Origin of the sequence: Klebsiella sp. JN_Kp127 (assembly GCF_040062505.1) — a bacterium.
Lineage (GTDB): Bacteria > Pseudomonadota > Gammaproteobacteria > Enterobacterales > Enterobacteriaceae > Klebsiella > Klebsiella quasipneumoniae.
In genome coordinates this window covers 55896-170305 of the sequence record NZ_JBEAHS010000032.1, presented here as the reverse complement: position 1 = coordinate 170305, position 114410 = coordinate 55896, and the positions used below count along the sequence as shown (strand labels likewise).

General features: G+C 58.7%; 99 protein-coding genes and 10 pseudogenes (1 of these 109 only partly in view). 37 read left to right on the top strand and 72 right to left on the bottom strand.

Going from position 1 to position 114410, the window contains the following annotated elements:
- The 3 genes in view from budA to ABLV04_RS10460 are tightly spaced (at most 23 nt apart) and all read left to right on the top strand, a layout consistent with a single transcriptional unit that may run on beyond the window.
- On the top strand, positions 1–629 hold the 3' portion of the coding sequence (gene budA / locus ABLV04_RS10470; RefSeq protein ID WP_002908205.1) for an acetolactate decarboxylase. It extends 151 nt beyond the left edge of the window; only the last 629 of its 780 coding nucleotides appear in the window; the start codon falls outside the window, past its left edge; its stop codon occupies positions 627–629.
- A gap of 9 nt (positions 630–638) precedes the next feature.
- Positions 639–2318 carry an acetolactate synthase AlsS gene (alsS, locus tag ABLV04_RS10465; RefSeq protein ID WP_023290012.1) on the top strand — a complete coding sequence of 560 codons (1680 nt, stop codon included), beginning with the start codon at positions 639–641 and terminating at the stop codon, positions 2316–2318.
- 23 nt (positions 2319–2341) lie between these two features.
- Positions 2342–3112: a (S)-acetoin forming diacetyl reductase gene (locus tag ABLV04_RS10460; RefSeq protein ID WP_004151179.1), complete on the top strand. Its 771-nt coding sequence runs from the start codon at positions 2342–2344 to the stop codon at positions 3110–3112.
- Between the two features lie 177 nt (positions 3113–3289).
- On the opposite strand, the gene ABLV04_RS10455 is transcribed toward ABLV04_RS10460, so the two are convergent.
- The 4 genes from ABLV04_RS10455 to ABLV04_RS10440 all read right to left on the bottom strand — a co-directional run bounded on the left by ABLV04_RS10455 (position 3290) and on the right by ABLV04_RS10440 (position 8587).
- Positions 3290–3826, bottom strand: coding sequence for a GNAT family protein (locus ABLV04_RS10455; RefSeq protein ID WP_117136046.1), 537 nt, complete (start codon positions 3824–3826; stop codon positions 3290–3292).
- 74 nt (positions 3827–3900) lie between these two features.
- Positions 3901–7017: a multidrug efflux RND transporter permease subunit KexD gene (kexD, locus tag ABLV04_RS10450; RefSeq protein ID WP_348815681.1), complete on the bottom strand. Its 3117-nt coding sequence runs from the start codon at positions 7015–7017 to the stop codon at positions 3901–3903.
- A gap of 46 nt (positions 7018–7063) precedes the next feature.
- Positions 7064–7939 carry an ABC transporter six-transmembrane domain-containing protein gene (locus tag ABLV04_RS10445; protein ID WP_348815720.1) on the bottom strand — a complete coding sequence of 292 codons (876 nt, stop codon included), beginning with the start codon at positions 7937–7939 and terminating at the stop codon, positions 7064–7066.
- Between the two features lie 228 nt (positions 7940–8167).
- The gene (locus ABLV04_RS10440; RefSeq protein WP_162923982.1) at positions 8168–8587 is read right to left on the bottom strand and encodes a transporter; all 420 of its coding nucleotides are present in this window, start codon (positions 8585–8587) and stop codon (positions 8168–8170) included.
- A 252-nt stretch (positions 8588–8839) separates the two neighbouring features.
- Between ABLV04_RS10440 and ABLV04_RS10435 the strand changes: the two genes are divergently transcribed.
- Both ABLV04_RS10435 and ccrB read left to right on the top strand, forming a co-directional pair.
- The gene (locus ABLV04_RS10435; RefSeq protein WP_004151175.1) at positions 8840–9544 is read left to right on the top strand and encodes a response regulator; all 705 of its coding nucleotides are present in this window, start codon (positions 8840–8842) and stop codon (positions 9542–9544) included.
- Positions 9541–10602 carry a HAMP domain-containing histidine kinase CrrB gene (ccrB, locus tag ABLV04_RS10430; RefSeq protein ID WP_180265610.1) on the top strand — a complete coding sequence of 354 codons (1062 nt, stop codon included), beginning with the start codon at positions 9541–9543 and terminating at the stop codon, positions 10600–10602. Before ABLV04_RS10435 ends, ccrB begins: the two co-directional genes overlap by 4 nt.
- Here ccrB and ABLV04_RS10425 read toward each other — a convergent pair.
- From ABLV04_RS10425 to ABLV04_RS10410, 4 genes and pseudogenes are all read right to left on the bottom strand, one after another.
- A complete protein-coding gene (locus ABLV04_RS10425; protein ID WP_180265609.1) occupies positions 10599–11534 on the bottom strand; it encodes an ATP-grasp fold amidoligase family protein in 936 nt (311 codons plus the stop codon). The genes ccrB and ABLV04_RS10425 overlap by 4 nt on opposite strands.
- Positions 11535–11722: 188 nt before the next feature.
- Positions 11723–12085 carry a TonB family protein gene (locus ABLV04_RS10420; protein ID WP_117136039.1) on the bottom strand — a complete coding sequence of 121 codons (363 nt, stop codon included), beginning with the start codon at positions 12083–12085 and terminating at the stop codon, positions 11723–11725.
- A 630-nt stretch (positions 12086–12715) separates the two neighbouring features.
- Positions 12716–12814 (bottom strand): annotated as a pseudogene (locus tag ABLV04_RS10415) (integrase); the annotation flags it as partial.
- Between the two features lie 3 nt (positions 12815–12817).
- Positions 12818–13331: pseudogene (locus ABLV04_RS10410) on the bottom strand (DDE-type integrase/transposase/recombinase); the annotation flags it as partial.
- On the opposite strand from ABLV04_RS10410, the gene ABLV04_RS10405 reads away from it, so the two are divergent.
- The 3 genes and pseudogenes from ABLV04_RS10405 to dsr1 form a co-directional block, all read left to right on the top strand.
- Entirely contained in the window at positions 13254–13535 is a 282-nt protein-coding gene (locus ABLV04_RS10405; protein WP_227666017.1) for a hypothetical protein, read from the top strand. The pseudogene ABLV04_RS10410 and the gene ABLV04_RS10405 sit on opposite strands and share 78 nt — an antisense overlap.
- A gap of 280 nt (positions 13536–13815) precedes the next feature.
- Positions 13816–14583, top strand: a complete 768-nt coding sequence (locus ABLV04_RS10400) for an SIR2 family protein (protein ID WP_257394938.1) — start codon at positions 13816–13818, stop codon at positions 14581–14583.
- A gap of 15 nt (positions 14584–14598) precedes the next feature.
- Positions 14599–17652: pseudogene (dsr1, locus tag ABLV04_RS10395) on the top strand (anti-phage defense-associated sirtuin Dsr1); the annotation flags it as partial.
- Positions 17653–18388: 736 nt separating this feature from the next.
- Here dsr1 and ccmI read toward each other — a convergent pair.
- The 12 genes from ccmI to ABLV04_RS10335 form a co-directional block, all read right to left on the bottom strand.
- On the bottom strand, positions 18389–19231 hold the full coding sequence (ccmI, locus tag ABLV04_RS10390) for a c-type cytochrome biogenesis protein CcmI (RefSeq protein WP_147733257.1): 843 nt from the start codon (positions 19229–19231) through the stop codon (positions 18389–18391).
- Entirely contained in the window at positions 19228–19674 is a 447-nt protein-coding gene (locus ABLV04_RS10385; RefSeq protein ID WP_072096566.1) for a cytochrome c-type biogenesis protein, read from the bottom strand. Before ABLV04_RS10385 ends, ccmI begins: the two co-directional genes overlap by 4 nt.
- Before the next feature lie 11 nt (positions 19675–19685).
- On the bottom strand, positions 19686–20240 hold the full coding sequence (locus ABLV04_RS10380) for a DsbE family thiol:disulfide interchange protein (protein ID WP_048297687.1): 555 nt from the start codon (positions 20238–20240) through the stop codon (positions 19686–19688).
- The gene (locus ABLV04_RS10375) at positions 20237–22189 is read right to left on the bottom strand and encodes a heme lyase CcmF/NrfE family subunit (protein ID WP_147733258.1); all 1953 of its coding nucleotides are present in this window, start codon (positions 22187–22189) and stop codon (positions 20237–20239) included. Before ABLV04_RS10375 ends, ABLV04_RS10380 begins: the two co-directional genes overlap by 4 nt.
- Positions 22186–22644 (bottom strand): cytochrome c maturation protein CcmE, encoded by a 459-nt coding sequence (gene ccmE, locus ABLV04_RS10370; RefSeq protein WP_032453185.1) that lies wholly within the window; start codon positions 22642–22644, stop codon positions 22186–22188. The genes ABLV04_RS10375 and ccmE overlap by 4 nt, the downstream gene beginning before the upstream one ends.
- Positions 22628–22858: a heme exporter protein CcmD gene (gene ccmD, locus ABLV04_RS10365; protein WP_048297689.1), complete on the bottom strand. Its 231-nt coding sequence runs from the start codon at positions 22856–22858 to the stop codon at positions 22628–22630. Before ccmD ends, ccmE begins: the two co-directional genes overlap by 17 nt.
- Positions 22855–23592, bottom strand: a complete 738-nt coding sequence (locus ABLV04_RS10360; protein WP_023290025.1) for a heme ABC transporter permease — start codon at positions 23590–23592, stop codon at positions 22855–22857. The genes ccmD and ABLV04_RS10360 overlap by 4 nt, the downstream gene beginning before the upstream one ends.
- A 49-nt stretch (positions 23593–23641) precedes the next feature.
- Positions 23642–24301 (bottom strand): heme exporter protein CcmB, encoded by a 660-nt coding sequence (gene ccmB / locus ABLV04_RS10355; protein ID WP_023290026.1) that lies wholly within the window; start codon positions 24299–24301, stop codon positions 23642–23644.
- Entirely contained in the window at positions 24298–24921 is a 624-nt protein-coding gene (gene ccmA, locus ABLV04_RS10350) for a cytochrome c biogenesis heme-transporting ATPase CcmA (protein WP_048297691.1), read from the bottom strand. The genes ccmB and ccmA overlap by 4 nt, the downstream gene beginning before the upstream one ends.
- Before the next feature lie 83 nt (positions 24922–25004).
- Positions 25005–26345 (bottom strand): cytochrome c, encoded by a 1341-nt coding sequence (locus tag ABLV04_RS10345; protein ID WP_180265608.1) that lies wholly within the window; start codon positions 26343–26345, stop codon positions 25005–25007.
- Between the two features lie 10 nt (positions 26346–26355).
- On the bottom strand, positions 26356–28140 hold the full coding sequence (locus tag ABLV04_RS10340) for a GMC family oxidoreductase (RefSeq protein ID WP_180265607.1): 1785 nt from the start codon (positions 28138–28140) through the stop codon (positions 26356–26358).
- Positions 28141–28142: 2 nt separating this feature from the next.
- Positions 28143–28898, bottom strand: coding sequence for a gluconate 2-dehydrogenase subunit 3 family protein (locus ABLV04_RS10335; protein WP_004175724.1), 756 nt, complete (start codon positions 28896–28898; stop codon positions 28143–28145).
- A 501-nt stretch (positions 28899–29399) separates the two neighbouring features.
- On the opposite strand from ABLV04_RS10335, the gene ABLV04_RS10330 reads away from it, so the two are divergent.
- Positions 29400–29771, top strand: a complete 372-nt coding sequence (locus ABLV04_RS10330; RefSeq protein WP_048335932.1) for a VOC family protein — start codon at positions 29400–29402, stop codon at positions 29769–29771.
- Between the two features lie 7 nt (positions 29772–29778).
- Here the strand turns inward: ABLV04_RS10330 and ABLV04_RS10325 are convergent, their stop codons facing one another.
- From ABLV04_RS10325 to ABLV04_RS10315, 3 genes are all read right to left on the bottom strand, one after another.
- Positions 29779–30849, bottom strand: coding sequence for an ABC transporter ATP-binding protein (locus ABLV04_RS10325; protein ID WP_002908292.1), 1071 nt, complete (start codon positions 30847–30849; stop codon positions 29779–29781).
- Positions 30842–32611, bottom strand: coding sequence for an iron ABC transporter permease (locus tag ABLV04_RS10320; RefSeq protein WP_004189548.1), 1770 nt, complete (start codon positions 32609–32611; stop codon positions 30842–30844). The genes ABLV04_RS10325 and ABLV04_RS10320 overlap by 8 nt, the downstream gene beginning before the upstream one ends.
- A 74-nt stretch (positions 32612–32685) precedes the next feature.
- Positions 32686–33774 (bottom strand): ABC transporter substrate-binding protein, encoded by a 1089-nt coding sequence (locus ABLV04_RS10315; protein WP_023290032.1) that lies wholly within the window; start codon positions 33772–33774, stop codon positions 32686–32688.
- Between the two features lie 303 nt (positions 33775–34077).
- Here ABLV04_RS10315 and ABLV04_RS10310 point away from each other — a divergent pair, with 303 nt between their 5' ends.
- Positions 34078–35157, top strand: a complete 1080-nt coding sequence (locus ABLV04_RS10310; protein WP_023290033.1) for a malate/lactate/ureidoglycolate dehydrogenase — start codon at positions 34078–34080, stop codon at positions 35155–35157.
- Between the two features lie 246 nt (positions 35158–35403).
- Positions 35404–37554 (top strand): formate dehydrogenase subunit alpha, encoded by a 2151-nt coding sequence (fdhF, locus tag ABLV04_RS10305; protein WP_023290034.1) that lies wholly within the window; start codon positions 35404–35406, stop codon positions 37552–37554.
- Positions 37555–37601: 47 nt separating this feature from the next.
- Here fdhF and ABLV04_RS10300 read toward each other — a convergent pair whose 3' ends face one another.
- Positions 37602–38759, bottom strand: a complete 1158-nt coding sequence (locus ABLV04_RS10300; RefSeq protein WP_023290035.1) for a M20 aminoacylase family protein — start codon at positions 38757–38759, stop codon at positions 37602–37604.
- Positions 38760–39055: 296 nt separating this feature from the next.
- On the opposite strand from ABLV04_RS10300, the gene ABLV04_RS10295 reads away from it, so the two are divergent.
- The 7 genes from ABLV04_RS10295 to ABLV04_RS10265 all read left to right on the top strand — a co-directional run bounded on the left by ABLV04_RS10295 (position 39056) and on the right by ABLV04_RS10265 (position 44376).
- Positions 39056–40255: an MFS transporter gene (locus ABLV04_RS10295; protein WP_044523748.1), complete on the top strand. Its 1200-nt coding sequence runs from the start codon at positions 39056–39058 to the stop codon at positions 40253–40255.
- A gap of 114 nt (positions 40256–40369) precedes the next feature.
- Positions 40370–40804 carry a VOC family protein gene (locus tag ABLV04_RS10290; RefSeq protein WP_065881391.1) on the top strand — a complete coding sequence of 145 codons (435 nt, stop codon included), beginning with the start codon at positions 40370–40372 and terminating at the stop codon, positions 40802–40804.
- Between the two features lie 41 nt (positions 40805–40845).
- Positions 40846–41238, top strand: coding sequence for a VOC family protein (locus ABLV04_RS10285; RefSeq protein ID WP_087827091.1), 393 nt, complete (start codon positions 40846–40848; stop codon positions 41236–41238).
- Between the two features lie 142 nt (positions 41239–41380).
- Positions 41381–41965, top strand: a complete 585-nt coding sequence (locus ABLV04_RS10280) for a TetR/AcrR family transcriptional regulator (RefSeq protein WP_023290039.1) — start codon at positions 41381–41383, stop codon at positions 41963–41965.
- 199 nt (positions 41966–42164) lie between these two features.
- On the top strand, positions 42165–42737 hold the full coding sequence (locus tag ABLV04_RS10275; protein WP_023290040.1) for a DUF308 domain-containing protein: 573 nt from the start codon (positions 42165–42167) through the stop codon (positions 42735–42737).
- Positions 42738–42784: 47 nt separating this feature from the next.
- Positions 42785–43840 carry a catalase family peroxidase gene (locus tag ABLV04_RS10270; RefSeq protein ID WP_048297697.1) on the top strand — a complete coding sequence of 352 codons (1056 nt, stop codon included), beginning with the start codon at positions 42785–42787 and terminating at the stop codon, positions 43838–43840.
- Positions 43837–44376, top strand: coding sequence for a cytochrome b/b6 domain-containing protein (locus ABLV04_RS10265; protein ID WP_023290042.1), 540 nt, complete (start codon positions 43837–43839; stop codon positions 44374–44376). Before ABLV04_RS10270 ends, ABLV04_RS10265 begins: the two co-directional genes overlap by 4 nt.
- 2 nt (positions 44377–44378) lie before the next feature.
- Here the strand turns inward: ABLV04_RS10265 and ABLV04_RS10260 are convergent, their stop codons facing one another.
- The gene (locus tag ABLV04_RS10260; protein ID WP_008804510.1) at positions 44379–45248 is read right to left on the bottom strand and encodes a LysR family transcriptional regulator; all 870 of its coding nucleotides are present in this window, start codon (positions 45246–45248) and stop codon (positions 44379–44381) included.
- Between the two features lie 128 nt (positions 45249–45376).
- On the opposite strand from ABLV04_RS10260, the gene ABLV04_RS10255 reads away from it, so the two are divergent.
- The 3 genes from ABLV04_RS10255 (at position 45377) to ABLV04_RS10245 (ending at position 48180) form a co-directional block, all read left to right on the top strand.
- On the top strand, positions 45377–46123 hold the full coding sequence (locus ABLV04_RS10255) for a glucose 1-dehydrogenase (protein WP_023290043.1): 747 nt from the start codon (positions 45377–45379) through the stop codon (positions 46121–46123).
- Positions 46124–46184: 61 nt separating this feature from the next.
- Positions 46185–47666 (top strand): MFS transporter, encoded by a 1482-nt coding sequence (locus ABLV04_RS10250; protein ID WP_348815669.1) that lies wholly within the window; start codon positions 46185–46187, stop codon positions 47664–47666.
- Between the two features lie 121 nt (positions 47667–47787).
- Positions 47788–48180: a RidA family protein gene (locus ABLV04_RS10245; RefSeq protein WP_023290045.1), complete on the top strand. Its 393-nt coding sequence runs from the start codon at positions 47788–47790 to the stop codon at positions 48178–48180.
- Between the two features lie 65 nt (positions 48181–48245).
- Here ABLV04_RS10245 and ABLV04_RS10240 read toward each other — a convergent pair whose 3' ends face one another.
- The 8 genes and pseudogenes from ABLV04_RS10240 to ABLV04_RS10205 all read right to left on the bottom strand — a co-directional run bounded on the left by ABLV04_RS10240 (position 48246) and on the right by ABLV04_RS10205 (position 55401).
- Positions 48246–48968 (bottom strand): amino acid ABC transporter ATP-binding protein, encoded by a 723-nt coding sequence (locus ABLV04_RS10240; RefSeq protein ID WP_004189541.1) that lies wholly within the window; start codon positions 48966–48968, stop codon positions 48246–48248.
- On the bottom strand, positions 48955–49719 hold the full coding sequence (locus ABLV04_RS10235) for an amino acid ABC transporter permease (protein ID WP_004151161.1): 765 nt from the start codon (positions 49717–49719) through the stop codon (positions 48955–48957). Before ABLV04_RS10235 ends, ABLV04_RS10240 begins: the two co-directional genes overlap by 14 nt.
- Before the next feature lie 63 nt (positions 49720–49782).
- Complete coding sequence (locus ABLV04_RS10230; RefSeq protein ID WP_008804504.1) at positions 49783–50550, bottom strand: basic amino acid ABC transporter substrate-binding protein; 768 nt, start codon at positions 50548–50550, stop codon at positions 49783–49785.
- 92 nt (positions 50551–50642) lie between these two features.
- A pseudogene (locus tag ABLV04_RS10225) lies at positions 50643–51576 on the bottom strand (MurR/RpiR family transcriptional regulator).
- Complete coding sequence (locus ABLV04_RS10220; protein WP_348815667.1) at positions 51542–52519, bottom strand: ABC transporter substrate-binding protein; 978 nt, start codon at positions 52517–52519, stop codon at positions 51542–51544. The pseudogene ABLV04_RS10225 and the gene ABLV04_RS10220 overlap by 35 nt, the downstream one beginning before the upstream one ends.
- Positions 52509–53561: an iron ABC transporter permease gene (locus tag ABLV04_RS10215; protein ID WP_048297701.1), complete on the bottom strand. Its 1053-nt coding sequence runs from the start codon at positions 53559–53561 to the stop codon at positions 52509–52511. The genes ABLV04_RS10220 and ABLV04_RS10215 overlap by 11 nt, the downstream gene beginning before the upstream one ends.
- Positions 53558–54583, bottom strand: a complete 1026-nt coding sequence (locus tag ABLV04_RS10210) for an iron ABC transporter permease (protein WP_085551005.1) — start codon at positions 54581–54583, stop codon at positions 53558–53560. Before ABLV04_RS10210 ends, ABLV04_RS10215 begins: the two co-directional genes overlap by 4 nt.
- Complete coding sequence (locus ABLV04_RS10205; RefSeq protein WP_087827094.1) at positions 54580–55401, bottom strand: ABC transporter ATP-binding protein; 822 nt, start codon at positions 55399–55401, stop codon at positions 54580–54582. Before ABLV04_RS10205 ends, ABLV04_RS10210 begins: the two co-directional genes overlap by 4 nt.
- A 505-nt stretch (positions 55402–55906) precedes the next feature.
- Here ABLV04_RS10205 and ABLV04_RS10200 point away from each other — a divergent pair.
- Positions 55907–57979 (top strand): TonB-dependent siderophore receptor, encoded by a 2073-nt coding sequence (locus ABLV04_RS10200; RefSeq protein ID WP_180265657.1) that lies wholly within the window; start codon positions 55907–55909, stop codon positions 57977–57979.
- A gap of 127 nt (positions 57980–58106) precedes the next feature.
- On the opposite strand, the gene ABLV04_RS10195 is transcribed toward ABLV04_RS10200, so the two are convergent.
- The 7 genes and pseudogenes from ABLV04_RS10195 to ABLV04_RS10165 all read right to left on the bottom strand — a co-directional run bounded on the left by ABLV04_RS10195 (position 58107) and on the right by ABLV04_RS10165 (position 65148).
- Positions 58107–58895: an ABC transporter ATP-binding protein gene (locus ABLV04_RS10195; protein ID WP_180265605.1), complete on the bottom strand. Its 789-nt coding sequence runs from the start codon at positions 58893–58895 to the stop codon at positions 58107–58109.
- Positions 58889–59884, bottom strand: a complete 996-nt coding sequence (locus tag ABLV04_RS10190) for an ABC transporter permease subunit (RefSeq protein WP_348815664.1) — start codon at positions 59882–59884, stop codon at positions 58889–58891. The genes ABLV04_RS10195 and ABLV04_RS10190 overlap by 7 nt, the downstream gene beginning before the upstream one ends.
- Positions 59865–60902: an ABC transporter substrate-binding protein gene (locus ABLV04_RS10185; protein ID WP_044523770.1), complete on the bottom strand. Its 1038-nt coding sequence runs from the start codon at positions 60900–60902 to the stop codon at positions 59865–59867. The genes ABLV04_RS10190 and ABLV04_RS10185 overlap by 20 nt, the downstream gene beginning before the upstream one ends.
- Positions 60899–61873 carry an ABC transporter substrate-binding protein gene (locus ABLV04_RS10180; RefSeq protein WP_023290055.1) on the bottom strand — a complete coding sequence of 325 codons (975 nt, stop codon included), beginning with the start codon at positions 61871–61873 and terminating at the stop codon, positions 60899–60901. Before ABLV04_RS10180 ends, ABLV04_RS10185 begins: the two co-directional genes overlap by 4 nt.
- A 5-nt stretch (positions 61874–61878) precedes the next feature.
- Positions 61879–63028, bottom strand: a pseudogene (locus tag ABLV04_RS10175) (acyl-CoA dehydrogenase family protein).
- A pseudogene (locus tag ABLV04_RS10170) lies at positions 63015–64110 on the bottom strand (LLM class flavin-dependent oxidoreductase). The pseudogenes ABLV04_RS10175 and ABLV04_RS10170 overlap by 14 nt, the downstream one beginning before the upstream one ends.
- Before the next feature lie 144 nt (positions 64111–64254).
- Positions 64255–65148 (bottom strand): LysR family transcriptional regulator, encoded by an 894-nt coding sequence (locus tag ABLV04_RS10165; protein WP_050533322.1) that lies wholly within the window; start codon positions 65146–65148, stop codon positions 64255–64257.
- Between the two features lie 106 nt (positions 65149–65254).
- On the opposite strand from ABLV04_RS10165, the gene ABLV04_RS10160 reads away from it, so the two are divergent.
- Both ABLV04_RS10160 and ABLV04_RS10155 read left to right on the top strand, forming a co-directional pair.
- A complete protein-coding gene (locus tag ABLV04_RS10160; RefSeq protein ID WP_117128979.1) occupies positions 65255–65857 on the top strand; it encodes a cysteine dioxygenase in 603 nt (200 codons plus the stop codon).
- A gap of 5 nt (positions 65858–65862) precedes the next feature.
- Entirely contained in the window at positions 65863–67443 is a 1581-nt protein-coding gene (locus ABLV04_RS10155; protein ID WP_180263502.1) for a rhodanese homology domain-containing protein, read from the top strand.
- A gap of 12 nt (positions 67444–67455) precedes the next feature.
- Here ABLV04_RS10155 and ABLV04_RS10150 read toward each other — a convergent pair whose 3' ends face one another.
- From ABLV04_RS10150 to ABLV04_RS10115, 8 genes and pseudogenes are all read right to left on the bottom strand, one after another.
- Complete coding sequence (locus ABLV04_RS10150) at positions 67456–68181, bottom strand: polyphenol oxidase family protein (RefSeq protein WP_180265602.1); 726 nt, start codon at positions 68179–68181, stop codon at positions 67456–67458.
- Positions 68182–68283: 102 nt separating this feature from the next.
- A complete protein-coding gene (mhpT, locus tag ABLV04_RS10145) occupies positions 68284–69480 on the bottom strand; it encodes a 3-(3-hydroxy-phenyl)propionate transporter MhpT (RefSeq protein WP_048297717.1) in 1197 nt (398 codons plus the stop codon).
- Between the two features lie 71 nt (positions 69481–69551).
- Positions 69552–70568: a 4-hydroxy-2-oxovalerate aldolase gene (mhpE, locus tag ABLV04_RS10140; RefSeq protein WP_032453226.1), complete on the bottom strand. Its 1017-nt coding sequence runs from the start codon at positions 70566–70568 to the stop codon at positions 69552–69554.
- Positions 70565–71515, bottom strand: coding sequence for an acetaldehyde dehydrogenase (gene mhpF, locus ABLV04_RS10135; protein ID WP_032453227.1), 951 nt, complete (start codon positions 71513–71515; stop codon positions 70565–70567). The genes mhpE and mhpF overlap by 4 nt, the downstream gene beginning before the upstream one ends.
- Positions 71508–72314, bottom strand: a complete 807-nt coding sequence (mhpD, locus tag ABLV04_RS10130) for a 2-keto-4-pentenoate hydratase (RefSeq protein ID WP_180265601.1) — start codon at positions 72312–72314, stop codon at positions 71508–71510. Before mhpD ends, mhpF begins: the two co-directional genes overlap by 8 nt.
- 9 nt (positions 72315–72323) lie before the next feature.
- Positions 72324–73190 carry a 2-hydroxy-6-oxonona-2,4-dienedioate hydrolase gene (gene mhpC / locus ABLV04_RS10125; protein ID WP_048297720.1) on the bottom strand — a complete coding sequence of 289 codons (867 nt, stop codon included), beginning with the start codon at positions 73188–73190 and terminating at the stop codon, positions 72324–72326.
- Positions 73191–73207: 17 nt separating this feature from the next.
- Entirely contained in the window at positions 73208–74152 is a 945-nt protein-coding gene (gene mhpB, locus ABLV04_RS10120; protein WP_023290064.1) for a 2,3-dihydroxyphenylpropionate/2,3-dihydroxicinnamic acid 1,2-dioxygenase, read from the bottom strand.
- Between the two features lies 1 nt (position 74153).
- A pseudogene (locus ABLV04_RS10115) lies at positions 74154–75817 on the bottom strand (bifunctional 3-(3-hydroxy-phenyl)propionate/3-hydroxycinnamic acid hydroxylase).
- A gap of 177 nt (positions 75818–75994) precedes the next feature.
- Here ABLV04_RS10115 and ABLV04_RS10110 point away from each other — a divergent pair.
- Positions 75995–76807 carry a DNA-binding transcriptional regulator gene (locus ABLV04_RS10110; RefSeq protein ID WP_023290066.1) on the top strand — a complete coding sequence of 271 codons (813 nt, stop codon included), beginning with the start codon at positions 75995–75997 and terminating at the stop codon, positions 76805–76807.
- Positions 76808–76894: 87 nt separating this feature from the next.
- On the opposite strand, the gene ABLV04_RS10105 is transcribed toward ABLV04_RS10110, so the two are convergent.
- The 3 genes from ABLV04_RS10105 to ABLV04_RS10095 all read right to left on the bottom strand — a co-directional run bounded on the left by ABLV04_RS10105 (position 76895) and on the right by ABLV04_RS10095 (position 80994).
- Entirely contained in the window at positions 76895–77731 is an 837-nt protein-coding gene (locus ABLV04_RS10105) for a shikimate dehydrogenase (RefSeq protein WP_032453232.1), read from the bottom strand.
- 15 nt (positions 77732–77746) lie between these two features.
- A complete protein-coding gene (locus ABLV04_RS10100) occupies positions 77747–79069 on the bottom strand; it encodes an MFS transporter (RefSeq protein ID WP_023290068.1) in 1323 nt (440 codons plus the stop codon).
- Between the two features lie 71 nt (positions 79070–79140).
- Positions 79141–80994 carry a TIM barrel protein gene (locus ABLV04_RS10095; protein ID WP_348815660.1) on the bottom strand — a complete coding sequence of 618 codons (1854 nt, stop codon included), beginning with the start codon at positions 80992–80994 and terminating at the stop codon, positions 79141–79143.
- A gap of 126 nt (positions 80995–81120) precedes the next feature.
- Here ABLV04_RS10095 and ABLV04_RS10090 point away from each other — a divergent pair, with 126 nt between their 5' ends.
- Positions 81121–81759, top strand: a complete 639-nt coding sequence (locus ABLV04_RS10090) for a TetR/AcrR family transcriptional regulator (RefSeq protein WP_348815659.1) — start codon at positions 81121–81123, stop codon at positions 81757–81759.
- Positions 81760–81776: 17 nt separating this feature from the next.
- Here the strand turns inward: ABLV04_RS10090 and fumD are convergent, their stop codons facing one another.
- The gene (gene fumD, locus ABLV04_RS10085) at positions 81777–81989 is read right to left on the bottom strand and encodes a fumarate hydratase FumD (RefSeq protein ID WP_004203074.1); all 213 of its coding nucleotides are present in this window, start codon (positions 81987–81989) and stop codon (positions 81777–81779) included.
- A gap of 236 nt (positions 81990–82225) precedes the next feature.
- On the bottom strand, positions 82226–82357 hold the full coding sequence (locus ABLV04_RS10080; RefSeq protein ID WP_032428887.1) for a hypothetical protein: 132 nt from the start codon (positions 82355–82357) through the stop codon (positions 82226–82228).
- A 137-nt stretch (positions 82358–82494) separates the two neighbouring features.
- Here ABLV04_RS10080 and pykF point away from each other — a divergent pair, with 137 nt between their 5' ends.
- On the top strand, positions 82495–83907 hold the full coding sequence (pykF, locus tag ABLV04_RS10075; protein WP_023290071.1) for a pyruvate kinase PykF: 1413 nt from the start codon (positions 82495–82497) through the stop codon (positions 83905–83907).
- 313 nt (positions 83908–84220) lie between these two features.
- Positions 84221–84457 carry a major outer membrane lipoprotein gene (locus ABLV04_RS10070; RefSeq protein ID WP_002908860.1) on the top strand — a complete coding sequence of 79 codons (237 nt, stop codon included), beginning with the start codon at positions 84221–84223 and terminating at the stop codon, positions 84455–84457.
- Between the two features lie 61 nt (positions 84458–84518).
- Here ABLV04_RS10070 and ABLV04_RS10065 read toward each other — a convergent pair whose 3' ends face one another.
- The 7 genes from ABLV04_RS10065 to sufA all read right to left on the bottom strand — a co-directional run bounded on the left by ABLV04_RS10065 (position 84519) and on the right by sufA (position 91129).
- Positions 84519–85505 carry a L,D-transpeptidase family protein gene (locus ABLV04_RS10065; RefSeq protein WP_023290072.1) on the bottom strand — a complete coding sequence of 329 codons (987 nt, stop codon included), beginning with the start codon at positions 85503–85505 and terminating at the stop codon, positions 84519–84521.
- A 99-nt stretch (positions 85506–85604) separates the two neighbouring features.
- Positions 85605–86021: a cysteine desulfuration protein SufE gene (gene sufE, locus ABLV04_RS10060; protein ID WP_023290073.1), complete on the bottom strand. Its 417-nt coding sequence runs from the start codon at positions 86019–86021 to the stop codon at positions 85605–85607.
- Positions 86022–86032: 11 nt separating this feature from the next.
- A complete protein-coding gene (sufS, locus tag ABLV04_RS10055) occupies positions 86033–87253 on the bottom strand; it encodes a cysteine desulfurase SufS (protein WP_023290074.1) in 1221 nt (406 codons plus the stop codon).
- Positions 87250–88524: a Fe-S cluster assembly protein SufD gene (gene sufD, locus ABLV04_RS10050; protein WP_180265599.1), complete on the bottom strand. Its 1275-nt coding sequence runs from the start codon at positions 88522–88524 to the stop codon at positions 87250–87252. The genes sufS and sufD overlap by 4 nt, the downstream gene beginning before the upstream one ends.
- Entirely contained in the window at positions 88499–89245 is a 747-nt protein-coding gene (gene sufC, locus ABLV04_RS10045; RefSeq protein ID WP_032453238.1) for a Fe-S cluster assembly ATPase SufC, read from the bottom strand. The genes sufD and sufC overlap by 26 nt, the downstream gene beginning before the upstream one ends.
- Before the next feature lie 16 nt (positions 89246–89261).
- The gene (gene sufB, locus ABLV04_RS10040) at positions 89262–90749 is read right to left on the bottom strand and encodes a Fe-S cluster assembly protein SufB (protein WP_023290077.1); all 1488 of its coding nucleotides are present in this window, start codon (positions 90747–90749) and stop codon (positions 89262–89264) included.
- 2 nt (positions 90750–90751) lie between these two features.
- Complete coding sequence (sufA, locus tag ABLV04_RS10035) at positions 90752–91129, bottom strand: Fe-S cluster assembly scaffold SufA (RefSeq protein ID WP_023290078.1); 378 nt, start codon at positions 91127–91129, stop codon at positions 90752–90754.
- A gap of 515 nt (positions 91130–91644) precedes the next feature.
- Between sufA and ABLV04_RS10030 the strand changes: the two are divergent.
- Positions 91645–91844, top strand: a pseudogene (locus ABLV04_RS10030) (SOS response-associated peptidase family protein); the annotation flags it as partial.
- 286 nt (positions 91845–92130) lie between these two features.
- Here ABLV04_RS10030 and iolE read toward each other — a convergent pair.
- The 4 genes from iolE to ABLV04_RS10010 all read right to left on the bottom strand — a co-directional run bounded on the left by iolE (position 92131) and on the right by ABLV04_RS10010 (position 96387).
- Entirely contained in the window at positions 92131–93027 is an 897-nt protein-coding gene (iolE, locus tag ABLV04_RS10025; protein ID WP_023290080.1) for a myo-inosose-2 dehydratase, read from the bottom strand.
- 78 nt (positions 93028–93105) lie between these two features.
- Positions 93106–93885: a TIM barrel protein gene (locus tag ABLV04_RS10020; protein WP_023290081.1), complete on the bottom strand. Its 780-nt coding sequence runs from the start codon at positions 93883–93885 to the stop codon at positions 93106–93108.
- 10 nt (positions 93886–93895) lie between these two features.
- On the bottom strand, positions 93896–94903 hold the full coding sequence (locus tag ABLV04_RS10015; protein WP_023290082.1) for a Gfo/Idh/MocA family oxidoreductase: 1008 nt from the start codon (positions 94901–94903) through the stop codon (positions 93896–93898).
- A 32-nt stretch (positions 94904–94935) separates the two neighbouring features.
- Positions 94936–96387 carry a sugar porter family MFS transporter gene (locus ABLV04_RS10010; RefSeq protein ID WP_101866327.1) on the bottom strand — a complete coding sequence of 484 codons (1452 nt, stop codon included), beginning with the start codon at positions 96385–96387 and terminating at the stop codon, positions 94936–94938.
- A gap of 203 nt (positions 96388–96590) precedes the next feature.
- Between ABLV04_RS10010 and ABLV04_RS10005 the strand changes: the two genes are divergently transcribed.
- Positions 96591–98579 (top strand): sigma 54-interacting transcriptional regulator, encoded by a 1989-nt coding sequence (locus tag ABLV04_RS10005; RefSeq protein ID WP_152841974.1) that lies wholly within the window; start codon positions 96591–96593, stop codon positions 98577–98579.
- Between the two features lie 32 nt (positions 98580–98611).
- Here ABLV04_RS10005 and ABLV04_RS10000 read toward each other — a convergent pair.
- Positions 98612–98929, bottom strand: a pseudogene (locus tag ABLV04_RS10000) (DUF4113 domain-containing protein); the annotation flags it as partial.
- 327 nt (positions 98930–99256) lie between these two features.
- Positions 99257–99454 carry a hypothetical protein gene (locus tag ABLV04_RS09995; protein ID WP_004203090.1) on the bottom strand — a complete coding sequence of 66 codons (198 nt, stop codon included), beginning with the start codon at positions 99452–99454 and terminating at the stop codon, positions 99257–99259.
- Here ABLV04_RS09995 and ABLV04_RS09990 point away from each other — a divergent pair.
- Both ABLV04_RS09990 and lldD read left to right on the top strand, forming a co-directional pair.
- Positions 99453–99542 (top strand): annotated as a pseudogene (locus ABLV04_RS09990) (hypothetical protein); the annotation flags it as partial. The gene ABLV04_RS09995 and the pseudogene ABLV04_RS09990 overlap by 2 nt on opposite strands.
- A gap of 290 nt (positions 99543–99832) precedes the next feature.
- Positions 99833–101017, top strand: a complete 1185-nt coding sequence (lldD, locus tag ABLV04_RS09985; protein ID WP_048297731.1) for an FMN-dependent L-lactate dehydrogenase LldD — start codon at positions 99833–99835, stop codon at positions 101015–101017.
- A gap of 49 nt (positions 101018–101066) precedes the next feature.
- On the opposite strand, the gene ABLV04_RS09980 is transcribed toward lldD, so the two are convergent.
- From ABLV04_RS09980 to ABLV04_RS09965, 4 genes are all read right to left on the bottom strand, one after another.
- On the bottom strand, positions 101067–104168 hold the full coding sequence (locus ABLV04_RS09980) for an efflux RND transporter permease subunit (RefSeq protein ID WP_147733273.1): 3102 nt from the start codon (positions 104166–104168) through the stop codon (positions 101067–101069).
- Positions 104165–105274 (bottom strand): efflux RND transporter periplasmic adaptor subunit, encoded by a 1110-nt coding sequence (locus tag ABLV04_RS09975; RefSeq protein ID WP_102004453.1) that lies wholly within the window; start codon positions 105272–105274, stop codon positions 104165–104167. The genes ABLV04_RS09980 and ABLV04_RS09975 overlap by 4 nt, the downstream gene beginning before the upstream one ends.
- Positions 105275–105348: 74 nt before the next feature.
- Positions 105349–105963 (bottom strand): TetR/AcrR family transcriptional regulator, encoded by a 615-nt coding sequence (locus ABLV04_RS09970; RefSeq protein WP_147733274.1) that lies wholly within the window; start codon positions 105961–105963, stop codon positions 105349–105351.
- A gap of 97 nt (positions 105964–106060) precedes the next feature.
- On the bottom strand, positions 106061–107056 hold the full coding sequence (locus tag ABLV04_RS09965; RefSeq protein ID WP_180265598.1) for an NAD-dependent epimerase/dehydratase family protein: 996 nt from the start codon (positions 107054–107056) through the stop codon (positions 106061–106063).
- 96 nt (positions 107057–107152) lie between these two features.
- Between ABLV04_RS09965 and ABLV04_RS09960 the strand changes: the two genes are divergently transcribed.
- From ABLV04_RS09960 to ABLV04_RS09940, 5 genes are all read left to right on the top strand, one after another.
- Entirely contained in the window at positions 107153–108064 is a 912-nt protein-coding gene (locus tag ABLV04_RS09960) for a LysR family transcriptional regulator (RefSeq protein WP_180265597.1), read from the top strand.
- Positions 108065–108221: 157 nt separating this feature from the next.
- Entirely contained in the window at positions 108222–109220 is a 999-nt protein-coding gene (locus tag ABLV04_RS09955; RefSeq protein WP_032453249.1) for an ABC transporter substrate-binding protein, read from the top strand.
- Positions 109220–110257, top strand: a complete 1038-nt coding sequence (locus ABLV04_RS09950; protein ID WP_032453250.1) for an iron chelate uptake ABC transporter family permease subunit — start codon at positions 109220–109222, stop codon at positions 110255–110257. The genes ABLV04_RS09955 and ABLV04_RS09950 overlap by 1 nt, the downstream gene beginning before the upstream one ends.
- Complete coding sequence (locus tag ABLV04_RS09945) at positions 110257–111018, top strand: ABC transporter ATP-binding protein (protein WP_023290094.1); 762 nt, start codon at positions 110257–110259, stop codon at positions 111016–111018. The genes ABLV04_RS09950 and ABLV04_RS09945 overlap by 1 nt, the downstream gene beginning before the upstream one ends.
- A gap of 11 nt (positions 111019–111029) precedes the next feature.
- Positions 111030–112262 carry an MFS transporter gene (locus ABLV04_RS09940; protein WP_180265596.1) on the top strand — a complete coding sequence of 411 codons (1233 nt, stop codon included), beginning with the start codon at positions 111030–111032 and terminating at the stop codon, positions 112260–112262.
- Between the two features lie 64 nt (positions 112263–112326).
- Here the strand turns inward: ABLV04_RS09940 and ABLV04_RS09935 are convergent, their stop codons facing one another.
- Both ABLV04_RS09935 and ABLV04_RS09930 read right to left on the bottom strand, forming a co-directional pair.
- Positions 112327–113358 (bottom strand): methionine synthase, encoded by a 1032-nt coding sequence (locus ABLV04_RS09935; protein ID WP_023290096.1) that lies wholly within the window; start codon positions 113356–113358, stop codon positions 112327–112329.
- A 23-nt stretch (positions 113359–113381) separates the two neighbouring features.
- On the bottom strand, positions 113382–114362 hold the full coding sequence (locus tag ABLV04_RS09930; protein ID WP_032453251.1) for a DUF1852 domain-containing protein: 981 nt from the start codon (positions 114360–114362) through the stop codon (positions 113382–113384).
- Between the last annotated feature and the right edge of the window lie 48 nt (positions 114363–114410).

The window sequence follows — 114410 nt, the reverse complement described above, 5'->3', positions numbered from 1 at the left end:
ACCTGCTGAAGCACGGCGATTTCGGTCTCGGCACCTTTAATGAGCTGGACGGGGAGCTGATCGCCTTCAGCAGTCAGGTCTATCAGCTGCGGGCCGACGGCAGCGCGCGCAAAGCCCAGCCGGAGCAGAAAACGCCGTTCGCGGTGATGACCTGGTTCCAGCCGCAATACCGGAAAACCTTCGACCATCCGGTGAGCCGCCAGCAGCTGCACGAGGTGATCGACCAGCAAATCCCCTCTGACAACCTGTTCTGCGCCCTGCGCATCGACGGCCATTTCCGCCATGCCCATACCCGCACCGTGCCGCGCCAGACGCCGCCGTACCGGGCGATGACCGACGTCCTCGACGATCAGCCGGTGTTCCGCTTTAACCAGCGCGAAGGGGTGCTGGTCGGCTTCCGTACCCCGCAGCATATGCAGGGGATCAACGTCGCCGGGTATCACGAGCACTTTATTACCGATGACCGCAAAGGCGGCGGTCACCTGCTGGATTACCAGCTCGACCACGGGGTATTGACCTTCGGCGAAATTCACAAGCTGATGATCGACCTGCCCGCCGACAGCGCGTTCCTGCAGGCCAATCTGCATCCCGATAATCTCGATGCCGCCATCCGTTCCGTAGAAAGTTAAGGGGGTCACATGGACAAACAGTATCCGGTACGCCAGTGGGCGCACGGCGCCGATCTCGTCGTCAGCCAGCTGGAAGCCCAGGGGGTACGTCAGGTGTTCGGCATCCCTGGCGCCAAAATCGACAAGGTATTCGACTCACTGCTGGATTCCTCCATTCGCATTATTCCGGTACGCCACGAAGCTAACGCCGCCTTTATGGCCGCCGCCGTCGGGCGCATTACCGGTAAAGCGGGCGTGGCGCTGGTCACCTCCGGTCCGGGCTGTTCCAACCTGATCACCGGTATGGCCACCGCCAACAGCGAAGGCGACCCGGTGGTGGCCCTGGGCGGCGCGGTGAAACGCGCCGATAAGGCCAAACAGGTCCACCAGAGTATGGATACGGTGGCGATGTTCAGCCCGGTGACGAAATACGCCGTCGAGGTGACCGCGCCGGACGCGCTGGCGGAAGTGGTCTCCAACGCCTTCCGCGCCGCCGAGCAGGGCCGGCCGGGCAGCGCTTTCGTCAGCCTGCCGCAGGATGTGGTCGATGGCCCGGTCAGCGGCAAAGTGCTGCCGGCCAGCGGGGCCCCGCAGATGGGCGCCGCGCCGGATGCCGCCATCGACCAGGTGGCGAAGCTTATCGCTCAGGCGAAGAACCCGATCTTCCTGCTCGGCCTGATGGCCAGCCAGCCGGAAAACAGCGCGGCGCTGCGCCGTTTGCTGGAGGCCAGCCATATTCCGGTCACCAGCACCTATCAGGCCGCCGGGGCGGTAAATCAGGATAACTTCTCTCGCTTCGCCGGCCGGGTCGGGCTGTTTAACAACCAGGCCGGGGACCGTCTGCTGCAGCTCGCCGACCTGGTGATCTGCATCGGCTACAGCCCGGTGGAATATGAACCGGCGATGTGGAACAGCGGCAACGCGACGCTGGTGCATATCGACGTCCTGCCCGCCTATGAAGAGCGCAACTATACCCCGGACGTCGAGCTGGTGGGCGATATCGCCGGCACCCTCAGCAAGCTGGCGCAAAATATCGATCGCCGGCTGGTGCTCTCCCCGCAGGCGGCGGAGATCCTCCGCGACCGCCAGCACCAGCGCGAACTGCTGGACCGCCGCGGCGCGCAGCTGAATCAGTTTGCCCTGCATCCGCTGCGTATCGTTCGCGCGATGCAGGATATCGTCAACAGCGACGTCACGCTGACCGTGGACATGGGCAGCTTCCATATCTGGATCGCCCGCTACCTTTACAGCTTCCGCGCCCGTCAGGTGATGATCTCCAACGGCCAGCAGACCATGGGCGTCGCCCTGCCCTGGGCCATCGGCGCCTGGCTGGTCAATCCTGAGCGCAAAGTGGTCTCCGTCTCCGGCGACGGCGGTTTCCTGCAGTCGAGCATGGAGCTGGAGACCGCCGTCCGCCTGAAAGCCAACGTGCTGCACCTGATCTGGGTCGATAACGGTTACAACATGGTGGCCATCCAGGAAGAGAAAAAATATCAGCGCCTGTCCGGCGTCGAGTTCGGGCCGATGGATTTTAAAGCCTATGCCGAGTCCTTCGGCGCCAAAGGGTTTGCCGTGGAAAGCGCTGAGGCGCTGGAGCCGACCCTGCGCGCGGCGATGGACGTCGACGGCCCGGCGGTAGTGGCCATCCCGGTGGATTATCGCGATAACCCGCTGCTGATGGGTCAGCTGCATCTGAGTCAGATTCTGTAAGTCATCACAATAAGGAAAGGAAAATGAAAAAAGTCGCACTTGTTACCGGCGCCGGCCAGGGGATTGGTAAAGCTATCGCCCTTCGTCTGGTGAAGGATGGATTTGCCGTGGCCATTGCCGATTATAACGACGCTACCGCCAAAGCGGTCGCCTCCGAAATCAACCAGGCCGGCGGCCGCGCCATGGCGGTGAAAGTGGATGTCTCCGACCGCGATCAGGTGTTTGCCGCCGTCGAACAGGCGCGCAAAACGCTGGGCGGCTTCGACGTCATCGTCAACAACGCCGGCGTGGCGCCGTCCACGCCGATCGAGTCTATTACCCCGGAGATTGTCGATAAAGTCTACAATATCAACGTTAAAGGGGTGATCTGGGGCATTCAGGCGGCGGTCGAGGCCTTTAAGAAAGAGGGTCACGGCGGGAAAATCATTAACGCCTGTTCCCAGGCCGGCCACGTCGGCAACCCGGAGCTGGCGGTGTATAGCTCCAGTAAATTCGCCGTACGCGGCTTAACCCAGACCGCCGCTCGCGACCTCGCGCCGCTGGGCATCACGGTCAACGGCTACTGCCCGGGGATCGTCAAAACGCCGATGTGGGCCGAAATTGACCGCCAGGTGTCCGAAGCTGCCGGTAAACCGCTGGGTTACGGTACCGCCGAGTTCGCCAAACGCATCACCCTCGGTCGTCTGTCCGAACCGGAAGATGTCGCCGCCTGCGTCTCCTATCTTGCCAGCCCGGATTCTGATTACATGACCGGTCAGTCATTGCTGATCGACGGCGGGATGGTATTTAACTAATAAATAATAAGCTCTGACATGGCTTGCCCCTGCTGATATGCAGGGGCTTTTTTTGGTTTGGGTGTGAGCATCGTGCAAAACGCAGCAACGATATTTGAAGGTCTCTGGCACGACGTGGGCAATCTGACTGGGTTGAAGGCCTGCTTTGAGCGAGGAGCATGTATTTTTCTTCACCCTCTACTTCGTCCATTCTTTATGCAGTAACGCATAGATGTATGTGTCGTCATACCTTGCCTTACCATCGTCGTTTTCAAAGGAGACAAACTCTTTAAAACAACCTTCCTGTCGCATATGCAAACGTTCACAGAGTTTTTGAGAGGCCAGGTTGTAAACTTCTACCCAGGCGTACAAACGTCTGGCACCTTTTACTTTAAATAAATAATCAAACAGTGCAGCAACTGACTCGCTTGCATATCCCTGATGTTCATAACGTTGATTAAAATGCCAGCCTACTGACCAGGTATTGCTGTCTGGCTCGTTGCTATTGTCCGCAAAAAGATGTCCGATTACGGTATCGGTTTCTTTTAGACAAACGGCATACTGTGCTGGGTCAGAGGCTCGTTTAGCCACGTCGACCTCTGCATCAGCGAGTGAATGTAACTTTTCATCCTTAAAGCAAGGAGTACGTGGTGAAGAGAGGTAATCGAAAAGTGCTGGCGCATCCTCTTTCTTAAAATGGCGAATGATTAACCTTTGCGTGGTAATAATGTTCATAATGTCCTTGAAAATGTAATGCCAGCCAGGTCAGCAAAAGTCTGTTTTAAACTGGCCGGAACACAGGGCAGAGATTAGCCGTTCCGGCTATTCCCCGGCCTGTCTTTTCGCATGCCAGTAAATCGTGTGATCGTCACGAAAAATACCGGAACAAAGAAAATAGCCAGTAGCGTTCCGCTAATCATCCCGCCGAATACACCGGTACCAATCGCATGTTGTGTGCTGTCGCTGGCTCCACTGGCAAGCATCAGCGGAACAACACCTAATGTAAAAGCCAGAGATGTCATCAGAATTGGCCGTAAGCGTTGCTTTGCAGCCGTCAATGTCGCGTCAATAAGGCTCTTTCCTTCTTTCAGCAATTGTCTCGCGAACTCGATAATCAGAATCGCATTCTTGGCGGAAAGTCCAATCAGAGTTATCAGACCCACTTTGAAAAAGACGTCATTCGTCATATTCGTAACGGATACGGCCAGCACAGCGCCGAGCAGCCCCAGAGGAACAACGAGCATGACCGCGAAGGGAATGGACCAGCTTTCGTATAGAGCAGCCAGCACCATGAATACCACCAGTACCGAGAGCACAATAAGACCCGGAAGCTGTGATGCAGACTCTTTTTCCTGTAACGAACTTCCCGCCCACTCACCGGCGAACCCCGGTGGTAAGTGCTTAGCCAGATTGTCCATTGCCGCCATTGCGGTACCTGACGATTTTCCCTGTGCGGCACTCCCGGTTAGGCGTATGGCAGGATATCCCTGATAGCGTATCAGTTGCTGCGGTGCAACATTCCACGAAAGCGACACAAAAGTGGATAATGGAAGCATCTGCCCCAGACGGTTTTTGACAGACAAAACCAAAAGTTGTTCAGGCTGCATCCGGTATGGCGCGTCCGCCTGGACGATAACCTGCTGAACCCGACCATTATTGGTATAGTCATTCACATAATTGGAACCTGCTGCAACGGAAATGGTTTGATTTATTTCATCAAACGATACCCCCATGGCCTCCGCTTTTTCCCTGTCGATATGCAGGGAAAGGCTTGTTCCCTCACCAAGTCCATCAATATAGACATCGGCAAGGTGAGGATTATGATTTGCCTGTACAATAAGCTCATCGGCCGCCTTTTTGAGTGCCTGATAGCCTTTCCCCCCTCTGTCCTGTAAATAATAAGTGAACCCGGATGAGGTTCCCATATCAGAAATGGCCGGGGGCAGCAGAGTCATTGTTACGGCGTCCGGCACGTTTGCCATTTGGGACTGAATATGGTCAGCTTCTTCCTGTGCCGTGGTTCCTTTGCGTTGTTTCCAGTCCTTGAGGGTGGTGAATGCCATGGCCGAATTTTGGCCTGACCCTGAGAAACCAAATCCCAGGATCATAATGTTACTTTCTACCGCCTGCCGATGAGCGATCTCCTCTTCAAATGTATCGACGACCTTAAGCGTCCGCTGCATCGTGGCATCAGAAGGAAGCTGGATTGAGGACATAAAATAACCCTGATCTTCATCAGGTAAAAATGATGAGGGTAAGGAGGACAGCCCGGCAAACAATGCCAAACATAATGCAGCGTAGATCATCATCATACGGCCAGTACGCTTCAGTACAAATCCCAGACCAGTGGCGTAAAACGCAGTGAGGCGATGAAAGTGAGCGTTAAACCACGCTGAAAATGCGCTGCTTTTACCCTGATGAATACCATGTGGTTTGAGCAGGGTTGCACAAAGCGCAGGCGTTAACGTCAGCGCCAGGAATGCCGACAGTAAAATGGATATCGCCATCGAAATGCTGAACTGTCGATAAATAATACCCACAGAACCGCTGGCAAAGGCCATTGGTATAAACACCGCAGTGAGCACCAGCGTAATACCAATGATTGCCGGCGTAATTTCACGCATCGCTTCTCGCGTTGCATCCTGTGGAGACATTTTTTTGTCTTCCATCAGTCGTTCGACGTTCTCTACCACAACAATAGCATCGTCAACAATAATCCCGATGGCCAGTATCATTCCAAACATGGTTAAAATATTGATGGAATAACCGCTTAATAGCATTACGGTAAATGTGCCGAGCAGCGCCACGGGTGCCACAATCGCAGGAATAAGCGTACAGCGTATCTTGTGAAGGAAAAGCAGCATCACGAAAAAGACCAGAACCATAGCTTCAACAAATGTCTCAACTACCTTCAATATCGATAGCTTTACAAATGGAGCCGTATCGAAAGGCACGGTGAATGTCATTCCCGCGGGAAGCACACCGGACAATTCTGTTAACCGCGCGCGGATACCCGACGCAGTACTAATCGCATTTGCGCCAGGAGACAATTGAATGGCGGCTGCCGTTGCAGGCACGCCATTTTCACGGATGCTAAATGCGTAACTTTGCAACCCGGATTCCACGCGGGCAACGTCTGCCAGTGTCACCCGGGCGGCTGAGACCTGTGATTTAATCGTGATATTGCGAAATTCTTCAACCGAAGAGAGCTGCCCTTTTACCGTTATTGGATAGGTCACCTCTTGGCTGCTCGTCGCGGGTTCATCTCCGGTTCTGCCCGGTGAAACAATCACGTTTTGTTGACTGATGGCGCTTAATACATCCGTAACAGAGAGCCCATAGCTGTGTAATTTCATCGGGTCCAGCCATATGCGGAGTGCCTTTTCTCCGCCAAAAAGCTGAACTTTACCTACACCAGGTACGCGACGGAGTTCATCAGTAACATTCCTTGCAAAATAATCGCTTAAGTCAGCTTCCTGATAGTCTCCGTTTGGCGATTTTAACCCCACCATCATTAAAAAACCGGAATTAGCTGCCTCAACATTTATCCCATTCTGTCTGACCGACTGCGGCAGGCGGGATTCCACAATTTTAATTTGGTTCTGCAGATCCATCTGGGCGAGTTTGGTGTCGGTGCCGGGTTTGAAAGTTACCGTAATTGACGCCATCCCTGTCGTGTCACTGGAAGATTCAAAATAGAGTAAATTGTCAACACTCGCAATTTCACGCTCGATCAGAGACACGACGGATGTGTTCATCACTTCCGGGCTGGCTCCGGGGTAACTCACTGAAATGATAATGCCGGGTGGCGCAACTTCAGGGTATTGCGCAACCGGTAAACGAGGTATGGACAACAGTCCCGTCAGAACAATAAACAGGGCAATAACCCATGCGAAGATGGGGCGCTCAATGAAAAAGTGCGGCATCAGGTGTACTTCCAGTCAACATACAAAGGGTAAAAGTTCAGCATGGTTATCCTGATAAAGAGGTCTCATCGTCTGTCGAAACCCGTTTACCGATATCCCTGAGCTGGGAAAATTTCTCAAGAAGTTGTGGTGCGTCATCCAGGCTTGTTGCAAACATCCACATATAGGTCATGACGGAATAAATATGTCCGGCATTAATTCCGGATTCCATGCTCATCCTGATAATGGTCATGGAAAAGAGAGCCGAAACCAGAAGGCCTATTGATAAATATCCCCTTGCCTCTCTGTCGGATAACACCACGCGCAGACGGGCAAGTGTGTCATAATGTCGCTTAAGAGCACTAAAAGGCGCCTTATTAACATAATCGACCTCTTTCTCAAGGCGATTATTCAGCCGTCTGTAGAATGTCTCATTTTTGCTGGTATAGCTTGAGACAAAACACATCAGTATTCCCACGATGATCAAACAGGCTATACCTGTCCAGAACTCAATCCATAACAGCATAATTGCTGCGCCGAAAAGGGAAATGATTGAGGTGATCAAGACCGGCAGGTGCAACTCGAAGAAATCTACAAATTCACGGGACAGAGTGACTCTCGCAGCAATAGTCGAGTGATTAAGTGAATATTTTCGCTGAGCTAATACTACAGTCACAGCAAGACTTGCGTAGATACGTGCAAACGTTCGCGTATCGACACTACGTCTGGTGGCTCCCATGCACCACATGAACAGAACCATCAGGCCATAAAGGGCCGCATGTGACGTCTGTCCGCCCAGGATGGCATTTATCGCCATGCCCGCCAGAACGGGGTAGAGCAGGAATGCAACGTTTTCAGCAATAACCAGCATGAAAGTAATGCACAATTTCTTTCTGTACCGCCAGGCAAGTGTCTTAAGTGAGATAGCAACCCCGGGGGCCATAGGTTTGTTGTTGCCTTTATGAATCATGATAAATTTGTATTAAACATCTGGGTGTAAAGGGTTCTGCCGTTGGTTTATTTTTTAGCTAAGTGAAACGAGACAGCATAATAGAGCAGTCATAAATCAATGGCTAAGTGTAACGTGATGATGTCAATCGTGAATGGATGTTTTATGGAGGATATGTGTACTCACTCCTGAAGTTATGTATCATGTTGACATTGCATAATATCAAACCATTCTTATACATAAACATAAAGGTAGTCCGCAAAAGAAAACCATTAAAAAAAATTCATAATAAAAAACAAAATCATAAATATCTGGAAAAGTATTCAAAAGCAGATGCAATACAATGATGGTGTGTATAAACAGTAAAATCAGACCGAATGTTATTGCAATGAAGCTTTTAATAACTCCAGCTTTTTTCTGAATGATAAATGATAATGCTGTAATGATTATCAAAACACGAATCAGTAAAGATGAGGGTAATGTGGATTCTACTTTTTCATTAATTGAATGCACAAGGTAAAGCCAGGTAGATAACAACCCATATGAAACGATGCAAAATAAAAGTGAGGCCATCAAATTCTCGCGCCGGAAAAAACATTTAGTCAACACCCTAAACCTCCTAAGACAAAGTACATATTGCATGCAACACTTAACCTGGTTGGAGATTATCACTTAGCGATGTTGATTAATTATTTATAAAATGTGTAGTGAATATGGAGAGCGTGGCTGGTAAAATTTTAAGAAAATTTCTTGATGAACTTTTCCAAAAAATATCTGTCCAAAAACATCAAATTGAAAATTCATGTTTGTAATTGAGTTAAAGAACTTTAAGCATGACGATAAAAGTGCTTTCAGGGTAAAATGCATGTTGTCCTCAGCACTGTGGAAGAAAATATGAACAACAACAATCTGATTATCGTCGCAGAAGACGATGATGACATCGCTGCCATACTGACAGGCTATTTACGTAAGGCAGGTATGAAAACCTTAAGAGCTGAAGACGGTGAGCAGGCAATCAATCTTACCCGTCTGAACAAGCCTGATCTCCTGCTGTTGGACATCCACCTGCCCGTGTACGATGGCTGGAATGTTCTCACCACGTTAAGAAAGGAAACGAATGTACCGGTCATCATGGTGACAGCACTGGATCAAGACGTTGATAAACTGATGGGGCTACGACTCGGGGCGGACGACTATGTGATAAAACCCTTTAATCCATCTGAGGTTATTGCCCGGGTTGAAGCTGTGCTTCGCAGAACCAGACCGGTTGCAGAGTCTACACATTCACGGCCTTTAAGAACGCCTTTTTTAACGATTTATCCTGATGAGTTTTACGTTGAAATCACTGCACAAGGTGAAGTTTCCACGCCAGTATTAACCACCACTGAGTTTAAGCTTTTAACCTACCTGGCGAGAAACCCGAGAAAAGTCTGTTCACGTGAAGAGTTACTCGATGCGTGTTTACCTGAGGGAGACTCGCTGGATCGTACTGTAGACAGTCATATGAGTAAACTTCGGAAAAAGCTTGAACATGCCGGATTGAAGGGCATTCCGGAAAGCATCCGAGGATTAGGCTACCGGTTGGGTGACAAAAAATGAACAAAGAAACGATTCTGAGTCGTCAGATTTTGACATATATGTTGTTGTTAACGTTTGTTATTATTGCCATTGCAATACTCGGTTCCTACTTATTTTATAGTTTCCTGATTTATTACCTGCCGGGTGGAATGAACGAAGGTAGTGAAGATGCCATGACATTCCTTGACTGGATGTGGATTCTGATGGCGTCCATTACCAGTCTGGTCGTTGCACTTTTCTTTACCGTAAAGCTGTCTGCCAGAATATTCAACCCACTGAATGACGTCGCATACAGCCTGAAACAAATCTCTCAGGGAAACCTTAGTGCCAGAGCATTTAACAGCAGTTCTAAGTTGGGAGAGATGAATAGGCTCGTCAATGACTTTAATGAGATGGCTGAAAAGTTACAGACGCTGGATGCGCAGCGAAATTTATGGAATGCTGCAATTGCTCATGAACTCCGGACGCCGGTGACTATCTTACGTGGGAGGCTTCAAGGACTGGTTGACGGCGTTTTCGAACCAGAACCGTCGTTATTCAGGAACCTTCTTAAACAAACTGAAGGTCTGACCAACTTAATTGAGGATCTCCGCGTCGTGAGTTCGTCAGGAGGCGCTGGGTACTCCTTGATGCTGAGTGAAGTCGATCTCAAGTCCACGATTTCAAATGCGCTTGATACCTTTTGGCCGGATTTTGATAAAAAGCATTTCGAAATTGTCACTGAGATTAACCATCAGTATTGCGTTTGCGATCCCTTACGCATTATTCAGTGCCTCACCGTTCTTTTTGACAATGCCTTAAAATATTCCACATCACAGACGCTGTTAATAAAGAATGGTATTACAGGAAACGATAATTTTATTATCGTTCAGGACAAAGGACCTGGAATTCCTGAAGAACTCCAGAAGTCCTTATTCCAGCCTTTTCAGCGAGGACAATACGCCAAAAATATTAATCCAGAGGGCTGTGGTTTGGGGTTGTCGGTAGTTAAAGCCATTATGTGCGCCCACGGCGGAGACGTTAGCTATAGTATGACACCAGAAAATGGCTCACTTTTCAAACTCTCATGGCCTGTTTAAGGGCATGAATATACAGGCTCGATTGAACTTGTTTTAGCAACAGACAGATCCCACATACTGCCGATTTTGGCGTCCCAAATTGATGGGGTGATTTTAAGTTTGCCTCTTTTGGGGCTTAGTGTTATTTCGCTGAAATAAATATCTTCTCCTTTTAGCATAAGATCGACGCGGCAGTAGTCTATTTCTTTTGCTAAGTCCTGGGCGGCAATAACGGACTTATGAAATGACTCTGGTTCATCAACCGGCAATGGCGTATTTGGGTATTCCATCTGAAAGGGTTGTAAATTCCACGCTCTGTCATAAACGTTAATGAATTCGTTTCCATCGCTGTCAGTAAAGTCTGCCTCGATAAAACATGCCACACCGTGAAAGCAATGTATTCTTAGCATTTCCGGAGTTATACTCCGGTGTTTACTGGAAAATAGATCCAGATACATTTCGCATAGGACCACAGGTGGTATATTTTTATACTGCCATTCTCGGGTCGTATAATACATGTTCTTTTTAAGAGATAGTTTTAGCCTGTTTTTAACCTTAGCGGGATCAATATTCGTTTTGTCCGTGCATATGACCGCGCTACCACTATCATGATTGCATTTCAAAACAAATTTAGTGGGTAGTTTATCGAAATCAATATCATCAACTCTGTTATAAACACCTACTAAAGGAATAAGCTTGATTAAATTAGTTCTTTTCTCAACATACTCCCTGACCAGAAGTTTATCAGCAAGCATCGTATAAAATGGGTTGTGGATGAATAAAATGCGATGGCAGATTTTCTCATTAAGCGTTACAGGATTGAGTAAATCCGGATATGTGCCAGATATTTCTCTTAACCTGTCTGCATGAAATGAAATGTCATTAGTCAAAATGGTTCTGCATTTTCTCAAAAAATATTCAATGTATTTGATTTGATAGTTTATTTTGTTCATAGTACCTCCTGTTCAGAAAGAAAATTCTGACAGAGGTTTGTTGATTTATTTTTTGCAAATCATGGAGAGTATATGGAGCGACATGCTTCTTTATTAACAGAAATTAATCCGGACCATTATCCGCTCCTTGCACCCAGGGGACTTTACCGGCGTAGATGATGCGTCAGGCTATTAATCCTCAAAAGTGCTTATTGCTTATTCGCGGGACCGCCGTCTGATTTGGGTGGGATCTTGACGACTAATCTTTGAGCTGTTCCCGGCTTGCCCTTTTCAAAACGCCATTTTTTAATCATTTTATCAATGACTTGATGTTCCAACTCCGGAGTCGTTGTCGATTCAAGTATCTTTACATTCTGAACTCTGCCATCTGAATCAACATCGTACTGAATCCGCAGGAAACTCGGCAGTAGGTTTCCGTTCTTATCACGAGTGGTAATTGATGTGTTTGCAGAGGAAATGCTGCCTGAAGGTGTGCTGGCGCTGGCCTCTGTGCCAACGCAGAGTGTCAGTAACAATGGCAAAATTAAAGTGAATAGTCTGCTAGTTTTCATTAATCGTCTGAGTTCCAAAGTTAACCATGAATATTCACGTTACCAACGGCGCGAGTGACAGGTTACCAGATGAGATGATCCGTGAACACCGCGTCTTCAGCGGCAATCACGTTGACCTCCTGACCCGGCGCTTCGTACTACATCCATTCCCGAGGACGTTTGGCTATCAGGACAAGTGGCCGCTGAGCGACTATATCAACGGCTCTTTTGCCAGTTGTCGGCAGCGCTATCCGGCTCGTCGGGGAACATGAGCGAGCTAACCCCCTCAAGTGATTAGCATGGATTCGCGTCCCGCGCTGAAGACGTTCAGCTAATCCTTTTTCACTCCGGTGCTCGGAATCTACCGCGCTTGCAGCGTTAAGGGAGGGATCTCCGCGGCCTAAGCGGCAACCTGCTGCTGATGCTAAGGGGGATGTACTCCAGTGATTCATGCGACACCTGAAACTTAACACGGAAGCGGCTGAGCATAGCGCCAGCAGGGAGAATCCCGGAGAGCGATGCGTGACGCCTTATCCCGGTTACGCTGTTGGGCCGTATTTGTGCCGCTCTTGTGCCGTATTTTTGCCGGGTGGCGGCTGCGCCTTACCCGGCCTACATAAACTCGCTAGCTAACTTGTAAGCATCCCAGCTTCAGTTCCACGCGCTTTTTGAGATTTCCGGTTTTTCAGCCATCAGCCGGTACTCTTCCGGCGTCAGGTTGTTCAGGGATTCATGAGGCCGCTCGGGGTTCTATTCCATCAGCCAGCGCTCTGTAATTACCCGTGCTTCATTCAGTTTTCTGATCAGATAAGAATCCAGAGTTTCTGTCCGGTACGTCCGCTTGAACCGTTCGATAATAGCATTTTTTGTAGGCTTACCCGGCTTAATAAATTCGAGCTGCACGTCATATTCTTCAGCCCATTGTGCCAGCGCCAGCGAGACCAGTTCTGGTCCTTTGTCCATCTGCATCTTCAGCGGGTGGCCGCGGTTTACCACGATCCTGTCCAACACCCGGTCGACCCTCTGAGCAGGGATATTCAGATCGATTTCTATCGCCAGAGCTTCACGGTAAAAAATCATCCACCACATTGAAGGTCCGTAAGCGTCTGCCGCAGACCAGCGTATTGTGCATAAAATCGATGGTCCAACTCTCGTTTAACGCTTGCGGCGTCGCCAGTGGTGCTGGATTATGCAACGGCAGCAGCTGTTTTCCCTTACGACGAAAATTCAGTTTCAGAAGGTAGTATATCCCGTGAACGCGCTTATTCGTGGTGAAGGTGTGGCTCTTGGACGCAGTGTTCTGGTTGCGGATGATGTAGCAGCTGTAAGGCTTGTTGTTCCTTTTCCGCAATACAAACTTAAGTCTGAGCGGGGATACGATTTTGTTTATAGCTCGGATAATCAGGATTCCTTTAAAATACGAATTCTGAGACAGTGGCTTGCTGAAGAAGTGAGCTTGCTGGAAGATTGAATGGCCATCTTAAAATAGTTCATTTCTGGCACGGAACGGACTAAACCACTGAGTGTGAGGTCCGCTATTAGCAAGGAGCAGAAGTTTACCAATAGGGTTAATACTACACTACCAAGTTAAGAGCTGCGGTGAGCATATCAGTAACTTTGGTGATCGATTACTAGTAAAGATCCTGTATCGCCAATTAAGTATTTTGTTTACTTGGGTTACATCAGCCTTCATAAGATTACGTATAATTTTAGGCTATAGTACAAGGCTAATAATGGTAGGAGCATAAGGAATGCAATTTATAACAAACGGCCCTAACATTCCTGAGTCTCTTTTGCAGGCTCATGAAGAAGGTCGGGTAGTATTTTTCTGCGGCGCGGGCATCTCATACCCCGCACGTCTGCCGGGCTTTAAAGGGTTGGTCAAGGAAATTTACCGACTAAATGGAACAAAACCTTCGGAACTTGAACAAGCAGCTTTGGATCGGGGCCAGTATGATGCCACATTAGATCTTCTTGAACGTCGTTTACCCGGTCAGAGAATTGCCGTGCGACGCGCACTTGCCACTGCACTGAAACCAAACACCCGCATCAAAGGTGCCGTTGATACTCAGACTGCACTGTTACATCTGGCACGTAATCATGAAGGGTCATTAAGACTGGTCACGACGAACTTCGATCGTATTTTTCATGTAGCAGCCAAACGTACTCGTCAGACCTTCCACGAATATTCATCTCCAATGTTACCTATTCCAAAGAATAGTCGATGGGATGGACTGGTCTTTCTGCATGGATTGATACCAGATAAGCCTGATGATACTGCCCTAAATCGGTTAGTTGTTACCAGTGGCGATTTTGGACTGGCATACCTGACTGAACGCTGGGCAGCACGTTTTGTAAGTGAGTTGTTCCGGAACTATGTGGTTTGTTTTGTGGGGTACAGTATAAATGATCCTGTATTGCGCTACATGATGGATGCTTTAGCGGCTGACCGTATGCTGGGTGAAATCACTCCTCAGGCCTGGGCATTAGGTGATTGCGAACCTGGACAGGAAGAGTAAAAAGCCAATGAGTGGGGGGCTAAAGGGGTTATCCCTATTCTCTACAATGTTCCAGCCGGTAGCATAGATCATTCTGCCTTACATAATACCCTGCATGCTTGGGCGGAAACTTACCGAGATGGGGTGCAGGGGAAAGAAGCGATAGTTGTCAAACATGCTCCCGCACGGCCACAGGATACAACGAGGCAGGACAATTTCGTCGGACGCATGCTCTGGGCATTATCCGATAAATCAGGATTACCCGCGAAACGCTTCGCTGATTTTGATCCCGTTCCTTCACTGGACTGGTTGCTGGAAACATTCAGTCTTGAGACTTTTGGGCATGAAGATTTAATACGGTTTGGTGTCCCTCCTCAGGGAGAGGGCGATACGAAGCTTCGTTTTAGTCTAGTCAGACGCCCTGCGTCTTACACACGTGCACCTTATATGTGTCTGGCATCACGAGGTGTAGCCAATAGCCAATGGGATGATGTGATGAATCACATTTTCCGGTGGCTGATACGGCACCTTGACGACCCTCGACTGATCATCTGGATAGCTGAGCGTGGGGGGCAACTTCAAGAACGTTGCATTTTTTTGATACAGGATAGATTGGACAGACTTGCTACGCTTGAGCTTGAAGGAAATACCGCTGAGCTGGATAGAATTAGATTAAATTCTCCCAAAGCGGTTCCTGGTCCACTTATGCGAACTTTATGGAAGTTACTACTCAACGATCGGCTGAAACCACCGGGACATAATCCTGATCTATATAGCTGGTTTAGACAGCTTAAAATGGATGGCTTATCCATTACTATGCGTTTTAAATTGCGCGAATTACTTGCACCAAAGGTTTTATTAAGAAAGCCAATTCGCTGGGATCATGACGCAAGTGTTCCTGATAAACCGCTTAGCATCAGACACTTGGTAGACTGGGAGCTAGTTCTCACCGCAGACCATGTCTATTCTACTCTGAATAAGCAGGATAACGACAATTGGAATATAGCTTTACCTAGATTGCTGAACGATTTTCAACAGCTTTTGCAGGATGCACTGGATCTGTTGCATGAGCTGGGAGAAGTTGATGCGTTTAGAGATCGCTCTTACTGGGATCTTCCATCTATTACCCCACACTGGCAGAATCGGGGGTTTCATGATTGGGTGAGTTTAATTGAGTTACTGCGAGATTCATGGCTCGCAGTTAAGGCTAATCATGTCCCACGCGCGGCAATCATTGCATATGGATGGTTTGAGCTCCCATATCCTACCTTTAAACGACTGGCTCTTTTTGCCGCCAGCCATGATAACTGCATCCCTTACGAAGAATGGGTCAAATGGTTGTTAAGCGATGATTCTTGGTGGCTGTGGTGTCTTGAGACCAAGCGGGAAGTTAATAGATTGTTTGTTTTACAAGGTAAGCGTCTGAGCGGACTTGCGCAGGAGAATCTTGAAACAGCAATTCTTGCAGGCCCGCCACGTAATATGTACCGGGATGATCTTGAAGAAGGAAGATGGGAATATATAGTTGATCGTTCTGTCTGGTTGCATCTGGCTAAATTAAAAGCCTCTGACTTAAATCTGGGAGCAGTAGCAGCGACACGACTTGAAGCAATATCCAGCAGATATCCAACGTGGGAGTTGGCTGACAACGAACGTGACGAGTTCTCTCACTGGACGAGCGGGACAGGCGATCCAGATTTTGAGGACAGCCGAGAGATTGAATCTGCTCCTCGAAACCGACATGAGTTGGTCCTATGGTTACAAAAGCCAGAACCTGAACACCAGCCTATGTACGAAGATACCTGGCGAGATGTTTGCCGTACACGATTCTTTCATAGCGCATATGCACTTTGCGAACTGGCGAAAAGTAATATCTGGCCCACTGAGCACTGGCGTGTAGCTCTCCAGGCTTGGGCAACTGATGCTCTGGTTTCACGCTCGTGGCATTATGTTGCCTCCATAGTCCAGTCCATTCCTAATCATTATCTTAAGGAGATTATCCATAGTGTGGCATGGTGGATGGAAACGGCTTCTAAGGTTATAAATCACCACAAAGATATACTTATCGGGCTCTGTCGCAGAATACTGGCATTACCACTTGAAGCTGGTACCGATGCGATTATTAGCATCAACGACACAAAATCATACAGTCCGGTCGATGCTGCAATAAATCATCCCATCGGACATGTTACTCAGGCACTATTGAACCTGTGGTTCAAACAAGAACTAAATGATAACGAGCAACTACCTGATTATCTTAAATCTATTTTCAGTGCGCTTTGTGATCCTAGTATCAAGCGATTTGTTCATGGGCGAGTGATTCTAAGTTCACAGCTCATTGCTCTTTTCCGTGTAGACCGCACTTGGACAGAACAATATCTTTTACCATTTTTTAGCTGGAACAATCCCTTTGAAGCGAAGTCTGTGTGGGAAGGCTTTCTCTGGTCGCCTCGCCTTTACCAACCATTGATGATTGCCTTTAAGTCCCAATGTCTCGATTGCGCAAACCACTATGTAGAACTTGGTGATCATCGTCAGCAATATGCAACTTTCTTAACATACGCAGCGCTAGGCCCGACAGCAGATTATACTATAGAAGAGTTTCGTGCCGCTTTTGAAGCACTCCCACAAGAAGGTCTTGAAAAATGTGCGCTGGCACTTTATCAAGCGCAGGAAGGAGCAGCTGACAAGAGAGAGGATTATTGGAAAAATAGAGTCCTTCCGTTGTGGAAACACATCTGGCCAAAATCTCGGAATCTGCTCACGTCGCAAATGACCGTTTCACTGGCCCGGTTAGTAATTGCTACTGGCGATGAATTTCCCTCAGCTTTGAATAACGTACTTAATTGGCTTGTACCTGTTGAACACCCTTACTATGTCGTGCATCGTCTGCATGAATCTGGCCTATGTACTCGTTTTCCTGTCGAAGCAACATTGCTACTGGGATCTATCATTACTGATGATAATCGACAGTGGTTATCTAATGAATATGGTGCTTGCCTGAATGACATTTTCCAAGCAGCACCAAAAATTGAACAAGACGCACAATATTCACGTCTTAAAGACTATTACCGGAGGAACAGTGTCTGATACAAGTTCGAAAAATAATCCTCAGTAATTGCCAACATGGGTTTCAATGAAGCTTTAGCATCGTCCGCTCCTGACACAAAGCAGACGTTAAATTCTGCAATAGCATTCGCACACTTACAACATCGTTCACCATTGTTTCTGAAACTGCCGGTGTTGCGGCCTCAAAATCGCTGAGACGTTCCCGGAAGGCCGGGGCAGCCCGCATGGATGCGGGCTGAGGGCCGTGTTTTGCACGGACGCTGCCTCGGCCCGACCCGAAGCCTGCAGGGATAAGTCGAAGGGACCACGCAGTGGCGATTTTGCTGGCCGGAGCCCGGGGGTACAGGGGGCGGCGGCGACTGGCCGCCCCCTGTGCGCTCCCTGCGCCATGATTGACATAACGCAGAAGACTAACCGGGAGCGCAAACTACGCTGAAGTCACGCGTGATAAACGCTTTCCCCGGGCTGAGAACCTGTAAAACCGATAACAGCCTCCCCCGCCGCCGGGCAAGCTATCGCTCCGTGCCCTCCATGTTGCCGGGTGGCGCTTCGCTTACCCGGCCTACAAAGGCTGCCCACGATTTGGCGCTCTATTCGCGCCCTTCGTAGGCCCGCGCAAGCGTAGCGCCGCCGGGCAAGGACAGCGGGCACGGAGCCGATTTTGTGCCGGGTGGCGGCTGCGCCTGACCCGACCTACAAAACCAGGGCTGTCCGTACCGTCCTCGCGGCAGACCCCACGTTCAGCGCCGCCGGGCAGTTACTGCGCCTGCTGCTGCGCCTGCGCCAGCTGGCGGACAATCGCCTCGCGCCGCGCATCCCCTTCCGGCAGCCGGGCCAGCAACGCCTGCAGGGCCGCCACGGCTTCGGGGTAATCTTCATTACGCACCGCGCTCAGGGCCAGCATCTCCAGCACCGGCAGGCTGGTCGGCTGTCGCTGATGCAGGTCGCGCAGCAGCAGCTCGCCCATCCGGACCTGACCGCTATCCCCCGCCCGCACCAGCGCGCTGGCGTAATCGAAAGCCGCCGCCGGGTCGTCCGCCGCCAGCGCATGTGCCCGGCCAAAAGCGCCGATCGCCGTCTCGCCATCGTTCAACAACAGCCCCAGCCGCCCAAGCAGCTGCCAGCCGGCGAGGTCGTGCGGAGTATTCTGCAGATGGCTGCGCAGGCCAAGCCGCAGCTCCGCCAGCTCATCCATACGCAGCGGCGGCGCGGTCGGGTCCTTAACCTGCTGCAGCAGCGCAGGATAATGCCGCTCCGCCTGCTGCCAGAGCAGCACCTGGCCAATATCGCTGGTTTTCAGATACAGGCCCAGGCTCAGGACCACCAGCAGCAGCGCGCCCGGAAGCAGCGCCCAGCGGCTTAGCGGCCGTTCGCCAGGCTGTGCCTGGGGCGGGATATCCGTCAGCAGCGTGCGCTGCAGCTCGACGACCAGCGCAGGGTTGTCCTCGCCGCGCTCCTGCGCCAGCTCCTGCAGGCGCGACTGATACAGGGCGCGGTTGAGGGTATCGCGGTCCACCGCCCCTTTGCCCGACCACGGGAAGTACAGCACCCCCAGCGCGCCAGCCAGCAACAGCCCGGCGATAACCACCAACAGGCTCATCGTTCTTTTCCTTCTTTCAATAATGCCGCCAGCCGCTGGCGCTCTTCGACGCTGAGCGCCGCGTCAGGAATATCGCGACGACGCGCGCGGGCGATAATCACCCCCGCGCCCGCCAGGACGAACAGCCCCGGCCCCAGCCACAGCAGCACCGTGCCCGCGGTCAGCGGCGGCTCGTAGCTGACAAAATTGCCGTAGCGGGCCACCATATAGTCAACGATCTGCCCTTTCGTTTTCCCCTGCTGCATCAGCTCGTACACCTTCTGCCGCATATCGGCGGCAATCATCGCGTTCGAGTCGGCGATGCTGTTGTTCTGGCATTTCGGGCAGCGCAGCCGGGAGGTGATCTCGCGGAACGCCTGCTCCTGGGCCTCGTCTTTAAACTGCCAGGTATCGATGGCGGCCCACGCCTGGCCGGTCAGCATCAGCGCCAGCAGGATGCCTATGACACCTCTCATCAGCCCGCCCCCCGGTTGTATTGATTCCACAGCGGCTGGAGCTCCTCGCGCCACACCCGGTCGTTCAGGTCGCCGGCGTGCCGCCAGCGGATGATGCCCTGACCGTCGATGAGAAACGTCTCCGGCGCGCCATAAACCCCCAGATCCAGGCCGAGCATGCCGTTGCCGTCGTACAGGCTCAGCCTGTACGGATTACCCAGGCGCTGCAGCCAGCTGATCGCCTTCTGCCGATCGTCTTTGTAGTTCATCCCCACCACCCGCACGCCCTGCTGCGCCAGGCCGTTGAGAAACTGATGCTCGGCGCGACAGGTTGGGCACCAGGTGGCCCAGACGTTAAGCAGCAACGGCTTGCCGTCAATCAGCGTCCGTCGGTCCAGCGTCTGACCGGGGTTATCCAGCGCTTCAAGGCGAAATTCCGGCAGCGGTTTGCCAATCAGCGCCGACTCGAGGGTCGTCGGGTCGTCGCCATCGGCGTTACGCATCAGTTGCCAGAACAGCGCGGCGGCCAGCGCCAGAAACAGCACCAGCGGGATAAACAGCAGCTTCCGGTTCATGAGGCCTCCTGCAGTTTCTTACGCATCCGGTAGCGCGGGTCGAGCATGCAGCACAGACCGCCGAGGGCCATCAGCACCCCGCCGTACCAGATCCAGCGAACGAACGGTTTGTAGTACAGACGCACCGCCCAGCTGCCGTCGCTCAGTTCTTCTCCCAGCGCGGCGTACAGATCGCGGGTCAGCCCGCCGCTGATCGCCGCCTCGGTCATCATCATCCGGCTGGCGGTGTAAAAGCGTTTCTCGGCATACAGCGTCGCTTCCGGGCGGCCGTTGCGGGTCACGGCAATAATGCCTTCCCCGCCGGTCCAGTTGGGGCCGACGATATTGCGCACGCCGTTAAACACAAAGTGATAGCGGTGGATATCGATGCTGTCGCCGGGGCGCATCCGTACATCGCGCTCCACGCTGTAGTTCTGGCTAAAGGTGATGCCGATAACGGTCACCGCCACGCCGACGTGACCGAGCACCATCCCCCACTGGCTGCGGGTCAGCGTCCGCAGGCCGCGCCAGAAGCCGTGGCGATGGGTGGCCCGTTCGTGAACCTCCATCAGGGCGAAGATCAGCACCCACAGGGCCATCATCAGACCAATGACCGCCATCGCGGTGATACGATCCTGCAGCAGCCACGGCAGCGCCAGAGAAAGTGACAACGTCACCACCAGGGCGATCACCAGGCGCTTAATCTGCCTGGCGACGTCATCGCGCCGCCAGCGGATCAGCGGTCCCAGCCCCAGCAGCAGCGCAAACGGCGCCATCAGGGCGGTGAACATGGTGTTAAAGAACGGCTCGCCGATGGAGATGCTGCCGAGGCCCAGCTCTTTATGCACCAGCGGCAGCAGCGTTCCGAGGAGCACCACCAGCATCGCGGCCATCAGCAAAATATTGTTGCCCAGCAGGAACGACTCGCGCGACCACAGCGTATGTTCCACCCGCGCCCGCACCCTGCCGCCCTTCAGGGCGTACAGCAGCAGAGACCCGCCGATGGCGACAATCAGCAGCGCCAGAATAAACAGTCCACGCGATGGATCCGAGGCGAAGGCATGCACCGAGACCAGCACCCCGGAGCGCACCAGGAAGGTGCCCAGCAGGCACAGGGAGAAGGCGGCGATGGCCAGCAGCACCGTCCAGGCGCGGAAGCTGCCGCGCTTCTCGGTCACCGCCAGGGAGTGCAGCAGCGCGGTCCCTACCAGCCACGGCATAAACGAGGCGTTTTCCACCGGGTCCCAGAACCACCAGCCGCCCCACCCCAGTTCGTAATAGGCCCACGCCGAGCCCAGCACGATGCCGAGAGTGAGGAACATCCACGCCGCCTGGGTCCAGGGACGCGACCAGCGCGCCCACGCGGTGTCCAGCCGCCCCGCCAGCAGCGAGGCGATGGCGAAGGCGAAAGCCACCGAGAAGCCGACGTACCCCATATAGAGGATCGGCGGATGAAAAATCATGCCGATATCCTGCAGCAGCGGATTAAGGTCGCGGCCGTCAATGGGGTACTGCGGCAGGCCACGGCTGAACGGGTTGGAGGTAAAGAGGATGAACAGCAGGAACCCAAAGGCGATCATCCCCATCACCGCCAGCACCCGGGCGACGGCGTCGAGCGGCATCCGGCGGCTGAAGAGGGCGACGGCGAAGGTCCAGACGCTGAGCAGCAGGACCCACAGCAGCAGCGAGCCCTCGTGCGCCCCCCAGGTCGCCGCCACCCGATACCACACCGGCAGCGCGCTGTTGGAGTTTTCCGCCACGTAGCGGACGGTAAAGTCATTGACCACAAAGGCGTGCACCAGCAGCAGGAAGGCGCCGCCGATGCAGGTGAACAGCCCGCAGGCCAGCGGCCGGGCCAGGGCCATCAGCCGCCGGTCCTGCCGCGCCGCGCCCCACAGGGGATAGACGCTCAGGAGCAGCGCCAGCCCCGCCGCCAGACACAATAAAAAGTTGCCCAGCTCCGGCATCATGGCTGCGCCTCCGCTTTCGCTGGCGTCATGGCGTTTTTCACCTCCGGCGGGGTGTAATTTTCATCATGCTTGGCCAGCACCTGCTGAGCGGTGATATGCCGCTCGCCGTCCAGAACGCCCTGGGCCACCACGCCCTGTCCTTCACGGAACAGGTCCGGCAGAATGCCCTTATAGCTGACGTCCACGACCCCGCGGGCGTCATACAGCTTAAAGCGCACGTCGAGGGTTTGCGGGTCGCGCTGCAGGGAGCCGGGCTGAACGTAGCCCCCTACCCGCAGGCGCTGCCCGGTATGGGGCAGCGCCCGGGTTTCCGTTTTGCCGTAGATAATTTCCCCCGGAGTGTAGAACAGATCGATATTGCTGCTCAGGGCGTACAGCGTCAGGCTGACGGTCAGCCCAAGGCCGGCGAGCACCGCCAGCACGATATACAGCCGGGTTTTACGACGCGCTTGCATCCGCGGCCTCCTTGTCATGTTCGCGAGCGGCCGCGATCCGCCGCTCGCGCGCCTGCTGGCGTCGCACCTCATGGAATAGCGCCCGCCGCGCCCACAGGGTATGAACCGTCAGCAGGCCAAAGGCGGCGATGGCCACGGCCACCGCCAGCCAGACGTACAGGGCATAGCCGCCCATATTCAGGAAGGCGGCGAACGAAGAAAAAGCGGGGCTCATCGGGCGGCTCCTTTGTTAGCCAGCGCCACCACCCACGGTCGACGACGTTCCAGCTGGAGGATCAGGTTACGCAGGCGCATCAGGGTCAGGGTGACCGACAGCGCGAGGAAAGCAAAAATGCAGATCCGCAGCGGCAGACGCATGCTCGGGTCGATGGTTTGCTGCAGGTTGGTCGAGCCCTGGTGCAGGGTGTTCCACCAGTAAACCGAGTAATGAATGATGGGCAGATTGACCACCCCGACCAGGACGAGGATCCCCGCCGCGCGCCCGGCCAGGCGGCGGTCGTCAAAGGCGTGCCACAGGGCGATGACCCCGGCATACAGAAACAGCAGCACCAGTTCCGAGGTCAGACGGGCGTCCCAGATCCACCAGGTCCCCCACATCGGCTTGCCCCACGCCGCGCCGCTGACCAGCGCCACCAGGGTGCAGACCGCCCCCACCGGCGCCAGGGCGGCGATCGCCAGGTCGGCCATTTTGATCTGCCAGACCACCCCGACGAAGGCCGCGACGGCCATCGCCAGGTACAGCCCCATCGACCACATCGCCGCCGGGACGTGAAGATACATGATCCGGTAGCTTTCCCCCTGCTGATAGTCCGCCGGGGCGAAGCCAAAGCCCCACCCCAGGCCGATGACCAGCAACAGCGCGCTCAACGCCGCCAGCCAGGGGATCCAGCATCCGCACAGGCGGTACAGCCGCTCGGGGATCGCCAGTTGATGTAACGCTTTCCACATAGACGCTTACTCACACGGTTATGATGGCCGCGCCCGCAGGCGCAGCGAATTATTGCACGGTCAGCCGCAGCGCGGCGGCGGTGGCGAACGGGCACAGGGTGGCGCTGGCGGTTAAGAACGCCGCCAGCATCGCCAGATAGCCGCCGACCGGAAGCCCGGCGGCCGCCGCCTGGCAGGCCGCGGTGGCGAAAATCAGCAGCGGCACCGCCAGCGGCAGCACCAGCAGGCTCAGCAGGACGCCGCCGCGCTTCAGGCCGACGGTCAGGCCAACCCCCACCGCGCCAAGAAAACTGAGCGTCGGCGTGCCAAGCAGCAAGGTCAGCGCCAGCACGCCGGCGTCGTGCAGATTCATCCCCAGCAGCAGCGCCGCCAGCGGCGAGACGATCAGCAGCGGCAGGCCGCTCATCATCCAGTGAGCGACCACCTTCACCAGCACCACCGCCACCAGCGGCGTCGGCAGAAGCATCAGCTGCTCCAGGGAACCGTCCTGCCAGTCGTCGCGAAACAACCGATCCATCACCAGCAGCGCCGCCAGCAGCGCGGCGACCCACACCACGCCCGGCGCAATCTGCGCCAGCAGCTGCGGCGCGGCGCCGACGCCGAACGGAAACAGGGTGATGACGATCAGAAAGAACCATAGCGGATTGAGGATCTCCGCCCCGCTGCGCCACGCCAGGCGCAGTTCCCGGGCCAACAGCGCTCTCATCATTGCCGCCTCCCGCCGTCGTCGCCGAGGCGCAGGGTGCGCAACGGGCAGCCCAGCGGCCGCAGCGGCTGATGGGTGGTGAGGATCGCGCTTCCCCCCTGCCGGGCGTGCTGCTCCAGACGACGGGTCAGGGTTTCTATCGCCGTGGCGTCGAGGGCGGTGAACGGCTCATCGAGGATCCACAGCGGCGCATCGGTTAACCACAGGCGGGTTAACGCCACCCGGCGCTGCTGCCCGGCGGAGAGCTGGCTTAAGGGGAGATCTTCATAGCCCGCCAGGCCGACGGCGGCGAGGGCGCTTTCCCGCTGCTGAAGGCGGCTGGCCGGAAAGAAGAAACGCAGGTTTTCATCGGCGGTCAGCGCCGCTTTGACGCCGGGCTTATGGCCCAGCCACAGCAGCTGCCGGTGAAATGACTCCCGGACCTGGGCCAGCGGCTGGCCCTGCCAGCTCACCACCCCGCTTTCCGGGCGCGCCAGGCCGCAAAGGATCCGCAGCAGCGAGGTTTTCCCCGCGCCGTTATCACCGGCGACCTGCAGCAGCTCGCCGGCAGCAAGGGATAGCGTCAGCTCCGCAAACAGCGGTCGATCGTCAACGATGCAGGTCAGTCGCTCTGCATGCAGCATGAAGGCAAACTCCTTGATTCAGACAGTATTTTACGTCCTGGCTAAGTCAGGGTTGCGCCGCGCGGGCGACGCAACCCTGACGGTTACTGTCCGGCCCCCGGCAGCTTCGAGATATCGGCGTTGCCTAACGCCTTCTCATCGTGCGTCGCGGTCTCCTTACGCACCTTCGCCACATCGCTGGCGCTGACCGCCGGCGCGTTGTTGCCCCAGCTGGTGCGGATGAAGTTGACCACATCCGCCACCTGCTGGTCGTCCAGACGCCAGCCGAACGACGGCATGGTCAGGTTGGAGACCGCATCTTTCACCGCCGGCGTGGTGCTCCCGGTCAGAACGATGTGGATAAGCGAAGTGGCATCTTCGGTCTGCACCACCGGGTTGCCCTTCAGCGACGGGAAGGCGCGCTGGTAGCCCGCGCCGTCGGTGCGGTGGCAGGCGGCGCAGTTATCGACATACAGCGCGGCGCCGGTTTTGCTGTCGTTACCCTTCCACAGATCTTTCGCCACGCTGTCTTCCACCGGGGCTGGGGTCTGTTTGCCGCCGCGCGGCGGGAGCGACTTCAGATAGCGGGCGATGGCGGTGATGTCGTCATCAGAGAGATACTGCAGACTGTGCTCCACCACATCGCTCATGCCGCCGAAGACCACCGATTTATCGTTACGTCCGGTTTTCAGGAACTCAGCCAGCTCGGCTTCGCTCCAGGTCCCCAGACCGTCGCGATTTTCACCGCGCAGGCTGGAGGCGACCCAGCCGTCAATCGGCGCATTGCTGCCCGCCAGGTAATCATCGCCTTCGCTTTCGCTGAGCGCTTTTTCCTGCATCGTCAGGCTACGCGGGGTATGACAGGCGCCGCAGTGGCCCAGGCCTTCCACCAGATAGCGACCGCGCTCAAGCACCGGGTCAACCTGCGGGTTGGCGACAAAGTCGCTCGGCGTCGGGGCGAAGATGCCGCGCCAGAACGCCAGCGGCCAGCGCATCGACAGCGGCCACGGGATGTCGGTGTCCTTGTTGGCGACATTCACCGGCTCCACGCCATGCATAAAGTAGGCGTACATGGCGCGCATGTCCGCTTCACTGATCCGCGCGAATGAGGGATACGGCATTGCCGGATAGAGCGTGGAACCATCTTTCCGCACACCCTTGCGCACCGCGTCGTCGAACTCTTCGAAGGTGTACCCGCCGATGCCGTGTTCTTTATCCGGCGTGATATTGGTGGAGTAGATGGTGCCGATCGGCGTTTCCATCGGCAGACCGCCGGCGAAAGGTTTGCCCGCTTTGCCGTTGGTATGGCAGGCGACACAGTCCCCCGCCCGCGCCAGATACTCCCCTTGCTTAATCAGATTGCTGTCCGCAGGCGCCTCTTCGGCGAAGGCCGCGCAGCTCAATGCCCCAAGCACCAGGGCCGATAACCATTGCATTTTCATCATCTGCCTTCCTTTATGCCTGCACCAGGGGACCCGGATTTTTCAGATACTGCTCGCGGATCGCCTTCGCTGACCAGTACGCCAGCGCGGCCACCGTGCCGGTTGGGTTATAGCCCAGCCCCTGCGGGAAAGCGGAGGCGCCGATGACGAAGACGTTATGCACGTCCCAGCTTTGCAGATAACGGTTAACGGCGCTGGTTTTCGGATCCTCCCCCATCACCGCCCCGCCGTTCATATGGGTGGTCTGGTAGGTGGTGGTATCAAAGTGGCTGTTGGCGTTTTTCGGGCTGCCGAGGATATATTTCGGCTTCATCGCTTTGGCGATCGGCGCCATCTTATCGAACATAAACTGCGCCATCTTGATGTCGTTTTCCTGCCAGTCAAAGGTCATGCGCAGCAGCGGCTGGCCAAAGACGTTTTTGTAGTTCGGATCAAGATCGAGGTAGTTCTGCCGATAGGACTGGTGCGCGCCGTGAGCATCCATCAACAGGTGATGGGTGTAGGTATCGGCCACCGCCGCTTTCCATTTGCTGCCCCACGCCGGGGTGCCCGGCGGTACCGGGAAACCGGAGATGGGCTTGGTCCCGGCCTGGTTGACCCAGAACGGCGAACCGCCGACAAAGCCCGCCGCGCCGTGGTCGAAGTTGTCGGCGTTGAAGTCGTCGACGCCGACGCCGTTGCCGCCCGCGCCGATAAACGGGTTGGTGTAGGTATCTTTGTCGAAAATGGCCTTAATGGTGGTCATGTTCTGGTAGGCGAAGTTACGCCCCACCACCCCTTCGCCGGTCTCCGGATTGTAGGGTTTGCCGATCCCGGAGAGCAGCATCAGGTGCACGTTATGGAACTGGAAGGCGCCGATGATCACCAGGTCCGCCGGCTGCTCCATTTCGCGCCCCTGGCCGTCGACGTAGGTCACGCCGGTGGCACGGGATTTGTCGTCGGTCAGGTTGACCTTCAGCACGTTGGCGTTGGTCCGCAGCTCAAAGCGTTTTTCCTGGCGCAGCGCCGGCAGAATGTTCACGTTCGGCGAGGCTTTGGAGTACATGTAGCAGGCGTAGCCGCTGCAGAAACCGCAGAAGTTGCACGGGCCCATCTGCGCGCCGTACGGGTTGGTATAGGAGTCAGAGGTGTTGGCCGACGGCAGGTTGTAGGGATGGTAGCCCACCTCGAGCGCCGCTTTTTCAAACAGCTGCGCTGACCAGGTGTTTTTCTGCGCCGGCAGCGGGAAGTCATCTGAACGGTCCGGGGCGAAGGCGTTGCCGCCGCGGCCTTTACCGACGACCTTGCCTTTGATCGACCAGGCGGTCCCGGAGGTGCCGAACACTTTCTCCGCTTTATCGAAGAACGGTTCCAGCTCGTCGTAGGTGACGCCGAAATCCTGGATGATCATATCCTGGGGGATGAAGTTTTTGCCGTAGCGCTCTTCATAGTGGCTGCGCATCCGCAGTTCGATGGGATCGACGCGGAAATGGACGCCTGACCAGTGCAGCCCGGCGCCGCCCACGCCGGTACCCGGCAGGAAAGCCGCCAGCTGGCGATACGGCACCGCCTGCTGGCTGGTGTTATGCCGGATGGTGACGGTGCTTTTCGACAGGTCCTGGAACAGCTTGCGGCGGATGTTGTAGGTCAGCTCATCAATCACCTGCGGATAGGCGCCGTCCGGCCAGGTGTCGCGCATCGGGCCGCGCTCCAGCGCCACGACGTTGAGCCCGGCTTCGGTCAGCTCTTTGGCCATGATCGCCCCAACCCAGCCGAAGCCGACGATCGCGACATCGGTTTTTTTCAATACGGTGGCCATGATTACGCCCTCTCCCCATTAATTGATACCGGCGGGAAGGGGTAGCGTTCGCCCCGTTCAACCCAATCCATAAAGTCGGCGCGCGCGCCGGGAAAATTAATCAGCGTCCAGCCGACCATGCCTTTGTTACCGCCATGGATCGGGTCGCTGAAGAAGCCTTCGCGGGTGTTCTGCAGCAGATAGGTGAAGAACAGCGAAGCCGGTAGCTGTTTGAACTCGGCTTTGCCCGATTCCCACAGGCCGAGCGCCTCATCCTGCTGCTCGCTGCTCAGTTCAGCAAAGGTCTTGTGATACTTGTCCTGACACCAGGCCTCGGCATCGGCGATCCCGAGGTTATAGATCTGTTTGGGCACCAGCGGCAGCTGATAGCCCATCTCTTTCGGCACGTCGGGGTTGAAGGGCCCCTGCATATACCAGATGGAGCCGGTGGCGTAAGGGGTATTGAGCTGGCGGTCGATAAACTCCGGCACGCCGGCCTCTTTGGCGCCGGGGCCAAGTTCATCCGCCGGGATTAAGCGAGCGACAGCGGCGTTGATAAACGCCCACTCACGATCGTTGAAGAACTGCGGCTTCCAGTCGCTGGCCGCCGCCGTGTTCCCGGAGGCTGGCTCTGAAGCGGGGGCCGCCTGCGCGGTCGCGCTGGTGGCCACGCCAATGGCCCCTGCTCCCGCGCCGCCGATCACCACCGTCGGGATCAGCGCCATCGATTTCACCAGGAAATCACGCCTGGAATTGTTAGTTTTCTCGCTCGACATCATCACATTCCTGTCATTGAAAATTACTGTTTTTGTCGCTGACAAAACCAGTGAATGTCGTGCTGGAACCGATACCATTGCGCTTTTAAACCGCTTAGCGTCTGGCCCGGACCGGCAAGTCGGATAAAACATCGCCAGAGGCGATATCATTTATAGGGTTATCGTTTGGATAGTAGACGATTCTCAACGAAACGCGGGAAATCGGAGAGAAATTCACCGGAATGTCATCGTGAGAAGGGTGCTGCCATAACCTTGAGGCGGTAAACCGGCGGCGTTCACACCGCGCTGAGCTTACCCATGCGCCAAAAAAGAGTGACTTGTATCACAAATGTTATTTTTTGTTTATGGTACATGGCAGATTAAACGTCTGTAAATACTCGTATTAGGAATAATTAAACATTTTGAGCTGTTAAAAAAGTTACTACCCGTTGTTAACTATTTTGGATCTATTTCCCGGCTAACGCGTTCGGCTGGCGATACCCCGTCCACAGGAGAAGATAAGAGATGTTCGATCATGTGAAATTCGGCGTCAGCGACTATGCCGCCAGCAAAGCGTTCTTTTTACAGGCTCTGGCCCCGCTTGGCGTAACGCTGGTCGATGAAGGCGAGCCGACCTACGGCGCAGAGCTGGCCGGCAGCGGCGATGTCTCTTTGTGTCTCTATCAAAGTGCGGACAAACCGGCGCCGCTGCATATCGCCTTTCGCGCCGACAGCCGCGAGCAGGTGGATGCCTTCTGGCAGGCAGCGCTGGCCGCCGGAGGAAAGGACAACGGCGCGCCGGGGTTACGGCCCAACTACCACGCCGGGTACTACGCCGCCTTTGTGATTGCGCCAGACGGGCACAATATTGAAGCCGTGTGCCATCTGGCGTCTTAACAAACGGTTACCGCTGCGGAAAAATCCACACATCCTCCGCCGGGAGCGTCAGATGGCAGTGTTCAGCATCGCGCAGCGCGGTTCCGTAGGCGCGTAGCGGAAAGTCGTCGCCCTCGGTGCGGAACAGGTACTCCCAGCGGTCGCCGAGGTACATGCTGGTCAGCAGCGGTAGCTGGAGACTGTTATCCTGCGCCGCGCCGTCAAGACGCAGGCGCTCGACGCGGATCACCGCCGTCGCCGGCTCGCCGACGCTGACCCCCTCGCCCGCTCGCCCCCACAGGCTCCAGCTGGCGCCTTCGATACGCGCCCTGCCGTTCTCCAGCGCCATCACCTTGCCGTGCAGGCGGTTATTGCTGCCCATAAACTCGGCGGCGAACAGCGTCGCCGGGCTGCCGTACATCTCCTGCGGCGTCCCCTGCTGCTCGATGACGCCATTGTTCAGCAGCAGAATACGATCGGAGATGGCCATCGCTTCATTTTGATCGTGGGTGACCATCAGCGCCGAGAGGCCCAGCTTGATGATTAGCTCGCGCAGAAACACCCGCGCCTCCTCGCGCAGCTTGGCGTCGAGGTTAGAGAGCGGCTCATCCAGCAGGATCACCGGCGGGTTGTAGACCAGCGCCCGGCCAATGGCCACCCGCTGCTGTTGGCCGCCGGAGAGCTGGTGCGGATGGCGGTTGCCAAGATGCCCCAGCCCCAGCTGATCCAGCACGCGCTGCACCCGCTCTTTTATCTCCCCGGCGGCGACTTTACGCAGCTTCAGCGGATAGGCCACGTTGTCGAACACCGTTTTGTGCGGCCACAGGGCATAGGACTGGAACACCAGGCCGAGGTTACGCTCTTCGGCCGGGATTTCGCTGCGCGGCGTGCCGTCGTACACCGTGCGGTTGCCGATGGCGATCCGTCCGCTCGTCGGCTTCTCCAGCCCGGCCACCGCCCGCAGCAGCGTGGTTTTGCCGCTTCCCGAAGGCCCCAGCAGCGACACCACCTCTCCCCGGCCGAGCGTCATCGACACGCCTTTCAGCACCGGGTTGTCGCCATAGGTGAGATGCAGATTTTCAACCGATAACTCAATCATGTAATTTCACTCCAAAGCGCAGGGCGATGCCAAGGCCAATCACCACCAGCAGAATATTGATAAAGGAGAGCGCCGCGACGATATCGATGGCCCCCGCCGCCCACAGCGACACCAGCATCGAGCCGATGGTTTCGGTACCCGGCGACAGCAGATAGACGCCGGTGGAATATTCGCGCTCAAAGATCAGAAACATCAGCAGCCAGGAGCCAATCAGCCCATAGCGCGACAGCGGGACGGTGACGTGGCGGGTGATCTGCCCCCGCGAGGCGCCGGTGCTGCGCGCCGCCTCCTCCAGCTCCGGTCCCACCTGCAGCAGCGTCGAGGAGATGAGCCGCAGGCCATAGGCCATCCATACCACGGTGTAGGCCAGCCAGACGCTGAAAATGGTATTGCGCAGCGCGCGCAGCTGCACGATAAGGTGCTCCCGCAGCCAGTCCGCCACAGGCAGCGCCGAGAGCCAGCCATGCTTCAGCGACTGATCGAGCCACATCGGCACAAACAGGAACACCCACAGGAAGGCCAGACCGGCCAGCAGCCCCGGCACAGCGCGCGGGACCAGCACGCTGTAATCAAGAAAGCGGGTGACGTTGTCCGCTTTGCGGTGCATGGCGATGCCGACAAACAGATAGCAGATCACCGCCAGCGCGCCGCCGACGATGCCGATAGCCATCGAGTTGACGATCGCCCGCAGCAGGTTGGGCTGCTGCCAGATATTGTGGAACGTCGTCAGCGACAGCTCATCCCACAGCGACACGCCGACGCCCCAGTTGGAGATAAAGGCGCGCAGCGCCACGCCGAGCAGCGGCACGCCGATGGTCACCGTCAGCCAGGCCACCACCACCGCCCCGGCCACCCAGCGCCATTTGCCCAGCGGCAGCGCCCGCGCCTGCGACGCCTTGCCCTTCATGGTGACAAAGCGGTTGGCGGTGCGCATCAGCCGACGCTGGAGCATGACCAGCGGGATGGTGATGCAGATCAGCACCACCGCCACCGCCGCCATCAGATGGTAGGAGGGGGTGCCAAGCTTATTGGTCAGCTTGTAGAGATAGGTCGCCAGCACCATGTTGCCCTCGGGGTCGCCCAGCACCAGCATCAGACCGAAGACTTCCAGACCAAGGAAAAAGAGCAGCACGCAGGCGTAAAGAATGGAGGGCCGCACCATGGGCAGACTCACCGAAGTCATCACCTGCAGCGGCGTGGCGCCGACGGTGCGCGCCGCCTCTTCCACGTCCGAACCAACGCTGCGCAGCGCCGAAGAGATGTAGAGATAGGCGTGCGGCACGTGGGTTAAGCCGGCGATGACCACAATGCTGAACATCGAGTAGATATTCCACGGCACAAAGCCGATCAGCTGCTGCGCCCACTGGGAAAAGAAGCCTACCGGCCCGGCGGCCACCACGTAGCCAAAGCCCAGCACCATCGGCGAGACGAAGATCGGCACCAGGATCAGCGGCTCAATGAACCGCCGGCCGGGTAAATCGGTGCGTACCATCAGAAAGGCCAAAATACCGCCCAGCGGAATGGCGATAATCACCAGGCCAAAGGCCAGAATAAACCCTGACCTTAACGCCAGATAAAAATCCGGGTCGGTAAAAATAAAGGCGAAGGCTTCCAGACTCCAGGATTTGGAGCGGGAAAAGAACGGCGCGGAGAGAAAACTCTGCACCACAATAAATAACAGCGGGACGTAAATCACCAGCGCCGTGATGCACACCACCACGCCGCGCGGCAGCCCCTGCCACTTTCTGCGTAATACATTCATGGTTCATCCCTTTGGTCAGGTGAATAAACCCGCCGGGTGTGAATAAGGGGCATCGGCGATGCCCCGGGGGAGGATTATTTCGCGGCGGCGCTGCGCCATTGTTTAATAAACTGCAGACGTTTTTGCGGCTGTAAATAATCCAGCAGCGTTTCGTTGACCGGGATCGGTTTTAACGCTTTGCCCAGCAGCGTGGTCATGCCGTCGATATCATTTTTGCCTTCAATATCGCGACGAAGAGAGGGAATATCCGCCTGGCTGGCGAGGATCTGTTGGCCTTTTTCCGACAGGACATAATCCAGCCACAATTTCGCCGCATTGGGATGTTCGCTCTCCTGGCTAATAAACGAGACGCGGGAGAGCACCAGCACGTAATCTTTCGGATAGGCGATGCCTAAAGAGGGATCGTTTTTCGCCCGCGCTTCGGCATAGGAGCCAAGAATGTTATAGCCGATCAGGTTTTCGCCAGAGGAGACGCGCTCCATCATCGTGCCGGTGGAAGACTGCACCGTCAGGCCGCCTTTGGCGATATTCGCCAGGTCGGTAAAATAGTTCGCGTCGGCCTGGCTGTCCTGGACCGCCAGCATAAAGCCGAGGCCCGATTTTTCGATATCGTAGGTGGTGACTTTGCCTTTAAATTTATCGGCCTGGCTGGCGATCAATTTGGCCAGCGCGGTGTGCGAGTCCGGCACCTCATTCTGCGGGATCAGCCGTTTGTTATAGATAAATACCACCGGCTCGTAGGTGGTGCCATAGGCTTTCTGCTGCCACACCGCCCAGTCGGGTAATTGCTTCACCTCCGGCGAGGCATATTGTTCCGCATACTCGGTGGCTAATTTCAGCGCGGTATCCATCGATGAGCTCCACACCACGTCCCCGCTGCCGCCCCCGGCGGCCTGCTCGCTGATATAGCGGTTATACAGCTCGGTGCTGTTCATGTCGTTATATTCGACTTTTACGCCCGGATATTGCGCTTCAAATCCTTTAATTAACGGCCCGGCCGCTTTGGTATCGGTTGTGGAATAGATCACCACCTTGCCCTCTTTGACGGCGGCATCAACCGTTTTTTGATAATCCGCCGGATAGCCCGCAGGCACCTCCGCCCAGGCGGCACAGGCGAAAACGGCCGTCAGTGAAACCACTAAACCACTTATTTTCTTATACATGATACCAACCTTTAATCATCAATTAATAAACACAAATTTAACATATAGTGGTATCAGCTCCCCTTGCAACGCCGGGGCTGGCTTTTTTCTGGCTTTTGTGACAGTGGCAGAATTTAAAAATGTGGTGTTTATGACGTTAATTAAAACGCGATCCCGGACCGGTTTTTTATCGTCTGTCGTATAACGCAGGCGCTGGCGCAGTGGCCTGTCGCCGGGAGAGTCCGCCCTTGACCTTCTGCGCCGGGCGGCGCAGCATAAAACGGCAAACATAACAAAATAACAACAGACTACAGGAGAGAATCAGTGCCAACAGGACACCGCTTTCTGGCGACGGATCTGCATCAGTTTGTCGTCTCACTGTTTACCCATCTCGGCAGCCGCTCAGAAGAAGCGACGCTGGTCGCCGACCATCTGATCGCCGCCAACCTGGCCGGGCATGACTCCCATGGCGTCGGGATGATCCCAAGCTATGTCAAATCCCACGCCGGCGGCTTTCTGCAGCTCAACCGCCACGCCACGGTCACCAAAGACGCCGGCGCCGTGGTCACCCTCGACGGCAACGCCGGCTTCGGCCAGGTGGTCGCCCACGAAGCGATGCAGTTAGGCATCGAAAAGGCGAAGCAGCACGGCATGGCGGCTATCGCCCTGCGCAATGCGCATCACGTCGGACGCATCGGCTACTGGGCGGAGCAGTGCGCCGCCGCCGGGCTGATCTCCATTCACTTCGTCAGCGTGATCGGCGACCCGATGGTCGCCCCGTTCCGCGGAAAAGACAGCCGCTTCGGCACTAACCCGCTGTGCGTGGTGTTTCCCCGCGCGGGCCATCCGCCGCTGCTGCTGGACTACGCCACCAGCGCCATCGCCTTTGGTAAAACCCGTGTCGCCTGGCACAAAGGGGAAGCCGTGGCGCCCGGCTGCCTGATCGACGCCCAGGGGCTGCCCACCACCGACCCGGCGGTGATGCAGACCTCGCCGCTGGGCGCCCTGCTCACCTTCGCCCAGCACAAAGGCTATGCCCTGGCGACACTGTGCGAAGTGCTCGGCGGCGCGCTCTCCGGGGGGCAAACCACCCATCAGGAAAGTCTGCAGACCAGCGTCGACGCCATCTTTAACTGCATGACCACTGTGATCCTGCGACCGGACGCGTTCGATGCCCCGGACAGCCAGGCGCAGACGGAGGCCTTTATCGCATGGTGTAAACAGTCGCCGCACGATCCCGATGCCCCGGTGCTGGCCCCCGGCGAATGGGAGGCCGCCAACCGCGAAGCGCGTCTGGCCGAGGGGATCCCGCTGGATGCGGGCAGCTGGCAGGCAATCTGCGCCGCCGCGCGCGACGTCGGCCTGAGCGAGTCGCATATCGCCCGCTGCCGCCCTCTCGCGTAGCGGCATTATCCCCTGCAGAGCGTCTGACGTCGGCGCTCTGCGTCATCGTCATTAGTGACGAGGTCACGCTCCCGTCATCCTTCTCCTGTTATTTTTCATTGTAAATCAAGATATTAAAATCTGGCACGAGACCTGCATAGCGCAGCGGGCCTGCGTCCGCATCACCACCAGGCGATACCGCGATCGTTGCCCGTCGGGCCCGGCGCGACAGCGATCCTCTGTTCACTGTTAACAGGTCTGTTACTGATGAAAAAAATCACGAGCGTGTGCCCCTACTGCGGGGCGGGTTGCAAACTTAAACTGGTTGTCGACAACAATAAAATCATTCGCGCGGAAGCCGCCGACGGCGTCACCAACCAGAACCAGCTGTGCCTGAAAGGCTATTACGGCTGGGATTTTCTTAACGACACGCAGCTCCTGACGCCCCGTCTTAAACAACCGATGATCCGCTACCAGAAAGGCGGCGCTTTCACACCGGTCAGCTGGCAGGAGGCGATTCGCTATACCGCCAGCAAGCTCAGGGAGATCAAAGAGAAGCATGGCCCGCGCGCCATCATGACCACCGGCTCCTCGCGCGGCACCGGCAACGAAACCAACTATGTGATGCAAAAGTTCGCCCGTGCGGTGCTGAACACCAACAACGTCGACTGCTGCGCCCGCGTCTGCCATGGCCCTTCCGTCGCCGGGCTGCAGCAGGCGCTGGGCAACGGGGCGATGAGCAACTCGATAAGCGACATCGAAAACTCGAAGTGCCTGTTGGTCTTTGGCTACAACTGCGCCGACTCCCATCCCATCGTCGCCCGCCGGGTGATCAAAGCCCGGGAAAACGGCGCCAAAATCATCGTCTGCGATCCGCGACGCATTGAAACCGCACGCATAGCCGACCGTCATCTGCAGCTTAACAACGGCAGCAACATGGCGCTGGTGAACGCCTTCGGCTATGTATTGCTGGAAGAAGAGCTGTACAACAAAGCCTATGTCGAACGCTATACCGAAGGGCTGGACGCCTACCGCGAGGCGGTGAAAGATTACGCCCCGGAAGCAGTGGAAGGGATTGTCGGGGTCAGCGCGCAGGCGATCCGCGAGGCAATGCGCATGTTTGCCGCCGCCCCTTCCGCCACCATTATGTGGGGCATGGGGGTCACCCAGTTTGGCCAGGCGGTGGATGTGGTGCGCGGCCTGGCAAGCCTGGCGCTGCTCACCGGCAACCTGGGACGGGCGAACGTCGGCGTGGGCCCGGTCCGTGGGCAAAACAATGTACAGGGCGCCTGCGATATGGGCGTACTGCCGAACCTGTTCCCCGGCTATCAGGAGGTCACCGACCCGGCCGTGCGGGCGAAATTCGCCGCCGCCTGGGGGATCGACCCGGCGCAGATGGATGACCAGGTCGGCACCCGCATCACCGAGGTGCCGCATAAGGCGCTGACGGGCGAGATCAAAGCCTATTACATTATGGGCGAAGATCCGCTGCAGACCGAAGCCGACCTCGGCCTGGTGCGCAAAGGCATCGAGGCGCTGGACTTCGTGGTGGTGCAGGATATCTTCATGACCAAAACGGCGGAGATTGCCGATGTCCTGCTGCCGGCCACCTCCTGGGGCGAGCACGGCGGCGTCTTCACCTGCGCCGACCGCGGGTTTCAGCGGTTTGAACAGGCGATCCCGCCGGCGGGGAATGTGAAGCGCGACTGGGAGATCATCAGTCTGCTGGCCAGCGAAATGGGCTATCCGATGCACTATGAGAGCAACCAGCAGATCTGGGACGAGATGCGCGAGCTCTGCCCGCTGTTCTACGGCGTGACCTGGGAGAAAATGGGCGATATGGGCCATGTTCAGTGGCCATGCCCGACCCTCGACCACCCCGGCACGCCGTGGCTGTATAAAGACAACCGCTTCGACACCCCATCAGGTAAAGGGCAGCTGTTCGCCACCGCCTGGCGCGCGCCGGCGGAGCGTCCGGATGATGAATGGCCGCTGGTGCTCTGCACAGTGCGGGAGGTGGGGCACTACTCCTGCCGCTCGATGACCGGCAACTGCGCCGCGCTGCAGTCGCTGGCCGACGAGCCGGGACGGGTGCAGATGAATCCCGTGGATGCGCAACGGCTGGGGATCGCCGACAAACAGCTGGTGTGGGTAAGCTCCCGGCGCGGAAAGGTCATCACCCGCGCCGATCTCAGCGATCGCATCAACCCGGGCGCGGTCTATATGACCTATCAGTGGTGGGTGGGCGCCTGTAATGAACTGACCCAGGATAACCTGGATCCAATCTCCAAAACGCCGGAGACCAAATACTGTGCGGTGAAAGTGGAAGCGATTGCCGACCAGCAGTGGGCGGAGCGCTATGCCTGGACCGCCTACAGCGACATGAAGGCGCGACTGAAAGCCGCCGCCGACGTCTGACCTCAGGGAGCGCGCGCGCTCCCTTCCCTCCTGCCGCTGCCGGCGGGTTACGCCGCCGGCAGCTGTTTCTCCACCAGCGCCACCCACATCGCCACCCCGTGGCTAATCAGCGCGTCGTTAAAGTCATAGCTGGCGTTATGCAACGGCTTCGACGGCGTTTCGCCATCGGTGCCGATCCAGAAATAGGCCCCCGGACAGACCTCCAGCATGCAGGCAAAATCCTCAGAGGCCATCGACGGCGCCTGGTTCCAGCGCACCGCTTCCGCGCCGAGGGTGGCGACCGCCACCTCGCGCAGCAGCTGCGCCTGCGGCGCATGGTTTTTGGTCACCGGATACCCGGGAAACCAGCTAATCTCGCCCCGGACATCGGACACCTGCGGCTGGGTCGCCACATAGCTTTCGATAAGCTCCCGCACGCGGGCGCGAACGCGATTGCTCAGGCAGCGGAAGGTGCCACGCAGCACCACGGTGTCCGGCAGGACGTTGATCGCCTCGCCGCCGTTTATCTGGGTGATGCTGACCACCGCGGAATCCTGTGGCGACAGGCGACGGGAGGGGATGGTCTGCAGCGCCATAATCAACTGCGCCGCGGCGACGATGGGATCGGCCCCGCTCTCCGGCATCGCCGCATGGCAACTTTTGCCGCGCAGGGTGATCTCGAAGGCGTCGAGGGAAGCCATCATCGCGCCATCGCTGAGCGCCACTTCGCCGAGGGGGATCCCCGGCCAGTTATGCAGCGCGTAAATCGCATCCATCGGGAAGCGTTCGAATAACCCCTCTTCCACCATTTTGCGCGCGCCGCCAAGGTTCTCTTCCGCCGGCTGGAAGACAAAGTGGACGGTACCGCTGAACTGGCGGGTCTGCGCCAGATGGGCCGCGGCCGCCAGCAGCATCGCGGTGTGGCCATCGTGGCCGCAGGCGTGCATTACCCCGGCGCGGCGCGAACGGTAGCTGACGCTCCCCAGCTCGGTGATCGGCAGGGCGTCCATATCGGCGCGCAGGCCGATGACCGGCCCGGGGCCGTTTTCCAGCGTCGCCACGACGCCGGTGCCGGCCAGCCCGCGATGAACCTGCAGGCCAAACGAGACCAGCAGCTCGGCGACGCGGCGCGAGGTCTCCTGCTCCTGATATCCGAGCTCAGGCGCGGCGTGAAACTCACGTCGCCAGCCTGTGGCTTCGGCGATCAGTGACGGCGATACGGCCATGTATTACTCCTTTCCTGCATAGCGTAATGCTGAATAATTGGGTCATGCGTTGCGTTTTTCCCCGTCGCTCACCGGCGCCGGGTCGCTGCCGCTCCCTCCGTTATATCCTGTCGTTAACACGCTGACAACGTCACGAAATGCGGCGGCGGCGCGGCGTACACGCCAGCCGCCGCCGGGCGGACCTTTTTTGGTAGTGATTTCAACGGTGACAATGGCCAGGCGATTAATTATTATGCAACTCAGGACGGCAATTTGCCGAAGGATCCACTACTGACCTCTCCGTCATCGGAAATAAAATGTTTAACCCAGACCAGAATCGTCTTGCCCCCACGCTGGCGATGATCATGGCCGCGTCGCTCGTGGGATTTATCACCGGCTATACGGTGCCGTTAATCAGTCTTGAGCTGGCGCAGCAGCAGGTTGCGCCGCTGTACGTCGGCCTGCTGGCCGCCCTGCCGCCCGCCGGTATGATGATCTCCTCTTTCCTCTCTCCTGCGCTGTGCCGGCGCGTTGAGATGGGCGTACTGCTGAGCGGCAGTCTGATCCTGCTGGCGCTGGCGACCATCGCCTCATGCATGACCACCGATATGACGCTGCTTCTGCTGCCGCGCCTGCTGACCGGCCTGGCCTCCGGGGTCATTATCGTACTGGGCGAAAGCTGGATCACCGGCGGCGCGGCGGGCAGCCAGCGCGCCACCCTCACCGGCATCTACGCCTCGGCCTTTACCGGCTGCCAGCTGGCCGGACCGCTGCTGATCTCCGTCGGCCCCGCCTGGCAGGCCTCGGCGCTGATGGCGATCGTCGCGGTCACCGCCGTCTGCCTGCTGATGCTGCGCCATCTGCCCACCGGCACCCGCGAAAGCCTTGGGGAGCGCGCCAGCTGGCGCAGCCTCGGCGCCTTCCTGCCGGTACTGGCCTCCGGGGTGTTCTGCTTCGCCTTCTTCGACGCCAGCATCCTCGCCCTGCTGCCGCTGTACGGCATGGACAAGGGGCTTAATGAAGGAATGGCGGTGCTGCTGGTGACCGTGGTGCTTACCGGGGATGCGATGTTCCAGACCCCGCTCGGCTGGCTGGCCGACCGGGTCGGCATTCGCCGCGTGCATCTGGCCTGCGCGGTGGTCTTCAGCCTGTCGCTGCTGGCCCTGCCGCTGATGCTCGGCTCACGGATTCAGCTGATGGCCATTTGTCTGCTGCTGGGCGCCGCGGCGGGGGCGCTGTATACCCTGTCGCTGGTGCGGGCGGGGAAAACCTTTAGCGGACAGAAGCTAATTATGATTAACGCCCTGTTCGGCTTTTTCTGGTCCGCCGGCAGCGTCGCCGGACCGGTAGTCAGCGGCATGCTGATCGGCATCACCGGCTACGATGGCCTGATCGCCACCCTGGTGGCCAGCGGCGGGCTGTTCCTGCTGATCCAGTGTCTGTGTAAAAACGAGAAAACCCTGCTCGCCAGCGAGCAGGAAGAGGACATGGACGAAGCGACGGAGTCCGCGCAGTAGTCCTGACGGCTGGCCTGGCGCCAGCCTTTTTTATGGCCCTTACCGGAGGGTATCCTGTTTTTGCTGGCTCACTGCTGTTAACCATTGCCGGCCCCCCTGCCAGGAGGAAATCATATGGAAAGTAATACGTTACATCGTGGCAGATTGATCGATCATATTCTGCTGGTTGTCGAAGACTTTGAGGCAAGCAAAAACTTCTATACCGCCGTACTGTCGGCGCTGGAGATCCCGGCGATCGCCACCGCCAATGAATACTTGCTGGCTGACGAACTGGTGGTGGCCTCACGCCACAGCCCGGAGGCCGCCGGGAAACTGACAGGGCGCCACCATCTGGCGTTCCAGGCCAGAGATCGCGACATGGTGGACGCTTTTTACCATGCGGCGCTGACCCATGGCGGACGCGATAACGGCGCGCCTGGCGAACGACACTATCATCCTGGTTACTATGCCGCTTTTGTGCTGGATCCGCAGGGGAATAATATTGAGGCGGTGTACCATGGCGAGGCTGAGCGCAGCGCCGGGTCTGTTGCCATCCGCTTCACGCAGTAAGCGGGCGAAAGTCACCTTTTTGCCCGCAACAGGAGGACACTATGTTTTCATACATTATGCTGGGAACGAACGATCTACCACGCGCCATCGAGTTCTATGACCCGTTAATGGCATTGCTGGGGCACGCCAAAGCCGGCCGTAACGAACAAGGCGCCTCATGGGGCACCTTCAACGGCAACCAGACCTGCGGGCTGTGCGTGGGCGTCCCCTTTGATCAGCAGCCTGCCGGGGTGGGCAATGGAACGATGGTGGCGCTTAACGCCCGCTCCGTCGAACATATTGCGGAACTGCATGCCCTCGCCCTGCAACTCGGCGGACGTGACGAAGGCGCGCCCGGTCACCGACCGCAGTATGGCGACGGCTTTCACAGCGCCTACGTCCGCGATCCCGACGGCAATAAGCTGGCGTTTGTTTATTATGCGTCGGCAGTTTGAACGTTGAGATCTGAGGAGCTTGCGGGCTGCTGGCAGGAGAGGAAATTTGACAATCTCACTTCCTACCAGTAGGTTGTCCCGGCTGAATAGAACCCGCTGTAGATAGCGCACTTTTTCACCGCAATGATTGCTGGAGCGTGAAATGATCGAACGTTCGCCGAAAGCGCGAGAAATTATGGCAAATACGAGACAGCTGCTCACCGTCGGAGGGTATAAAAGTTTTAGCTATGCCGATCTTGCTGAGCGCGTGGGAATTCGTAAAGCCAGTATCCATCATCATTTTCCCAGCAAAGAAGATTTAGTTCATGCTGTTGTACAGGAGTACCGTGCAGAAGCCCGGGCGGGCATGGAGGCCATGGATCAGCAAATACACGATCCACTGATCAAAGTGAAAAGGTACGCCGATTTCTGGTCAGCCTGTATCAAGGATGGTACTTCGTCATTTTGCATCTGTGTAATGCTTGCCGTTGAGCTTCCGACATTACCTGCCGATATTGCCGCTGAGGTCACTGGCCATTTCAGCGATCTCACTGACTGGCTGGCATCGTTACTTAGGGCGGGTGAAACCCAGGGCGTTTTCAAACTTAATGAAACGGCGGAAGTAGAAGCCAGAGCCCTGATGGCTGGTATACATGGTGCCATGCTGGCAGCGCGGGCATTCAATAATCCGCTGGTGTTTGATCAGATTGCCTGGCCTCTGATAAACAAAATCATAAAAGTCGCCTGACGATTGCCCGGTGACTTACCGGGCAACACTTGTTGCAAAACGGTCCCTTACCTCTCACACCTCGATACCGCTTTGATGACCTCACCTGGATTGCATCAAAACATGTTGATCTTTTACCTACCTACTAGTAGGTTTACTAACAGAAAGAAGCTCACGCCGATGCTTCGCTTGTCCAACATGCCAGCTTGAGAGGGTTAAAATGACCGACAGTATTCATCAGGGGAATCAGCAGAGCTGGCTCAGACAGTATTATTTTTCCCGCACCATCTTCTCGATTTTATGGGCTGTTTCCACATTTATCGCTGCCCGGCATTCTTATTTTTGGGTCTCATTTTTGTTAATTCTTTATCCCGCCTGGGATGCGATAGCGAATTACATTGATGCGATTAGAAACGGTGGATTCGGCCGTAACCGGATGCAGACGGTCAATATTATCGTAAGCGCCGTCACAACGCTGGCGGTGATATTGGCTATCAATAGCAGCATAAATGTTGTGATTCGGATATTCGGTTGCTGGGCAATATTATCAGGCCTACTACAGTTGGGCGCAGCGGTTCAGCGCTGGAAAAACTATCGTGCGCAATGGAGCATGATATTAAGTGGCGCCCAGTCTACGTTAGCAGGTGCTTTTTTTCTTTTTCAGTCCCGAACAATAGAACCACCGTCTGTAGACAACATTGTTGGTTATGCGGCCTTTGGGGCTTTCTATTTTTGTATTTCAACCGTGTCGCTAACCGTTCGACAAAAAAGAGAAGCACAACAACCAGGCTGAATGCACTTCTCGTTTAGCAAAAATCGTGGACAGAATGAGTTAACACTATGAATATCAAAGTACAGGTAAACAAACAGACAGTAGTGCGTCTGGCGCTGGTCGGCATTATTCCACTGTTCCTTATTTTATTATTCCTGTGGGCTGGTGGATGGCTTACGCCTGAAAGGCTGACGTCGGATAAGCTTGTCACGGTATTACAACAGTCGGGTGGCGTTCATCAAGGCTATCGGCGGAATCATGCTAAAGGCATGTGCGTGCTGGGGAGTTTTATCTCAAACGGGAATGCCAGCACGCTATCGCGCGCCTTACTATTCAGCAAAGGCGAAACCGCGGTAACAGGACGCTTGGCTATTGCAGGAGGTAATCCGGCAGCTCCGGATTATACCGTGCCTGTCAGGAGTATGGCGCTGTCCTTTACACAGGCCAATGGTGAACAGTGGCGAACCGGGATGAACGCCATGCCATTTTTCCCCGTCAGTTCCGTCGAAAGTTTCTATGAGCTTCAAACCGCGACGCTGCCAGACGCCAAAACCGGCAAGCCGAATCCGGAAAAAGTAAATGCTTTTGTCATGAGCCATCCGGAAATCAAGCCTTTTTTTGCCTGGGCAAAGCAATACATCCCCTCTTCAAGCTGGGCCAGCGATCGCTTTAACAGCCTGAATGCTTTTCGCCTGATCGATCAGACTGGCAATGAACATCTGGTACGCTGGAGTATGGTGCCGCACACCAGGTTTGTCCCCATAAGCGATATCGATAAACAGAACAAAGATTTTCTGCAACAGGATCTTCAGCAACGTCTGGAACAGGGCACACTGGAGTGGGATTTAGTTTTCACGCTGGCTCAGGCGGATGACAAAGGTAACGATTCCACCAAAGCCTGGCCCGCAGACCGGAAAACGATTAATGCCGGAACGTTAGTCTTAAACAAGGCCATCCCTCAACAGCAAGGACCCTGTAATGACATTAACTACGATCCCTTGATCTTGCCTGATGGCATTGCCGCGTCTGATGACCCGATACTTAACGCACGCTCATCGGCTTATGCCAAATCTTACAATCTGCGTACGCATGAACAGGCACAACAAGCAGGAGAGCATTTATGAAACAGGTTGCTTACTTTCATCCGGCTCTGCGCGTCCTTCACTGGCTGATGGCCGCTGCGATCCTCAGTATGTTATTTATCGGCGTGGCGATGGTCTCGACCGTATCCTCCTTGCACAGCCTGTTGGTGTCGATCCACAAGCCTCTGGGGGTGATGATATTGCTCCTGGTTATCGTTCGCTTGTGGGTGCGATTCACCACGCCTACTCCCTCTTTGCCCGCCACCATCCCTGCCTGGCAGCGTGGCATTGCCCACCTTTCGCACTGGGTACTCTATCTGATGATGTTGGTCCAACCGTTAATAGGTTGGGCCATGCTTTCAGCTGCAGGATATCCCGTCACCCTTGGTTACGGGATCGTCCTGCCCCCCATCCTGGGAGTCAATAATGACTGGTATGCGGAACTACGGCCTCTTCACACCTGGGTGGCTCTGGCATTATTCGCGACAGTGATGCTTCACCTGGCGGCTGCGTTGCTACATGCTTTCGTGCTACGTGACGGCGTGTTCAACAGCATGACTGGCATCCGTAAACCGTAAGCTCACGTTGCGGCCGTCCCGGGATCCGCAAGCAACACATCGGCAATATCCAGCATGACACGCAGGCGGTCCATATGCCGGAGGTCAGAGTGATAACCCACCCATATATTTTTGGATGGCGGTGGCTCTGGCATGCTGATGGGTTGCAAACCGGTGATGGCATCGCCAAGCGGCCGCGGCAGCACGGCAATCCCCATCCCCCGCTGGCACATCTGCGCCTGTACGGCCCGGCTGGTACTGGTAAACACACGCCGTGACTGAGGGAACCTGTCGAGCAGCCAGGCGACGTCAGAGAAATGGGATTGCGCCGTATTCATCAGAATAAGCCCCACTGCAGCCGGGTCGTGTTGCGCGATCCCGGCCATATCCGGCGTTCCATACAGCGCATAGGGAATGGTCATCAGGCGGCGCTGGACAATATCCGGTTCGGTAAAGGGCACGATGCGAAACGCGATGTCGGCATCACGGCGCGACAGATTAAGCAAACGGTAACTCGCGATTATCTCCGGTACAATCGCTGGATGGCGGCGCGTCAACTCGCTCAGAACCGGCGCCAGAACATAGTTAGCAAACCACTCAGCGCAAGATATCCGCAGTATCCCTTCGAGACGTTCGTGATTCCCTGCCAGGCGTCGCTCCATCGCCAGTGCGGAGTTTTCGACCGCCTCTGCCAGCTTCAACACTCTGTCACCAGCATCCGTCAGCACCAGCCCTTCCTTTGTCCGGCGAAACAGTGCCTGCTGCGCCTCAGCCTCAAGCGCCTTTATCCGCCGACCCACCGTCGGATGGCTTACGCCAAGGCTACGGGCCGCCTCCCCGAAAGACCCCTTACGCATGACAGCAAGAAACACCCGGACGTCGCCCCATTCCATGCCATTGCCTCGCCGTTCAAAAATGAACATCGAATATACAAAATCGTCAGTTCTAAAACAACTTTGTCGATATCACTATAGCCTCCTCAACCATACCGCTCAGGGCGACAATTCCAGGAGGCTTAGATATGAACAAATTAAAAGACAAAGTGGCCATTGTGACCGGTGGATCCAGTGGGATCGGAGCAGGTATTGCCCGTCAGCTGGCGGCTGACGGCGCGAGGGTCATCGTCAACTACGCGTCAAACAGAAGCAGTGCAGATAAGGTTGTTGCAGATATTGAAGCTGCCGGAGGACGGGCCGTGGCGGTAGCGGCAGATGTCACCAATCCATCCGAGGTCGAGGCGCTGGTTAACTCAGCCATTGGCAACTTCGGGCGCCTCGACATTGTAGTGAACAACGCCGGTATCTATCAGTTCGCCAGGATTGAAAATAGTACGGAAGCACTCTATCGCAGGCAGTTTGACATCAATGTTCTCGGCCCGCTGCTGTTGGTTGGCGCCGCCACCCCGCATCTGGGTAAGGGCAGCAGCATAATCAACATCAGTTCGTTCGTCACTCGCGTCGCTATCCCCGAGAGCGCCATCTACAGCGGCACCAAAGGCGCAATTGACGCCATTACCAGTGTACTCTCACGAGAACTCGGCCCACGAGGAATCCGCGTCAACGCGGTCAACCCAGGACTTATCGAAACGGAAGGTAGCCATATTTCGGGCGCAATGAACTCGGATTTTCAGATATGGAATGAAAAGCAGACGCCGCTTGGACGCATCGGCCAGGTGCAGGATGTTGCTCCAATTGTCGCATTTCTTGCATCAGACGACGCGGGGTGGGTCACCGGCGAGGTGATTCTGGCCTCTGGCGGCATGCGCTGATCCCCCCCTCACGACAGCCGTTTCTTACCGAGGACGGCGGCCATTCACTATGGAGTGTACAATGTCGACACCTACCATCATGCAAGCCGAGCCGCGTCGCTGGGCAATGTTTGTCATCCTGCTGGTCGGCGCGTTTTTGCCGCCGCTCGATTTTTTTATAGTCAATGTTGCGCTGCCTGCCATTCAGGGTGAGCTGGGTGCCTCATCCTCCGCTGAACAACTGGTCATTTCATCCTATGCTGCCGTGTACGCGGTCACATTAATTACCGGCGGCCGCCTGGGTGATATATATGGTCGTGGAAAGATGTTCTTTCTTGGGCTGGTCGGTTTTGCTGCCGCATCGCTGCTGTGCGGTTTAGCCTGGTCACCATGGGTACTGATTACCGGACGGGTGTTACAGGGAGCCACGGCCGCGATTATGGCACCCCAGGCGCTGGCTTCCGTACAGGCTATTTTCCCGGAGGCGGAAAAACCGCTAGCACTGAGTATCTATGGCGCAGTATTTGGTCTGGCGTCGGTTATCGGGCAGGTGTTGGGCGGCATTCTCATTTCAGTGAACCTGTTTCACCTGGGATGGCGAGCTATTTTTCTCGTTAACCTGCCGGTGGCGCTGCTGGTCATTCTCTGTGGCCTGCCGCTGGTAAAAGAGACACGGGCGCAATCTGCTCAGAAACTCGACCCGGTCGGTATGCTGCTGGCAACCGTCATGCTGAGCACGCTGATTGTGCCACTGATTGAAGGCCGTGAGGCGGGATGGCCCTGGTGGACATGGCTGTCATTTTTGGCCTTCCCGTTACTGGTCTCATTGTTATGGCGTTATGAACGTCGCCTTAGCCAGCATGGCGGTTCTCCGCTGCTTAATCCGACGGTGTTACGTGCCCCAGGCCTGGGCCAGGGACTGGCGATCGTTTTGCTGTTTTATTCCATCGGCGCCTTTTTTCTGTTGTTTTCTGTCTATCTCCAGGACGCGCTACATTTAAACGCCCTGAACGCGGGCCTGATTTTTCTGCCTTTTGGCGTCGGCTTTCTTATCGGTCCGTTGCTGACCCCTTTCCTGAGACGTTTTGCCGGAAATTATCTGAGTGCAATAGGGATGGGATGCGAGACTTCCGGGCTAGCAGGCCTTGCAGGGTTGATTGCCAACGCAATGACGGGCACGTCTCCGCCCATGCTGCCTCTCGCGCTACTGCTCTTTGTCACCGGACTTGGCCAGGGACTGGCGATGCCTACGCTGGTGCGGATGGTGACAGGCCGCGTTGCGCCAGAGTTTTCAGGGATGATTGCCGGCGTGACCAGCTCGACGCTCCAGATCAGCACGGCGCTAAGCGTCGCCATCATCGGCGGCATTTTTTACAGCATGTTGGAAAACGGGAGAAGTGGCGCAAACATCACGCATGCCTTTATCGTCGCCCTGCTAACGATGGCGGTATGTCTCGCCATGGGCGCCGGGCTAAGTATCCGGCTTATCAGACGCTCCACCGGTTTATTTTCAACTGCGGCCCGTCTTCCTGGCAGCAAAAGCAACGGGCAGGTGGCTGATTGAATGCGCGATGCTCAAACAGCCTCCCTGACCGCAGAGATAGTTTAAGCTTGTTTAACCGTATTTTTGGACATCACCGCTTCGAGCACGCTGTCATTTTTAAATCATCCATTTGAGAAAAATCATGAAAAAGTCGATAGTTCCTGAAGAGTTTCAACATTACTTTAATGACTGGCACTTCTCCCCCATCATCGAATCAGATGGCACAGTGTACCTTTCAGGCGTTACCGCCGCGCGTAAAGACAAACCGATTAGTCAGCATCCTGAAGAACAATTTCATGATGCTTTTTATAAGCTGGGGGTTTATTTAGAAGCTGCCGGATTAACTTATGAAAACATACTTGAAATGACGACTTTTCATATTGACCTAAAAAAACATATAGACCTTTTTTCTAAGGTAAAAGATAGGTATATAAAAGCGCCATACCCGGCATGGACCGCCATCGGTGTATCAGAGTTCATTCCAGAAAATGCCCTTGTGGAAATGCGGATTGTGGCAAAAATGGAAGCTCTGTAACCCGATAATGGTGATGCATTTCTGATCAGAGCTCAGCGGGCTGGCCTGGCGCCAGCCCGCTCGGTTTACAGCACCTTGCTGAGGAACGCGGCGGTGCGTGGGTTGGTCGGCGCGCTAAAGATCTGCCCCGGCTTGCCCTCTTCCTGAATCACGCCCTGGTCGATGAAGATCACCCGGTCGGCCACTTCGCGGGCAAAGCCCATTTCGTGGGTCACGATCACCATGGTCATCCCCTCGCTGGCGAGGTTTTTCATCACCTCCAGCACGTCGCCCACCAGCTCCGGATCCAGCGCCGAGGTGGGCTCATCGAACAGCATAATCGACGGCTTCATCGCCAGCGCGCGGGCAATCGCGACGCGCTGCTGCTGGCCGCCGGACAGACTCGAGGGCCAGGCGTCGCGCTTATCGCTTAAGCCCACCTTCGCCAGCAAGGCTTCCGCCAGGTCGACCGCCTGCTGGCGCGGCATATTGCGCAGATTCATCGGCGCCATAATCAGGTTTTCCAGCACCGTCATGTGCGGGAACAGATTAAAGCGCTGGAACACCATGCCGACGCTTTCGCGCATCTTGTTGAGGTCGGTAGTGCGGTCGTGGGCGGCAAAGCCGTTGACCACCACCTCGCCTTCGCTGACCGTCTCGAGGGCGTTCATACAGCGCAGAAAGGTACTTTTCCCCGATCCGGAGGGGCCAATGATGCACACCACTTCCTGCGGTTTAATGTCGCAGCTGATGCCGCGCAGCACGTGGCTGTCGCCGAAGCGCTTATGTAAGTTATTAATGTGAATCACTTTTGCCAAACCTCTTTTCCAGACGGTTAACCAGCTGCGCCAGCAGGAAGGTGATCACCCAGTAGACCAGGGAGATGGTCAGGTAGGGTTCCCAGTAGGTGGCGTAGGCGCCGGAGACGGTGCGCGCGGCGTAGGCCAGATCGGCCAGGCCTATCGCCGAGGCCAGCGACGAGTCTTTGACTATGGCGATGGCGTTGTTGCCCAGCGGCGGCAGAATGCGGCGAAACGCCTGGGGCAGGATCACCTTGCGCATGGTTTTCCACCACGGCATGCCCAGCGCGCGGGAGGCCTCCATCTGCCCTTTGTCGATCGACTGGATGCCGGCGCGGAAAATCTCCGACACATAGGCGCCAGCGTTAAGGGTGATCGCCACAATGCAGGAGAGGAACGCCCCGTAGCTGGCGCGCAGCTCGCGGGCAAAGTCGGCGCTCATCAGGCCGCTGGTCACCAGCAGGCCGTCGCGCGGGTTAATAAACAGCGGCACCAGCGCAAAGTGCACCACCATGATCTGCACGAACAGCGGCGTACCGCGGAAGGCGCTAACGTAAAAGCGCACCGGAAACTGCACCAGGTAGCGGAGAATATATTTCCATGGCCCGTGCTCGGCCTTCGCCATCCGTCCGAGACCGAGGGTTAACCCCCACAGCGTCCCGAGGATCACGCAGATAATGGTACATTTAATCGTCATCAGGGCGCCGTCCACAAACAGCGGGCCGTACTCCTCGATGATCTCCCAACGGAATCCCGTCATAGTCCTTCCCTAAAAAATACGGCTATCGCCTGGGCGATAGCCGTGGTCACTGAAAAAGGTGGGTTATTGCGCTGGCAGCGTCGGCACGTTGTCGTCGAACCAGGTTTTATAGATTTTGGCGTAAGTTCCGTCGGCAACAATCTTCTGCAGACCGGCGTTGATTTTGCCCAGCAGTTCGCTGTTGCCTTTCGCCACTGCGATACCGAAATACTGGCGTTCAAATTTGGCATCCGGCACCAGCTTGAACTGCTTCTCCGGGTGCTGTTTGATGTAGTACTTCACCACCCCGACGTCACCCACCGCGGCGCTGACGCCGTCCTCGAACAGCTCCTGGAGCATCAGCGGGGTATTGTCGAAGCGCTTGATCGCCGTGCTGTTTTTGCCCAGTACCTCAGAGACCACGATATCGCCGGTGCTGGAGTTCACCACCCCGACCTTCTCGTTTTTCAGGGCCGCGAGGGAATCGACCTGCGAATCCTGGGCGACGACGATAGACTGCTCGGCCGGGAAGTACGGCGCGGAGAAATCGACCATCTGTTTGCGTTTATCGGTGATGGTGATCCCGGAGATAATGATGTCGCGGTCGCCGGTGTTCAGCGTGGCGAAGATACCTTCCCATGGGGTATTGACCAGTTTGACGTCAAAGCCTTCGGCTTTGGCGATGGCTTTGATGATGTCGATATCAAAACCTTCCAGCTGTTTCTGGCTGTTTTCAAATTCAAATGGCCGGTAGGTGCCGCCGGAGCCGACGGTGTAGGTTTCCGCAGCCGCCTGTCCGGCTGCCGTCAGCGCGGCCATCATGAAACACGCTTTGAGCAAATTCTTAACCATGAGATATCCTTTTTATGCATTTATTTTGCATAAAAATACACACACTTACTTTTGTATGCAACCGGAAACCTTCCCGCTGGTGAATTATCTTATCAACTGGCCCGTTTACCGCCGGATTTACCGATGGCCCGGTGCAGGTCGTTGATTCGCTTCAGGGATTTCACCGTTTTTTGTGGCGTGGTCGAGGCCACCGACAGGACAATCATCTCCAGACAGACCAGCACCGTGCCGTGCAGCGGCATCCGGCTACTGTCCCCGCCGCGCGGGACGTCGATCACCACCTGCGCCTCCTGGCTGAAGCGCGAGTCCACCGCCTGGGTCAGCAGGATGGTCGGAATTCCCAGCCGCTTCGCCTCGCGCAGGGTGGTCATCCCTTCGCGATGGGGGGATTTTTGCCCCATCATGATCAGCACATCGCCGCGCTGCAGGCCGATAAGCTGTTCGGCGAGGCTAAAGCCCGTGCGGTTCATCACGTAAGCCGGCAGGCCAATGCGGCTGAACAGCCGGGCGGTGTACTCGGCGAGGATCCCCGAGGCGCCGATGCCGAAAATCCCCACCTGGCGCGCGTCGCTGAGCAACGCCACCGCCTGGGCCACCGCCGCGCGGTTGTCGGCCCGCGACAGGACCTCGCAGACCCGCTGGTGCCCTTCAAGCACAAAATCAATACTGGAATTGACGTCGCTGGCGAGAGCGGTGACCGTCGAGCGCATCTTTTCCGCCGAGGTGACCGAGGTACCGAACCAGCGCTCCATAGTCTGCTTAAGCTCGCGCAGCCCGGCGAAGCCCAGCGCCTGGATGGCGCGCACCACCGTGGCGTCAGAGGTCTGGGTCGCGGTGGCGATCTCCATCGCCGTCTGCTCCAGCACCACCTCGCGGTTGTCGTTGATATAGCTGACCACGGCCCGCAGGCGGGGAGAGAGCTGATGCGCCCGGGCGCGATAGCGTTCGCCGAACAGGTCGACCCGCCCCTTCTCTTTTTTTACCGCGCTTTTCATTTGGCCTCCGCCGGGATCGGCCTGCCGGCAATATGCGACTGCACCTGGGCCACCATCAGAGAGAGCGCGGCGTAGGAGTTGGAGATCACCTCCTCCCGCGGCAGCAAAATATAGCGCCCGGTGCGGCAGGCGCGCATAAAGTCGCACCAGCCGGGCATCACGCCTTCCATCGCCTGCAGCTCATCCTGCGGCTTACCGCCGGTATCCGACCGCCAGGTGGCGAAGACAAAATCGGCGTCCAGCTCCGGCAGTTGTTCCGCGCTGACGTCAATTCGCTGGCCGTCGGGGATCCGCTCAATCAACGGCGGAAAGCGGAACCCGGCCTCGTGCAGCACCCGGCCCAGCGCGTGGTAAGAATGATGCACCGTGACCTTGCCGTTGTTCGCCTGGATCACCGAGACGCTGTATTGCGACGGGTTAACCATCGCTTTCAGCTGCTTGATTTGCTCCTGATAGCGGCGCTCGAGGATCGCCAGCCGCGGCTGGGTGCCGGTCAGCTGCGCCAGCTTGCGGTAAATCTCCGGGGCGCTGCCCTGCAGATGGTCGATGCTCACCGTCGGGGCAATCTTCTCCAGCTGCTCCACCGACACGTGACGGCTGGGCTCGGTGATGATCAGATCCGGCCTGGCGGCGGCCACCGCTTCCAGATCGATATCGGCGGTGCCAATAAAGCGGATATCGCTATTGTCGAAATCGACGCCGGTGAGCTGGGCGCTGGAGCGCAGATAGTGGCTGCCGTCCGGCCGCGTCCGGCCGTGGCTGGCGATGGGCGGCGCCCCGAGCTCAATCAGCGGAATGGTAATGTCGAGATCGTGCATCGAAACGATACGCTGCGGATGGAGCGGGACGGTGACCGTGCGGCCTAAATCATCGGTAAAAGTCTGAGTTTGTGGGTCGGCGGCGCTGACGGCCCCCGTCAGCAACAGCAGCAATGAGACGAACCAACGCATAATACCTTCCTGGTTAAAGGGCATCGCGGCGACGCCAGAGCAAGACAACAAAAAACGGGCAGCCCACCAGGGCAATAACAATCCCCGCCGGGATCTGCAGCGGCGCAAACGCCAGCCGGCCAAGGGTATCGGTCACCAGCACCAGCAAGGCGCCAATCAGCGCGCTTCCGCTCAGCAGCGATACCTGGCCGCCGCGCAGCACAAAACGCGCCATATGCGGCGCCATCAGGCCAACAAAGCCCAGGCTGCCGACACAGGAGACACTGGCCGAGGTCAGCAGCACCGGGGCGAAAAAGCGCAGCAGCGTGAGCTGCTGCAGACGCACCCCAAGGCCGATGGCGGTCCGGTCGCCCAGCAGCGCCGCGTCCGCCGCCCGGGCGGTACAGAACAGGATGATGGCCCCGGGCAGCGCCCAGCAAAAGGCCACCGCCAGCAGAGGCCAGGTGGCGGCCTGCAGGCTGCCCGCCAGCCAGATCATCGCCGTCTGCACGTCGCGAACGTCGGCGGTGGTCATAAAGATGCCGACCGCCGCCGCCAGGGTCCATGAGACGCCAACGCCAATTAAAATAAAGCGCGGTCGCGAGCAATCGCGCGCCAGCGTCAGGACCAGCAGGGCCACCGCCACGCCGCCGACCATTCCCGCCAGCGGCCGCCAGACCAGGCCTACCGCCGGGAAAAACAGCACCAGCGCCAGGACCACGATGCTGGCCCCCTCTTTGACGCCGATCAGCCCCGGGTCGGCCAGCCCGTTGCGGGTGATGCTCTGCATCGCCGCGCCGGCCAGCCCCAGCATAGCCCCGCACAGCAGCGCCATCAGGATCCGCGGCAGGCGGATATCAAACAGAATAAAGCGCGGCTGCTCGCCAATCTCCTGCGGCGCCAGCAGGGCCCGCGCCAGCGTCGACGCGGGCAGCGGATAGCTGCCGCGGCTGAGGCTGTACAGCCCCAGCGCCAGCAGCATCAGCAGCATTAAGGCGGCAATGTTAAGCGCCGCCGGGCGCAGCAGCAGCTGGCGGGAAGCGAAAACCAGCGGCCGAAAGCCGGCCCGATGGACGGCGCGCATCATTTAAAAAACCTCGCGGCGATAAAGATAAACAGCGGCGCGCCCACCAGGGCGGTCATCGCCCCGGTGGCCAGCTCCTGAGGGGCGACCAGCGTCCGGGCGGCGATATCCGCCAGGAGCAGCACCAGCGCCCCCACCGGCGCCGCCAGGGGCAGCGCCAGGCGGATATCTTCCGTCACCAGACGACGCACCACGTGCGGCACCACCAGTCCGACGAAGCCGATCGGCCCGGCCACCGCCACCGCCGCGCCGCAGAGCAGCGCAATCGCCAGCAGGCCCAGCAGCCGGGTCTGGACGAGGTTCACGCCGAGGCCCAGCGCTACCTTATCCCCCAGCGCCAGCACGTTGAGGCGCGGGGCAAGGAACAGCGCAACGCCAAGGCCGATCAGCGCCGGGATCAGCGCCGTCCGCAGCGTGCTCCAGTTCAGCCCGGCCAGATCGCCCGCCAGCCAGGTGCGCATCGCCAGCAGCGTTTGTTCATCGAGAATTAATATCGCCGCCGTCACCGCCGACGCAAACGCCGACAGCGCTACCCCGCACAGCGTGATGCGCAGCGGCGTCGCTCCGCCGCGACCGGCAGAGGCCAGCGCCATCACCCCGCCGAACAGCAGCGCCGCGCCGCAGGCGGCCGTCAGCGGCCGCGCGGCGGGGAAAGCGCCGAAGGAGAGCCCCAGCGCAGAGGTCGCCACCACCGCCAGCGACGCGCCGGCGTTAAGGCCGAGGATATGCGGCTCGCCCAGCGGGTTGCGGATCACCGTCTGCAGCAGCAGCCCGGCGACGCCGAGCGCCGCGCCGGTCAGCAGCGCCGCCGCCAGCCGCACCAGGCGCAGTTCGACGATTATCCGCTGATCGAAGTTACGCGGGTTGTACTCCAGCAGCGCCTGCAGCACCGTCTGCGGGGCGATCCAGCGGGCGCCCAGGCCAAGATGCACCAGCGAGCCGGCAATAAGCAGCAGCGTAAGCAGGAGCAGCGCCAGCCGGGGACGGGCGCGCCGCCGCGCGGGATGCAGGCTAACCACGCTCATTGTGCCGCCGCCTGGCGGGCGCGAAACGGCATAAAGAACGGTTTGCCGGTTTGCGGGTTAATCGACATCTGCACGTCAACGTCAAACACGCGTTTAATCAGCTCAGGGCTACAGACTTCACCGTCGCTAATCGTGCCGGCGATGCGCCCCTGTTTAAGGAATACCAGCAGATCGGCATAGTTGACGGCAAAGTTAAGGTCATGGAGCACCGTCACCACCGTGCGGCCATGCTCGCGGGTCAGGGTCTGGAGCAGTTCGAGAATATCGACCTGATAGCGCAGGTCGAGCCAGGTGGTCGGTTCATCCAGCAGAATCGTGGCCGTTTGCTGGGCCAGCGCCATGGCGATCCAGCAGCGCTGACGCTGGCCGCCGGAGAGGCTGTCCACCGGCAGATGAGCGAACTCGCGGGTGCCCGTTAAGCGCAGCGCCTCTTCCACCGCCAGCTCATCGGCGTCGGACCACTGGCGCATCAGCCCCTGCCACGGGAAGCGACCGCGCGAGACCAGTTCGAAAACCGTTAACCCTTCCGGCGTCAGCGGCGATTGCGGCAGGATGCCGAGCTGGCGCGAGACGGCCTTCGTCGGCATCTGATGAATGGCTTGCCCGTCCAGACGCACGCAGCCGCCGAGCGGTTTCAGCATCCTGGCGATGGTCGACAGCAGCGTGGATTTGCCGGATCCGTTCGCCCCGGCCAGCACCGTCATTTTGCCGGTGGGGATGGTCAGGTTGATGTCGTCAACGATCAGGGTCTGGCCGTAGCCGGCCGACAGGGCATCCAGTACGATCCCCTGCTCTGCAGGTTTCACCCGCTGTGGCATAACTCGCTCCTGCGCCGCAGCGTTCCAGGCGATGGCTGGACATTCTGCAGTCAAATCAAAATAAATCTCATTCTCTTTTGATCATGACGGGGATGAATGTAGTAGTCAATAGTCGCCATCGTCTTCAGGCGCGGACGATGACTACAGCGAGGCCGCGCCAACGCAATAGAATTAAAATAAAATAATATCAAATAGATAACCACAGGATATTCCCTGATGGAGGTGTTTAAAACGCCCTGCTCTCCGCTGCTGATTTTTTATCTTGCATAACGTTTACTACTACATTCCTTCATGGTTGAATGATTCTCAATTACACACATAAAGGCGCGTTCAGACGCTAAATCGCGTGTTTTTATTATTCAGGGCAATGATTTTATTGGCTTTATCTGACCGCAAAGGCAGATTCGTTCACGAGAAAAAGATAATGACTCAACCCCATGTCGCCTTCACCTCGTTGCAAGGGCGGGCGCTTTTTTCGCTTCTTTTTTTAGCCTCACCGGGATTAATGGCCGCGGAAAATAACGCGGCGAAAGGTAACAACGACGCGGAAGAGACCATCACCGTGGTGGCCGACGGCGCCCAGCAGAGCGCCACCAGCGGCTATCAACCGCTCAGCTCCTCTACCGCGACGCTGACCGCGATGCCGCTGCTGGATATTCCGCAGGTGGTGAATACCGTCAGCGATCGGGTTCTCGAAGATCAGCACGCCACCTCGCTCGACGAGGCGCTGTATAACGTCGCCAACGTGGTGCAAACCAACACCCTCGGCGGCACCCAGGACGCCTTTACCCGCCGCGGCTTCGGCGCTAACCGCGACGGCTCGATCATGACCAACGGCCTGCGCACCGTTCTGCCGCGCAGCTTTAACGCCGCCACCGAACGGGTGGAAGTCCTGAAGGGGCCAGCTTCAACGCTGTACGGCATTCTCGACCCCGGCGGGTTGATCAACGTCATCACCAAACGGCCGGAGCGCCAGTTCTCCGGTTCGGTTTCCGCGACGTCCACCAGCTTTGGCGGCGGTACCGGCAGCGTCGACGTCACCGGCCCCATCGAAGGCACAAATCTGGCGTACCGGCTGATTGGGGAATATCAGAATGAAGATTACTGGCGCAATTTCGGTAAAAACAAAAGCCGCTTTATCGCCCCTTCCCTGACCTGGTTTGGCGACCGGGCGACGGTGACCGCGTCCTATTCGCACCGCGACTACAGCGCGCCCTTTGACCGCGGCACTATTTTCGATCTGAATACCGGCCATGCGGTGAACGTCGATCGCAAAACCCGCTTCGATGAAGCGTTTAATATTACCGATGGCTATTCCGACCTCGCCCAGCTCAACGCCGAGTATCGCCTGAACGACGCCTGGACCGCGCGCGTCGATTACAGCTACAGCCAGGATCACTATAACGATAACCAGGCGCGAGTAATGGCTTATGATTCGGCGACCGGCAACCTGACCCGTCGGGTCGATGGTACTCATGGCTCCACGCAGAAGATGCACTCGACCCGCGCCGACCTGCAGGGCAACGTGGTGGTGGGCGGCTTTTATAACGAACTGCTGACTGGCGTCGCCTATGAGAATTACGATCTGCTGCGCACCGATATGCTGCGCTGCAAGAACGTGAAAGGCTTTAATATCTATCATCCGGTCTACGGCACCCTCGACACCTGCAATACCGTCTCCGCGTCCGACAGCGATCAGCGGATCCAGCAGGAGAGCTATGCCGCTTACGTGCAGGACGCGCTGTACCTGACCGACAACTGGATCGCCGTCGCCGGCGTGCGCTACCAGTATTACACCCAGTACGCCGGTAAAGGCCGACCGTTTAACGTCAATACCGACAGCCGCGATGAGAAATGGACGCCGAAAGCCGGCCTGGTCTACAAAGTGACGCCGAACGTGTCGCTGTTCGCCAATGTCGCCCAGTCGTTTATGCCGCAGTCGTCGATCGCCAGCTATATCGGCGAGCTACCGCCGGAAGAGTCCACCTCCTACGAAGTCGGCGCCAAATTCGACCTGCTGGAGGGCATTACCGCCAATATCGCGCTGTTTGATATTCATAAGCGCAATGTGCTGTACACCGAGAGCATTGGCGATGAGACGGTGGCCAAAACCGCGGGCAAGGTGCGTTCCCAGGGCGTGGAAGTGGATCTGGCGGGGTCCATCACCGATAACCTCAGCGTGATCGCCAGCTACGGCTACACCGACGCCAAAGTGCTGGAAGATCCGGATTACGCCGGGAAACCGCTGCCGAACGTACCGAAACACACCGGTTCGCTGTTCCTGACCTATGACATTCATAACGTCTACAACAGCAACACCCTGACGGTGGGCGGCGGCGGCCATGCGCTCAGCAAGCGCTCCGGCACCAACGGCGCGGATTATTATCTACCGGGCTATGCGGTGGCGGACGTGTTCGCCGCCTATAAGATGAAGCTGCAGTATCCGGTGACGCTGCAGGTGAATGTGAAGAATCTGTTTGATAAGACCTATTACACCTCTTCCATCGGCACCAATAACCTCGGCAATCAGATTGGCGATCCGCGTGAGGTACAGTTCACGGTGAAGATGGATTTTTAATCTTTCTCATGGCGCCGGATGCCCATTGCCGGGCGGCGCTGCGCTTGCACCGGCCTGCGGTCCTTCCCCTTCCTCTCGTACTCGCAGGCCCGGTAAGGCGCAGCCGCCACCGGGGAGTGCGTTTACCCTACCAGTCCTCCTCCTGGCCGAGGATGCGCAATATATCCTGACGATGCTGCAGCAGCTGCGGGTTATCGCGGTGGCGGGGAAAGGCCAGCGGCAGCGCGAACTCGGCGATAATCCGCCCCGGACGCGGCGACATCACCAGCACCCGCTCGCACAGCAGCAGCGCCTCTTCGATATCGTGAGTCACCAGCAGGCTGGTATACCCCTGCTGCTGCCAGAGGGCGATCAGCTCCCGCTGCATGCTGATGCGGGTCAGCGAGTCCAGCTTGCCCAGCGGCTCGTCGAGCAGCAGCAGGCGCGGCTCGTTCAACAGCGCGCGCGCCAGCGCGGCGCGCTGCGCCATCCCCCCTGACAGCTGCCGCGGCCACGCTTCGCTGAAGGCCTGCAGCCCGATGCGGTCAATCAGCGCGTCGGCCTTTGCTTCCAGCCCTCTTTTGCCCTGCGCCTGCGGGCCCAGCAGCACGTTCTGCCGCACCGTCAGCCAGGGATAGAGCGTCGGGTCCTGAAACACCAGTATGCGCTCCGGCCCCGGAGCGCCGAGCGGCGCGCCGTCGAAGCGCATCTGTCCGTTCTGCGGCGCTTCCAGCCCGGCCAGCAGCCGCAGCAGGGTGGATTTACCGCAGCCGGAAGGGCCCAGCAGCGCCACGCTTTCCCCTGGCCGCAGCTGCAGGCTGATATTCTCCAGCACTGGCACCGCCTGTTTGCCGAGCGTAAACGCGTGATGAAGATAGCTTATCGATACCGCCGCGCCGCGCGCTATCGTCTGCGAACCTGACGTCGCGGTTACCATTGCATCCCTCCCCGCTGCCAGCTCAGCAGCTTATCGCGCAGCATAAATAATCCGCTGATCAGGCCGGAGCACAGCAAGGCCATCACCAGCAGCGCGGCGTACATATTGGGATAGGCCGCCCAGCCCTGGGCCCACTGGAGGTAAAAGCCGATCCCCGACTTCACCCCCACCATTTCAGCCACAATCAGCACCGAAAACGACGCGCCAAGCCCCATAAACAGGCCGACAAAGACGTTCGGCAGCGCGGCGGGGACCGCTACCCGCAGGATCAGGAAACGCTGGCTGGCGCCGAGCGTCCGCGCCACGTCGTACCACGCCCTGTCAATGCCGATGACCCCGGACCAGGTCAGCACCGTGACCGGGAACCAGGTGCTCAGCGCAATCAAAAACACGCTGGCGCCGAAGCTTGACGGAAAGATAAACAGGCTCAGCGGCAGCAGCGCGGTGGACGGCACCGGCCCCAGCAGGCGTAACACCGGATGGACCCAGTAGCCTATCCGTTGCGACCAGCCAATGGCCAGACCGGTGACGAACCCGCTGCTGGTGCCGAGCAGCACCCCAAGCCCCAGCAGCCCCAGGGAGTGCAGCAGGCTGTCGAGCAGACGCGGCCAGTCGTCGTGCAGCACCTCGATCAGCGCCTGCGGCGGCGCGAAAAACGGCACCGGCAGCACGCCGCTCTTGGCGGTCAGCCCTTCCCAGGCAGCGAACAGCACCGGCAGCAGCGCCAGCCACTTGCCGGCATGCAGCACGCGCGCGCCGCGCGCTCGCCAGTAGCGATAGCTCAGCGCCAGCAGCAGCAAGCCGCCGCCGAAGGCGAACTGCGCCAGCGCCCAGCCCTCGCTAAACGGCCAGCGCCGCCCGGCATCGGGCCAGGCCAGGGTGAACAGGCCGCCCATCAGCCACAGCGCGGCGGCCAGCAGCCCTTCTCCCCACAGCGGCGTGCGGCCGGTTGGGCGCGCCAGCGCCTGCTCAGGCGAATACGTTGGCATAGATACTCTCCGCAAACTGATGGGGATCGGTGCCCGGTTTGATCACCTGCACCCGCTGCAGGTCGACCGCATACTGCGTCAGCTCTTTCACGAACGCCTCACCCACCGCGTGGTGGCCGTGCCCCTGTCCGTGCAGAATGCCGCTTACCTCCGCTTCACTGGTGTTGAGCGCATGGGCGAGGAAAGATTGCGCCACGCTTTCCGGATGTTCGGCGGCATAGCTGTGCGCTTCAAGGATTGCCTGGGTGAGCGCCGCGGCGGCCGGTTTATGGTCCCGCGCCAGGCTCCCGCTCACCCCCAGCACGCAGCAGCTCAGATTGGCATAGTCCCCGGTCATATTGCTGGCGATCAGCTGATACTTGCCGGTCTCCAGCAGCCGATAGCTGAACGGCTCGCTGCCGCTGATGGCGGCGATCTCGCGCTTATCCAGCGCCACGCTGAGCAGATCCGCCGGGTAGACTTTCCACTGCACGTCGCTTATCGGATCGATACCGTGGCGCTTAAGCAGGATGGCGAAGAAGTTTTTATCCGGCCCGGCCATGTCGGTGACGCCGATGGTTTGCCCTTTCAGGCTCTCAAGGCCGTTGAACGGCGACGCTTTGGCCGTCAGCAGGTTCAGACAGCCGCCATGGGTCCCGGCGGTGAGCTTGACGTCAAAGCCCTGCTCCAGCGCCTTCAGCCAGCGCAGCGCCATCCCCACCCCGGCGTCGGCCTTGCCGGTAGCGATCGCCTCCAGCAGCACATCGGTGGAGTTGCCGAAGTTAACAAACTCAACGTCGAGGTTATATTTACTGAAAATCTTCTGCTGCTCGGCGACGGCGACCGGCGCGAGGCAAACCGCGCTTTTGTTGATCGCCAGCTTGATCTTGTACGGCTGCGGCAGGCGCAGCGCCGGATGAGCATCGCCGCTGGCCATCTCCGCCATATCGTGAGCCCACAGCGGCAGGGAAACCCCGGCCAGCGCCAGGCCACCGCTTAGCTTTAAAAAACGACGACGGGAAAAAGCGGACGGGGTCATGGCGTTACCTCCGCGTGGGCCGGCCCGGCGGGCACGCTAAAGCTGGGGTCAAAGGTCGGCTTCACGTCCAGCCGGGTGCGGATCAGGCCGTTGGCGAGATAAAAGTCCGCCGTCGCCTGCTGCTGGGTCACCGTTTCCTCCGCCAGCGACTGCCACTGCGACTGGCGGTTGGCAAACTGCGCGCGGGCGATCTCCGCCGGGAAGCGGATGATCTCCCCCAGCGTTTTGCCGTAGCTGTCGAGATTGGCGTAGGCCCAGCGTTCGGCGCCGGCCAGGCGCTGGAGATAATCCTGCAGCGCGGCGCGCTTTTGCGGATCGTTAAGCGCTGAATCCGTTGCCGCAAGGAAGGTATTCCCCGGCAGCAGCCCTTTGCCGCTCACCAGGATCTGCCCCTCGTTGGTCTTCACCATCTGGGTGGTGTAGGGCTCCCAGGTCGCCCAGGCGTCCACCGAACCGTTAAGCAGCGCCACTTTGGCGTCCACCGGACCGAGGAACACCCACTGCACCTCCTTCGGTGAAATCCCCGCCTGCTCGAGCGCTTTCAGCGCCACGAAATGGCCAATCGACCCTTTGCCGGTGGCAATGCGCTTGCCTTTTAACCCGGCGGCGGTTTTTATCGCGCTGCCGGGAGAAACCAGCACCGCGGTCCCCGCCGGGTTGCTTTTGTCCACGGCGATCGCTTTCACCGGCGCGCCGTTAGCCAGGGCGAAGAGCAGCGGCGCATCGCCGATGATCCCCGCGTCCACCGCGCCAGCGTTAAGGGCTTCCGCCAGCGGCGCGGCGGCCGGAAATTCGGCCCACTTAATGTCGTAGGGGAGGTTTTGCAGGGCGTTGGCCGCCTCCAGCTGCGAACGCATGCCGCCTTTTTGATCGGCGATGCGCAGGGTAAGCCGCTCCTGCGCCGTCGCGTAACCGCCCAGCGCCAGCAGCATCAGCGCTGCCGCCACCCGGCCTGAGAATGATAGACGCATCGTGATTATCCTTGTGATTGAAAGACGAAGTGGCCGGCTGCCAGCCAGGCGCTGTCGCTCTGCGGGGTATGCACCCGGCCGCAGAGCACATTGCGGTAGTGGCGTTCCAGCGGATTTTGTCGGCTGAGGCCATGATTGCCGGTCAGCTCGAGCGCGATATTCACCGCCTGAATGGCGTTGTCGGTGATGGTGACTTTTGCCAGGTTGGCCTCGATGGCGGAAAAGCGCAGCGTGGCGGCCTGCTCCAGCAGGCTGCGGTTAACCAACAGCAGTTCGGCGATCTGCCCGACCTTCTCCTGCACCCGCGGCAGGCGGGAAAGCGGATGGCCGAGACCCGCGGGCACCCGCCCCGCCAGCCACCTCACCAGCCAGTCGTGAGCGGCGCGGGCGATGCTGTCATAGATCGCCGCCAGCAATGCCGTCTGTCGGTTGGCGAACAGGCGCAACGGCTCCGCCTGGGAGGCGGGTGGCGCATCGACCGGCCAGACATCCACCGCATGCTCTGCCGCCACCCGCACGTGGCGAAAAATCACCTCATGGCTGCCGGTAGCCCGCATCCCGGCGTGATCCCAGCTTTTCACCACGCTAATCCCCGGGCTGTCTCCAGGCACCAGCCAGGTGCCCACCCGCGGCGGGTTCTCATCGCTTCTCGCCCATACCGCCAGCCAGCGCAGCCCTTCAATGCCGGTGGTATAGATTTTATGGCCGTTGATGTCCCAGCCGTCCGCGCGGCGGCTCGCCACGGTGTCCCAGGCCGCCGCGCGCCGGGGAGCCCAGATCCGGCTCAACGCGCAGACTGTTGATCAGGCCGCCGTGTTCGACGGCATCATGAAAAACCTGCTGGCGCAGCGGCGCGTGCCAGGCGTCGTTTTCCGCCAGCCGCAAATGGTGCAGATACTGCATGCAGACGATCAGCGCCGTCGCCGGCTCACCCCAGGCGATGGCGGCGATGGCCTGCTGCAGCTGGGCCAGGCTGGCGCCCGCCCCGCCGTAAGCACGCGGCACGGCGAGGCTTAACCAGCCCCCCGCGCGCAGAGGGTCGATATTGCGCCAGGGAAAGTCGCCGCTGGCGTCAAGACTGGCCGCCTGCTCCGCCATCTGTTGGCGTACCGCCGTCAGCTGCTGCGCCCAGTCGTCGCGCTCAGGATGGATCACGATGCGCGCTCCGCCACCGCACGCCGCGCGGCTTTTTCACGAGCGATCGGCAGCAGCGCCCGGCCGTAGTCTGCCGCATCGTTCAGCGGGTCGAATCCGCGGATCAGGAAGTTGCGCACCCCGAGGTCGTAGTAGTCGAGCAGCGCATCGGCCACCTGCTCCGGGGTGCCTACCAGCGCGGTGGAGTTATGCCCGCCGCCCACCAGCTGGGCGATGCCGGTCCACAGGCGTTTGTCCACCACTCTGCCCTGCGCGGCGGTGGCCCGCAGCCGCTGGGCGCCGATGCTGTCCGGTTTGGCCTTAAACCCGCCCCCGCGCTGCGCCGCCTGCTCGGTGGCGACGTGCAGGATATGCTCGGCTTTCTCCCAGGCCTCGGCTTCGCTGTCGGCGATAATCGGCCGGAACGAGACGCTGAAGCCAATATCACGCTGGTGTTTCGCCGCTTCGGCGCGCACGCGCTGGATGGTCTCGCCGGTTTGCGCCAGCGACTCGCCCCACAGGGCGAAGACGTCGGCGTGTTTGCCGGCGACAGCGATGGCCGCTTCCGACGAACCGCCGAAGTAGATGGGAAGGTGCGGCTTTTGCAGCGGACGAATGGCTGACCAGGCCTGTTCGGCCTGATAAAAATCGTTGTGAATATCTGCCGGCTGCTCACTGGTCCACACCCGGCGTACGACGTCAAGGAAGGCGTCGGTGCGGGCATAGCGCTGGTCGTGATCGAGGTAATCGCCGTCCCGGCGCTGCTCGGCGTCATTGCCGCCGCTGATGATATGCACCGCCAGCCGGCCCCCCAGCAGATGCTCAAGGGTGGCGAATTTGCGCGCGGCAAGGGTCGGCGAGACAAAACCGGGGCGATGGGCCAGCAGGTACTGAATTTTCTGCGTCGACAGTCCGGCCAGGGCGGTCACCAGAAAGCCGTCGGGTTGATCGGACCAGTGACCCACCAGCAGGCGATCAAACCCGGCGGCTTCATGGGTTTGCGCAAAGCGAACGATATAGTCGCGGTCAAAGATCGGCCCCACCGGGGCAATCGTTTCGGAAGAGAGGCGATGGCCAATCATGCCGAGAAACTGAATGCTCATGAACAACTCCTTGCGTCAGGGTAATGGAGTGGCCGCGACGGCGGCGCTGGTCATTACCCTATACAGGGTGTGTTAATGAACAAAATGCATTTTTATCATATCTTAATATGCAAGACTGGCATTAAACAAAAATACATTGTGCTTTCAGTCGGATACTGTCAGCTGCTGCACCACTTTGCTGGCGAAAAAGGTCAGCGGCGACTGCAGGTTTGCCAGATACCGGGCGTGGATCAGCCACAGCGACACCGCAGGCTGAAAGTCGCTGAGGTTGACGACCTCGAGCTCGTCACGCCACGGGCTGGCCGCCAGCGCCGCCCGCGGCACCAGACCCAGCCCCAGTCCCTGCGCCACCAGCGCCATCTGCAGCTGGGCGCCCGCGCTCTCGACGTTAAGCTTCAGGCGCAGACCCTGGCTTTGCAGCTCGCGGATGAGCCCGGCACGTAGTCCACAGCCATCGGGGTTAAGGATCCAGCCCTGTTCGACGCACTCTCGCAGCGACGACGCCCGCAGATTCAGACGCCGGGCGGCAATCGGCACCACCTCCAGGGGACACAGCAGCCGCCCGCTGTAGCCCTCGGCGAGGGTCTGCTGGGCGGGGCCCATCGCCAGCATGCCATCCAGTTCGCCGTTTTCCAGCCGACGCTGCAGCTCTCCGCTCCAGCCGCAGGCGACCTGCGGGGACAGTGCGGGAAACTGCTGGCTCAGCGCCGCCAGCGCCGCCGGCAGCGCGATCTCGCTGATACTCTGCGGTACACCGAGACGCAGCGCGCCGCGCGGCTCGCCTTCCGGATCCAACAGGCTGTAAAGCTTTTTCGTCTCGCGCTTAATGCTCAGGCACTGCTCGTACACCCGCTGACCGGCGGCGGTCAGGGTCAGCGGGCGGGTCTGACGCGCCAACAGCGTGACGTTCAGCTCCTGCTCCAGACGCTGCAGGCGCCGGGTGATAGCCGACTGGGTGATCCCCAGATAGTCCGCCGCCTGATTAAGGGAAGAAAACTGCACCGTGGCCAGCAGAGCGTCAATATCGTCGATGCGCATAGGATCCTTATGTGTAATTTGCATATTAATATATGCGTAAATTGCATTTAAATAATATTAACGCCTCTGTTAGCGTTTTGACCAGTCCCTCTGACAGGAACCGCACATGACTGGACCACGACTGGAAAAATTACGCCATTTTATTCATGAGGTTGATCGCCTGCACCGTGAACACCACCAGACCGCGCCGCTGCTTGACGCCGTGGCCCAACGGCTGGCGGCGCTGGTACGTCACGACGACTGGCTGCCGGAAGAGTACACCCTGCCGCACCCGCACCATTACCAGCAGTATCTGCTGCATGCCGACTCCGGGGAGCGCTTCTCGATCGTCAGCTTCGTCTGGGGGCCGGGACAGGCGACGCCGATCCATGACCACCGGGTATGGGGGGCCATTGGTATGCTGCGCGGCGCGGAGGAGAATCAACGCTACCAGCTGGATGCAGAAGGCATACCGCGGCCGCTGGGCGCCGCCACGCTCCTGCAGGCAGGTCAGGTGGAGAAAGTCTCCGTTGACGATGGCGATATTCATCGCGTCAGCAATGCGCTGGCGGATCGCGTCTCCATCAGCATTCATGTTTACGGCGGCAACATCGGCGCGGTGAAGCGCGCGGTGTATACCCCGGAAGGCCAGCAAAAACCGTTTATCTCCGGCTACGCCAACCGCCATGTGCCCAACATCTGGGATCCCTCCCGCGAACACCAAGGATAACCATTATGTCCACTTACGCTTACCGACAGGCCGCCGGGATCCGCCAGGCGCTGCTCGACCGTCGTGAACTGGCGCTCATCGACGTCCGTGAAGAGGCCGATTTCGCCACCGCTCATCCGCTGTTTGCCGTCAATCTGCCGCTCAGCAAACTGGAGCTGGAGGTGCGCCGGCGGATACCGCGCTTCACCACCCCGATCACCGTCTACGACAATGGCGAAGGGCTGGCGGAGATCGCCGTCGAACGACTGCGGACCTGGGGCTATCAGGATGTGGCCCTGCTGGCCGAGGGTCTCGCCGGCTGGCGCCGCAGCGGCGGCGAGCTGTTTCAGGACGTCAACTCCGCCAGTAAAGCCTTTGGCGAGCTGGTGGAAAGCGTGCGTCACACGCCGTCGCTCAGCGCCCGGGAGGTTCAGGCGCTCATCGACAGCCGGCAGGAGGTGGTGATCGTCGACGCCCGGCGCTTCGACGAGTACCAGACCATGAGCATCCCCGGCAGCATCAGCGTGCCCGGCGGCGAGCTGGCCCTGCGGGTGGAGAGCCTGACGCCCTCCCCGCAAACGCCGGTGATCGTCAACTGCGCCGGACGCACCCGCAGCATCATCGGCACCCAGTCGCTGATCAACGCCGGCGTGCCGAACCCGGTCCATGCCCTGCGCAATGGCACTATCGGCTGGACGCTGGCCGGCCAGACGCTGGCGCACCAGCAGCAGCGGCAATACGATCCCTCCGCCCGCGCCTCTGGCGCCCGGGCCGCCGAGGTGGCGCATCTCGCCGAACGGGCCGGGGTGGCGGTCATTGATGAGGCGACCCTGCAACGCTGGCTGCAGCAGAGCGACCGCACCACCTTCCTGTTTGATGTGCGCAGCCCTGAGGAGTACGCGGCGGGCCACTATCCTGGCAGCCTGAGCGCGCCAGGCGGCCAGCTGGTGCAGGAGACCGATCACTTCGCCAGCGTACGAGGGGCGCGAATGGTGCTGCTGGATGACGATGGCGTCCGGGCGGCGATAACCGGCTCGTGGCTGGCGCAGATGGGCTGGGAGACGGCGCGGCTGAACGCCCTGTCGGCCAGCCAGCTGAGCGAGCGCGGGGTACCAGCCGCCGAAGTGCCCCCCGCCCCGCAGGGGGAGGAGATAAGCCCGGCGCAGCTGGCGCAACAGCTGGACGACCCCGGTACGGTGGTGCTCGATTTCACCACCAGCGCCAACTTTGTCGCCCGCCATATCCCCGGCGCGTGGTGGCTGACGCGCTCGCAGCTGCGCCAGGCCCTGGAAGCGATCCCTCCCGCTCAACGTTACGTGGTGACCTGCGGCAGCAGCCTGCTGGCCCGCTACGCGGCGCCCGAGGTGGCAGCCTTAACCGGTAAGCCGGTACAGGTATTGCGCGGCGGGACGCTGGCGTGGATCGCCGCCGGTCTGCCGCTGGCCCATGGCGACGCCGGCCTCGCTGTCGAGCGCCGGGATCGCTATCGCCGACCCTATGAAGGGACCGATAATTCCGCAGAGGCCATGCAGGCCTATCTGGAGTGGGAGTACGGCCTGGTGGATCAGCTGGCCCGCGACGGCACCCATGGTTTTCGGGTGATCTAACGCCAGCGCGACTCAGGCCTCACGCATGATCCACGAGTACTGAAAGCTCTTCGGCGCCGGAAAATGGGTCCGGCGCCGGTAGGAGCCCAGCGACTGCGGCGTGCAATAGGTGCAGCTCCCCAGCCATTCAACGCTCGTTGACGCCACCCCCGCCTCTGCGAAGATCGCTTCAGCGAAAGCGCGCAGATCAAACCACAGATTATCGCTGCCGCGCGCCGCGGCTTTGAGCGGATCGCTGACCGGACCAGAACGGGAATGGAACAGCCGCTGGCGGTGCCGGGCCACCCGGTCACCGCCGGGCTGGTCCAGCAGTTGCTGATAAAATCCGGCGGAGACTTCGTAACAGCAAGGGTGAATATGCGGCCCCACGGCGATGACCAGATCGGCCAGCGCCTCCCCCTGCTGGCGAAAAGTCGCCAGACTGTTGTCGATAATGCCGCTGGCCAGCCCCTGCCAGCCGGCATGCACGCTGCAGATGAAGCGACCGTCGCGCGAGGCGATCAGTATCGGCAGGCAGTCGGCGGTTACCACCCCCACCTTTTGCCCGGCGACGGCGGTAAACACCGCGTCGGCATGCGGGCGCGTCGGCAGCGGCTGCTGATAATGATGAACCTCATTGCCATGGACCAGCTTCACCGGCGCCATTTCGGCATAGGGAAAGGCGGCGGTTTCGTGGACATCCAGAAACGCGTGGCGGATGCCAGGGATAGCGTCGAGCAAGCGGGAGCGGTAAGCCATAGAGACGATAAGCGACAGAGAATGATGTCTTACCTTAGGCCAGGGCACGCGCAGAGGCAAGGCGGCGGCCCGGCATTTTTTCGCCGGACCGCCGGACAGGCTTCAGACAATGGCCGCGCGCTGCTGGCGATGCATCAGCCAGAACACCGCCACGCCGGCCAGCACAATGCCCGGCGCTGAGGCCGCCATCACCCCGACGGTGCCGGTGCCGAGGGCCAGCATCTTGCCGGCCAGCAGCGGACCGCTCATCGCCCCCAGGCGTCCCACCGCCACGGCGGTGCCGACCCCGGTAGCGCGGATCGCCGCGGGATAGAAGAGCGGCGCCAGCGCGTAGAGCACGCTCTGGCCGCCGGTGGCGAACAGCCCGGCGACAAACCCCGCCAGCAGCATCCCGCTCAGCGACGACGCGCTGCCCAGCGCCAGCAGCGACGCCAGAATGCCGCTGTATATCAGCAGCGACATGCGCAACGGAGTAAGCTTATCCATCAGCGCCCCCAGCAGCAGGGTGCCGCAGGCGGCGCCGATCTGCAGAGAGAACATCACCCCCGCCGCCTGGCTGGCGCTGAATCCCTGGCCTACCAGCAGCATCGGCAGCCAGTTGATCAGCATATAAACCACCAGCAGAGTGAAGAAATAGCCCAGCCACAGCAGCAGCGTGGCAGCGGCATGCCCCGGGGCAAACAGGGTGCGCAGCGGCACGCTGGTCTCCACGCGTTGAAACGCCTGCGATTCCGGCAGCCAGCGCATCAGCAGCGGGATCAGCAGCAGCGGAACCACGCCGCCAATCCAGAAGATGGTCTGCCAGGCCGCGGCAAGGCCAGAGAACCCCAGCGCCGCCGCCAGCGCGGCGCCAATGGGCACCCCGCAGTACATCAGGCTCACCGCCCGGCCGCGAAAACGCGGGCCAGCGGCTTCCGAGGTTAAGGCAATCAGGTTCGGCAATGCCGCCCCCAGCCCGACGCCGGTGAGCAGGCGCGCCAGCAGCAGCGTCGGGAAGCTCCAGGCCACCGCGGTGGCCAGCGAGAACAGGCCAAACAGCAGCACCGAGCCCAGCAGGATGCGTTTGCGCCCGTGGCGGTCCGCCAGCATGCCGCCCACCAGCGCGCCGGGCAGCAGGCCGAGGATCCCGGCGCTGAAGATCCAGCCCATCTGCATTTTATCCAGCGCAAAGGCCTGCGCCATGCCGACGGCGGCGATCCCCGCCGCCTGCAGATCCAGCCCCTCCATCAGGGCCACCATAAAACAGAGCCCGATGGTGACCACCAGGCGCGAGGAGTTTGCGGTCGTTATCTTGGTCATAGGGTACCTTTGCGATAGCCGGACAAGCGGAGCAGGTGATGGGCGGCTGATACATTGTCAGCCGCCCGTTGTTATTTTTGGCGGTTAAGCAGATCCAGCGCGACGTCGACGATCATATCCTCCTGGCCGCCGACCATCCGCCGTTTGCCCAGCTCGACGAGAATATCCACCGCGCTGAGGCCATAGCGCGCCGCCGCCGCTTCGCTGTGGCGCAGGAAGCTGGAGTAGACCCCGGCGTATCCCAGCGCCAGCGTTTCGCGGTCGACGCGCACCGGGCGGTCCTGCAGCGGCCGCACCAGCTCGTCGGCGGCATTCATCAGCGCGTAGAGGTCGGTGCCATGCCGCCAGCCGAGCTTGTCGGCGGCGGCAATAAATACCTCCAGCGGCGCATTGCCCGCCCCCGCCCCCATCCCGGCCAGGCTGGCGTCGATCCGGTCGCAGCCCTCTTCCACCGCGGCGATAGAGTTAGCCACCCCGAGGCTCAGGTTATGGTGGGCATGCATCCCGGTGGCGGTCTCCGGCTTCAGCACCGCCTTCAGCGCGCGGAAGCGATCGCGAATGTCGTTCATGTTCATCGCTCCGCCGGAATCCACAACGTAGATGCAGGTCGCCCCATAGGATTCCATCTTCAGCGCTTGCTGCGCCAGCGCCTGCGGGGAGATCATATGGCTCATCATCAGAAAACCGACGGTGTCCATCCCCAGCTCGCGGGCAAAGGCAATATGCTGCGCCGCGACGTCCGCTTCGCTGCAGTGGGTGGCGACCCGCACCACCCGCGCCCCGGCCTGATACGCGGCTTTCAGGTCGTGCAGGGTGCCGATGCCCGGCAGCAGCAAGGTGGCGATTTTCGCCTGGCTGACCGCCTCCGCCGCCGCTTCAATCCAGGCGATATCGCTGTGGGCGCCAAAGCCGTAGTTGAAGCTCGATCCCTGTAGCCCATCGCCGTGGGCGACTTCGATGGAGTCCACCCCCGCCTTATCCAGCGCGCCGGCAATCTGCTGCACCTGCGCCAGGGAATACTGGTGACGAATCGCATGCATACCATCGCGCAGCGTCACATCCGAAATGTAGAGTTTTTTACCGTTCATGCTGTCGCTCCCGCCGCGCTGTTCATTGCCCCGGCCATTTTCTCCGCCGTCGCCAGCGCCGCCGAGGTCATAATATCGAGGTTGCCGGCGTACGCCGGCAGATAGTGCGCCGCCCCTTCCACTTCGAGGTAAACCGCGGTTTTCAGTCCGGAAAAACGGCCCACGCCGGGCAGGTTGACCGGATTATCCTCGGGGATAACCTCAAACTGCACCTGCTGCTTCAGCCGGTAGCCAGGCACGTAAGCCTGCACCGCAGCCGCCATCTCGGCGATCGAGGCGGCAATCGCCTCCTGGGACGCCATCTCGCTCAGCACATACACGGTATCGCGCATCATCAGCGGCGGCTCCGCCGGGTTCAGCACGATAATCGCCTTGCCCTTGCCCGCGCCGCCGACCTTTTCAATCGCCTGCGAGGTGGTTTCAGTGAATTCGTCAATATTCGCTCGCGTCCCCGGCCCGGCGGATTGACTGGCGATGGAGGCCACGATCTCCGCGTAATGCACCTTCGCCACCCGCGAGACCGCGGCGACCATCGGGATGGTGGCCTGCCCGCCGCAGGTCACCATATTGACGTTGCCCTGGTGGAGATTGGCCTCAAGGTTGACCACCGGCACGCAGTACGGGCCAATCGCCGCCGGCGTCAGGTCGATGACGCGGATCCCTGGCTTCGCTTCGCGCAGCGCGGCATCGTTTTTGACGTGCGCGCCGGCGCTGGTGGCGTCGAAGACAAAGTCGATATCGGCAAACTCCGCCATCTGCATCAGGCCGCCGACCCCTTCGTGGGTGGTCGCGACGCCCATGCGCCGGGCGCGGGCCAGGCCATCCGACTGCGGATCGATGCCGACCATCACCGCCATCTCCAGTTGCTGGCCGTGGCGCAGAATTTTAATCATTAAATCGGTGCCGATATTGCCGGAGCCGATAATGGCGACTTTACGTTTACGCATCACGATGTCCTTCTCCGGCGGCGACGAAGCGTGCCGCGACTGAGCCAATACCTTCAATATGGGCGACAAAGCTGTCCCCCTCGTTAATCGCCACCATCGGGCCTAACGCCCCGGTCAGCACGATATCCCCCGCCCGCAGCGGTTCGCCGAGGCTGGCCATCTTGCGCGCCAGCCACACCGCGGCGTTCAGCGGATGCCCCAGGCACTCGCTGCCCCGGCCGCTGGAGACCAGCTCCTGGTTGCGGGTCATCTCCATGGCGCACGCTTTCAGATCCAGACCCGCCGGTCGCTGCGCCGGGCCGCCGATGACGTACAGGCCGCAGGAGGCGTTATCGGCGACGGTGTCGACAAAGCCGATTGACCAGTCGCGAATGCGGCTGCCCACCACCTCCAGCGCCGGCAGCACCCATTCGATGGCGTTATACAGCTCATCAAAAGTGGTATCGGCATGGGGCAGATCATGTTTCAGCACCAGGGCGATCTCGGCCTCCACCTTGGGCTGCAGCACGCGGCCAAACGGCACATCGGCGTTGTCGCCGTAGCACATGTCGGCAAACAGGGTGCCGAAATCCGGCTGGTTGACCCCCAGCTGCTGCTGCACTTTGGGATGGGTCAGGCCCACCTTGCGGCCCACCACCCGTCGGCCATGGGCCACATGGTGCTGCACGTTCAGGCGCTGGATAGCGTAGGCGGCGTCGGCGTTGTCGACGCCGAGGATATCGCGCAGCGGGGCGATCGCCTGGCCGGTTCGTTCGGCGTCGCGCAACTGTTGCGCCAGCGCGTCAAGAGAAATAGTCATCATCACTCCTTAAGCCCGTGCGAGGAAATTGAGCACCAGCTGATTAAAACTGTCGGCATGTTCCCACTGCGCCCAGTGGCCGCAGTCGCGGTAAATATGCAGCTCAGAGCCGGCGATCCCGGCGAGCAGGCGTAGTCCGGCGTCCATCGGCACGAAGCGGTCATTGCGTCCCCAGACGATGAGAGTTTGCGCAGCGATCTCGCCGAGCCGCGGGCCAAAGTCAGGGAATTGTTTCGGGTTGGCTTCGAGGCTCTTGACGAAGTTGTCCAGATGGTCGCGGCGCGACAGCATATTGTTCAGCCGCGCCTCGAACAGCGCGTCGGTGAGGTCACGGGTGTCGAAGACGAAAATGCTCATCATCTTCTTCAGGTTTTCAATGGTCGGCTCGCGGTACAGGGCGTTCAGCAGTTTGATGCCCTCCGTCGGCATCGGCGTAAACAGGCTCATGCCGCCGGTTCCCCCGCCCATCAGCACCAGCTTCGCCACCCGCTCCGGCCAGCTCAGGGTGAAGGCCACCGCGCTGTGACCGCCCATCGAGTTGCCCAGCAGATGGACTTTATCGATCCCCAGCTGATCGACCACGCTTTTCAAAATGCGGGCGTTGAGATCCGAACGCGAACCGCTGTTGACGATCGAATCGCTCTTCCCCCACCCCGGACAGTCCAGGAGCAGCACGCGATAGCCCGCCTCGACCAGCGGGTCAATGTTGCGGCTGAAGTTGGCCCAGCCGGTGGCCCCCGGCCCGGAGCCGTGCAGCATCACCACGGTCTCTTCCCCGTCGCCGCAGTCATTGATATGGATGCGCAGCGTGCGGCCTCCCTCGTCGACGTTGAGGAATCGGCTGGTGGCGTCTTCGGTTTGCGGTTGATAGCTCATGTTAGTCTCCCGGTTAATCAAATCTCGGTGGTGGCGCTCAGCGAGCCGAATCCGGCGATCCACTCGGGGATCGGCCGGTAATAGCGGCCTTCGCTGCGCCAGCGGCCAAAAGCGGATAGCGCGGCAAAGGCGGCCACCCAGGTCTTAATTTCGTGCGTCGATTTGCCGGCCATCGCCGACAGCTCGTCGTTGCCGATCGCGTCCAGTTCGCTCAGCCGCCCCTGCTCCAGCAGGCTCATAAAGCGGTTGTCCCAGACCGGGTTGAGGGGATGGAGCGAGCGCTGGTCTTCGGTAAACCGTCGGGCGGCGCTGATCACCCGCTGCTGGCGCAGCTCGCGTTCGTCCGGCGGCAGCTGTTTGCCGCTGCCGAGCAGGCGGTCGCGCAGATGGGCGTCCGCCTTCGCCAGCTCCGGCACCGGCGGCTGGTGCGAAAGCCCGCCAGAGCCGAGGATCAGCACCCGCTTATTGAGGGTGTTGAGGAAGCGGCCCATCGCCTCGCCCAGCAGCCGGGTGCGTTGAAACCCCGGCAGCGGCGCGGCGACGCCGTTAATAAACACCGGCAGCACCGGCAGGCGATCCAGCCCACCCAGCAAAAACTCCAGCGGCTGGGCGAAGCCATGGTCCACCTGCATGTTGTACGACACCGCCAGGTCGATACCGCTGTTGATCACGGCGTGGGCGCAGGCTTCCGCCAGCTCGGTGGGCACCGGCAGGTCGCCGGCGGCGCTGGCGAAGTCGCCGATGGCGGTGGCGCCGACGCCCAGGCAGAACGGCGGCATCACGTCATAGAAAAAACCGTTGTAGTGATCGGGGGCGAAGAGCACCACCAGCTCGGGATCGAATTCAGCGATCCGCCGCCGGGCGTCGGCAATCACCCCGTTCACCTCATCGAGGACCGCCTGCTCCGGGTCAACGAATCCCACCAGCGGGGTGTGCGACAGGCAGTGTAAATAGGCATGCATATCAGGCCACCTTCTCTTCAGCGTGGCCGGTAACCCGGCCGCAAGGGTCATTTTTTCCGCCAGGGCGGTCAGCTGCGCGCCGAGGGTTTGCGGGATAGCGAGAGCGGCGACAAAGCGGTCCGGCCTGACCACGGCGATGGCTGTGTTATGTTGCGCAAACCAGCTCTTCAGACGGTTTTGCTTATCCCCCACCCGCAGCGTGCCCGGGGCGTTATCCTGCTCGCGATGGATCTGCACCTCCGGCACGACCTGGATAAAGCGCACCCCTATCGCGCGCCAGCGGGCGATCTGCCCGGCGTCGAGCCCCCACTGCGGGTTGCAGCCCCAGCCGATAATGGCGAAATTCGCTCCGATAACCTCATCGAGCAGGAGACTCTCGCCGTTCTCCAGCGTCACCTGCGGTTGAATAAACATTTTGCCCACCGGCGAGGCTTTGCCTGCGCCGTCGGTCAGCAGCGCCCCTTCGCGATACTGCGGCATCGGCTTAAAGCGCATTTCGAGGAAGTAACGTTTCACCGGCGGCAGGTAGTTCAGCAGCCAGGAGAGGCCATCGCGCGCCGCGCCCTGCCAGCGCTTCGGCGGCGCCAGCACGTGACCGGCGGTGACCGACAGGTCAATCATCGCCTTCGCGTGGTCGCGACGCTCCTGCTGGTAGCTGTCAAGCAGCGCCTCTCCCGCTTTGCCGTTGACCACCAGCGCCAGCTTCCACGCCAGGTTGAAGGCGTCACGCATGCCGCTGTTGTATCCCTGGCCCTGCCAGACCGGCATGATGTGCGCGGCGTCGCCGGCCAGCAGCACCCGGTCAATGCGAAAGCGCTCGGCAAGGCGCGCGTTATGGGTGTAGACCCGCTGGCGGATCAGCTCGACGCGATCCGGGTCCGGCAGCACTTTGCTCAGCAGACGGCGCATATTGTGCGGCTCGCTGAGCTGGGCTTCGGTTTCCCCGGGCATCACCATAAATTCAAAGCGGCGCACGCCGTGGGGCAGCGCGGCGGAAACGTAGGGCCGCACCGGGTCGCAGCACAGGTAGACGTGCGGGGTGGCCAGCGGATCGTTGGCGATATCGATGACGATCCACTGGTTCGGCGCGGTCTTGCCTTCGAAAGGGACGTTCAGCGTGCGGCGAATAAAGCTGGCGCCGCCGTCGCAGGCCACCAGCCAGTCAGCGCGCACTGTCTCCCGCTCGCCGTCCGGTCCTTTGATATTTAACGTGACACTGTCACTGCTCTGGCTAAAGGCTTCCACCTCGCGGGAGAAGAGGCAACGGACCTGCGGGAAACGCTGCAGGCCGTGATACATCACCGCATCCACCTGCGGCTGAATAAAGGCATTGCGCCGCGACCAGCCAAACTCATCGGTCATCGGCTGGATGTCGGCAAAGCAGCGGCCCTTCGGGGTCAGAAAGCGCATGGCGTGCCACGGCGTGGTGTGCGGCAGCACGTCATCCACCAGCCCCACCGCCTGCATCGCCCGCAGCGATTCATCGTCAATACCGATGGCCCGCGGGTAATCGATCAGTTTGTCGAGCTTTTCCACCAGCAGCACGCTGATGCCCATCTGGCCAAGGTAGTTGGCCATCATCAGGCCTACCGGACCGGCGCCGGCAATGGCGACCTGGGCGGTATGCTGCACGGCGGGTTGAATATCGGGTGTAGATGTTGTCATTCTTAGCGACCTCACGACTCGGAAACTGCCCGGCTGACAGGCAATTTGTTAATCATGTGTAAACGTATTTTTATAATGGGCTGAGTATAGGGCGGGTGTTTTCGGCTACAATCAAAACATCGCTGAATGTGCACCAGGTGCACATCGCTGTTTATAAAGGATTTTAAGGAAGGATTTATGCGTGATGATGGGGCCACTGAGTACAAAACGGTGCGCGGATTAAGCCGGGGTTTATTGTTATTAAAATTGTTAAATAAATTCGACGGCGGCGCGACGCCCGGCCTGCTGGCGGAGTTTAGCGGCCTGCATCGCACCACCGTGCGCCGGCTGCTGGAGACGCTGCAGGAGGAAGGTTTTGTCCGCCGCAGCCGCTCCGATGACAGCTTTCGTCTGACCATTAACGTCCGCCAGCTGAGCGACGGATTTCGTGACGAACATTGGATTTCTGCCCTCGCCACGCCGCTGCTCGGGGAACTGCTGCGCGAGGTCCAGTGGCCGACGGATATCACCACCCTCGACGTCGACGCCATGGTGGTGCGCGAAACCACCCACCGCTTCAGTCGGCTGTCGTTTCACCGGGCGATGGTCGGACGGCGACTGCCGCTGCTGCTCACCGCCTCCGGTCTGACGTGGCTGGCCTTTGCCCCCGACGCGGAGCGCGACGCCATTCTCAGCATGCTGGCCGCCCGTCCGGAAGCGGAATATCAGCTGGCTCGCGAACCGGAACGGCTGGCGGCGATCCTCGCCCGCACCCGCCAGAACGGCTATGGCGAAAATTTCCGCGGCTGGCGGCAGGAGGAGAAAATCGCCTCTATCGCTGTGCCGGTCTGCAGCCAGCAGCGGGTCATCGGCTGCCTCAACCTGGTCTATATCGCCAGCGCCATGACCATTGAGCAGGCGGCGCAGAAGCATCTCTCCGCGCTGCAGAGGGTGGCGGGCCAGATAGAAGCCCGCATGGAGGATGAAGAAGTGTGGTACGAAATGCCCTGAACGTCCGCTGGCGTGTGAGAAACCGCCTGCAGATAACGTGATGATAAACCCGGCCACACTGCGCGGTGCGGCCGGAGGGGCGTCGCGTCAGTAGCGAATTTCCGCCAGCGCCCGCAGCTGTTCGGGGGTGGCTACCGGCAGGTCGAAAAAGCGCAGATAGGCAGGGATCATTTCAAACAGCATGTCGGTCCCGCGCTGGATGTGGCACTGTCGCGCCTGGGCGGCTCTCAGCAGCGGAGTATACTCCTGGGTCATCACCACCTCCCCCACCCAGGTGCCTGGCGCCAGACGGTCAACGTCCAGCGGCAGCGGATCGCTGACCTTCATCCCCAGCGGCGTGGCGTTGACCACCAGTTCGTGTCCGGCAGGATCGTGCTGCATCAGAGTGATATCGAGCTGGGGATAGTGCTGATGCAGCCGTCCAGCGAGAGCGTGCGCCACCTCGGGACGGGTATCGTACAGGGTCAGGGCGCTGACCCCTGCAGCCGCAAGGGAGGCGGCGATAGCCGACCCCACCCCGCCGCTGCCGACCACCAGCGCCCGCGTCCCCTCAGGCTGAAATCCCTTACGGCGCAGGCCCAGCACAAAGCCGTCGCCATCGAACATGTCCCCGGAGAGGCTGCCGTCCGCCTCGCGACGGATGGCGTTGCAGGCGCCGGCGATAGCCGCCGTCGGGCTCAGGCGTTGCACCAGATCGCAGGTGGCGATTTTATGCGGCATCGTCACCAGCGCGCCGATGATATTGGTCATCGTAAACAGCGGCGGAATAAACGCGGCATAGTCCTCCGGCCTGACGCCCATTGGCACCACCTTCACGTCCACCTGCTGGTCGACAAACCACGGGTTGTAGATCATCGGCGCCTTAAAACTGGCGGTCGGATAGCCAAGATGCGCTATCAGCCGCGTATTCCCACTAATCACCATGCCTTGCTCCTTTGCTTACTGCGATAACTCGATACGTTTGACGTCGCCGAGGATAAACAGATAGGCCGCCACGCCCAGCAGCGCGGCGCCGCCGATGTAGATCAACGCGTAGAAGAAATTGCCGAACCCGGCGACGATAAAGCCGATCACCAATGGGGTGAGGATACCCGCGAGGTTGGCGCAAAAGTTGAACAGGCCGCCGGTGAGCCCGCCCAGCCCCTTCGGGGCGATGTCGGAGATCAGCGTCCAGCCGAGGCCCACCATCCCCTGGCCAAAAAAGGCAAACGACATCACCAGGATCACCGCCAGGTCGCTCTGCAGCCAGTTGGCGGAGATGATGCAGCTGGCCATCAGCAGGCCGGCGACGATCGGCAGCTTACGCCCCAGATTGGCCGACCCGGTGGCTTTAAGCAGCTTGTCGGAGATCCAGCCGCCAAACATCACCCCGCCGGCGGCGGCGACAAACGGCAGGATGGAAAAGAAACCGACCTTCAGCCACGGCATATGGCGTTCGGTGGCCAGCCAGGTGGGAAACCAGGTAAGAAAGAATACCAGCACCGTGTTGCCGGCAAACTGGCCGATACTGGCGCCGATGATCTGACGTTTGCTGAGCAGCTGGCGGACCAGCGGCCAGCTGAACGCCACCTGCTGGTCGGCTGGGGCGCTCAGGCCGCCGCCGTTTTCGATATGCTCGCGCTCCTGCTGGCTGAGACGAGGGTCTTCATGCGGTTCGCGGTAGCAGCGCCACCACACCAGGGCGAACAGAATGCCGACCACGCCGACGCTGACGAACAGCACCCGCCAGCCGAAGCCGTCCATGATCCAGAACAGCAGCGGGGCAAAGCAGGCCAGCCCGAGGTATTCCCCCACGGTGTACACCGCCGTGGCCTTCGCGCGCTCCTGCTGCGGGAACCAGGCGCTGACCACCCGGCTGTTCACCGGAAAGCACGGCGCTTCGCTGACGCCAAGCCCGAAGCGGCACAGCAGCAGCGTCTTCAGCCCCACCGCCATGCCGTGGAACAGGGTAAACAGCGACCACAGGGTCAGCGACAGAAAATAGGTCACTTTGTTGCCAAAACGGTCGAGAAACAGCCCGCCGGGGATCTGCGCCAGAGCGTAGGTCCAGGCGAAAGCGGAGAAGAGGATCCCCATGAGCGCAGGGTCGATCCCCAGCTCACCGGTCAGCTTTGGGGCGGCGATCCCCAGCACGGTGCGATCGAGGTAGTTGATCATGGTGCCGATGGCCAGCAGCGCAAGAATGCCGATGCGCCGCCGGGAGCGGCGCGCGGTGACGGCTGGCTGGGCGGCGGCCGTCGGGTTAGGGCTATATGAGCTCATAGTCGGTTCCTGTCTCGGGTACAGAGGGTGTTGTTATTGTGTTTCAGGCATAATGAACCATTTGATTCAGGCTAACAATACTGCATCGCCGCCAGACGGACGGCCGCATTCGCCGCGCCATAGAGCGCGTAGCCTGCCCGTCGTTCGGTTAATTCAAAGAAGAAGCGCCCGGCGATGAAGGGCCGGGTATACAGATGCAGGAACGCTCCGCCCTGCGGATCGCGGTCGTAGAGGAGCTGCCGCCGCTGGAGCTGCCCGGCGTCCAGCTCGCCGCCAAAGCGCGCCAGCAGATCGTCATAGTAATTGGCCGGGATCGGCAGCGCATGATCGGCAACCGCGGCGAGCTGGTCGCAGGTGGCCGGCAGATCGCGGCAGGCAAAGGCGGCATGCTGCAGCCCCGTCCCCTGGTAGCAGGCGACCGAGCGGGCGATCTGCGTCGCCCGGCTCTGGGAGATATTCAGCGCCAGGCGGATCTCCCCCTGCGGGCTGCGCACCACCAGACTACGCACCAGTCCATAGGGATCCGGCAGCGTCTGCTCATGTTCGAGCGTAAAACCAAACACCGTGCGGAAGAACATCACCCAGTTGTCGCGGCTGTCGGCTTCCATCCCCAGCGCCAGATGGTCGATGCCGAGGTAATCTTCGCGCACCGTCACGCCATCGCGCAGGAGAAAGTCGCGCTCGTAGATCGCCTCCCCGGCGTCGATGAGATAGACCAGGCTGCCGTCAGGGGCGCAGATCGCCGGGATCGGCGTTTCGTTCGGCCCGGCGTCGCCCTGCCAGGTGGCATACCCCAGCGCGCGGGCGCGAGCGACAATCGGCGCGCTGCTGTCGACCCGCAGCGCCATCGCGCAGAGCGATACCCCGTGGCGTTGATAAAAGTGATCGGCCCAGCTGTGCGGCTGATGGTTTATCACGATCCGCGCCCCGCCGTTGCGCCACAGCGTGACCTGTTTGGAGCGGTGGCTTCCCTCGTGCTGAAAACCCAGCGCCTGCAGGTGCTGCCCCAGGCGCTGCGCCTCGGCGACTCTGGCGGCGAATTCGATAAACTCCAGCCCGTGACAGACCGGCGGTGGCGGCGGTGAAAACAGATCGGCATCGCACGCCGGGAGCCGGCGACGAGTCTGCTCCTCCAGCCACAGCAGCGAACGATAGCCATCTTTGGCCGTCGCGCCGTTCGGCGAGGCGCGAAAACCGTCATTAAAGATCTCCAGCGACCAGGGGCCGCGATAGCCGCAGCGGGTGATCTGCTCGGCAAACGCCTCCAGCGGCAGCTCCCCCTGCCCGGGGAAGCAGCGGAAATGGCGACTCCACTCCAGGAGATCCATTTTCATATACGGCGCATCGGCGAGCTGAACGAAGGTGATTTTCTCCACCGGCACCGATGGCAGCGCGTCGAGGGTGTCGCCCCGGGCCAGGATATGGAAGCTGTCGAGCACCAGGCCCAGCGCCGGGCTGTCCACCCGCTGCACCCGCTCCCAGGCCTGCTGCCAGCGGTTCACATGGGTTCCCCAGGCCAGCGCCTCATAGCCGATAGCGATCCCCTCCTCTTCCGCCAGCGTGGCCAGCGCCCGCAGGTCCGCCACCTGCAGTTCGCTATCCGCCGAGCAGTCCGGCTGCACATTGCTGCACAGCAGCAGCGTGTCGCAGCCCAGCTCGCGCATCAGCGCAAATTTGCGTCTGGCGCGGGCCATATTGGCCGCAAACTGCGCCCGGCTGGCGCCTTCAAAATCGCGAAAGGGTTGAAAAAGCGTGATTTTTAACCCTAAATCGGCGGCCAGCTGGCGGATTTCCGCCGGCGTCCCCGTATAATAGAGCAGATCGTTCTCGAAAATTTCCACACCCTGATACCCCGCCGCCGCAATAGCGTGCAGCTTCTCTGGCAGGGTGCCGGAAATCGAAACGGTGGCGATAGAGCGCAGCATAAGGTCCTCGGGTCAACAGCTGACGTGAGCCTTGAATATGTATCATTTGGTTCATTTGCGCCATACCAGGTTGCTAAATTGTGATCATTATGTGTATTTTTTGTCACCCAAGAAAAAGGAGTTGCCATGACCGCCGTTGCTCATGATGAAGCACAATCGCTGAAGGAGCGGATCTTCAGCGCCGCTATCGCCGTCTTTGCCGAACACGGGCTGTCAGGCGCCCGCATGGAGCAGATCGCCACCGAGGCGCAGACCACCAAGCGCATGGTGGTCTACTACTTCAAAAGCAAAGAGCAGCTCTATCAGGAGGTGCTGCAGAATGTGTATGCGCGGATCCGCGAAACCGAGCAGCAGCTGGGGCTGGAGAATGTGCCGCCGGTAGAGGCACTGGTGCGGCTGGTGCGCTGGAGCGTGCGCTATCACGCCACCCACGCGGACTATATGCGGGTGATTTGCATGGAGAACATGCAGCGCGGCAAGTGGCTGAAGACCTCGGGAGAGCTGAAGCCGCTGAATCGTACCGCCCTGTCGATTCTGGAAGACATTTTGCAGCGCGGCCAGCAGCAGGGGGTCTTTCAGGCGGGGCTGGAAGCGCGCGATGTGCACCGGTTAATCAGCAGCTTTAGCTTTTATCAGGTGTCGAATTTCTACACCTTCAGCAGTCTGTACCTTGACGATCCGCTGCCCGCCATTGACGATGAAGCGATGGTGGCCCACCACTGCGACATTGCCGTCCGGGCGGTGGTCCGCTTCGTGATTTCCTGACCCGCCGGCGAAAGGCGTCAGTGTCCGGAGAGGGCGTGAATGACCTTCGCCATTGCCTCCTCGGTGAGCGGTGAACGCTGGATTTTGCTGTTCGCCAGCGAGGTGCGCAGCACGCCGGCGATGACAATGTGTTTCGGCTCCTGGCCAAGGTCACGCATCTCCAGCACCACTTTGCCCACCACGCGGCACATTTCCTGGTACAGCTCGTCGTCTTTCGCTTTATTTCCCATTGAGTCTGGCTCGCATTTTCTCATTATCAATCAAATCATTATTGATAGATTTTTCCGGCAACGCAAATCATCCTCCCGTTACCGGGTCAATGGCGCATTTTACCGCCTCATGACGGGAGAAAATTCCCTTTCCGCCGCCCCTTTTCATCCCGCCTGTTGAAAAAATGTGTTGCATAGTTTTATGCATAACGTGCCGGTTTTGTTACGCGTTTTGTCCATAATTTGAAACGAGGTTTTTATTTTCCTTTTTGATTTCGCCAGCGTATAATGCGCTTCGATTCTTTCTTGAATGGTTTCAGCGCATTGGACTGCATGATAAAACGCATAACACCTTGCCACATTTCATGGGCTGAACCGCCAGCACACATTCTTCTGCACGCTTCGGGGTTGTCACCTATCCTTAGGGCGTGGCTTAGCAACTTTCGTAATACAGGTTTGGCTCCCCGGCAGTGCGCCCGCGGAGCGAGAATTCCATATCCTTCACAACTTAAAGACTAAAACTGTCATGAAAAAGACCAAAATTGTTTGCACCATCGGTCCGAAAACCGAATCTGAAGAGATGCTGACCAAAATGCTGGAAGCCGGCATGAACGTGATGCGTCTGAACTTCTCCCACGGTGACTATGCGGAACACGGTCAGCGCATCCAGAACCTGCGCAATGTGATGAGCAAAACCGGTAAGAAAGCCGCTATTCTGCTGGACACCAAAGGACCGGAAATTCGTACCATCAAGCTGGAAGGCGGCAACGACGTCTCCCTGAAAGCGGGCCAGACTTTCACCTTCACCACCGATAAATCGGTCATCGGCAACAGCGAAATCGTTGCGGTAACCTATGAAGGCTTCACCTCCGACCTGAGCGTCGGCAACACCGTTCTGGTGGACGATGGCCTGATCGGCATGGAAGTGACCGCTATCGAAGGCAACAAAGTTATCTGTAAAGTGCTGAACAACGGCGACCTTGGCGAGAACAAAGGCGTGAACCTGCCGGGCGTCTCTATCGCCCTGCCGGCGCTGGCGGAAAAAGACAAACAGGACCTGATCTTCGGTTGCGAACAGGGCGTGGACTTCGTCGCGGCCTCTTTCATCCGTAAGCGTTCCGACGTCGTCGAGATCCGTGAGCACCTGAAAGCCCACGGCGGCGAAAACATCCAGATCATCTCCAAAATCGAAAACCAGGAAGGCCTGAACAACTTCGACGAAATCCTCGAAGCCTCTGACGGCATCATGGTTGCTCGTGGCGACATGGGCGTTGAGATCCCGGTTGAAGAAGTTATCTTCGCGCAGAAAATGATCATCGAAAAATGTATCCGCGCGCGCAAAGTGGTTATCACCGCGACCCAGATGCTGGACTCCATGATCAAAAACCCACGTCCGACCCGCGCTGAAGCCGGCGACGTGGCCAACGCCATCCTCGACGGCACCGATGCGGTAATGCTGTCCGGCGAATCGGCGAAAGGTAAATACCCGCTGGAAGCGGTCACCATCATGGCGACCATCTGCGAACGTACCGACCGCGTCATGACCAGCCGTCTGGATTTCAACAACGACAACCGTAAACTGCGCATCACCGAAGCGGTGTGCCGCGGCGCGGTAGAAACCGCTGAGAAACTGGAAGCGCCGCTGATCGTGGTCGCCACCCAGGGCGGTAAATCCGCACGCGCTGTGCGCAAATACTTCCCGGATGCCACCATCCTGGCGCTGACCACCAACGAAACCACTGCTCGCCAGCTGGTGCTGAGCAAGGGCGTTGTGCCGCAGCTGGTGGAAGAGATTGCCTCTACGGATGATTTCTATCACCTGGGTAAAGATCTGGCGCTGAAGAGCGGCCTCGCGCGCAAAGGCGACGTGGTGGTGATGGTCTCTGGCGCATTAGTCCCGAGCGGCACCACTAATACCGCTTCCGTGCACGTGCTGTAATAATTTACAGGTTAATTGGTTTTTTTTTAATAAAGCGCCTCTCGGGGCGCTTTTTTTTATTCATCGACTAGCTCTTCCTATTAAAAATGCAAATCGGAATTTACTATTTAATAAGAGATTATCTAAGATGAATCCGATGGAAGCGCGCTGTTTTCACTCGCCTTTTTCAGCGATTTTGACCAATTCGATGCTTCTTTGAGCGAACGATCAAAAATAAGTGCGTTCAGGTAAAAAAAATATTCTCATCCCAAAAAAGTTTGTGTAATACTTGTAACGCTACATGGAGATTAACTCAATCTAGAGGGTATTAATAATGAATCGTACTAAACTGGTACTGGGCGCGGTAATCCTGGGTTCTACTCTGCTGGCTGGTTGCTCCAGCAATGCTAAAATCGATCAGCTGTCTTCTGACGTTCAGACTCTGAACGCTAAAGTTGACCAGCTGAGCAACGACGTGAACGCAATGCGTTCCGACGTTCAGGCTGCTAAAGACGACGCAGCTCGCGCTAACCAGCGTCTGGACAACCAGGCTCACTCTTACCGTAAGTAAGAGTTCTGGTAATAAAAATGGCGCACTCTGTGCGCCATTTTTTTTGCCCTCGCGCTGAGGGCTACTGGGTGAGAAGGCCGTTGTCAGACGAACTGTTCTGCGCCGACAGCGACGTCGCCGCGCTACCCGCCCCCGTCGATACCACCACCGGATAGCCCGCCCTTCTCGACATCGCTTTTTTCAGCTGCAGGTCATCCACTGCTTTATCCTCTGCGAAGGCGTGAAACGCCGCTGGCAGCGTGTAAGCGATGGTCCGGGTGTTTTCCCCTTCCGTCTGCGACAGCGGCCTGTGGACCTCTACATAACGTTTACCATCCGGCTCGACGGCAAACTTCACCGGCTGATTGATGATCCGCACCGGCGTCCCGGTTTTCACCTGACTGAACAGCGCCTTGATGTCATCGGCGTTCATCCGCATACAGCCCGAGCTGACGCGCAGCCCAACGCTGTCCGGCGCGTTAGTCCCGTGGATGAGATATTCGCCGTTACCGTAGGCCAGACGCAGCGCATAGCGGCCCAGCGGGTTATTCGGCCCGGCCGGCACCACCGCCGGGAGCGTCACCCCTTTCTCCAGCGAGCGCGCGCGGATGCCGGCGGTCGGTGTCCAGGTCGGGTTAGGGATCTTCTGCCCGACGCGGGTGGTCATCTCCGGCGTTTCCAGCCCTAACTGGCCGATGCCCAGGGGATAAACCTGGACCTGATTCTCTCCCGGCGGGAAGTAGTACAGCCGCAGCTCCGCGAGGTTGACGACAATCCCCTCCCGCGGCACGTCGGGCAGCAGCATCTGAGAAGGGATCAGCACCTGGGTCCCGGGCTTCGGCTGCACCGGCGCGATGGTATCGTTGGCTTCAAGGATCAGCATCGCCGCGGTATCGAAATGGCGGGCAATCGCCTGCAGGTTGCGATCGCTCTCCTGAACCGTCCAGTACTGGTTCTGGCCAATCAGCCGGCTGTTGGCCGGAGGCAGCGGGTAATCGACGGCCCAGGCGGCCGGGGTGGCGCCAAGGGCGCCGAGAAGGGCTAAAGCGATCATCGTTTTGCGTTTCATACTGAGATTCCTTCTTTCGCTGATAAAACGCCAGGAGACTGAACGGCGGCAGGGGCAGCGCCCTGCCGGACGTAACAGAATGAAATCTACCTGTTTATTCTAGCTAATATTTGCGGCTTTCGCGCGTATCGCGCGGATCATGGCTTCGAGGCCCTGCGAGCGGGAGGGGGTAAGATGCTGGGTGAGGGCCATTTTTTCAAACCACGGGCGGACGTCGAACTCGGTGATGTCCTGGGCGGTCATCCGGTCATAAAGGATAAACACCACCGCAATCAGCCCTTTGACAATCGCCGCATCGCTGTCGCCGCGCAGGGTGACAACGCCGGAAGGATCCTGCGCCATCACGATCCACACCTGGCTTTGACAGCCCTGAATAATGTTCTGCGGGCTGTGCTCCTCGGCGCTCAGCGGCGGCAGCCGCTGGCCCAGCTCAATGATATAGAGATACTTCTCTTCCCAGTTGGCGCAACGGCTAAAATTGCGCAACAGTTTGTCTTTGTCCGGTAATGCCGCCATCGTCACGTCCTTTACCCTAATAGTTTGTGGATCCGCTGGAGGCCGGCCACCAGGCGGTCCACCTCTTCCGTGGTATTGTACATCGCCAGCGACGCCCGACACATGGCCGGTACCTGATAGCGGGCCATCAGCGGCATGGCGCAGTGATGCCCGGTCCGCACGGCGATCCCGTAGTTATCGAGGAAGCTGCCGACGTCATAGGCGTGATGCTGGCCGAGGTTAAAGGCAATCACCCCTTTGCGCTGCGCCGGACCGTAGAGGATCAGATCCGGCACCGCGCGCAGGGCCTCCAGCGCGTAGCGCATCAGCGTCTGCTCGTATTCGGCGATCTGGGTCAGTCCGAGTTGGCTGACGTAGCTCAGCGCCGCGCCGAGGCCAATGATCCCCCCGGTATTCGGCGTGCCGGCCTCAAAGCGCCACGGCGCCAGGTTCCAGGTGGTGCCCTCCGTCAGGCTGACGGTGGCGATCATCGACCCGCCCCCTTCCCATGGCGCCATTGTCTGCAGCAGCTCGGCCCGGGCGTAGAGCACGCCGATCCCGGTCGGGCCGTACAGTTTATGGCCGGAGAAGACATAAAAATCGCAGCCCAGCGCCTGAACGTCCACCGGGTGGTGCATCACCGCCTGGGCGCCGTCCACCAGCACTTTCGCGCCATGCTGATGCGCAAGGGCAATCAGCGCCGACAGCGGGTTTTCCGTCCCCAGCACGTTGGAGACTTCGGTTATCGCCAGCAGGCGGGTACGCTGGTCAAACAGCCCGGGAACCACGTCCAGCTGCAGGGTGCCGTCCGGGTTGAGGGGGATCACCCGCAGCTCAGCCCCTACCCTGGCGCAGAGCATCTGCCACGGTACGATGTTGGCGTGGTGCTCCATCTCGCTGATGATGATGTTATCCCCGGCGCCGACGTTGGCGTTTCCCCAGCTGTTGGCCACCAGGTTAATGCCCTCGGTGGTGCCGCGCACGAATACCAGCTCCTCCGCCGAGCCGGCGTTAAGGAAGATGGCCGCCTGCTGGCGCACCGCCTCCATCCGCGCGGTGGCTTCCGCGCTGAGGGTATGGATCCCACGATGCACCGCCGCGTAGCCGTGGCGATAGAATTCCGCTTCGGCGCCAATCACCGCCTCCGGTTTCTGGGCGCTGGCGGCGCTGTCAAGATAGACCAGCGGCTGGCCGTTGACCTCCCGGCTCAGTACCGGAAAATCGGCGCGAACCCGTTCTACTGAAAATGTCATGCTGTGCCTCCCGGCAAACGCTCTCCAATCCGCGCCAGCACCTGCTCTCTGAGCGCGTCGCTGTGGATAGCTTCGGTAAGCTCGGCGGCGAAGGCGTAGAGGATCATCTGCTGCGCCGCCTGCTGTTCAATCCCGCGCGAGCGCAGATAGAACAGCTGTTCTTCGTCAATGCGCCCTACCGTCGCCCCGTGGCTGCATTTCACGTCATCGGCGTAAATCTCCAGCTGCGGTTTGGTGTCGACCTCCGCCAGCCGCCCGAGCAGCAGATTGTTGTTGGTCATCTGGCCGTCGGTTTTCAGCGCATGCGGCGCGACGTTGATCAGCCCGTTAAACACCGCCCGGCCCTTATCGCTGACAATGGTTTTATGCAGCTGGCGGCTGGTGCAGTACCCCACCTGGTGGTCCAGCCAGGTGCGGCTGTCGCAGACCTCATTTTTCACCGGCATCGCCAGCGAGTTAAGACGCAGGTCGCTGTTTTCGCCGCCCAGACGCGTGCTGGTGTGATGACGCAGCACCTGACCGCCGAGCAGGAAACTGCTGCTGAAAGCCGAGGCGTCGCGGCCCAGCAGCAGGTCGTTATGGGCGAAGTGGTAGCTGTGCGCGTTCTCGAACGCCAGCTTGATGTGCTGCAGGCGCGCGTTGTCCGCCACCGTCATGGTCAGCCGCCCGCCGGTGAAGTGCGGTTGCTCATCAAAGCTAAGATAGTGCTCGATAATCGTCGCCTCCGCCCCGCTCTCCAGCGCCAGATGGTGACGATAGTGGGCGGTATTCAGCGCATCGCCGGCCAGGCCGCGGGTGATATGCATCAGCAGCAGCGGCTTATCCAGGCGGCGGTTGCGCGGCACGCGAAGGCGGGTCACCGTCTGCGCCAGGCTTTCGGTCAGATGGAGAAACACCTCCGGCTGGAGGGCATCCGGCAGATGCTGGCGCTGGTTATCGACGCTGACCTCCACGCCGCTGGCGGCGAGATCGTCGCTCAGCTCAGGATGATAGCGACCGTCGATAAACACCAGTCGCCAGGCGTCCAGCGGCAGCGCCAGCGCGTCACGCTGTTCGGCGCTGATCGACGCTCCCTCATCGGCGACGAAGCAGCCGTTAATCAGCGCGTCCAGCGGGGTGTATTTCCAGTCCTCCTGCTTGCGCGTCGGCAGACCCAGGCGCAACAGCTGCTGCAGATGCTGGCTGGCCTCCGGCGTACGCTGGTCGCCCTGCACTTCAAACAGATGGTGCCACTGCTGCAGCGCATTACTGCTGTTCGGTAAGCCAGCCATAGCCCTGCTCCTCCAGCTGTTTGACGAGAGTGAAATCCCCCGACTTCACAATCCGCCCCTGATACAGCACATGGACATAGTCCGGCTTGATATAGTCAAGGATGCGCTGATAGTGAGTGACGATGATGAAGGCGCGTTTGCCGTCGCGCAGCGCGTTCACGCCCTGGGAGACGATTTTCAGGGCATCGATGTCGAGCCCGGAATCCGATTCATCGAGAATGCACAACTCCGGCTCAAGCACCGCCATCTGCAGAATGTCGTTGCGCTTTTTCTCGCCGCCGGAGAAACCCACGTTCACCGAACGGGTCAGCAGATCTTCCGGCATCTGCAGCAACCTGATTTTCTCTTCCATTAAATCCTGAAAGTCGAAGCGATCCAGCGGCTCCTGGCCGCGATAGCTGCGCACGGCATTCAGCGCGGTCTGCAGGAAGAACTGGTTGCTGACGCCGGGGATCTCCACCGGATACTGGAAGGCCATAAAGATGCCTTCCCCGGCGCGATCTTCCGGGGCGAGCTCCAGCAGGTTTTTGCCCTTAAATTCGACGCTGCCGCCGGTGACCTCGTAATCTTCGCGCCCGGCCAGGGTGGCCGAAAGCGTACTTTTCCCCGAGCCGTTCGGCCCCATAATGGCGTGGACCTCCCCCGGACGCACCTCAAGGTTCAGCCCGCGCAGGATCGCTTTATCTTCGACGGCGACGTGTAAATCTTGAATACTTAACATCTTTTTTCCTTAATTATCAGCCGACGCTATGCTCAAGGCTAATGGCCAGCAATTTTTGCGCTTCGACGGCGAACTCCAGCGGCAGTTCGGAGAAGACGTCTTTACAGAAGCCGTTGACGATCATCGAGATGGCATCGTCTTCGCTGATCCCGCGCTGCAGGCAGTAGAACAGCTGGTCCTCACCGATCCGCGAGGTGGTCGCTTCGTGCTCCAGCTGGGCGCTGTTGTTGCGACATTCCACATACGGGAAGGTATGCGCCCCGCAGTCCGGGCCGATCAGCATCGAATCGCACTGGGTGAAGTTGCGGGCGTTGGTCGCGGTCGGCATGATTTTGACCAGCCCGCGATAGCTGTTCTGGCTGTGTCCGGCGGAGATCCCTTTCGAGATGATGGTCGAGCGGGTGTTCTTGCCGATATGGATCATTTTGGTGCCGGTGTCCGCCTGCTGATGGCCGCTGGTCAGCGCCACCGAAAAGAATTCGCCGATCGAGTTATCGCCGCGCAGGATGCAGCTGGGGTATTTCCAGGTGATGGCCGAGCCGGTTTCCGACTGGGTCCATGACATTTTGCTGTTCTCCCCTTCGCACAGGGCGCGTTTGGTGACAAAGTTGAGGATCCCGCCGGTGTTGTTATCCCCCGGGAACCAGTTCTGCACCGTGGAGTATTTCACTTCCGCGTCTTTATGGATGATGACTTCCACCACCGCGGCGTGCAGCTGATAGCTGTCGCGCACCGGCGCCGAGCAGCCCTCAATGTAGCTGACGTAGCTGCCTTCATCGGCCACCAGAATGGTGCGTTCAAACTGGCCGGTCTTTTCGGCGTTGATGCGGAAATAGGTCGACAGCTCCATCGGACAGCGGACGCCCTTCGGCACATAGATAAAGGTGCCATCCGAAGCCACCGCGGCGTTCAGCGCGGCAAAGAAGTTGTCATTGCCCGGCACCACGGTCCCCAGATACTTTTTCACCAGTTCCGGATGGTCGTGGATCGCCTCGCCGAAAGAGCAGAAGATGATCCCCTGCTCCGCCAGCTTTTCACGGTAGGTGGTCGCCACCGACACCGAGTCGAATATCGCGTCCACCGCCACCTCGCGCCCTTCGCGCACCGGCACGCCCAGCTGGTTAAAGGCTTCTTCCACCTCGCTGGTCAGGAAGGTGTTGGCCCCGGTCTGCTGTACCGCGCCGGGCTCGGAGGCGCAGGTCTCATCGCAGTTGCCGCAGGAGGGGGCGGAATAGTAGCTGTAATCCTGATAATTCAGCTTATCGTAATGCGCCTTCAGCCAGTGCGGCTCTTCCATCTCCAGCCACGCCCGGTAGGCATTGAGCCGGAACTCCAGCATCCACTGCGGCTCATTGCGACGGGCGGAGATGGCGCGAACCACCTCTTCATTAATGCCTTTGGCCAGCTCATCGGTCTGCAGGCGAGTGAAAAAGCCCTCTTTATAATTGAGCGGGCCGCCGGTCCAGGTTTTGACATCGTCTGTTGCTTCAGTATTACGCGACATAGTTACTCCGCCTGCACCCCAAAACTTTCGCCGCAGCCGCACTCGTGCTGCGCTTTCGGGTTATGAAATTTAAAGATTTCATTTAAACCTTCCCGGACGTAATCCAGCTCCGTGCCGTCAATGAACGGCATCGCCTGCAGCGGCGCAAACAGCTTCGCCCCGTCAGATTCAAAGAGCAGATCGTCGGGCGCCGGCTCGGCAATCATTTCGAGCACATAGCCAAAACCGGCGCAGCCGCTGGTTTTGATACCCAGCCGTAGCCCCTTTTTTTCCGGCTGCTTACGCATCAGATCACGAATATGCGCGGCAGCGGCCGGCGTCATGGTCAGTCCCTGCCAGCTGAAATCGGCGGGATTAAAGGTTCCTGCTTGTACTTCCATCGATAGACCTCCAGGTTGGCGCCATCAAGGCATACCGCCATGTTAGTGATAATGATTATCACTTCAACCCTTCTGCAGCAGGGGTATTGCCTCATTTAGCGCTTTTTATAAGCATAGACCCTTGCCCGGGGATTATCAGGGTACGCAAGTGGAACCTAATCATATGATTTATAATATGTTATTCTGATATTGTTCTGTTACCGCACGCAATGGCAAAGATGTATCGAAAATACCGATTTATGAGATAGGAGATGAAAAAAACCGCCTTTCAGTGACTTAGCGGATATTCAATGAGTTACACTATTACACAGACGGACGATCAAGGCCGTGAATGGACATTCTGGTGTCCCCAAATGTGTCCCCATCAACTCTGCTGCCCCCGTTATGCCCCGAAAAACAGCCTGATTGACGCCCACTTTTTTTCTACCGGGGATGTGATTCCGTCATAAACCACTGCTGTACTGTCCGACTCTATTCCAACATCTATACTTTCAGTCTGAAGACTGGAGGTAACCATGCGCGGACGCTTTGCTCAATCACAAACCCGTGAAGAGTATCTTGCATACCTGGCGGATGAAGCCGAGCGCGACATTACATACGACCTGAGCCGATTGGGCGTTACAACGTGGCGCCGGGGACTAAAGTTTTGCTCGTGAACGAACGCGATGAACAGCTGCACCTCGATCCGGTCCACTGGGGTTACGCGCCAGGATGGTAGGATAAAGAGCCCACTAACCCAGCCTGGAAAGAGAACGTAGAGATTGTTAGCGCCCTCAGGGATCAGGAAACAGATAAAGCGGCAGCATTACTTTCCCGAGATCTGAGCGACAGTCGTAAGCGTTTTCTGGAATCAATTAATTCAACCCGTCGCAGCCTCCGGGCCAGTGGGATCGTTATTAAAAACTAGTCGGTTCAACATAATGAAATACAGGTGGGTGTGGCCAAAGGTCAAAAAAGGCGCTCAACGAGCGCCAAAAACCTACAGCAAACCTGTTCAAATGCTAAATACCCAGCTCGCTTTTAACCCATGCGCGCGCTTTTTTTACTGTCTCTAAAGGTGGTGCTTTTTCAGGATCCTGTTCGGCTTCTATGATAATCCAGCCTTCGTAGGTTGAGTTTTTAAGAAAATGAATAACCGGAGCGTAATTAACTATCCCCTCGCCTGGCACAGTAAAAAGACCGGCTCTTACTGCATCATTGAAGCTCAGGTTATTGTTAATGACGTTATCGAGTACTTCACCACGAACATCTTTTAGATGGACATGTGCCACACGGTTGCCATACTTTTCAAGTACCCATTCGATATCTACGCCTGCCGCGGTTGCATGCCCACAGTCCAGGACGATGCCGACTAAGTCATGAGTCGCTTTCAGGAAGGCTTTCAGCTCATCGTCGGTTTCAACAACCATCATCAAATGGTGATGATAAGCCAGACGTAAACCATAGTTCTTCAATAAAGAGACGGCCAACTTATTCACTTTTTCTGCGTACTGAGGCAGATTAATATGTCCTAAGGCAGGAGATTTCGACAGGGGCTCATCGAGTGGCGTGAGTCCGGGCATTGCGCCGCACTCACCATATACCATGACTTTTGCACCCAGTGATTTCAATAACATGGCATGATCGTGTACCGCTGCTAACTCATCCTCAAAACTTCGTTCAGCCATCAGGCCATTATACCAACCAGAGGCAAGCTTCAGCTTAGCTTGATTCAGTAATGGCTCAAGTGTGTCGATGGATCGCGGAAACTTTCGGCCAAGTTCAATTCCTTTGTAGCCAGCCACCGCCGCTTCTGCCAGACAGGTTTCCAGTGGGATGTCGCCACCGAGATCTTCGAGTACATCGTTAGTCCAGGAGAGCGGGCTAACGCCAACATGAATACGTGTTGATACGTTCATCATTCTATCCTTTACAATAAATGCATCGCTTCCTTAGCTTAGAAACGATGCAAAATGAGCGCTTAAGGATGTTAACTCTTATAGCGTGAACGCTTCGCGGAAGGCTTCAAGTGCGACGACGGAATCACCCGATGCCCAACCTTCCATCGCGACCACGCCTTGATAGTTAATCCCTTTCAATGCGCGGGCTACAGCCTTATAGTTGATCTCACCGGTACCCGGCTCTTTACGGCCCGGAACATCGGCAACCTGAATTTCACCGATATGTTTCTCACATTTGCGGATAAGCTCGACCAGGTTACCTTCACCGATCTGCGCGTGATAAATATCCAGATTCATTTTCAGGTATGGGCTGTTCACTGCGCTCACCAGGGCCATAGTATCCTCTGCTTTAGCGAAAGGTGTTCCCGGATGATCAACGGCGGTATTCAGGTTTTCCAAAGTGAATACCTTGCCTGTTTTCTCCCCCATAGCTGCAAGGGCATCCAGCGTCTTTTTCGCTTTCAGCCACATTTCACCCGTTACAATTTCAACTGGTTTCACCGGGAGACCAACATTGTTCAGTCCTGTGCCGTGCAAGTTGAGAGACGGGCAGCCAAGGCGGCGAGCGGCCTCGAGTGACTGACTGGCGCTGGAAAGCAGGTGATCAATTGCTTCATCATCGGTCAGGTTGCCAGAGATGTAGCCTGTCATTGAGGTAAAGCGGGCACCGGTTTTCACCAGCGCATCAATATCTTTTTGGGTCCAGTCCCAAATCTCCACGCCAAATCCCATAGCGTGAATGCGTTCAACGCGCTCAATGAATGGCAGATCAAGGAATACCATTTCAGCGCAGACCGACAGTGAGTAAGTAGACATATTTTAATCCTTAGAGCTTAATCGGCTGAGACTGTTGAACAGATGCGATACATGCCAGCGCGACTTCCAATGCATTACGTGCATCTTCACCGGATGCTTTCGGCGTGGCGCCCGTTGCAACGCAATGTACGAAGTCGGTCACTTCTGCAACATAGGCATCATGAAGTAGGTCAGTATCACGACGTGCTGTGTCAATAGAGATACCGTCAGCGGTGTAACGCACGCAGTTGTTCACATTGATATTTCCTGCCTGTAACATACCTTTACTACCGAAAACCTCACCACGAACGTCATAGCCATACACTGCCTGGAAGTTAGCTTCAGCAGTGGCGAACGCACCATTGTCGAAGCAAATATTCACGACTGCGGTGTCCAGCAGGCCACGATCTTTAAAATCGGGCCGCACTAATGCATCGGCAACCGCATAAACACGGGTGGGTTTCGCGCCCGGATTAAGGTGCAGCAGGATGTCAAAATCGTGGATCAGTGTTTCAAGGAAAATGGTCCAGTGCGGGATTGGCGTTGGATCCCCCAGACCGGGGTCGCGAGTCGTTGAACGCAACAGTTGTGGTACGCCAATTTTACCCGCTTTTATCTCTTCATACGCTGTAGCAAAACCACTAGCAAATCGACGGTTGAAACCTACCTGTAGAGCAACTCCGGCTGTTTTAGCCGCATTAATGGCTTTATCTGCATCTTCCAGGGTGACTGCCATTGGCTTCTCACAAAATACACCTTTACCCGCTTTGGCTGCGGCGACGACCAGTTCAGCGTGGGTACGTGCCGGAGAAGCGATCACAACGGCATCGATTTCAGGATCGTTCAGCAGATCTTGCGGATCCGTATACGATTTTTTTGCTCCCAGTCTGGCGGCTAATTTTTCTGCTGCGCCCGGAACCGGATCGGCAACGGCAATCAGAGTTGCGCCTGGTACACGTTGAGCAACAGTTTCACCATGAAAACTGCCCATACGACCTGCGCCAATAAGACCGATGCGTACAATGTTTTTAACTGACATCTCATTCTCCTTAGATATAGGGTATTGGTTAATTATTTTTGCGAAACAGATTTTGGCGTGACGAGCATCTCCTGCTCGCCGCCAAACCGACGGGATTTTGAAAGCATTAACGGTTCGATATGTTCCAGCGAAACACCCTTGGTTTCCGGCAGAAAACGGCCAACAAACCAGAAAGCGATAATGCTGAATCCGCTGCATAACAGCAGAGGGAATGCCCCATGGAAATGCTCCATTAATACAGAATTGCGGTTCATCATCGGGAAGCTCTGAGTAACGATGAAGTTCGAAATCCACAGGGAGCAAAACGCATAACCCATGGCAACGGCCCGCATGCGATTAGGGAAGATCTCAGATATCAGTAACCAGGCTCCGAGGCTCCAGGACATACCAAACACAAAAATAAATCCGACTAAGCCGACGACCGGGAGATACCCTTTTGCTTCACTCATAAAGGCCCATGAGGTGAATAACAGGAAGGCAGCACAGCCCAATGCCCCCCAGCGTAGCAACGGGATTCGTCCGACGCGGTCAAAGGCCACCAGCGCAATGCTCACTCCAGCCAATAGTGCGAGGCCAAGGAAAATACTCTGAAAGAGGGAATCCTGTGTGTTTCCGGTAACGTTTTGTAGAAGTGAAGGCGCAAAGTACATCAGGATATTGATGCCGGAGACCTGCTGTAAGACGGCGATAGCGCAGCCTATCCACAGGATGTAAGACGATTTTTTATCCCGCAGAATGCCATGAGATGTTGGTGTACTCTGCAAAGCAGAATCGGTGGCGATGGAGATGCGAATATCAGCATATAAGCGCTCGGCATGTCCTGGGTTGGACAGCGAGGTCAGTACCTTCAGTGACTTTTCTCTCTGGTTGCGCATCGCATACCAGCGTGGCGATTCTGGCATAAAGAAAGCCATCACAAGGAATAGCACGCAGGGAATGAGTGCAGATGCCAGCATCCAACGCCAGCCCATAGACACGACCCATTCATGCGCCATTCCTCTGGCAATCAGGTAATTTACGATGTAAACAACTAATTGACCGCCTACCATCAGCATCTGCTGCATTCCCAGCATCCGACCACGAAGGTCTTTCGGGGATACTTCCGCGATATAGAGAGGGGTAACAGCTGATGCCATACCCACGGCCAATCCGCCAATCATACGGTAGATAACAAACCAGGTGAGATCATTGGCTAATGCCGACCCGATAGCGGAAATGGTGAACAGAATAGCTGTGACGATCAAGGTTACTTTGCGGCCAAAACGGTCTGTGAAGCGTCCGACCCCCCAGGCACCCGCAATACAACCCAGAATGACGTTTGAAACTGCCCATCCGCTTTCCGCTGGTGAGAGTGACAAATGTTCAGTAAGCGGATCTATGACGCCAGAAATAACGGAAGCATCGTAACCGAGTATGATCCCGCTAATAGATGCAATGGCACATATGAATATGAGGTAAGGCACGTTGTGCTTTCGTGTAGACATTTCATTTTACTCCATATTGATTTTTCTAGTTTATGTCTTTGTAGGGAGACACTGTTCTAATAGCAACAGATGTGCCAAATCGCATCTCGATGTTTCATAAAGAAATAAAAATAGATAACGATCACAATATGTTCATAAAAAAGACACAATGACACAACATGTATATAGAATGAACATATTAAAATTTACAGAGAATGAAATAGATGAGCCAAAGCATCAGTGATATCTGGGATGAAGAATGCGAGCGGATTGCCCGGCTTAACCATGAACAAGGTTTTGCTCAGTACACCGATGAACTGGATAGAGCCTGGGCAAAGTTCGAAAAGGGGGAAAAACCTAAAGGATTACGCTCTGTTGTTCATGCATCATGGCTACGAAGCCATACCAATGGCATAGATGCGCATCACTTCGAATATCAATTTTGCGAACAGGGGGAACTGCGCCGAATCATGGCGAGAAATTCACTACTGATTTCCATCGCTCGTGAAATCATGCGTAACTTGCTGGCCTACAACCCTGATGGACATATCAACCTGACAGATGCTAACGGAGTGACCCTACATTATTGCGGCCAGGACTTGACGCCGATCGGTAGTATTCTTTGCGAAACGGTACAAGGTACAAACTGTACTGGACGTTGTCTCAAAGAGAACCGGCTGGTCTATTTGCTGAGCGCTGAGAACTATAAAGAAGCGCTACGCGTACGAGGTAAACATTGCGCGGCAGCTCCCATCAGAGATGAAAACGGTGGAATGCTTGGCATTCTGACCCTTACTGCTGATCCTGGTTGTTTCCATTACCATACATTAGGCACAGTTCAGGCTGCCGCAGAAGCGATATCTCAGCAACTTATTCTGCGTCGGTTGGTAAACGAGCAGGAGTCGGTGATGGAGTCACTTAATGAAGGGGTTTTGGTTATCAGCGAGTTGGGGGTGATTCGTCAGTTAAATTGTTATGCCCGTAAGGTATTAGGTATTCAGGAAGATGTCCTTTTTCGCGATGTTGACGAAGTATTATGCCCAGATGGCTGTTCAGTTAAAGCATTACCAGCCAGTAAAGACCGTAATATTACGTTCTGTCCCGTATCTGATTCTCGTATTTCATGTGTGATCTCTGTAGTCATCACGCCTGAAGGTGGTCGAGTGATTTCGATGCGTGACAACCGACGCGTACGCGACATGACTCATCGTGTTATTGGTAGTACCGCCATCTACAACTTCGATATGATCCTCGGTGAGTCACGTGTGATGCAGGATACACGCAATAAGGCCCGAAGCGTGGGGCGAAGCGATAGTACTGTTCTCCTGACTGGAGAAAGCGGAACAGGAAAAGAGCTTTTTGCTCAGTCAATTCATAACGGTAGTCATCGTAATTCAGGACCTTTTCTCGCGGTTAACTGTGGTGCTATTCCTCGAGATCTCGTGCAGAGTGAATTATTTGGCTATGAGGATGGTGCATATACTGGTTCAAAGCGAGGTGGTGCAGCGGGGAAATTCGAGCTTGCTGATGGTGGTACACTATTTCTGGACGAAATAGGCGATATGCCACTTGAAGCGCAGGCTAGCCTTTTGAGAGTATTGCAAGAAGGTGAAGTGATGCGTATAGGCGGCAAGCGTCCGATGAAGGTTAACGTCAGAATTATTGCTGCAACCAATCGGGATCTAAAAAAAGATATCGAACATGGTTCCTTCCGCCGTGACCTCTATTTTCGTCTTAATGTTATTAGCTTGCCTATTCCACCATTAAGAGCAAGAAAAGAAGATCTTAGAGAACTAGTAGAATGGTTTTGCGAAAAAATCAGTCGAGCATTCAATCGAAACTGCGTGAAATTTTCAGATTCTGCCCTTAGTCATATGGAAAACTACGACTGGCCAGGTAATGTTAGAGAACTGGAGAACATCGTCGAACGAACAATAAACCTCACAGAAGCTGAGGTAATAAATGATAAAGACTTACCCGATGAATTACAGAATTCTGTCTGTAATGCTTTGGCTGTTCATGATGGACGCACAAAAAACTATAATCTTAAGGATAGTGAAAAAATGATCATTGAACGCTGTCTGATAGAGAAAAAAGGTAATCTGCGACAGGTTGCTATCGCACTTAATCTTTCACGTGGAGCACTTTACAATAAATTAAAGCGCTACGATATTGAGGCAAATGAATATCGAAAACTCAATCCTGAGTGCTAAATAATAATTCTAATTTTAGAGGGCACATTAAATCATCTCACTTTAAGTAAATCGGCAAATCTTGTCGTATATCGAGGCGAGAGCATTTCTCGCTTCATCTGCCAGGCAGCCTGGATCCCCTGTTCTGCAAAATACAGCGTTCCCCTTCCGTCCTTTGCATTGAGTTGGGCGAGAACTTTCATCAGTTTCTCGCTGTTCCTCCGTGGAGCGTTATCATCGAAGAGGTTAAGTTGCGCTACGCCCTGGCTGTAGAATTCCCCAAGCATAACGCCTGCTTTCTGATAGCGATGCCCGTCTCGCCAGACTGCATCGAGGCATTTCGTCGCCGCGGTAATTATGTCCCGGCTATCCATATCGCATGCGCTATCGATTAATCCTGAAGCTTTTCATTCACCGTTGCCATTTGCACCACCCGGGTTACTCAGTCCGCCGGCCAGCGCGACTTGCTGATTTCGCAGCTCGTCGATTACCTCTTCGGGCTTCGCATCTGGTGACGGCGTCACTAAGCGGCCATGCGCGCTGAACAGGCGCTGGCCTGCGGAATGAGAAAGCGTGAGAAGAAAGCGTCAAGGCGCGACGCTTTCGGCAGGGGCGGTCGCGGCCTGGCGGGGACGTGGCCGCGATCGGGGGGGATGTAAACCGCGATGAAACGGGTAGTCAGGAAGGCTATCGGTTGGCTAGGTCCCTTTTCTCACCAGGCGGGCGGCCTGGACAAAGACCTCATCCTCCACCCCATCCCCCTTCTGTCTGCCCAGCCGCACCAGCTCATCCACGATACTCCCCTGATTAATCTGCTTTTGGGTCGCCACTAAGCTAATGACCGCCGCGCCGATAGCCATGCCAATCAATGCCGTTTGTTCATCTTTATCTTTCATGGTGTCGCTCCGTCTGTCCTCATCAGAAAGGCTAGCAAAAGATAGCCACTGCTCCATTTCAAATTCACTTTCTTTACGCCTGCTGGAAAAGGCAGGCGCCGAGTTGACCTCGCTTCCTTGCTATGGCGATAGCGCATAACGCTGTCGCACCACGTCGGGTCTTTTATTTGGCCGAATTCACGCGTCGCGGAAATAAATAAAAATAACGCGCGTGCCTGAGGCAAAAAAAAGAAATAACTATTTAAGCGACAAATCCAGATTATTCCATTAGGGAATGGCTGAGATGCTAATATTTCATTTCCCCAACGATTTTAAGAAGCCTATAGTTTTTTTGCCTGCAGAACATCCACTTAGGTTAAAAGACATAAGGATATAATTATGATTGTTTCAGCCCCCAGCGATTATCGCGAAGCCGCTCGTCGCCGTCTGCCCCGTTTCCTTTTTGACTATATTGACGGTGGCGCGGTGGCGGAAAATACCATGAACGCCAATGCCGCCGAGCTCGCCTCGGTCGCCCTTCGCCAGCGCGTGCTGTGCGGGGCGGGTGAACCGACGCTGGCCACCACCATCCTTGATGCCCCGTGGGCGATGCCCGTGGCGCTGGGGCCGGTCGGCGCCACCGGCATGTATGCCCGCCGCGGCGAAGTCCAGGCGGCCCGCGCCGCCTCCCGCGCCGGGATCCCTTACACGCTGTCCACCGTGTCGGTCTGCTCCATAGAGGAGGTGGCGAGCCACGCCAGCGGCGCGCTCTGGTCCCAGCTGTACGTCCTGAAAGATCGCGGCTACATGCGTAACGCGCTGGAGCGCGCCTGGGCCGCCGGCATGAAAACCCTGGTATTCACTGTCGATATGCCGATCCCCGGCTCACGGTATCGGGACAACCGCTCAGGAATGTCCGGGCCGCACGCCACCTTGCGACAGTATCTTCAGGCCTGCACCCACCCGCGCTGGGCAATGAACGTCGGCCTGGCGGGCAGGCCTCTGTCGTTCGGTAATATCGAAGCCTATACCGGCCACAAAATGACCATGGACGACTATATGGGGTTTATCAGCAACAACTTCGACCCGTCCATCGCCTGGCACGATCTGGAGTGGATCCGCGACAGCTGGCCAGGAAAGCTGATCATCAAAGGGATCCTTGATGCCGAGGATGCGCGCAATGCCGTGCGGCTGGGCGCCGACGGCATTGTGGTCTCCAATCACGGCGGCAGACAGCTCGATGGCGCCATCCCCACCGCCCGGGCGCTGCCGCGGGTGGCGGAGGCGGTCGGCGACGATCTGACGGTCCTTGCCGACTCCGGAGTGCGCTCCGGCGTGGACGTTATTCGCCTGCTCGCCCTCGGCGCGAAGGGGGTCCTGCTTGGTCGGGCCTATATTTATGCCCTGGCCGCCGCGGGCGAAGCGGGCGTGGCGCACCTGCTGCGCTTATTTGCCGAGGATATGAAGGTCACCATGACCCTCACCGGCGCCACCTCCCCCTCGGCCATCAGCCTTGATTGCCTCGACCGGCTGGAAAAAGATCAACAGCGCAGCCGTGCGGTCCCGGTATCCCTATCTGCCTGACGCAGCCCGGGGCCGGGCCTGACCGCGTGCCTTGGCCCGGCAACCGAAATTACCCCTGCGGGTCCAGCGCCGGCCGTTGCGCTGCGTCAGCCGGGCGCGCCGGGCGGATGCGGAACCAGATCGCATACATGGCCGGCAGGAAGATAAGGGTCATGATGGTTCCCCCCAGCGTCCCGCCAATCAGCGTATAGGCGAGCGTCCCCCAGAAAACCGAATGCGTCAGCGGAATGAACGCCAGGATCGCCGCCAGCGCGGTCAGCAGAACCGGACGGGCTCGCTGCACCGTCGCCTCCACCACCGCGTGGAACGGATCGAGCCCCGCCTGCTGGTTATGGTGAATTTGACCAATCAGGATCAGCGTATTTCGCATCAGGATCCCCGACAGGGCGATCAGGCCCACAAGGGCATTGATGCCAAACGGCTGATTGAACAGCAGCAGCGTCGGCACCACGCCAATCAGCCCCAGCGGGGCGGTCAGGAAGACCATGACCATCGCCGACAGGGAGCGCACCTGCAGGATAATGATCAGCAGCGTGAGGGCGATCATGATCGGAAATAACGGCACCATCGCCCGGGTGGCTTTGCCGGACTCCTCGATTGACCCCGCCGTCTCGATGCGATACCCCGGCGGCAGGGAGTCGATAATGGGCTGCAGCGACGTCATCAGCGCGGTGGATACATCCGGCGGCTGCAGGTTATCCGCGACATCGCCCCGGACGGTAATGGTCGGCGTGCGGTCGCGACGACGGAGCAGGGGTTCTTCCATCCTGATCTCGACTTCACCGATCTGCGACAAGGGAACTCGCTGCCCGTCGCTGCCCACCAGGGTGAAATCGGCGATTTTCGCCGGATCCAGACGGATATCCCCCGCCGCGCGGCCGATGACCTGCACGGCGCGAATATCTTCCCGGACGGTGGTGATGGGGATCCCTGACAGCAGGAACTGCAGCTGCCGGGCGACGGCCTGGGAGCTGAGCCCACTCGCCTGCAGCCGGTCCTGATTGAGGCTGAAATGCATCACCGGCACGCGCGAACCCCAGTCGCTATTGACGGTGCGCATCAGCGGACTGGCCTGCAGCACCGATTTCACCCGATCGGCGATGTCGCGCAGGGTATGCGGATCGGGCCCCATCACCCGCCAGGCGACCGGATACGGCGAATAAGGACCAAAAACCAGCTGCGTGACGCGCACCCGCGCCTGCGGCGCCAGGCCATTGGCCACCGCCTCCCGCAGCCGCAGCTTAAGCGCCTCGCGAGAGGCCGGGCCGTCGGTCAATACCACCAGTTTGGCAAAGGAGGGGTCCGGCAACTCCGGGGCCATCGCCAGGTAAAAGCGCGGCGCGCCCTGGCCGATATAGCTGGTGACAATCTTCGCCTCCGGCTGCTGCTGCAGCCAGCGCTCAATATTCGCCGTCGCGGCGCTGGTCTGAATAATCGACGACCCGTAAGGCATCTGCACCTCAACCAGCACTTCCGGGCGATCGGAGGTGGGGAAAAACTGCTTTTTCACCACGCTCATTCCCAGTAACGCCACCATAAACAGCACCACCACCCCGGCGGCCACGCGCCATTTGCGGGCGATAACCCGGGTCAGCAGCCGGCGAAAGCGCTGATAGCGTGGGGTGTCGTACAGCGCGGCGTGGCCCGCCGCCGCGGACTTCCTCTCCGGCAGCAGGTGCACGCCCAGCCAGGGGGTAAAAATCACCGCCACAATCCAGGAGGCAATCAGCGCGATACCGACGATCCAGAACACATTGCTGGCATACTCCCCGGCGGTGGATTGCGCAAACCCGTTGGGCATAAAGCCCACCGCCGTCACCAGGGTGCCGGCCAGCATCGGCGCCGCGGTATGGCTCCAGGCATAAGCCGAGGCTTTGAGACGGTCGTACCCCTCCTCCATTTTGACCACCATCATTTCGATGGCGATAATGGCATCATCCACCAGCAGCCCCAGGGCGAGGATCAGCGACCCGAGGGTGATGCGGTCGAAGTTTTTGCCGGTGGCCGCCATCACCACAAACACTACGGCCAGGGTGAGCGGCACCGCCGCCGCGACCACCACCCCCACGCGCCATCCCATGCTGACAAAGCACACCGCCATCACCACCAGCAGGGCGACAAAGAATTTGATCATGAACTCATCGACCGCGGCGCTGATATTCACCGACTGATCGGTCACTTTCGTCAACGACATGCCGAGCGGCAGGCTCTGATTGATGCTGGCCGTTTCGGCGTCCAGCGCTTTCCCCAGCGCCAGTCCATTCCAGCCCTCGCGCATCACCACGCCGAGCAGCAGCGCCGGTTCGCCCTGATTGCGGATCAGGAAGGTGGCGGGATCTTCATACCCCCGCTCAACCGTGGCGACATCGGCGAGCTTCAGCGTTCTGCCTCCGGCAATTATCGGCGTGTCGCGGATCTGCTGCAGGCGGTCGAACGCCCCGTCGAGGCGGATAAAGATCTGCCCGCCGCGGGTCTCGATAGCCCCGGCCGCGGTCAGCACATTCTGACTGTTCAGCGCGGCAAAAATCGCCTCCGGCGAGAGCCCCAGGGTGGCAAGACGGTCATGAGAAAACGCGAGATAAATGCGCTCCGCCTGTTCGCCGAGAATATTCACTTTTTTCACCCCGGGAACATGCAGCAGCTGCTGGCGCAGGGCTTCGGCATCACGCACCAGCTGCCGGGGCGGCTCTCCCCGCGCTTTCAGCGCAAAAAGGGCAAAGGTGACATCGGCGAATTCGTCATTCATCATCGGACCGGAGACGCCGGCAGGCAGGTTTTTCGCCTCATCGCCCAGCTTCTTGCGCGCCTGATAAAACTGCTCCGGCACCTCGGAAGGCGGGGTCTGATCCTGCAGCGATAAGGTGATCAACGCCATCCCGGGGCGGGTATAGGTCTCGGTGCGATCGTACCACTTCAGCTCCTGGAGCCGTTTCTCCAGCGGCTCGGCGACCTGATCCTGCATCTCCTGCGCGGTGGCGCCCGGCCAGACGGTGATGACCGTCATTTGCTTGACCGTGAAGGGCGGATCTTCCGCCCGCCCGAGCCCGAAGAAGGCCACCAGCCCGGCGACCGAAATAAGGATAATCAAAAACAGGGTCACCGACCGCTCGCGGACGGCCAGCGCGGAGAGATTAAAACGTCCGTCGCTCATGGCTGGCTCCCGGCGGCAGTATGCTCGCGTCGTTCCGCCAGCCGCACCGTCTCGCCCTGGTGCAGCAGATGGGCGCCCAGAGCGACGATCGGCTCCCCGGGCTTCAGCGGACCGGTCACCCGCGCCGTTTCATCATTCAGGCCGACCACCGTCACCGGTTGCCAGGAGACGGTGGCCGGGCGGGAGGCAACGCGCCAGACGCCAGGGCCGTTGCCCGGATCGTAGACCGACGCCAGGGGCACCTCCAGCACCTCGCCTGGCCCCTGGTCGTTGCCGATGCGCAGGGTTACGGTAGACCCCAGCGGGGCGTTCGCCAGCGCGCCGTTCAGCACATAGCGCGCTTCAAAGGTGCGGGTAGCAGTGTCAGCTGCGTCCGAAAGCAGGCGCAGGGTTGCGGTGACCGGCTGAGATTCGCTGCCATAGCGTGTCGCCAGGGCCTCGCTGCCGACCGCCGGGCGCAGCGTCTCCGGAAGCTGCACCCGCGCTTCGCGCTGCCCCGCTCGCGCCAGGCGGATCACCACCTGCCCGGCGCTGACCACCTGCCCCGGCTCGGCGAGCGTTTCCACCACCACGCCGTCAGCATCCGCCAGCAGTCCGGCATAGCCGGTGGCGTTTTGCGCCACGTTTGCCTGCGCCTGGGCCGCGCTGAGGTCGGCTCTCGCCGCCTCTGCCGCCGCGTTGAACTGATCGAACTCCGCCGCCGAGACGGCGCCGCTGGCCACCAGGCCGCGATAGCGGGCCAGATCGTTAGCCGCCTTTTTGGCTCGTGCCCGCGCGGCGTCGACCGCCCGCTGTTGGGACTGCGCCTGCAGGGCAAGATCAGCCGGATCGAGGCGCAACAGCAGTTGACCGCGCCGGACGCTCTGCCCGGTCTCTACCAGCCGTTCAAGGACTTTTCCCGCCACCCTGAAGCCGAGGTCGCTTTGGGTACGAGCCACCACCACGCCGGTAAAGGCTCGCGAGCTGGCCTCCGCGCGCTCGACGGTGGCCACCCGCACCAGCGGCGGCCGCGTGCGGGGATCGTCATGGTCGGCAGGTTCGCCGCAGCCCGTGAGGGCCAACGGCAGGAGGCAGACGGCAAAATGGACGGCGTTGAGCCTGAGCATGGGTCACCTTAATGAAAAGACCGGTTGGTGAGCGCATTCTCAGACGAGTGACCAATAAAGTCAATAGTCACTAATCAGGGGGAGAGACTTCTCAGGATCAGGGAGGCAAGCAGCACCGCCGCGGTAGGCGCGGTGTCGAGATTGTATTGCAGCTGCACCGGGTTGATGAAAGGACACATCACCATATAGACCGCCAGGGTCGCCTCATCCAGCGGAGTTTTGCGCTCGAACTCGCCCGCCTGGCGGCCTTCGACAAGAATTTGACCAATCAGCTGCTGCAGATGACCGGCATACTGCTCCGTTGAGGGCCATTTATCGCGCGCCGCGACGGCGGCGATGTCGTACAGTTTGCGATCCTCGAAAAACAGTTCACTGCCGGCCTCGGTCAGCGCCCGGAAGAGGCGGCGCAGCTTTTCACTGGCGGAGGGGGCATCGGCGATGGCCTCGCTGACGGCCACCATGATCTTCTCCAGCCGGCTGGCGCAGATTGCCTCGCCAATCGCCTGCTTGGAGTCGAAAAACTTGTAGATATAGGCTTTGGAAAAGCCTATTGCTTTGGCGACATCGGTGACCGTGGTCTTTTCATAGCCATAGCGACTAAAGTGCGCCATGGCCGCGTCAAGAATCTGGTCGCGAACGCTGTGGTCAAGGGGGCCACGGCTTACTGGGGTAGGGGTATTTTTCGTCATCCGTTTAGCTTAATGCGATCGCTATCGTTTGACAACGAGTGACGTTATTATGATTTGGTCACAATAACGCCCCGCCCTGATCCTCTCTCTCGCCGCGTTACGCCTCACGCGCCTCATTATTTATCGCGCCGGCGGGCAGACAGCCCAGGCCTTGCAGCGTCATATGTACGGCACGATCGAGCGGGGTATGCGGCTCCGCGCCTAAAAAGGCCACCAGCTTATCGTTGCGCAGACGTACCGGCAGACGCCAGAGATAGTGCATCTCGACCATTTCGCGCAGGGTGGCGTTGAAGGGCGCCGCCAGCTTCACCAGCCACCAGGGAAAGGACTTCACTACCGCCCTGCCGCCATAGCGGGCGACCACCCGCTGGATCGCCTGGCTCATTTCGCTGCCGTCCGGGTCCCAGTGGCCCTGCATATGGAAGCGGGCAAACGGCTCAAGCTCATGCCTGCGGGCCAGCAGCGCGGCGATGGTGGCGGCGACGTCGGGCAGCCAGGCCCACTGGTGCCCCACGCCGATCGCCCCCGGTCGGCGAATGACGCCGGGAAGCTGACCGGGCCTGATCAGCCCCTGGGAAAACCAGCTATTCCCGGCGCGCGGACCAAAAAAATCCCCCGCCCGGACAATCAACGCCCGGCCGCCGCGCTGCACGTAAACCTCCAGCGCCTGCTCCATCTCCACCCGGATGGCGCCTTTGCGGGTCACCGGCTGTTGTGCGGCCTCTTCCGCAATCAGCGGAAAGGCATCCGGTCCATAGTTATAGACCGTGCCGGGCAGGACAACTAACGCCCGCTGTTGTTCGGCGGCCTGCAGGGTGTTGCGCAGCATAGGCAGTACCTGCTGCCGCCAGTGCCTGTAGCCCGGCGGATTGACCGCATGGACGATCACGTCGCAACCGGCAGCCGCCGCCGCCACCTGCCCGGCATCCAGCGCGTCGCCGGCTATCCACTGCATCCCCTCCTCGGGATCGCGCAGCTGGGCGCCGCGCTTCAGCGCCCGAACCTGCCAGTTGTCCGCCGCCAGCCGGCGGGCCACTTCCCCGCCGATGCCCCCGCTTGCTCCCAGAATAAGGACCTTGCCGCTGCTGTTCATCGTCTTTCCCCGTTCGCTAATGGATGCTTGACAGCCTACCTGCGGCTCATATCAAATGAAATTGCATATCATCATCGAGCGGCTATACATTTTTGTATGAATACCTCTATTCCCTGGGAGTGGTACCGAACCTTTCTCGCCGTCCTGCAGGAAGGCTCTTTATCGGGCGCATCGCGCACTTTGAACATCACCCAGCCGACGGCGGGGCGCCATATCGCCGGGCTGGAAGCCGCCCTCGGGCAGGCCTTATTTACCCGTTCGCAGACCGGCCTGCTGGCGACCGACGCGGCGCTGGCGCTGCAGGTGCACGCCGAGGCGATGGCCAACACCGCCCGGGCGCTGGCACGCACGGCGGCCAACTTTAGTCGCGACAGAACCGATCTGCATGGCGTGGTGCGCGTGGCCGCCAGCGAGGTGGTCGGCGCCGAGGTGCTGCCGCCGCTGATTGCCCGGCTCAGGCAGGCGTGCCCGAATATCGTCATCGAACTGATGCTCTCCAATCGGTTTCAGGATCTGCTTCACCGGGAGGCGGATATCGCGGTGCGGATGGTCGCTCCGCAGCAGGAGCAGCTTATCGCGCGGCGTCTCGGCAGGATCGAGCTCGGGCTGCATGCCGCCGATGCCTATCTGACCCGCCGGGGTCGGCCCGCTACGCCTGAGGAGCTTGACGGCCACGCGCTGATTGGTTTCGACAGCGCCACGCCCCTCGTTCGCCGGGCGCTTGAGCGCTACCCCCGTTTCCAGCGCGAGGCGTTCGCGATGCGCACCGATAGCGACCTCGCCCAGCTGAGCCTGATCCGCGCCGGGGCGGGGATCGGCATCTGCCAGGCGCCCCTTGCCGACGGCATCATTCCCCTGCGGCGAGTGCTGGCGGCCGACTTTTCTCTGCATCTCGAGACCTGGCTGGTGATGCATGAGGACCTGCGCCATAGCCCCGCCTGTAAGCGAGTATTTGATTTCCTCGCCGAGGGGTTGCAGGAGTATATTCGCGGCCCACTGGCGCGCTGAGCCACCCGCCTCGCGGGCAACTCCTTCCCTGCTGAAATAGTCACTCATTGACACTGTAAATACGGCATTGTATAAAACCCCGCCTCAATAATGAGTTTCATTTGCATTACTTCCATTTGCTGGTCATCCACTCGCCTGTTTACAAGGATAGCGTTTAATGAAGAAGGTCCTCTGCGCGTTAGGCTTGATGTTCACCGCCGTCAGTTCCGCGCTGGCAACAACCTACCCCCTGACGATTGAAAACTGTGGCTATCAGGAGACCTTCACCCGGCCGCCGGAGCGCGTGGTCGCGCTGGGGCAAAATACGGTCGAAATCCTGCTGCTGCTTGGGCTGCAAAAGCAGGTGGTGGCCAGCGCCTTCTGGCCGACCAGGGTATTACCGCAGCTGGCTGAGCAAAACGCGAAGATTAAAACCCTGACGGTGGAAATCCCGAGCCTGGAATCCGTACTGGCGCAAAATCCCGATTTCGTTCCCGCCCAGTTGCCGCTGCTGCTGGGGCCGGAAAGCAAAGTCGCCAAGCGTGAAGATCTCGCGACCGTCGGCGTGAACAGCTACGTGTCGCCGGGGATGTGCGCCACCAAAAAGGCTACCGGCGATATGTACGGCAGCCGGCAGAAGCTGTGGGACATGACCTGGCTGTATCAGGAAATTAGCGATTTTGCCCGCATTTTCAACGTGGAAGATCGTGGCCAGGCGCTGATCGCCGATTTCAAAAAACGTGAAGCCGACCTGCGTCAGGAGTTCGGTAAAAGCAAAAAAGATCTCTCCTTCGTCTTCTGGTTCTCCAGCGCCTCGCCGTCGGCCGATGCCTATGTCGGCGGCAAAAACAGCGCCTCCGGCTTTATCGCCAGCGTGCTGGGCGGACATAACGCCATTACCGCCGAGACCGAATGGCCCACGGTAAGCTGGGAGAGCATCATTGCCGCCAACCCTGACGTGATCGTGGTCTCAAGCCTGGATCGTAACCGCTGGGCGCTGGATAAGGCCGAGGAGAAGATCAAATTCCTCAAAAGCGATCCCGCCGTCAGCCAGCTGGAGGCAGTGAAAAAAGGCCATATCGTGGTGATGGACGGCCAGGCGATGAATCCGACCATCCGCACCCTTTACGGCGCGGAACAGGTGGGCGAACAGCTGAGAAAAATGGGGCTTAACTGATGAGCGTCGCCGTGCTTCAGACGCGCCGCAGCATGCTGCTCACCGGCTGGTGCGTCGTGGCAGTGTTCGTGCTGGCGCTGGTGATAGCGGTAGGCGTCAGCGTTGGCGAACTGCCCATCCCGCTGCACAACGTCTTTTACGCTATCAGCAATAAAACCGGCTTAACCGCGGTGCCTCTCAATCGTATCTACGAGAGCGTCATCTGGGACTTCCGCCTCAGCCGCGCCCTGGTCGCCGCCTGCTGCGGCGCCGGCCTGGCTATCTGCGGCGCCGTGCTGCAAAGCCTCCTGAAGAACGCCCTCGCGGAGCCCTACGTACTCGGCGTCTCCGCCGGGGCCTCCACCGGCGCGGTATCAATCGTGGTGCTGGGCCTTGGCGCCGGGGCGATCTCCCTCTCCGCCGGGGCGTTTGCCGGAGCCTTCGCCGCCTTCGCCTTTGTCGCCTTTCTGACCAACGGCGCGCGCGGCGGCAATGAGCGCACCATCCTGGCGGGCGTCGCCGCCTCGCAGTTATTTAACGCTCTCACGGCCTACACCATCAGCACCTCCGCCAGCGCGCAGCAGGCGCGCGATGTGATGTTCTGGCTGCTGGGCAGCTTCAGCGGCGTCCGCTGGCCCGAATTCCAGCTGGTCCTGGTAGTGGTTCTTGCGGGCCTGGCGGTCTGCCTGTGGTATGCCCGGGCGCTGGACGCATTCACCTTCGGCGACGATGCCGCCGCTTCGCTGGGCATTGCCGTGCCGCGCGTGCGCCTGATCCTCTTCACCACCGCGGCGGTGATCACCGCCACCATCGTCAGCATGGCCGGCTCGATCGGCTTTGTCGGCCTGGTGGTGCCCCACGTGATGCGCTTCTTCTTTGGCCCGCTGCACCGGACGTTGCTGATCGCCAGCGCGCTGGCGGGGGCGATCCTGATGGTGCTGGCGGACATTGCCTCGCGCCTGCTGATTGCCCCGCAAAGTCTGCCGGTCGGGGTGGTGACCGCTCTGGTTGGGGTGCCTTTCTTCGCCGTGATTATCTACCGCTCAAGGAATAAGTGATGAGTATTTGCGCTGAAAATATCACCTGGAAGGCAGGCAAAAAGGTCATCGTCAATACGGTCTCGCTGCGGGTGTCGCGCGGCGAAACGGTGGGACTGCTGGGGCCCAACGGCTGCGGCAAATCCTCGCTGCTGCGGGTTCTGGCGGGCCTGCGCCGCCCGGATGCGGGTCGCGTCACCCTCGACGGCCAGGACATCGCCAGGATGGCGAAAAAGCAGCTCGCCCGCCGGGTGGCGTTCGTCGAGCAACACGGCATGACTGAGGCCAATATGCGGGTGCGCGACGTCGTGCGCCTGGGGCGTATTCCGCACCACTCGCCGTTCTCAAACTGGAGCGCTCAGGATGACGAGGCGGTCACCGCCGCGCTGCAGCGGGTGGCGATGCTGGAGAAAAGCGACCAGGGATGGCTGAGCCTCTCCGGCGGCGAGCGGCAGCGGGTGCATATCGCCCGCGCCCTGGCGCAGAACCCAAGCGAGATCCTGCTGGATGAACCCACCAACCATCTGGATATTCACCATCAAATGCAGCTGATGCAGTTGATCAGCGAGCTGCCGGTGACCAGCATTGTGGCCATTCACGATCTTAATCATGCCGCGATGTTCTGCGATTCGCTGATCGTGATGCAGCAGGGGCAGATCCTCGCCAGCGGGACGCCGGAGGAGATTTTGTCCGAAGCGCTGCTGTGGGACGTTTTCCGGGTGAAAACCAAAATCGAGATCTCCCCGTACCACGGTAAAAAGCACATTCATTTCATCGTTTAGGTTTGGCGTATATGCCTCTCTTCTCCCTGCGCCCTGCGGCGACCCTCTGGCCTCCCGTTTTACTGGGAAGCCAGTTCGTTTTTAATATTGGCTTTTATGCGGTCGTCCCTTTCCTTGCCCTCTTCCTGCGCGACGAGATGCTGCTCTCCGGCGGGCTTATCGGCCTGATCCTCGGGCTGCGCACCTTCTCCCAGCAGGGCATGTTTATCATCGGCGGGACGCTGGCCGACCGCTATGGCGCTAAGGCGATCATCCTCGCCGGCTGCGTGGTTCGCGTCGCCGGCTATCTGCTGCTGGCGTGCGGCACAACGCTGGAGCCTATTATCCTCGGCGCCTGCCTGACCGGCGTCGGCGGAGCGCTGTTTTCTCCGTCGATCGAGGCCCTGCTGGCGCGGACCGGTACCCACAGCCAGGCCAACGGAAAACGCAGCCGCGCCGAGTGGTTTGCGCTGTTTGCAGTGTGCGGTGAACTGGGGGCGGTTATCGGACCGGTGGCCGGAGGGCTGCTGAGCGGGATCGGCTTTCGACATATCGCCCTCGCCGGCGCGGGGCTATTTCTTCTGGCGCTGCTGGTGCTCTTTTTCTGTCTGCCCGCCGACGGGCAGCGGACACAAACGCGCAGCCGGGTGCCGTGGTGGACCCCTTTGCGTCAGCCGCGCTTTGTCGCGTTTATTATCGCCTACAGCTCATGGCTGTTGAGCTATAACCAGCTGTACCTCGCCCTGCCGGTGGAGATCCAACGCGCCGGAGGCCGTGAGCAGGATCTGGCGCCGCTTTTTATGCTGGCCTCGCTATTGATTATTACCCTGCAGCTTCCTCTCGCCCGTTTCGCCCGACGTATTGGCGCCGTGCGCATTCTGCCGGTGGGCTTTCTGCTGCTGTCGGCTTCTTTTGTCAGCGTGGCGTTATTCGCCGCCTCGTCGCCCGCCGAAGGCTGGCTGCGATTATTGCCGTCGGCCTGCTTTGTCACGCTGCTCACCCTCGGCCAGATGCTGCTGGTGCCCTCAGCCAAGGATCTGATCCCGCTGTTCGCCGAGGAGTCGAAGCTGGGCGCCCACTACGGGGCGCTCGCCACGGCGGGGGGTTGCGCGGTGTTAGCCGGGAATTTGCTGCTCGGCCATATGCTGGACCAGGCGCTCACCCCCTCGCCGCAGGCGGTCTATCCCTGGCTTCTGCTGGCGCTGTTTCCGTTGTGCAGCGCCGTGGCCCTGCGGGCGATCTGCCGCCCGCTGGCGGCAACCTGACGCTGAGCGGGCAACGGCCCGCTCAGGAAGTTAACCGGGGGAAGCGCACGGAGGCCAGCCCGCCTTATTGTGCCGCCAGCTCGCGGCGAACGATCTCGGCGCCGGCGCTTAAGGCGTGCAGTTTGCCGGTCGCAACCTGGCGCGGCAGCGGCGCCATACCGCAGTTGGTGGACGGATAGAGCTTGTCGGCATCGACGAACGCCAGCGCCTTGCGCAGGGTAGCGGCCACCTCTTCCGGGGTTTCGATAGCATGGCTGGCCACATCGATGGCTCCGACCATCACCTTTTTACCGCGGATCAGTTCCAGCAGATCCATCGGCACCCGCGAGTTGTGGCACTCGAGAGAGATAATATCTAGGGACGATTTCTGCAGCTGTGGGAAGGCCTCCTCATACTGACGCCACTCAGAGCCCAACGTTTTTTTCCAGTCGGTATTGGCCTTGATGCCGTAGCCGTAGCAGATATGCACCGCCGTCTCGCACTTCAGCCCTTCGGTGGCTCGTTCCAGCGCGGCGATCCCCCAGTCGTTCACCTCATCGAAGAAGACGTTGAAGGCCGGCTCATCGAACTGAATAATATCGACCCCGGCGGCCTCTAACTCTTTCGCTTCCTGATTGAGGATTTTGGCGAACTCCCAGGCCAGCTTTTCCCGGCTTTTATAGTGGTTGTCATACAGCGTGTCGATCATGGTCATTGGGCCCGGCAGCGCCCATTTAATCGGCTGACTGGTGAGCTGACGCAGATAGCGCGCGTCCTCAACGAAGACCGGTTTCTGGCGCTCCACGGCGCCCACCACGGTTGGAACACTGGCCTCATAGCGGTTACGAATTTTCACGATCTCGCGTTTGGCAAAATCAACGCCGCTGAGGTGCTCAATAAAGGTGGTGACAAAGTGCTGCCGCGTTTGCTCGCCGTCGCTGACAATATCGATCCCGGCCCGCAGCTGGTCGTCGAGGGACAAACGCAGGGCGTCGCGCTTGCCGGCCAGTAATTCTTCGCTGGACAGTTTCCAGGGCGACCACAGGGTCTCTGGCTGCGCCAGCCAGGAAGGTTTCGGTAAACTGCCGGCGGTCGATGTCGGAAGCCATGTTTTCATAATCAGTAGCCTTTTATTTTGGTTTAGCAAAGCGCGAAGTTAGCAGACCATTGCTCAAGCAACGTCTTGTGCGGGTTGATAAAATGTTGTTGTGTAAATTTACCCTGCTCTATCGCCAACAGGCTGCGCTCTTCCCGGTCATAAACAATTTTGGTGACGGAATGATCCAGGTGATTGAGATTGGGCTGATAGTATTGCCCCGCCGCAGAATTCGCGTTGTAGATCTCCGGTCGGTATATTTTCTGAAACGTCTCCATCGTGCTGATGGTCGCGATCAGCTCCAGGCTGGTGTAATCGCTGAGCAGATCGCCGGAAAAATAGAAGGCCAACGGCGCGACGCTATGTTTTGGCATAAAATAGCGCACCTGCAGCCCCATTTTGCTGAAATAGCGCTCGGTCAGCGAGACGCCTTCCTGGGCATATTCAATGCCGAGGACCGGATGTTCGTTGCCAGTGCGACGGTAAACATCTTTGCTGGATACGCTCAGGCAAATCACCGGCGCCTTGCTGAAGCTGGTCTTATAGGCGCTGGATTGCACGAAATCCTTAAAGATATTGCCGTGCAGCTCGCCAAAGTTTTCGGGCACGCTGAAGCGGTTTTGGTCTTTATTATGCTCCAGCAGCAGCACGCTAAAATCATAATCCCGCACATACGAAGAGAAGTTATTGCCGACGATACCGGCATGGCGCTCACCGGTTTTTTTATCGACAATATGCGTTTGCAAGATCTCTATCACCGGAAAACTGGCGGCATCCTGAGCAATATTCATCTCGACAGAAATAATATCCAGTTCCACCGCATAGCGATCGTTGTAGGGATTATCCCAGTGCGCCAGGGTATTAAACCGGTTATTCATCATGATTAACGTATTGCGCAGATTGTCCTGACGGCTCTCCCCTCTGGCCAAATTGGCAAAGTTGGTGGTAATACGCGTATTTTCCGCAGGGTTATAATTTTCATCAAACCGGCTGCGCTTAATCGTATAGGTAAATTCGTTATTCATGGCGATTGTCCATCCTGGTGTCGGGCATAAAGCGGAATAAGCGGAGTA

Bases quoted from the DNA above. Each gene is read 5' to 3' on its own strand.
- mhpC (WP_048297720.1), bottom strand. From the start codon at position 73,190: ATGAGCTATCAACCGCAAACCGAAGACGCCACCAGCCGATTCCTCAAC.
- ABLV04_RS10070 (WP_002908860.1), top strand. From the start codon at position 84,221: ATGAATCGTACTAAACTGGTACTGGGCGCGGTAATCCTGGGTTCTACT.
- ABLV04_RS09935 (WP_023290096.1), bottom strand. From the start codon at position 113,358: ATGAAAACATGGCTTCCGACATCGACCGCCGGCAGTTTACCGAAACCT.
- ABLV04_RS10295 (WP_044523748.1), top strand. From the start codon at position 39,056: ATGTTTAACCCAGACCAGAATCGTCTTGCCCCCACGCTGGCGATGATC.
- ABLV04_RS10155 (WP_180263502.1), top strand. From the start codon at position 65,863: ATGTCCACTTACGCTTACCGACAGGCCGCCGGGATCCGCCAGGCGCTG.
- ABLV04_RS10160 (WP_117128979.1), top strand. From the start codon at position 65,255: ATGACTGGACCACGACTGGAAAAATTACGCCATTTTATTCATGAGGTT.
- ABLV04_RS09970 (WP_147733274.1), bottom strand. From the start codon at position 105,963: ATGACGAAAAATACCCCTACCCCAGTAAGCCGTGGCCCCCTTGACCAC.
- ABLV04_RS10280 (WP_023290039.1), top strand. From the start codon at position 41,381: ATGATCGAACGTTCGCCGAAAGCGCGAGAAATTATGGCAAATACGAGA.
- ABLV04_RS10265 (WP_023290042.1), top strand. From the start codon at position 43,837: ATGAAACAGGTTGCTTACTTTCATCCGGCTCTGCGCGTCCTTCACTGG.
- ccmD (WP_048297689.1), bottom strand. From the start codon at position 22,858: ATGAGCCCCGCTTTTTCTTCGTTCGCCGCCTTCCTGAATATGGGCGGC.
- ABLV04_RS10190 (WP_348815664.1), bottom strand. From the start codon at position 59,884: ATGCCAACGTATTCGCCTGAGCAGGCGCTGGCGCGCCCAACCGGCCGC.
- ABLV04_RS10015 (WP_023290082.1), bottom strand. From the start codon at position 94,903: ATGTCAGTTAAAAACATTGTACGCATCGGTCTTATTGGCGCAGGTCGT.
- ABLV04_RS10230 (WP_008804504.1), bottom strand. From the start codon at position 50,550: ATGGTTAAGAATTTGCTCAAAGCGTGTTTCATGATGGCCGCGCTGACG.
- ABLV04_RS10335 (WP_004175724.1), bottom strand. From the start codon at position 28,898: ATGATGTCGAGCGAGAAAACTAACAATTCCAGGCGTGATTTCCTGGTG.
- ABLV04_RS10150 (WP_180265602.1), bottom strand. From the start codon at position 68,181: ATGGCTTACCGCTCCCGCTTGCTCGACGCTATCCCTGGCATCCGCCAC.
- ABLV04_RS10345 (WP_180265608.1), bottom strand. From the start codon at position 26,345: ATGATGAAAATGCAATGGTTATCGGCCCTGGTGCTTGGGGCATTGAGC.
- ABLV04_RS10105 (WP_032453232.1), bottom strand. From the start codon at position 77,731: ATGGTGATTAGTGGGAATACGCGGCTGATAGCGCATCTTGGCTATCCG.
- ABLV04_RS10425 (WP_180265609.1), bottom strand. From the start codon at position 11,534: ATGAACAAAATAAACTATCAAATCAAATACATTGAATATTTTTTGAGA.
- ABLV04_RS09960 (WP_180265597.1), top strand. From the start codon at position 107,153: ATGAATACCTCTATTCCCTGGGAGTGGTACCGAACCTTTCTCGCCGTC.
- ccmI (WP_147733257.1), bottom strand. From the start codon at position 19,231: ATGAGCCTGTTGGTGGTTATCGCCGGGCTGTTGCTGGCTGGCGCGCTG.
- mhpD (WP_180265601.1), bottom strand. From the start codon at position 72,314: ATGACTATTTCTCTTGACGCGCTGGCGCAACAGTTGCGCGACGCCGAA.
- pykF (WP_023290071.1), top strand. From the start codon at position 82,495: ATGAAAAAGACCAAAATTGTTTGCACCATCGGTCCGAAAACCGAATCT.
- ABLV04_RS09980 (WP_147733273.1), bottom strand. From the start codon at position 104,168: ATGAGCGACGGACGTTTTAATCTCTCCGCGCTGGCCGTCCGCGAGCGG.
- ABLV04_RS10315 (WP_023290032.1), bottom strand. From the start codon at position 33,774: ATGTATAAGAAAATAAGTGGTTTAGTGGTTTCACTGACGGCCGTTTTC.
- ABLV04_RS10300 (WP_023290035.1), bottom strand. From the start codon at position 38,759: ATGGCCGTATCGCCGTCACTGATCGCCGAAGCCACAGGCTGGCGACGT.
- mhpB (WP_023290064.1), bottom strand. From the start codon at position 74,152: ATGCATGCCTATTTACACTGCCTGTCGCACACCCCGCTGGTGGGATTC.
- sufS (WP_023290074.1), bottom strand. From the start codon at position 87,253: ATGACATTTTCAGTAGAACGGGTTCGCGCCGATTTTCCGGTACTGAGC.
- ABLV04_RS10420 (WP_117136039.1), bottom strand. From the start codon at position 12,085: ATGAAAACTAGCAGACTATTCACTTTAATTTTGCCATTGTTACTGACA.
- ABLV04_RS10340 (WP_180265607.1), bottom strand. From the start codon at position 28,140: ATGGCCACCGTATTGAAAAAAACCGATGTCGCGATCGTCGGCTTCGGC.
- ABLV04_RS10200 (WP_180265657.1), top strand. From the start codon at position 55,907: ATGGCCGCGGAAAATAACGCGGCGAAAGGTAACAACGACGCGGAAGAG.
- ABLV04_RS10210 (WP_085551005.1), bottom strand. From the start codon at position 54,583: ATGAGCGTGGTTAGCCTGCATCCCGCGCGGCGGCGCGCCCGTCCCCGG.
- ABLV04_RS09930 (WP_032453251.1), bottom strand. From the start codon at position 114,362: ATGAATAACGAATTTACCTATACGATTAAGCGCAGCCGGTTTGATGAA.
- ABLV04_RS10285 (WP_087827091.1), top strand. From the start codon at position 40,846: ATGTTTTCATACATTATGCTGGGAACGAACGATCTACCACGCGCCATC.
- ABLV04_RS09945 (WP_023290094.1), top strand. From the start codon at position 110,257: ATGAGTATTTGCGCTGAAAATATCACCTGGAAGGCAGGCAAAAAGGTC.
- ABLV04_RS10090 (WP_348815659.1), top strand. From the start codon at position 81,121: ATGACCGCCGTTGCTCATGATGAAGCACAATCGCTGAAGGAGCGGATC.
- sufB (WP_023290077.1), bottom strand. From the start codon at position 90,749: ATGTCGCGTAATACTGAAGCAACAGACGATGTCAAAACCTGGACCGGC.
- ABLV04_RS10455 (WP_117136046.1), bottom strand. From the start codon at position 3,826: ATGAACATTATTACCACGCAAAGGTTAATCATTCGCCATTTTAAGAAA.
- sufE (WP_023290073.1), bottom strand. From the start codon at position 86,021: ATGGCGGCATTACCGGACAAAGACAAACTGTTGCGCAATTTTAGCCGT.
- ABLV04_RS10435 (WP_004151175.1), top strand. From the start codon at position 8,840: ATGAACAACAACAATCTGATTATCGTCGCAGAAGACGATGATGACATC.
- ABLV04_RS10440 (WP_162923982.1), bottom strand. From the start codon at position 8,587: ATGCAATATGTACTTTGTCTTAGGAGGTTTAGGGTGTTGACTAAATGT.
- ccmE (WP_032453185.1), bottom strand. From the start codon at position 22,644: ATGCAAGCGCGTCGTAAAACCCGGCTGTATATCGTGCTGGCGGTGCTC.
- ABLV04_RS10290 (WP_065881391.1), top strand. From the start codon at position 40,370: ATGGAAAGTAATACGTTACATCGTGGCAGATTGATCGATCATATTCTG.
- ABLV04_RS10460 (WP_004151179.1), top strand. From the start codon at position 2,342: ATGAAAAAAGTCGCACTTGTTACCGGCGCCGGCCAGGGGATTGGTAAA.
- ABLV04_RS10110 (WP_023290066.1), top strand. From the start codon at position 75,995: ATGCGTGATGATGGGGCCACTGAGTACAAAACGGTGCGCGGATTAAGC.
- ABLV04_RS10250 (WP_348815669.1), top strand. From the start codon at position 46,185: ATGTCGACACCTACCATCATGCAAGCCGAGCCGCGTCGCTGGGCAATG.
- ccmB (WP_023290026.1), bottom strand. From the start codon at position 24,301: ATGATGAGAGCGCTGTTGGCCCGGGAACTGCGCCTGGCGTGGCGCAGC.
- iolE (WP_023290080.1), bottom strand. From the start codon at position 93,027: ATGAACGTATCAACACGTATTCATGTTGGCGTTAGCCCGCTCTCCTGG.
- ABLV04_RS10320 (WP_004189548.1), bottom strand. From the start codon at position 32,611: ATGAATGTATTACGCAGAAAGTGGCAGGGGCTGCCGCGCGGCGTGGTG.
- ABLV04_RS10180 (WP_023290055.1), bottom strand. From the start codon at position 61,873: ATGCGTCTATCATTCTCAGGCCGGGTGGCGGCAGCGCTGATGCTGCTG.
- mhpT (WP_048297717.1), bottom strand. From the start codon at position 69,480: ATGACCAAGATAACGACCGCAAACTCCTCGCGCCTGGTGGTCACCATC.
- ccmA (WP_048297691.1), bottom strand. From the start codon at position 24,921: ATGCTGCATGCAGAGCGACTGACCTGCATCGTTGACGATCGACCGCTG.
- ABLV04_RS10260 (WP_008804510.1), bottom strand. From the start codon at position 45,248: ATGGAATGGGGCGACGTCCGGGTGTTTCTTGCTGTCATGCGTAAGGGG.
- ABLV04_RS10245 (WP_023290045.1), top strand. From the start codon at position 47,788: ATGAAAAAGTCGATAGTTCCTGAAGAGTTTCAACATTACTTTAATGAC.
- ABLV04_RS10080 (WP_032428887.1), bottom strand. From the start codon at position 82,357: ATGTGTGCTGGCGGTTCAGCCCATGAAATGTGGCAAGGTGTTATGCGT.
- ABLV04_RS09975 (WP_102004453.1), bottom strand. From the start codon at position 105,274: ATGCTCAGGCTCAACGCCGTCCATTTTGCCGTCTGCCTCCTGCCGTTG.
- ABLV04_RS10255 (WP_023290043.1), top strand. From the start codon at position 45,377: ATGAACAAATTAAAAGACAAAGTGGCCATTGTGACCGGTGGATCCAGT.
- sufC (WP_032453238.1), bottom strand. From the start codon at position 89,245: ATGTTAAGTATTCAAGATTTACACGTCGCCGTCGAAGATAAAGCGATC.
- sufA (WP_023290078.1), bottom strand. From the start codon at position 91,129: ATGGAAGTACAAGCAGGAACCTTTAATCCCGCCGATTTCAGCTGGCAG.
- ABLV04_RS10445 (WP_348815720.1), bottom strand. From the start codon at position 7,939: ATGGCCCCCGGGGTTGCTATCTCACTTAAGACACTTGCCTGGCGGTAC.
- fdhF (WP_023290034.1), top strand. From the start codon at position 35,404: ATGAAAAAAATCACGAGCGTGTGCCCCTACTGCGGGGCGGGTTGCAAA.
- ABLV04_RS10020 (WP_023290081.1), bottom strand. From the start codon at position 93,885: ATGTCTACTTACTCACTGTCGGTCTGCGCTGAAATGGTATTCCTTGAT.
- ABLV04_RS10010 (WP_101866327.1), bottom strand. From the start codon at position 96,387: ATGTCTACACGAAAGCACAACGTGCCTTACCTCATATTCATATGTGCC.
- ABLV04_RS10065 (WP_023290072.1), bottom strand. From the start codon at position 85,505: ATGAAACGCAAAACGATGATCGCTTTAGCCCTTCTCGGCGCCCTTGGC.
- ABLV04_RS09950 (WP_032453250.1), top strand. From the start codon at position 109,220: ATGAGCGTCGCCGTGCTTCAGACGCGCCGCAGCATGCTGCTCACCGGC.
- mhpF (WP_032453227.1), bottom strand. From the start codon at position 71,515: ATGCGTAAACGTAAAGTCGCCATTATCGGCTCCGGCAATATCGGCACC.
- ABLV04_RS10375 (WP_147733258.1), bottom strand. From the start codon at position 22,189: ATGATGCCGGAGCTGGGCAACTTTTTATTGTGTCTGGCGGCGGGGCTG.
- ABLV04_RS10405 (WP_227666017.1), top strand. From the start codon at position 13,254: ATGCAACGGCAGCAGCTGTTTTCCCTTACGACGAAAATTCAGTTTCAG.
- ABLV04_RS10220 (WP_348815667.1), bottom strand. From the start codon at position 52,519: ATGCCCTTTAACCAGGAAGGTATTATGCGTTGGTTCGTCTCATTGCTG.
- lldD (WP_048297731.1), top strand. From the start codon at position 99,833: ATGATTGTTTCAGCCCCCAGCGATTATCGCGAAGCCGCTCGTCGCCGT.
- ABLV04_RS10005 (WP_152841974.1), top strand. From the start codon at position 96,591: ATGAGCCAAAGCATCAGTGATATCTGGGATGAAGAATGCGAGCGGATT.
- fumD (WP_004203074.1), bottom strand. From the start codon at position 81,989: ATGGGAAATAAAGCGAAAGACGACGAGCTGTACCAGGAAATGTGCCGC.
- ABLV04_RS09940 (WP_180265596.1), top strand. From the start codon at position 111,030: ATGCCTCTCTTCTCCCTGCGCCCTGCGGCGACCCTCTGGCCTCCCGTT.
- ABLV04_RS10165 (WP_050533322.1), bottom strand. From the start codon at position 65,148: ATGCGCATCGACGATATTGACGCTCTGCTGGCCACGGTGCAGTTTTCT.
- ABLV04_RS10185 (WP_044523770.1), bottom strand. From the start codon at position 60,902: ATGACCCCGTCCGCTTTTTCCCGTCGTCGTTTTTTAAAGCTAAGCGGT.
- ABLV04_RS10330 (WP_048335932.1), top strand. From the start codon at position 29,400: ATGTTCGATCATGTGAAATTCGGCGTCAGCGACTATGCCGCCAGCAAA.
- ABLV04_RS10400 (WP_257394938.1), top strand. From the start codon at position 13,816: ATGCAATTTATAACAAACGGCCCTAACATTCCTGAGTCTCTTTTGCAG.
- mhpE (WP_032453226.1), bottom strand. From the start codon at position 70,568: ATGAACGGTAAAAAACTCTACATTTCGGATGTGACGCTGCGCGATGGT.
- kexD (WP_348815681.1), bottom strand. From the start codon at position 7,017: ATGCCGCACTTTTTCATTGAGCGCCCCATCTTCGCATGGGTTATTGCC.
- ABLV04_RS10270 (WP_048297697.1), top strand. From the start codon at position 42,785: ATGAATATCAAAGTACAGGTAAACAAACAGACAGTAGTGCGTCTGGCG.
- ABLV04_RS10380 (WP_048297687.1), bottom strand. From the start codon at position 20,240: ATGAACCGGAAGCTGCTGTTTATCCCGCTGGTGCTGTTTCTGGCGCTG.
- ABLV04_RS10275 (WP_023290040.1), top strand. From the start codon at position 42,165: ATGACCGACAGTATTCATCAGGGGAATCAGCAGAGCTGGCTCAGACAG.
- sufD (WP_180265599.1), bottom strand. From the start codon at position 88,524: ATGGCTGGCTTACCGAACAGCAGTAATGCGCTGCAGCAGTGGCACCAT.
- ABLV04_RS10095 (WP_348815660.1), bottom strand. From the start codon at position 80,994: ATGCTGCGCTCTATCGCCACCGTTTCGATTTCCGGCACCCTGCCAGAG.
- ABLV04_RS09965 (WP_180265598.1), bottom strand. From the start codon at position 107,056: ATGAACAGCAGCGGCAAGGTCCTTATTCTGGGAGCAAGCGGGGGCATC.
- ABLV04_RS09995 (WP_004203090.1), bottom strand. From the start codon at position 99,454: ATGAAAGATAAAGATGAACAAACGGCATTGATTGGCATGGCTATCGGC.
- ABLV04_RS10215 (WP_048297701.1), bottom strand. From the start codon at position 53,561: ATGATGCGCGCCGTCCATCGGGCCGGCTTTCGGCCGCTGGTTTTCGCT.
- ccrB (WP_180265610.1), top strand. From the start codon at position 9,541: ATGAACAAAGAAACGATTCTGAGTCGTCAGATTTTGACATATATGTTG.
- ABLV04_RS10325 (WP_002908292.1), bottom strand. From the start codon at position 30,849: ATGATTGAGTTATCGGTTGAAAATCTGCATCTCACCTATGGCGACAAC.
- alsS (WP_023290012.1), top strand. From the start codon at position 639: ATGGACAAACAGTATCCGGTACGCCAGTGGGCGCACGGCGCCGATCTC.
- ABLV04_RS10235 (WP_004151161.1), bottom strand. From the start codon at position 49,719: ATGACGGGATTCCGTTGGGAGATCATCGAGGAGTACGGCCCGCTGTTT.
- ABLV04_RS10360 (WP_023290025.1), bottom strand. From the start codon at position 23,592: ATGTGGAAAGCGTTACATCAACTGGCGATCCCCGAGCGGCTGTACCGC.
- ABLV04_RS10205 (WP_087827094.1), bottom strand. From the start codon at position 55,401: ATGCCACAGCGGGTGAAACCTGCAGAGCAGGGGATCGTACTGGATGCC.
- ABLV04_RS10195 (WP_180265605.1), bottom strand. From the start codon at position 58,895: ATGGTAACCGCGACGTCAGGTTCGCAGACGATAGCGCGCGGCGCGGCG.
- ABLV04_RS10100 (WP_023290068.1), bottom strand. From the start codon at position 79,069: ATGAGCTCATATAGCCCTAACCCGACGGCCGCCGCCCAGCCAGCCGTC.
- ABLV04_RS09955 (WP_032453249.1), top strand. From the start codon at position 108,222: ATGAAGAAGGTCCTCTGCGCGTTAGGCTTGATGTTCACCGCCGTCAGT.